The following is a 113,787-nucleotide window of genomic DNA, read 5'->3' on the forward strand; positions in this document are numbered from 1 at the left end:
CTTCCCAATAACGACATATCGGAGGCATATTCATGAGCGGAACCCTCGTCCTCGTTCGCCACGGCCAGAGTGACTGGAACCTGAAGAATCTCTTCACCGGCTGGAAGGATCCCGATCTGACGGCGCTCGGCATCGAGGAAGCCAATGCCGGCGGCGCCGCACTCGCAGAATACGGGATCAAATTCGACGTCGCCTATACCTCGGTGCTGGTGCGTGCGCAGCACACGCTGAAGCTCATCCTCGACAAGGTCGGTCAGCCCGATCTCCCGACGATCCGCGACCAGGCGTTGAACGAGCGCGATTACGGCGACCTCTCCGGCCTCAACAAGGACGATGCCCGCGCCAAATGGGGCGAGGAACAAGTGCACATCTGGCGCCGTTCCTACGACGTTCCGCCGCCCGGCGGCGAAAGCCTGCGCGATACCGGCGCCCGCGTCTGGCCCTATTACCTTACCGAGATCCTGCCGCGCGTGCTTCGGGGCGAGAAAGTGCTGGTCGCCGCACACGGCAATTCGCTGCGCTCGCTGGTCATGGTGCTCGACAAGCTGACCAAGGAAGGCGTGCTGGCCCTCAATCTCGCGACCGGCGTTCCGATGGTCTACACGCTGAAGGCGGATTCGACCGTGGCGTCGAAGGAAGTCCTCGGCGACATGTCCGGCGCGCACTGAATGCAATTTGCCTTCCCTGTTCCGACAGGGAAGGCCGCCCTCAGTTCTCAATCGTGAACTGCACTCGGTCGGCCGCAAAGCGGCTGATCGAATATTGCACCGGCACACCGTCAAGATCGGTGTTCATCGCCTTGGCGATCAGCAGGATCGCGCCGGGCGTCAGCTCCAGATCGGCCAGATCGGCCGTATTCGCATGGGCGGCCGTCACTTCGGTCGTCGCACGGACATAGTCCGGCAGGCCAAGCTCGGCAAAGGCCTTGGTGATCGACTCGTGCTTGCGATAGGCTTCACCAATCCCGGCGAAGCGCTGGGCGGGAAACCAGCTCGTCGCTTTTGACACCGGCCGCTTGTCCGCCTGACGCAATGTTTCCAGCCGGATCACCTGCTCTCCCTGCTTCAGACCCAGCCACCGGGCGACCTCGGCGCTTGCTTCCTCCTGCACCTCATCGAGCAGTAGGCTGCGCATCTCGCGCGCCTGGTCGCCGATGCCTGACGTGAAGCGGGTGCGCCGGGTGATCGGGAAATTCAGCCGCTCCTTGCGCTCGATCAGCGTGCCGCGACCTTGTACCGCGCGGACGATCCCCTCCTGCGCCAAGGCCGCCAGGGCGCTGCGCACCGTGTGCCGGTTGACGCCGAATTGCAGCGCCAGGACCGTTTCCGGCGGCACCATTCCGGTTTCGTCATAGGCTCCATTGCCGATCGCCTCACGAATCCGGTCGGCAATCTGGCGCCAGAGTGCCACGCCGGTCTGCCTTTGCACCTGCTTCAATCCCGCCATTCCGCCCCCATTCCCGTGCCCGATGTCACACGCTTGTCACGACATCGATTTAAGCGTAGGTATAGCTTGTATGGTTGTCTATATCAATAGACATTTAAGAGGAAGTGGCGATGATATCGGCGGACAGGACAGACGCTGCGTCACAGACGGCATCCGGGCGCAAACGCGCCGCCGATCTGCTGGCGCGCGCGGAACGCAGCGAACTCCAGGCAGTCTGGGATGCCTTGCCGGAAAAGCCCGCAACGCATCCGGTGCGCGGGCCGCAGACCGGGCTGGTGATGGTGCGCGGCCGCATCGGCGGTGGCGGCGCCCCCTTCAACCTCGGCGAAGTGACGGTGACCCGGGCCACGGTCCGGCTCGACTCCGGCTCTGTCGGACATGCCCAGGCGCTCGGCACCGACCGTGAGAAGGCCCGGCTTGCGGCGATCTTCGACGCACTCTGGCAGGAGGAGGCGACCAAGGATTTCGTCGAACGGGCGCTGCTTTTACCGATCACTGAGCGGATCGCCGCTGCGGAACGCCGCAAGGCGGAGGAGACGGCGGCGACCCGCGTCGACTTCTTCACCATGGTCAGGGGAGACAACTGATGGGCCTGAAGACAGAAGCTCTCACCGGCGGTTTTGCCGACCCGGTCTTCCACGCCCAGAGCGTTTTCAAGATGCTGATGGACGGCATGGCCCGCCCCGGCACGATCCAGACCGTCCAGCCCGAGGCTGCGCCGCCTCTGCCGCTCGGCGTTGCCGCGGGCGCGATCGCGCTCGCACTTTGCGACCACGACACGCCGGTCTGGCTTTCCCAGGGGTTGGCGAAATCGGCCGTGCCGGAGTGGCTCGGTTTCCACACCGGCGCGCCGCTGACCACGGAGAAGGCCGAGGCGCGCTTCGCCTTCACGGAAGCGGGCACCGCGCTTTGTCCCTTCAGCCTCTTCGCCTCAGGCACGCAGGAATATCCCGACCGTTCGACGACGCTCGTGATCGAACTTTCCGAACTCGAAGGTGGGCGCAGGCTGGCGCTGATGGGTCCCGGTATTCAGAGTGTGACGGAAATTGCGCCTGTCGGCCTGCCGGAGACTTTCCTGCGGCTCTGGATCGAGAACCGCGCGCTCTTCCCGCGCGGCATCGACATCGTGCTGACATCGGGCGGGCGTTTTCTCTGCCTGCCGCGCACCACCAAGATCACAGCAACGGAGATCTGAGCTCATGTATGTTGCCGTCAAAGGTGGCGAGGCCGCCATCGCCAATGCCCACCGCCTGCTGGCCGACCGCCGCCGCGGCGACCGTTCGCTGCCGGCGATCGGCATCGACCAGATCGTGGCGCAGCTGGCCCTCGCCGTCGACCGGGTGATGGCCGAAGCCTCGCTTTTCGACCGCACGCTCGCCGCACTCGCGGTGCGCCAAGCGCGCGGCGACATGATCGAGGCGATCTTCCTTCTGCGCGCCTACCGCACGACGCTGCCGCGTTTCGGCTATTCCAGGCCGCTCGACACGGCTGATATGACGATCGAACGACGCATCTCGGCGACCTACAAGGATCTGCCGGGCGGCCAGCTTCTCGGGCCTACCTTCGACTATACGCACCGTCTGCTCGATCCCTCCCTGCTTTCAGACGAGGCGGTCGAGGCGCCCGCCCAGCGCGCCGCCGAGGCCGGCCGCGTCATGCGCGTCTCCGAGATCCTCGGCGAGGAAGGCCTGATCGAGGCTGACGGCGACATGCCCGAAGATCACCAGATCGGCGACCTGACCCGCGAGCCGATGGAATTCCCGATGACCCGCGATCTGCGCCTGCAGGCGCTCGCTCGCGGCGACGAAGGCTTCCTGCTGGCGCTCGGTTATTCCACCCAGCGCGGCTACGGCCGCAACCATCCCTTCACCGGTGAAATCCGCATCGGCGAGGTCGAGGTGGAATTCGACGTGCCCGAACTCGGTTTCGCCGTCTCGCTCGGCACGATCCAGGTCACCGAATGCCAGATGGTCAACCAGTTCAAGGGGTCCGCCAAGGCGCCGCCCCAATTCACCCGCGGCTACGGCCTGGTTTTCGGCCAGAGCGAGCGCAAGGCGATGGCGATGTCGCTGGTCGATCGCGCATTGCGGGCTGAAGAGCTCGGCGAGGACATCACCGCGCCGGCCCAGGACGAGGAATTCGTTATCTCCCATTCCGACAATGTCCAGGCGACCGGCTTCGTCGAGCACCTGAAGCTTCCGCATTATGTGGACTTCCAGGCCGAACTCGATCTCGTTCGCCGCATGCGCCGCGAATTCGAAGCCGCCCGCAACGCCGGCGAAGACATGAAGGAAGCCGCCGAATGAGCGATCTGGCCAGCTACAACTTCGCCTATCTCGACGAACAGACCAAGCGGATGATCCGCCGCGCCATCCTGAAGGCGATCGCCATTCCCGGCTATCAGGTGCCCTTCGCCTCGCGCGAAATGCCGATGCCCTACGGCTGGGGTACCGGCGGCGTGCAGGTGACGGCCTCGATCATCGGGCCCGACGACGTGCTGAAGGTCATCGACCAGGGCGCCGACGACACGACCAATGCCGTTTCCATCCGCGCTTTCTTCCAGAAGGTCGCCAATGTCGCGGTGACGACGCATACCGGCGAGGCGACGATCATCCAGACGCGCCACCGCATCCCCGAGGAAAAACTCAAGGCCGGTCAGGTACTCGTCTACCAGGTGCCGATCCCCGAGCCGCTGCGCTTCCTCGAGCCGCGCGAGACCGAGACGCGCAAGATGCATGCGCTCGAGGAATACGGCCTCATGCATGTGAAGCTCTACGAGGATATCACCCATAACGGCCGGATCTCCAGGACCTACGCCTATCCGGTGAAGGTCCACGGCCGCTACGTGATGGACCCGTCGCCGACGCCGAAATTCGACAATCCGAAGATGCACATGTCGGAGGCGCTGCAGCTCTTCGGCGCCGGCCGCGAGAAGCGCATCTATGCGGTTCCGCCCTATACCGACGTCGTCAGCCTGGATTTTGAGGATTATCCCTTCGACATCCAGCGCTTCGACAAGCCCTGCGCCCTTTGCGGCGCTGAAGATGTCTATCTCGACGAAGTGGTTCTCGACGACAAGGGCAGGCGCATGTTCGTCTGCTCCGACACCGATCATTGCGAAGACCGCCGCGCGCAGGGGCATGCCGGCGAAATGCTCGCCCGGGAGGCTGCAGAATGAGCGATATCCCGCTTCTCAAAGTCCACGACGTTTCGAAATTCTACGGCAACCGCATCGGCTGCCGCGACGTTTCCTTCGATCTCTGGCCGGGCGAAGTGCTGGCCATCGTCGGTGAGTCCGGTTCCGGCAAGACGACGCTGATGAACTGCCTCTCCACCCGGCTGCTGCCAAGCACCGGCAGCGTCGAATACCGCATGCGCGACGGCAGCTACCGCGATCTCTACCGGATGAACGAGGCCGAGCGGCGCTTCCTGATGCGCACCGATTGGGGCTTCGTGCACCAGAACCCGGCCGACGGCCTGCGCATGGCGGTGTCGGCCGGCGCCAATGTCGGCGAAAGGCTGATGGCAATCGGCGACCGGCACTACGGCAAGATCCGCGCCTCGGCGATCGACTGGCTGGAACGGGTCGAGATCGACGCCGACCGCATCGACGACCAGCCGCGCGCCTTTTCCGGCGGCATGCGCCAGCGCCTGCAGATCGCCCGCAACCTCGTCACCGGCCCGCGCCTGGTCTTCATGGACGAACCCACAGGCGGCCTCGACGTCTCGGTGCAGGCGCGCCTGCTCGATCTGGTGCGCGGCCTCGTCAACGACCTCGGCCTCTCGGCGATCGTCGTCACCCACGATCTCGCCGTCGCCCGCCTGCTCTCGCACCGGATGATGGTGATGAAGGACGGCTACGTCATCGAACACGGGCTTACCGACCGGGTGCTCGACGATCCGCGCGAACCCTACACGCAGCTGCTCGTCTCCTCGATCCTGCAGGTCTGAGCAATCGGTGCAAACCAGGAAAGAAGACATCATGCCAACGCCCCTCGTCGTTTCCGAAGTCTCGAAAAGCTTCACCATGCATCTGCGTGACGGCATCCGGCTGCCCGTCGTTTCCAATGTCGCCTTCTCGGTCGCATCAGGCGAATGCGTCGTGCTCGGCGGCCCATCGGGCGTCGGCAAGAGTTCGCTGCTGAAGATGATCTACGGCAATTACGCCGTTGATACCGGCCAGATCCTCATCCGCCACGACGGGCGCATCGTCGATCTCGCCGCCGCCGACCCGCGCACCGTGCTCCACGTCCGGCGCCATACGCTCGGTTACGTCAGCCAGTTCCTGCGCACCGTGCCGCGCGTGGCGGCAATCGACGTGGTCGCCGAACCGCTGGTGGCGCGCGGCGAAGACGCCGTCGCGGCACGGGAGAAGGCCGGCGCCCTGCTTGCCCGGCTCAACCTGCCGGAAGCGCTCTGGCAGCTTCCGCCCGCCACCTTCTCCGGCGGCGAACAGCAACGCGTCAACATCGCCCGTGGCTTCATCACCGAGCACAGAATCCTGCTCCTCGACGAACCCACCGCCTCGCTCGACGCCAGGAACCGTGCCGTCGTCGTCGGCATGATCGAGGAGAAGAAGAAGGCGGGCGTCGCCCTTCTCGGCATCTTCCACGACGAAGAAGTACGCGAGGCGGTCGCCGACCGCATTCTCGACGTCCAGCTCTTCTCTCCCGGAAAGATCGCCGCATGAGCCGCAAGCTGGGTATCGAGCCCTATATCCACGAGACAGCCTCCGTCAGCGAGTCCAGCTTCGGGCGCTATACGGAGGTTTCCGAACGCTGCCGCATCAGCGAAGCCACCTTCGGCGACTATTCCTACATCATGCAGGACGGCTCCATCTGGTGCGCGACGATCGGCAAGTTCGTCAATATTGCCGCCGCCGTGCGCATCAACGCCACCAACCATCCGACCTGGCGGGCGACACTGCATCATTTCACCTATCGCGCCGCCGACTACTGGCCGGACGGCGACATGGAGGAAGACTTCTTCGCCTGGCGGCGCGCAAACCGGGTTACGATCGGCCACGACGTCTGGATCGGCCATGGGGCGACGATCCTGCCGGGCATCAGCGTCGGCAACGGCGCGGTGATCGGCGCCGGCGCTGTCGTCTCGAAGAATGTCGCGGCCTACTCGATCGTCGGCGGGGTGCCGGCTAAATTGATCCGCGAGCGCTTTTCGAAAGCGGTCGGCGAGCGCATGGACAGGCTTGCCTGGTGGGACTGGGACCATGACCTTTTGCGCCAGGCGTTGCAGGATTTTCGCAACCTGAGCGCGGAAGATTTTCTAGCGAGATATGGTGGCTAAACCTCCGATATAGGCGCGGAGAATTGTGACACGAACTACACAAATATGACACGCGAGGTTCATCAAGCGGGACTAATGCGATCCTGACCAAAGGCCTGGATCGCAAGGGAAGAGCATGATGTTCGAGCTCAAGAATGTCACACGCCGTTTCGGAAAAAAGCTCGCCGTCGATTCCGTCACGCTCGCCATCCCGCAGGGCCAGATGGTCGGCATCATCGGCCGTTCCGGCGCCGGCAAGTCGACGCTGTTGCGGATGATCAACCGGCTGCAGGAGCCGAGCTCCGGCACCATTCATTTCGCCGGCGTCGAGGTTTCCGGGCTTCGCGGCGGGGCGCTGCGCAACTGGCAACGCGACTGCGCAATGATCTTCCAGCAGTTCAACCTGGTGCCGCGCCTCGATGTTCTCACCAATGTCATGCTCGGCCGCCTCAACCACCGCTCGACGCTTCTCAGCCTGCTCAACATCTTCACCCGCGAAGAACGTGTATACGCCATCGCAGCCCTCGAACGCCTCGGCATCGAACAGACGGCGCTGCAGCCGGCCGGCACGCTTTCCGGCGGCCAGCAGCAGCGCGTGGCGATCGCCCGCGCACTAATGCAGAACCCGAAAATGGTGCTCGCCGACGAGCCGATCGCCTCGCTCGATCCGCTGAACGCCAAGATCGTCATGGATGCGCTGCGCGACATCAACGAGCGCGAAGGCATCACCGTCATCACCAACCTCCACACGCTCGATACCGCCCGCAACTATTGTGAGCGCATCGTCGGCATGGCCGGCGGCCGCGTCGTCTTCGACGGCAAGCCCTCGGAGCTGACCGCCGAGGCAGTGAAAGCAATCTACGGGACGGACAAGGACGGCGCCGGCATCGACGAAACGATGACCTCGACATCGATCAACATCGCTCCCGAGCGGGCAGACAATCAATCCGCCGGCGTCCAACCGCTGGCGCTGGCCGGCCTCTGAGCGAGGCGGCCGCGATCGAGCGCCCGCGTCAAGGGCACACTTCTTCGTAACGGGAGACCGGGGAATACCGGTCAATAGGAGAGACACATGTTGAAGAAAGCACTCTTTGCAGCAACGGCGCTCTTCGCGCTCGCCGGCGCCGCCAATGCTGCAGACCTCAAGGAATTCCGCATCGGCATCCTCGGCGGCGAAAACGAAACCGACCGCCTGCGCAACTATGCCTGCCTCGCCGACCACCTGAAGCAGGAATTCGGCTTCGAGAAGGTCTCGCTGTTCCCGGCCGCCGATTATGACGGCGTCATCCAGGGCCTGCTCGGCGGCACGCTGGACTTCGCCGAACTCGGCGCTTCGGGCTACGCAGCCGTCTACATCAAGGATCCGAAGGCTGTCACGCCGATCCTCACGACGCAGCAGAAGGACGGTTCGACCGGCTACCACTCGATCGGCCTCGCCCTGAAATCATCCGGTATCAAGACCATCCAGGACGCCAAGGGCAAGAAGCTCGGCTACGCCGATCCGGACTCAACCTCGGGTTATCTCGTTCCGCTGACGCAGATCCCGAAGGACACGGGCATGCCGAACGACAAGTTCTTCGCTTCCACGCAGTTCAATGGCGGCCACGAGAACAACCTTCTCGCCGCTTATGACGGCAAGGTCGACGTCGCCGTCGACGACTCGTCGGGCATCGGCGATTTCAAGGACGGCTACACCTCGGGCACCTTCCGCAAGGAAGTCGATAAGGGCGCCGTCGATCCGAACAAGCTGGTTGAAGTCTGGCGTTCGCCGCTGATCCCGAACGGCCCGCTCGTCGTTCGCAACGCTCTCGGTGAGGATTGGCAGACGAAGCTTGCAGCCTTCTTCACGGCGCTGCCGGAAAAGGATCACAAGTGCTTCGCCGCTATCGAAGGCGGCGACTACAAGGGCTATGCCCCCGTCAAGCACGAGTTCTACAACACCGTCGTCGAAGTCCGCAAAGCTGCCATCGGCGGCTGATCGGCCTCTTGAATGCGGGGCGGCCGGAAACGGCCGCCCTTCTTTGTAACCGGGCGAGGCGTCCATGACTGTTGCCGATACACAGCCGCAGATGCAGAGCACCAGGGAGATCCGCACCGCTTGGGAGCGGATGGTCGCCAGGCGTCGCTTCTACACCATCCTCGGCCTGGTTATTCTGATTGCGGCTTTCGCAAGCTCCGTCCGCTTCGCCGACGAGAGCAATGCCGGCCATTTCTTCGACCGCCTGCCGCATCTTTTCGATTTCCTGAGCTGGCTCATTCCTAAGGAGTGGAACGACGTCTGGCGCGCGCTGTTCGACATAGCGAGCGTGAACGACAAGGGCGGGGAGGAATTCAATTTCGACAAGGGCCGCGTCTATATCTCAGGCGCCTTCTACATTCCCGAATATTTCGAGCTGATGATCGTGACGATCAACGTGGCGCTGATCTCGACGATCGTCGCCTTCGTCTTTGCCGTTCCCTTGAGCTTCTTTGCCGCGCGCAACCTGACGCGTTCATGGCCGCTGCGCAACTTCACCAAACGCCTGATGGAATTTTTGCGCGCCTTCCCCGAAATCGTCATTGCCGGCCTGTTTTCGGCGATCCTGTCGATCGGGCCGGTCGCCGCCATCATCGCCATCACCCTGCACACGATCGGCGCGCTCGGCAAACTTTTCTACGAGGTGGCCGAAAATATCGACATGAAGCCGCATGAGGGCATGAAAGCGGTCGGCGCCAACTGGTGCGAGCGCGTGCGCTTCGCCGCCCTGCCGCAAGTGCTGCCGAACTTCACCTCCTATGCGCTGCTGCGTCTCGAGATCAACGTGCGCGCCTCGACCATCATCGGCGCCGTCGGCGGCGGCGGCATCGGCGAGGAACTGAAGCTTTCGATCTCGCGCGGCTTCGGCGCCAAGACGATGGCGCTCATTCTGCTGCTGTTCGTGACGATCGTCGCCGTCGACCAGTTCTCAGCATGGCTGCGTCGCCGCCTCGTCGGCGAGCACGCCTTCCTCCTGCAACATTGAGGCCGCCATGACGGTGATCGACGCCAACCGGATGCACGAGATCGAAGCGCGCTATCCGGAATATTTCCACCGGTCGTTCCGCCAGCGTTTCGGCGGGCTGATGATCCTGATCGCGACGCTGCTCTACAGCCTCTATGCCGTCTGGTTCTTCGACCTGCCCAAGCTGTTCGCCGAAGCCCATTGGGAGCGCGTCGGCATCTATCTCAGCCAATGGATAAGCTACGACGTTCAGCCGGAATTCCGCATTCAGGACGACGGCTCGATCGAAGTGCGTTACCCGCGCTTCTCGCCGCTCGGCGACAATCCCCATCCCGACTGGCTGGTCAACAATCCCGATGGCAGCATCACCGTTTCGATCAGCGGTACCAGCCGCAGCGTCACAGTCTCGAAGAACAAGACAATCGTCACCGCCCATGGCGTCAGCGTGCCGGTCGAGGTTTCGAGCGGTGCGCCGAAGGTGATCGGGCCGGTGCCCGGCTGGATGACCGTCTATGACGACAATGTGCTTGCCGATCTCGGCTTTGCCGGCAATGTCAGCATCTCAGTCGACCGGGTGAAAATCCGCAAGCGTTTCATCGGCTGGGCGAATTTCGTCTTCGACACACAATCGTCCTTCTTCGACAAGCCGATCGGCGAGGTCGTCAGCCTCATTATCTCCGAGCCGCGCATCAAGCCCGACCAGTCCAACCTGTCGCTCGCCTTCGACGACATCTGGAACAACAGCGAATGGCAGCATGGCGACGTCTGGACCAAACTTTTCCAGACGATCGTCATGGCATTCCTCGGAACGCTGCTGGGGTCGCTCGCCGCTTTCCCGCTCGCCTTCCTGGCGGCACGCAACATCACGCCGAACCGGCTGCTCAATCAGATGCTCAAGCGTTTCTTCGATTTCCTGCGGTCGGTCGACATGCTGATCTGGGCGCTGTTCCTGACACGCGCCTTCGGGCCCGGCCCGCTTGCCGGCAGCGGCGCGATCTTCCTCACCGAGACCGGTACGCTCGGCAAGCTCTATTCCGAAGGGCTGGAGAATATCGACAACAAGCCGCGGGAAGGCATCAAATCGACCGGCGCTCAAGCCGTGCTGGTCCATCGTTACGGCATTATGCCGCAGATCGTTCCCGTCATCGTCAGCCAGACGCTCTACCAATGGGAATCGAACGTGCGTGGCGCGACGATTATCGGCGCCGTCGGCGCCGGCGGCATCGGTCTCAAACTCTGGGAGGCGATGCGCACCAACGCCAACTGGGAAAACGTCGCCTACATGGTCATCCTGATCCTGATCGTCGTCTTCCTTTTCGACGCCGCCTCGAACGCGCTGCGCCACCGGCTGATGGGCACGAAAACCCACTGAGCCATCGGCCGGAAAGGCTGTGGCGGCGCTGCCGCCATCATCATTCTGTCACGGAAATCTTTTAGCCGGGAACCTGCTTGCGGTTCGCCGCCAAATCACTGCACATTGCGCTCCCCGTTTCGACGATCCCCAGGATAAAAGCCTTGCGCTACGCTCTCTATTTCTCGCCGCCGAAGGATGATCCCCTGACCGGCGCGGCCTCGCGCTGGCTCGGCCGCGATGCTTTCAGTGACGAGACCTATCCTGCACCGGAGCATGAGCAACTCGGTGCGGCAGAGCAGTTCGACCTGACCGCCGATCCGCGCCGCTACGGCTTTCACGCGACGATCAAGGCGCCGTTTTCGCTCGCCGCTTCGGTCACCGAGAGGGATCTGATGGCCGTCGTCGAGGAGTTTGCCGCGCGCACTGAAGCCTTCGAGGTTCCCGAACTGGTGCTCGGCCAGCTCGGCCGTTTTTTTGCCCTTGTTCCCGGTTCTGTTCATCAACCGCTTCAGGATTTCGCCGCGAAGGTGGTAAGGTCCTTCGAACCGTTTCGCGCAGCGTTGTCCGAAGCCGATATGGCGCGGCGCAACCCGGAGAAGCTCAGCGACAGCCAGCGCGCCAATCTGCAGCGCTGGGGTTATCCCTATGTGATGGAGGATTTCGGCTTCCACATGACGCTCACCGGCCAGGTGCCCGAGCCACGCGCCGCGGTGATGAAAACCATTCTGACCGAACGTTTTGCCGATTTCACCGGCCGGCCGCTTACGATTTCCGGCCTCGCCGTCTTCACCGAGGAAACGCGCGGCGCACCGTTCAAAGTTCATTCCTGGCTGCCGCTTTCCGGCGCCAAAAGCTGAAAGACCCGACGAGATGAGCAAAGAGACCGTGTTTTCCAACGCCCGCATCGTTCTTGAGGATGACATCCTCGCGGGGTCGATTGTCATTCGCGACGGCAAGATCGCCGATATTTCCGAAGGCAACTCGGTAGCCGGCGAAGATTTCGAAGGCGATTACATCATTCCCGGCCTCGTCGAGTTGCATACCGACCATCTCGAAGGCCATTATCAGCCGCGTCCCGGCATCCGCTGGAACAAGACGGCCGCGGTGCAGGCGCATGACGCCCAGATCGTCACCTCGGGCATCACCACGGTGTTCGACTGCCTGCGCATGGGGGCTGATGAGGACGGCGGCTTCGAACATGGCGAGATGCGCGAGATGGCCGATGCCATCCAGTCGGCGGAGAAGGAAGGCCGGCTGCGCGCCGAGCATCTCCTCCACCTGCGCTGCGAGGTCTCGGCCGACAATGTGCTCGAACATTTCGCCGATTTCGAAAACGACCGGCATGTGCGCCTGGTCTCGCTGATGGATCATGCCCCCGGCCAGCGGCAGTTCCAGACGATGGATCAATATATCTTCTATTATCAGAAGAAGCGGGGCTTAAGCGACGAGGTCTTCGCGCGCTTCGTCGCCAAGCGCCAGGCGGAATCGGCGCGCAATTCGACACCGCATCGCAATGCCATCGCCAAGGTCTGCGCCGAGCGCGGCATCACCGTCGCAAGCCATGACGACGCGACGCTCTCCCATGTCGACGAGGCGATCGACAACGGCGTGCGGCTTGCCGAATTCCCGACCAGCTTCGATGCCGCCCGCGCCTCGCACGAACATGGCATGAGCGTGCTGATGGGCGCGCCGAACATCGTGCGCGGCAAATCCCACTCCGGCAATATCGCCGCCCGCGACCTCGCCGAGATGGGCGTGCTCGACGTGCTGTCTTCCGATTACGTGCCGCTCAGCCTGCTGCATGCGCCCTTCATCCTCGCCGATGAAGTCGAGAGCATCACCCTGCCGAAGGCGATCGCCATGGTGACGTCGACGCCGGCGCGCACCGTCAGTCTCAACGACCGCGGCCGGATCGCCACCGGGCTGCGCGCCGATCTCGTCCGCGTCCACCGTTCGCATGGCGTGCCGGTGACACGCTCCGTCTGGCGCCAAGGACGCCGTGTCGCATGAGCCCGTACGAACCCCATCCAGGAGCCGGAGCCGAGCGCGGCATCATGGTCGTCGTCGTCGGGCCGAGCGGCGCCGGCAAGGACACGCTGATGAACCTTGCCGCCCGGCATTTCGCCGGCCGTGCCGAGGTTCATTTCACCCGCCGCGTCATCACCCGCCACCGCGACGCCGGCGGCGAAGACCATCTTTCCGTCTCCCTCCAAGGATTTGCCGCCATGGAGCAGTCGGGCTCCTTCGCCGTCTGGTGGGAGGCGCACGGCTTGAAATACGGTATTCCGGCCGAGGTCTCGGTGGCATTGTCGCGCGGCCATGTCGTCGTCGCCAATGGCTCGCGCTCGGCGCTTCACCGTTTCCAGGCGGCTTTCCCGCGGCTCAAGGTGATCAACGTCACCGCTCGCCCGGAAGTGCTTGCCAGCCGGCTGGAGGCGCGCGGGCGCGAGACGCATGAGGATATCATGGCCAGACTTGCCCGCGGGCCGCTGACGGTGCGCGGCGACTACGACGTGGCGGAACTCGACAATAGCGGCTCGCTCGAAGAGGCCAAGCAGAAGATGGTCACGATCCTCGACGGGCTGCTCGCCGAGGTGCATTGACCGCAATTGAGAGGAAGGGCATGGGCGCCATCCAAGTGGTCGACTACGATCCTTCCTGGCCGCGGCTCTTTGCTGACATCAGCGCCGGGATCTCCATCCTGCCTGGCAATCTCGTGCTGTCCATCGACCATATCGGCAGCACGTCGGTGCCCGGCCTGGCGGCCAAGCCGAAGATCGATCTCGATGTCGTCACGATCTCCGACGACGTTCTGCCAATGGCGATCGAAATGGTGCGCGCTGCCGATTTTGTCTTCCACGGCGATAGGGGAGACAAACGCTGGGCGTTCACCCGAGATCACGAAGCCTATGGGTTCAAGCTCTATCTCTGCGGCCCCGGCAATCGCGCCCATCGGGAGCGCATCCTGTTTCGAGACTACCTTCGGGATCACCCCGAAAGGGCCACGGCCTATGCCGATCTGAAACGCCGCCTGGCTGTAGAGGCAGGCGGCGATTGGGACGTCTACACCGGTGGAAAGACCGCATTCGTCAGCGAGACAGTGCAATTGGCAGAGTGCGTAACGCACTCCGCGCCTGATTAATCGCCGTCACCCCGACCGGAAACGATCTCGCGCTTGCCGACATGGTTGGCCGGCCCGACCAGGCCTTCCTTTTCCATGCGCTCGACCAACGAGGCGGCTCTGTTGTAGCCGATGCCGAGGCGGCGCTGGATGTAGGAGGTGGAGCACTTCTTGTCGCGCATGACGACCTTGACCGCCTGCTCGTAGAGCTCGTTGCCATCCTCGGAGGCCATGGCGCTCTTGTCGAAGACGGCGCCGGCTTCCTCCTCTTCGGGCTCTTCCTCCTCGTCGGCGGTAACGGTGTCGAGATATTCGGGGCGGCCCTGGGTCTTCAGATGGGCAACGACCTTCTCGACCTCGGCATCCGAGACGAAGGGACCGTGGACGCGGGAAATCCGCCCGCCGCCCTGCATATGCAGCATATCGCCCTGGCCGAGCAGCTGTTCTGCGCCCTGTTCGCCGAGGATGGTGCGGCTGTCGATCTTCGAGGTGACCTGGAAGGAAATGCGGGTCGGGAAGTTCGCCTTGATCGTGCCGGTGATGACGTCGACCGACGGGCGCTGCGTCGCCATGATCAGATGGATGCCGGCCGCGCGCGCCATCTGCGCCAGACGCTGGATCGCGCCTTCGATTTCCTTGCCGGCGACCATCATCAGGTCGGCCATTTCGTCGACAATGACGACGATATAAGGCATCGGCGTCAGGTCCAGCGCCTGGCTTTCCTCGATCGGGGCGCCGGTGCCCTTATCGAAGCCGACCTGGACCATGACATGGATGGTCTCGCCCTTGTCGCGGGCCTGCGCCACGCGGTCGTTGTAACCGTCGATATTGCGCACGCCGAGGCGCGACATCTTGCGGTAACGCTCTTCCATTTCGCGCACGGCCCATTTCAGCGCCATCACCGCCTTCTTCGGATCGGTAACGACGGGCGTCAGGAGATGGGGAATGCCGTCATAGACGGAGAGTTCGAGCATCTTCGGGTCGACCATGATCAGCCGGCACTGTTCCGGCGTCATACGGTAGAGCAGCGACAGAATCATCGTGTTGATGGCGACCGACTTACCCGAGCCGGTGGTGCCGGCGACGAGCAGATGCGGCATCTTGGCAAGCTCGGCAATGACAGGCTCGCCGCCGATCGTCTTGCCGAGGCCGAGCGCCAGCTTATAGCCGCTCTTCTCGAAATCCTGGCTCTCGATCATTTCGCGGAAATAGACCGTTTCGCGGGTGACGTTCGGCAATTCGATGCCGATGACGTTGCGGCCGGGCACGACGGCGACACGGGCCGACAGCGCCGACATCGAGCGGGCGATATCGTCGGCCAGGCCGATGACGCGCGACGACTTCACGCCCGGCGCCGGCTCGAATTCATAAAGGGTGACGACGGGACCGGGGCGGACATGGATGATCTCGCCCTTGATGCCGAAATCTTCAAGCACACTTTCCAGAAGCCCGGCATTCTGCTCCAGCGTCTCCTGCGACATGATCTCGCCGAGCCGCTCCGGCGGCTCCTGCAACAGGGCACGCGGCGGGAATTCATAGCCGGAGGCGTCGATCCTTTCCGGCCTTGCCGCCAGGCGCGGCGACGGCAGAACCGCGGCGACGGGCGGCGTGCGCTGGGGCACTGGCGCGACCTGAGGGGCTGGAGCGACGTGAAGAGAAGGCGCCGCCTGAGGCGCGGGCGCAATCGGCGAGTTCGGTGCAGGCGCGGGAGCCGGCACAACAGGGATCTCGACAGGAATGCGCCGCGGCCGTTCTAGGGATATGGCGGCCGGAGGGCGCGGGGCAGGCTTTGCGGAGGGCGCAGGCGCCGGCGGAACCGGGCGGGAGGCGACGGGAGCAGCGGCCGGCCGGCCCGGGCGCCATTCCATGATGCGGAACAGCGACGTGATCGATTCTGGCGCCGTCTCGGCCTTCGGGAACGAGATCACGGCAGGGGCGCGAACCGGCTCGGCCTCTTCGAAGGCCATGACCTCCCAGAAGGCGAAATCCGAAATGGAAGAAAGCTCGGCGGTGGCCCGGAAGGCCGGCGCGGCCGGCTCGTCGGGAACGAAAGATGGCTGCAGTTCGATCATCTGCGGTGCTGCGGGAAGTTCGTCCGCCTCCGGCAGATAGATATCGAAGGGCACATCTACGGCGACCGGCTCGATCCGTATCGCCTGCTGTTCAATCTGCGAATCATCGCGGACGGGTTCATCCGGCGCCCGCCGCTTGCTGATCAGCGTTTCCGGCGTGCGGGTAAAACGGACGTTCGGCGCGAGGGAAAAATTGCTCTGCCAGATCGGCGCCGCCGGCTTTTCTCCCGGCTCTACCGCCGGAAGGTCCGTTTCAATCCCGCTGGAAAAGTCCCCGGCATCCGTCAAATTGGTTCTGGGAAAACGCATGCGTCCGCTACTCACTCATGCCTAACAAATTACGACCCTACCGGGATAGAAAAGGAAGGTTAATAAGTTCCTTCCCGCCGTATCGTTCCGATACGGCTCCCGTCGCTAATTCGCTGCGATTTCAGTGAGTTGAATCAAACGGAAAAATCTTTGCCTATTTTGTGGAGACGAGGCTAATGCGCCTCGTCCCAATTGCTGGCGGCGCGCGCGTCGACCCTCAGCGGCACGCGCATTTCGAGCGCCGGCATGGTGGCGTTTTCCATGACCGAGACGATAACCGGCATCGCCTTTTCGACATCCTCATCCTCGACTTCGAAAATAAGTTCGTCATGCACCTGCAGCAGCATGCGGACACGCTCGCCAAGACCGACCTCGGCGAGCGCCGGCTCCATCCTGATCATCGCCCGGCGGATGACGTCGGCAGCCGAGCCCTGGATCGGCGCGTTGATCGCGGCGCGCTCGTTGAAGGCGCGCACCGACGGATTGGAAGAGCGGATTTCGGGGTAGTTGATTCGCCGCCCGAAGATGGTTTCGACATAGCCCTTGTCGCGCGCCATGGCCTTGCGGCTTTCCATATAGTCGCGGATTCCGGGGAAACGCTCGAAATACTTCTTGATGTAGTCGCCGGCTTCCGACCGCTCGATCGACAGCTGGTTGGCAAGGCCGAAGGCCGAGATGCCGTAGATGATGCCGAAATTGATCGCCTTGGCGCGACGTCGCACCTCGCCTGGCATGCCCTCGACCGGCACGCCGAACATTTCCGACGCCGTCATCGCGTGAATGTCGACGCCATCCTCGAAGGCCTTGGTCAGCTGCGGGATCTCGGCCACATGGGCAAGCACGCGCAATTCGATCTGGCTGTAGTCGGCGGAAATCAGCTTGTGGCCCGGCGTCGAGATGAAGGCGGTGCGGATCTTGCGGCCTTCCGCGGTGCGCACCGGAATGTTCTGCAGGTTCGGCTCGGAGGAGGACAGGCGCCCCGTCGTCGTCGAGGCCAGCGAATAGGAGGTGTGGACCCGCTTGGTCTCCGCGTGCACATAACCGGGCAGCGCGTCGGTATAGGTGGATTTCAGCTTGGTGAGCTGGCGCCAGTCGACGATCTTACGCGGCAGCTCGAAACCGGCGGCGGCCAGATCCTCGAGCACCGAGGCAGAGGTCGACCATTGCCCGGTCTTCGTCTTGCTGCCGCCGGCAAGACCCATCTTGCCGAACAGGATATCGCCGAGCTGCTTCGGCGAGCCGATATTGAACCGCTCGCCGGCGAGCGTATAGATCTCGTCTTCCAGGCGCGCAGCACCCTGGGCCAGTTCGCCGGACAGGCGCGACAGGATCTGCCGGTCGACGGTGATGCCGCGGGCTTCCATGCGCGCCAGCACCGGCAGCAGCGGCCGCTCAAGCCGTTCATAGACGCTGGTCAATCCGGCGGCCGCCAGCCGCGGCTTCAGCACCAGCCACAGCCGCAGCGTCACGTCGGCATCTTCGGCGGCATAATGGGTGGCGCGGTCGATATCGACGAGATCGAAGGTGACGTTCGCCTTGCCGCTGCCGGCCACATCCTTGTAGGGGATGGGCGTATGACCGAGGAATTTTTCCGAGAGCGGATCCATGCCATGGGCGCCGGTGCCGGCGTCGAGCACGTAGGAGATCAGCATCGTGTCATCGAAGCTCTTGGTCTCGATGCCGTAACGCTTCAACAGCAGATAATCGTATTTCAGGTTCTGCGCGACCTTGAGGACCGCACCGTCCTCCAGCAGGGCCTTCAGCCGCGGCAAGGCATCGCGCATGGGGATCTGGTTGTCGGCAAGGCCGCCGCCGAGCAGATCGCCGACGCCGTTCTTATGGGTGAGCGGCACATAGGCGGCGCGGATCTTCGTGCCGGTGGGATCGGCCGTATTGTCGGCGATCGCCAGCGAGAAGCCGACAAGCTCGGCCTGCATCGCATCCAGCGAGGTCGTCTCGGTATCGAAAGCAACGAGGCCGGTATCGCGCGCATCGGCGATCCACCGGTCGAGCGTGGCGAGATCGCGGATCGTCACATAGGTCGAATGATCGAAGGGCAGTGTGGCAAAAGCTTCGGCCCGCGCCTTGGCGAGATCGGCAGGCGAAAAGGCGCCTTCGACCGAAGCTTTGGCCTTCGCACGCGGCGGCACCGGCACCGATTCGCCCGAGATCTCGGGGATGCCGCCGGCAACCGGGGCCGGCTCGGCCGCGTCGAGATCGGGGCCGTGGGCAGCCTTGCCCCATTCGATGTGGACGATCGCCGGTTCGATGGCGCTGGCATCGCAATCGCAGACTTCGGCGACGCGGCGCGTCAGCGTCGTGAATTCCATCGTCTTGAGGAAGCCGATCAGCTTCGGGCCGTTCTGCGGCTCCAGCACCAGCGCGTCGAGATCGAGGTCGAGCGGCACATCGGTGCGCAGCCGCACGAGGTCGCGAGAGAGCCTGGCCATATCGATATTGGCAAGGATCGTCTCGCGGCGCTTGACCTGCTTGATCTCGGTGGCGCGGTCGAGCAGCGTGTCGAGATCGCCGTATTCCTCCAGCAGCTGGGCGGCGGTTTTCGGGCCGATGCCAGGGATGCCGGGCACATTGTCGACGGAATCACCGGTCATCGCCTGCAGGTCGATCATCTTTTCCGGCGGCACGCCCCATTTCTCGATCACATCGGGAATGCCGATCTGCTTGTCCTTCATGCTGTCATACATATGGACATTCGGGCTGACGAGCTGCATCAGGTCCTTGTCGGAAGAGACGATGGTGACATCAGCCCCTGTTGCCTCGGCCTGGCGGGCATAGGTGGCGATGATATCATCGGCCTCGAAGCCTTCGGTCTCGATGCAGGGCAGGTTGAAGGCGCGGGTCGCCTCGCGGATCAGGCCGAACTGGGGAACGAGCTCTTCCGGCGGGGCGGAGCGGTTCGCCTTGTAGGCGTCGTAGAGATCCTTGCGGAACGTCTTGGCGGAATAGTCGAAGATGACGGCAAGATGGGTCGGCGTGACGCCGACATCGGTATTGCGCGCATCCCTCAACAGCTTCCACAGCATGTTGCAGAAACCGGAAACGGCGCCGATCGGCAGGCCGTCGGTCTTGCGGGTCAGCGGTGGCAGTGCATGAAACGCCCGGAAGATGAATCCGGAACCATCGACTAGGAAGAGGTGATCGCCTTTTTTCATGGCTGCATGGATAGCGCGGGCACGGGACGAGGTCCATCTAAAGTTCGGCGGGTGGCGCGGAAGATTCCGCTCACCAAACTGTTACCGATTTGTAACGATCGCCCTCCCTTGAAAAACCACATTCTCAGGCACAAATCCATGTCACCGGCGCTTGATCGCGCCGCGGGTCTGATTACCGGCTTGTCCCCCGCCGCGTCAGGCTTGGACAAAGGCCTTATCCCCCTCTCCGGGCCTTTGTCCCCACTTTAAGGTCGCCATGGCCAACCTCCAGGCCATGGCGACTTTTGTTTTTTCCAGGCCCTCGAAATTATCATCGCCCCTCGCATATTTTGAAGTATCGCATGCGATTTGCTGCATTGTCTCCGGGATGGTTTTGAGCCTAACTTGCAATCATGGGATTTAACCGCATGGATTCGGGAGCTTACCTTGCCAGCCAACTGGCGAAGGGTTTTGCTCGCTCGCTGCATCAGCGCGCGGTCGGCCTCGGTTTTTCTCCGGGCCAGTTTCCCATTCTGCTGGAGCTCTGGGCCGAGGACGGGCTGACCCAGAAACAGCTTCTCGAGCGGGTCGATATCGAGCAGGCGACCATGGCCAATACGCTGTCGCGCATGGTCCGCGACGGGCTGATCGAGCGCCGGCCGCATCCATCCGACAAGCGGGCGCAACTGCTCTTCCTAACGCCGAAGGCCCGCGCCATGGAGGCCGAGGCGATCGAAACCGCGCGCGAGGCCGACCTTGCGCTGTTTAAGGGCTTTCGGGGTTTCGAGCGCGAGCTGACGCTCGAATATATCCGCCGGCTTCTGGAAAACGCCAAGGCGCTCTGAGGGCGATCATTCGCTGCGATTATTCGCTGACAAGACGTGTGCGCCGTCGCGGCGGCATGCCGGTTCCGGCCTGCTCCGACAGGATGCTTTTGCGAACGACTGGCTTCATGCTCGGCTCGATATCCGGCTTGCCGAGCAACAGGCCCTGCACCTGCGCGCAGCCTTCCTCGACGACGATCCGGCGCTGCATTTCCGTTTCCACACCCTCGGTGACGACGGGCATGCCGAGACTGTGGCCGAGGCCGATGATCGCGCGCACGATCGATCGCGCCGCCGCATCATGCTCCAGCACGCCGGTGAAGCTGCGGTCGACCTTGATTTTGTCGAAGGGAAACGAGCGCAGGTTCGACAGTGACGAGTAGCCGGTGCCGAAATCGTCCATGACGATGTGCACCCCCAACCGACGCAGGCGCTGGAGCGTTGCCATCACCCGGTCGCGATCGCGGATCAGGGCTGTCTCGGTGATCTCAAGCTCCAGCCGATCGGCTGCGAGCCCCGTCTCGGCGAGGACCGCCTCGACCCGCTCGCACAGGTTGGGCAGCATGAACTGCACCGGCGAAACATTGACCGCAATCCTCAGCGGCTGCGGCCAGCGCGCGGCCTCCATGCAGGCCTGCTGCAATATCCATTCGCCGAGCTGAACGATCGATCCGCTTTCCTCGGCGATCGGGATGAAAATGTCGGGCTCGGTCAGGCCGTGGCCCGGCCGGTGCCAGCGCATCAAGGCCTCGTAGCCGCTGATCTCGCCGTTCTGCGCGTTGAGGATCGGCTGATAGCTGACATGGAGTTGGTTGCGGATGATCGCGTGGCGCAGGTCGCTTTCGATCTGGCGGCGGTTGCGCGCCGCTTCGTCCATTTCCGCGTCGAAGAAACAGGCCCTGCCGCGGCCATCATGCTTGACCCGGTAGAGCGCGGTATCGGCATTGTTGCAGAGTTCTTCGGCCGTGCGCCCGTCCCTCGGATAGAACGCGATGCCGAGGCTGACGCCGACGGCTGTGGGGTCACGGGCCGTGTCCATCTCGGCGGCGAATTCGTCGATGATATCAGCCGCAAGCTTTTGCGCCGACGCCGGCTGCTGCCCGGCGGACTGGATGATGGCGAATTCGTCGCCGCCGAGCCGGGCGATCGTATCGTTCTCGCCGGCCACCCGGCGCAGGATGGAGGCGACCTTGCGGAGAATGCGGTCGCCTTCCGCGTGGCCGAAAATGTCATTGACGGCCTTGAACCGATCGAGGTCGAGACAGAACAGCGCGACCTCGGTGTTCTTGCGTTCCGCCACCTGCAGCGCCTGCCGGATACGGGTGTCGAACAGCGACCTGTTGGGCAGATCGGTGAGCACGTCGTGGTGGGCGAGATGCTCGATCATCTCCTCGGCCTGCTTGCGCTCGGTGAGGTCACGCACCGCCAGCACCTCGCAATTGCGGCCGCGATAAACGATCCTGCTGGCGTTTGCTTCCACGGCAATCTCTCTGCCGGTGCGGGTGTTCAGCAGCGTCTCGCCGGACCTGTTCTCCCGAGGTCCCTGAACGACCGTCAGCACATCCGAGGGAGCCTTGCCCGAGAGATCGGCAAGCTTCCAGCCCGACAAGGCCTGGAACCGTTCGTTGACATCGATGATCCGGCCGTCGCGCAGGATCAGCAGCCCCTCCTGCGAGGCATTGGCAAGTCCGCGCAGATCCGTCAGATGGCTCTGGACGAAGACCACGGCAAGCGCGACCAGGATAAGAGCCGTTGCCGCCACCACGACAATGGCGGCGAGCACCCGGGTGTCGAGCACCAATGTGGGAACCTGCATGCCGGGGTCCGGCACAAGCGTAATGCTGCCCATCGAGATGAAGTGAAGGGTGCAGATGGCGAGGACGAAGACCAGCGACGAGGTCAGGAGACGCCTTATGCCCTTCAGATTGAAGAAGATATGGAAGGCGGCGCTCGACAGTAGCATTCCGGCGACGACCGCCGTCAGCGTCATCACCGGATCGTAGAGGATGACCGCCTGTGTCTCGATCGCCTGCATGCCGGTCAGGTGCATGGAGGCGATGCCAAACGCCATCAGAATTCCGCCGCGGACACGGGAAAACCGTCCCTCACGTTGCGAGCCGGCGAGGATCGCCACCCATGAGCCTGCGACCGACAGCAAAAAGGAAAGCAGCGTCAGGTCGAGCGCGTAACTGATCGGCGTGCCGCCGTCATAAGCGAGCATCGCGATGAAATGCGTTGCCCATACGCCGGTGCCGAAGGCAAAGCCCGACGCACCGATCCAGAGCTTGCGCTGCCCGGCGTCGCACTCCTGGGCACGGGAAAGCAGCAGCATCGCCGCCATGGCGCCAACCAGACAGACCGCGGCCGCCACGATGACCAGGCGCCAATCGTGATTGTCGCGAATACAGGCAATGACCGAAAACATCTGCGCCCCCCCGAACAGCTGGTTTTCGGTCGATGCTATTTAGGTTGTGCTAATTAACTGTAAATTGAATTAGATCTTTCTTTATTATCGTGAGCCGCCCCCTCCACGAGGTTGGATCCACGTCGTTTCGGCACGCTTGCGCGCCCCTGATTTTTTCCTTTTCCGCCTCGCCTGCTTTCCTGCTTTGGTCTATCGTCCCGCCAAATTTCGAAAAGGAGTCGAAAATGGCCGACATACAACCGGTTCTTTCGCGTGTGGACCAGAATCTTTCTTCGAGCCTCGAAAAGCTGTTCGAGCTGCTGCGCATCCAGTCGATTTCCACCGATCCCGCCTACAAACCCGAATGCCGCAAGGCCGCCGAATGGCTCGTCCGCTATCTCGAAACGCTCGGCTTCGAAGCCTCCGTTCGCGACACGCCAGGCCATCCGATGGTCGTCGCCCACCATGCCGGCGCGTCCACCGACGCGCCGCACGTTCTGTTCTACGGCCATTACGACGTTCAGCCGGTCGACCCGATCGAGCTTTGGGAAAACGACCCCTTCGAGCCGTCGATCAAGGATGTCGGCGACGGCCGCAAGATCCTGACAGGCCGCGGCACCTCCGACGACAAGGGCCAGTTGATGACCTTCGTCGAGGCCTGCCGCGCCTATAAGGAAATCAACGGCGCGCTTCCCTGCCGCATCACCATTCTCTTCGAAGGCGAAGAAGAATCCGGCTCGCCGTCGCTGAAGCCCTTCCTCGAAGCCAATGCCACCGAACTCAAGGCCGATTATGCGCTGGTCTGCGATACCGGCATGTGGGACCGCGACACGCCGGCGATCGCCGCCGCACTGCGCGGCCTTGTCGGCGAGGAAGTCACCGTCACGGCCGCCGACCGCGACCTGCATTCCGGTCTCTTCGGGGGCGCTGCGGCCAATCCGATCCACATTCTCGTCGAGGCTCTCGCCGGCCTGCATGACAAGACGGGCCGCATCACGCTTGACGGTTTCTACGACGGCGTCGAGGAAACTCCCGACAACATCAAGGCGTCATGGGAGACGCTCGGCAAGACCGCCGAGAGCTTCCTCGGCGAAGTCGGCCTTTCCATTCCCTCCGGCGAAAAGGGCCGTTCAGTGCTGGAGCTCACCTGGGCGCGGCCGACCGCCGAAATCAACGGCATCTGGGGCGGATATACCGGCGAAGGCTTCAAGACGGTGATCGCCGCCAAGGCTTCGGCGAAGGTTTCGTTCCGCCTCGTCGGCACGCAGGATCCGGCCGCCGTCCGCGAGGCTTTCCGCGCCTATATGCGTTCAAAGATTCCGGCCGACTGCTCGGTCGAGTTCCATCCGCATGGCGGCTCGCCGGCGATCCACCTCTCCTATGATTCGCCGGTTCTGACCAAGGCGAAGACGGCGCTGTCCGACGAGTGGCCGAAACCCGCCATCGTCATCGGCATGGGCGGGTCGATCCCGATCGTCGGCGACTTCCAGAAAATGCTTGGCATGGAATCGCTGCTCGTCGGCTTCGGCCTCAGCGACGACCGCATCCATTCGCCAAACGAGAAATACGAGCTTGTCTCCTACCACAAGGGTATCCGCTCCTGGGTGCGGATTCTTCAGGCGCTCGCCGCCTGAACGAAACGGACTGCCAGATCGCGACAACAAAAAGGCCGGTGAAAACCGGCCTTTCGTCATCCGCCCGCTCGGTGCCAGTACATCCGTGGTCAACGAGAAGCGGGTATTGCAGCCAGACTGCCTCGGAAAGGTTAACAGATCGTTAACGGCGCGCGGGATCGCCGCGTCATTGGAAGCACTCGACGGCCTCAAGGCATTGGCAGCAGTTTCGCGTTCAAGCTACGTTCATCGCGGGCCGCATATAAGTCATTGAAAGACAAGGTGAATGATAACGCTTTCGCAAATGCGGGCGGTCGCTCGACCTTTCGTTTCAGACGGCGGACGCCAGGCATGTGCAGCCAGGCGATGGCCAAATGCGCCTACGAGGAGTGAGAAAGCGTGAAAAATCTGTTTGCTAAAATTGCCGCGGCCGGCCTGTTCATGCTGGCGCCCGTGATCGCGCAGGCTGCCGAAGGCTATGCGACGGCGAACGTCAACATGCGCGCGGGTCCGAGCACCCGATATCCCGCCGTCGCGGTCATACCCGCCGGCTCCTCCGTTGAGATCCGCGGCTGCCTTTCCGATCTCAACTGGTGCGACGTGGAGTTCTACGGTGGCCGCGGCTGGGTCTCCGGCCAATATGTGCAAGCCCTCTATCAGCAGCGCCGCATCTATGTCGGTCCGCAATATTACCGTCCGCTCGGCATTCCGGTCATCCGCTTCAGCGTCGACAATTACTGGGATCGTTACTACCGCAACCGCGATTTCTATCGTGAGCGCGACCGCTGGAGCCGCGGCCCGGACTACTATTATCGCGACCGCGATAATCGGGATCGTGACAGAGATCGCGATAATCGGGATCGGGATTGGCGGGATCGCGATCGGAACTGGCGCGACGGCGATCGCAACCGGGACGGCGACAGAGATCGGCGAGATCGAGATCGCAACAGAGACTGGCGCGACCGAAATGGCGACCGGGACGGCCGCGACGACAATCGACGGGACGACCGGAGAGACGGGGATCGCAGACCCGATCGCAGGGATTTGGATTGCCGGCCCGGCGATCCTTCCTGCGACCAATAAGATAGGAAGGGGCGGTGGCAGCGCCGTCCCTTTCGCCTGCCCGGCCACCGGCGGGCAGGCAAGAAAAAGCCCGGCGCTCCCATGAGGGGATGCACCGGGCCTGATGTCGATCGGCGCGTGTTGAGGGGAGACGGCCGATCCGGGCGCGGGACGTGAGGGGCTGTCCCGCTTCCTCCTAAACCATCGCGGAGCCCATTGGTTCCACCAACCAGTCAAAAGATGTGCGCAGAGTGCCGAAAGCAGCGCGCGCATTTCGGCCCGCAACGCATCTTCAGCTGCTTCTTCGCTCCTCCTGGAAGATCACCGACAATTTGATGTGAGGGCACCGTGATGCCCTTGTGCTGCGGGATTCTTTATTGCACTTTCATGATGCTGCGGATCGATTATCCGTTCGAGGCTGGACCCTGATGGTGCAAGACTACCTGGCTTTCTTCGGGCTTTTCGGCGCCCGGGCAACCGCGACAGACATTACCGTTTGGCATAAACACAATCCTATCCTTCCCGTCCGCCTTACCGACGGCGCGCCTCTCAACCCTTCCGGCCAGATATGGCGCCGATTTCATCTCGGCGTGTGGGAATATAAGCAGGACCCGGAGACCCTCGAGGACTACGAAGCCCGTCAGTTCTGAGCGCCCCCGGCGGGTTCTGCTTTCCATTATTAACACCCCGTTAAATCGCCGCATTTACAGTTCAATCGGGTGACGGCGCCTGCCGCATGATTTCATCCTTCAATCGGAATCGGTTTAAGGGGAAAATTATGCAGCAGTTCAAAGTGCTACCGCGTCCTTTGCGCGTCTTTTGATGCGTGGCGCAGTAGAAGAGTGCCGTTGTGCGAAGTCACGCTTCGCGATCGAACATGGGGTGTGACCGGTCGGCGATGGCGGGCAGAGGTAGATCAGGCGACAGAATCGAACCGTCCTTCAGCGGCCGCCCGGCACGCGACGATGACCAGTTTTCCCTCGATGCCGATGACCGCATTGCCGGGAGCCGATCCACACGGCGTGGCAGCTCCAAGCCGCCGCCGGAACGCCCTGCCCCGCGGCGGCGGCGCGAGCTGCGAGAGCGCGAAGGCGGCAGTTTTTTCGGCTTCCTGCGCCGGGTGGTCTACTGGTGCGTCGTGCTGTTCATCTGGGTCGGCATCGGCGTTGCCGGGCTTGTCGTCTATTATGGCTCGCGCATGCCGAGCGCCAGCACTTGGGCGATCCCGGAACGACCACCGAACGTCAAGATCACCGCCGTCGACGGCAGCGTCATCGCCAATCGCGGCGCCACCGGCGGCGAGGCGTTGTCGCTCGAAAACATGTCGCCCTATATTCCGGAAGCCGTCATCGCCATCGAGGACCGGCGTTTCTATTCGCATTTCGGCGTCGACCCGCTCGGCCTCGGCCGGGCGATCGTCACCAACTTCACCGCCGGCCACATGGTGCAGGGTGGCTCGACGCTGACGCAGCAGCTTGCCAAGAACCTCTTCCTCTCTCCTGAAAGGACGCTGGAACGCAAGGTGCAGGAGGTGCTGCTTTCGCTCTGGCTGGAACAGAAATACACCAAGGACCAGATCCTTGCCATGTATCTCAACCGGGTGTTCTTCGGATCGAACGCCTATGGCGTCGAGGCGGCGTCGCGCCGTTATTTCAACAAGTCGGCGCGTGACGTGAACCTCGGCGAGGCCGCGGTGCTGGCCGGCCTGCTCAAGGCGCCGTCGCGACTTTCGCCGGCCCGCGACCCGGACGCCGCCAATGCGCGCGCGCAGCTCGTGCTTGCGGCAATGCGCGAACAGGGCTTCATCACCGATTCCGAGGTCAAGACCGCAATGTCGCAAACCCCGGCTTCCGCCAAGAGCTATTGGTCTGGCGCCGGACACTATGTCGCCGACATGGTGATGGACGAGCTGCCGGGCCTGATCGGCGACGTCAAGGAGGACGTCATCGTCGATACGACCATCGACAAGTCGCTGGAGAAGAAGGCCGAGCAATCGCTGGTCGACGTGCTCGACAAGGAGGGCGGAAAGCTCGACGCCTCGCAGGCGGCGCTGGTGTCGATCGACGGCACCGGCGCAATCCGGGCGCTCGTCGGCGGCAGGGACTATGCGACGAGCCAGTTCAACCGCGCCGTTAAGGCCAAACGCCAGCCAGGCTCCTCGTTCAAGCCCTTCGTTTATGCCGCCGCACTCGAAAAAGGACTGACGCCCTTTTCGGTGTTCAACGACGCGCCGATCCGTATCGGTGACTGGACGCCCGAAAATTACGAGAAGAAATACAATGGCGAGGTAACGCTGGCGACCGCACTCGCCAAGTCGCTGAACACGGTGGCCGCTCAGCTGGTGATGTATGACGGGCCGGATCAGGTGATCAAGCTCGCCCACCGGCTCGGCATCGAAAGCGAGCTGCAGCCGAACGCCTCGATCGCGCTCGGCACGTCCGAGGTGTCGCTGATGGAGCTCACCGCCTCCTATGCGGCCTTCATGAACGGCGGCTACAAGGCGACGCCGCACGTCATCCGCCGGGTGACGACCGCCGAGGGCAAGGTTCTCTACGAAAACACCTATGACAGCCCGCCGCGCGTGCTGTCCGAGCAGATCGCCGCCGAGATGGATGCGATGATGATGGGCGTCATCGACAGCGGCACCGGCAAGAGCGCCAAGATCCCCGGCTGGCAGGCAGCGGGAAAGACCGGCACGACGCAGAATTCGCGCGACGCGCTTTTCGTCGGCTTCACCAGCAACCTCACCACCGGCGTCTGGTTCGGCAATGACGACGGTAAACCGATGAAGAAGGTGACGGGCGGCGGTCTTCCTGCCAAAGCCTGGAAGGAATTCATGATCGCCGCCCATAAGGGTCTTTCGCCGGCGCCGCTCTTCGGCAACGGCCAGTTGATCGACGATCCCAATGGCCAGCCGATGGCGCAGGCAGCACCAGGCGATGGACAGTTGGCCAACGGGCAGCCGATGACGGCAGAGGCGCCGCCCTCGACGATCGGCGGCATTATTTCCGGTGTCTTCGGCGGCGACGGCAATTCAAACCGCTATCCGCAGGCGCCTGTCCGGCAACCGAGCGCGACCTCCGGCAACGGGCCGGTTCCTCCAGGCGACATTGCCGAAGGCGGCGGTTCCGGCTACGACGGCATAGTGCCGCCCGGCGACGTCGGGGGGCCGCAGTCGACCTCTTCCGTCCAGCCGCGGCGCACGACGCTGCTCGATCTGATCATGGGCCAGTGAGATGTTTTGCTGCATGGCCTGGACAAACCGGATGGTCTATAAATCGGCCGCTTTCCGGACGGCGGGCGGGCTCGTTCCCGGCGACTGTCAAAATTGACTGCAACACATTCGTTTTGCTGGATTCCGAGCCATTTCCCGCCTTGCAGTCCAGAAAACCGCTCCTTATATACGCCGCATCACCGCAATCACGATTGCGTAATCTTAAGTAGACCCATCCCGTAAGGGGCTGTCAGGGAATGCCTTCTCGGGGTTCAGACAGCTTGCTTCAAGGAGAGAATGACATGGCAAAAGTAATTGGTATCGACCTTGGAACGACGAATTCCTGCGTCGCAGTCATGGACGGCAAGGACGCGAAGGTTATCGAGAATGCGGAAGGTGCGCGCACGACCCCTTCCATGGTGGCCTTTTCCGAGGATAGCGAACGCCTCGTCGGCCAGCCGGCCAAGCGCCAGGCGGTCACCAACCCGACAAACACGCTCTTTGCAGTCAAGCGCCTGATCGGCCGCCGCTATGAAGATCCGACCGTCGAGAAGGACAAGCACCTCGTTCCCTTCACCATCGTCAAGGGCGACAATGGCGACGCCTGGGTCGAAGCCAATGGCAAGGGCTACTCGCCCGCACAGATTTCCGCGATGATCCTTCAGAAGATGAAGGAAACCGCCGAGTCCTACCTCGGCGAAAAGGTCGAAAAGGCCGTCATCACCGTTCCCGCCTATTTCAACGACGCACAGCGCCAGGCAACCAAGGATGCCGGCCGCATCGCCGGTCTTGAAGTTCTGCGCATCATCAACGAGCCGACCGCTGCCGCGCTCGCCTACGGCCTCGACAAAAAAGAAGGCAAGACGATTGCCGTCTACGACCTTGGCGGCGGCACCTTCGATATCTCGATCCTCGAGATCGGCGACGGCGTCTTCGAAGTGAAGTCCACCAACGGCGATACGTTCCTCGGCGGTGAAGACTTCGACATGCGTCTCGTCGAATATCTCGTCGGCGAATTCAAGCGCGACAACGGCATCGACCTTAAGAACGACAAGCTTGCCCTGCAGCGCCTCAAAGAAGCTGCCGAAAAGGCCAAGATCGAGCTTTCGTCCTCGCAGCAGACCGAAATCAACCTGCCGTTCATCACCGCCGATGCCTCCGGCCCGAAGCACCTGACGCTGAAGCTGACCCGCGCCAAGCTCGAGAGCCTGGTCGACGATCTGGTCCAGCGCACGATCGCGCCGTGCAAGGCAGCCCTCAAGGATGCCGGCGTCACCGCGGCCGAAATCGACGAAGTGGTTCTCGTCGGCGGCATGAGCCGCATGCCGAAGGTCCAGGAAGTCGTCAAGCAGTTGTTCGGCAAGGAGCCGCACAAGGGCGTCAACCCGGATGAAGTGGTCGCACTCGGCGCCGCCATCCAGGCCGGCGTTCTGCAGGGCGACGTCAAGGACGTGCTGCTGCTCGACGTCACGCCGCTGTCGCTCGGCATCGAAACGCTCGGTGGCGTCTTCACCCGCCTGATCGAACGCAACACGACGATCCCGACGAAGAAGAGCCAGACCTTCTCGACCGCCGAAGACAACCAGCAGGCCGTGACCATCCGCGTTTCGCAGGGCGAGCGTGAAATGGCTGCCGACAACAAACTGCTCGGCCAGTTCGACCTCGTCGGCCTGCCGCCGTCGCCGCGCGGCATGCCGCAGATCGAAGTCACCTTCGACATCGACGCCAACGGCATCGTGCAGGTTTCGGCCAAGGACAAGGGCACCGGCAAGGAACAGCAGATCCGCATCCAGGCTTCCGGCGGTCTTTCGGACGCCGACATCGAGAAGATGGTGAAGGATGCCGAAGCCCATGCCACCGAGGACAAGAAGCGCCGCGAGGCCGTCGAAGCCCGGAACCAGGCCGAAAGCCTGATCCACTCGACCGAAAAGTCGCTGAAGGATTACGGCGACAAGGTTTCCGAGGCCGACCGCACCGCGATCTCCGATGCGATCGCCGCGCTGAAGACCGCTTCGGAAGCAACCGAGCCGGATGCCGACGACATCAAGGCCAAGACCCAGACGCTGATGGAAGTGTCGATGAAACTCGGCCAGGCGATCTATGAAGCGCAGCAGGCCGAAGGCGGCGCTGCCGGCGATGCCTCTGCGGAAGGCGGCGACAATGTCGTCGATGCCGACTACGAGGAAATCAAGGACGACGACCGCAAAAAGTCCGCGTAATCCGCGACGGCGTGGTTATGCTTCAACACCTGATCCGGCTGCTCACCATGGCAGCCGGAAATCCATTTCCGGGGTTTAATCCTTAATGGCAAAAGCGGACTTTTACGAAACTCTGGGTGTAGCCAAGACGGCGGATGAGAAAGAGCTGAAGAGCGCCTTCCGCAAGCTGGCGATGAAATTCCATCCGGACAAGAACCCGGATGACAAGGACGCCGAACGCAAGTTCAAGGAAATCAACGAAGCCTACGAGATGCTCAAGGACCCGCAGAAGCGGGCGGCCTATGATCGCTACGGCCATGCGGCTTTCGAGCATGGCGGCATGGGCGGCGGTGGCGGCGGCGGATTTGCCGGCGGCGGCTTCTCCGACATCTTCGAGGACATCTTCGGCGAGATGATGGGCGGCGGACGGGCGCGCCAACGCTCGTCGGGCGGCCGCGAACGCGGCGCCGACCTTCGTTACAATATGGAAATCACGCTGGAAGAGGCTTTCTCCGGCAAGACGGCGCAAATCCGCGTTCCCACCTCGATCACTTGCGACGTCTGTTCGGGATCGGGCGCCAAGCCCGGCACGCAGCCGAAGAATTGCGGCACCTGCCAGGGAAGCGGGCGCGTGCGCGCCGCACAGGGCTTCTTCTCGATCGAGCGGACCTGCCCGACCTGCCACGGCCGCGGCCAGATCATTCCCGATCCCTGCCCGAAATGCCACGGCCAGGGCCGGGTGACGGAAGAGCGTTCGCTTTCGGTCAATATTCCCGCCGGCATTGAGGATGGCACACGCATCCGCCTGCAGGGCGAAGGCGAAGCCGGCGCCCGCGGCGGACCGGCAGGCGACCTCTATATCTTCCTGTCGGTGAAGCCGCATGAATTCTACCAGCGCGACGGCGCCGATCTCTATTGCGCCGTTCCGATCTCCATGACGACGGCCGCTCTCGGCGGCACCTTCGACGTGGCGACGCTCGACGGCACCAAGTCGCGCGTCAGCGTGCCCGAGGGCACGCAGGCCGGCAAACAGTTCCGCCTGAAGAGCAAGGGCATGCCGGTGCTGCGTTCGGCGCAGACAGGCGATCTCTACATCCAGATCCAGATCGAGACACCGCAAAAACTCACCAAACGCCAGCGCGAACTGCTGCAGGAATTCGAGCAGCTTTCCTCCAAGGAGAACAATCCCGAATCGACGGGCTTCTTCGCCCGGATGAAGGAATTCTTCGAAGGCTGAGCTGCGATCGACAATCCATCTCGAAAGCCGGGGACGGAAACGTCTCCGGCTTTTTGGATTCCATGGGTCCCGATTTGGCACATCCACCGTTCGCATCGAGGAATTTGTCCCGGATCGGCACGGCGGCGGAGCGGAACATGGCTTACATTAACGCAGCCGAATGATGCCGCTTGCAAGTTTTCCAAATGAATTCAGTCTCTGCCTTCAGCGCATAACCTTGAAAATCGGAATCGATATCAGGAAAGGATTTTGCGCGGACTCACAATGAGACAGCGTCCTTCAGACGCGCGGGAACAACCAAATCAAGGGTATCTGCCATGGCGCCAGCCTTTACCTCCCAGTCCGAAGACGTCGACGTTCTCGCCGGCGCCATCTACACATGGTGCGCCGAGCGCAACATCAAGCTTCGCAGCCAGCAGGGGCTTTCCATCGCCAGTATCGCCATCGACCTTTATCATGCCGGCCACCAGACCCAGGACGACCTGCTGATGGCGCTGCATGAATGCGAGATCCACTAAACACTGGCGCTGACCGTGACATGCTGCAGAGCTTGAACGGGCGCCTGATCGGGCTCCGGCGAGATCAGGCCGCGCTTTCGACCGTTTCCCCACTCATGATCGTCAGGATGGTCTTGACCGCTTCCTTGCCGGCCGACGAGTTCAGCCTGTCATAGGTCAGTGCAAGCGCATAGGCGTCGGGGCTGAGTTCGATACGGCCGCCGAATTGCGACATGCCGGCTCCCTCGAACAGAGCGGAGATCTCGACATCGAGAAACATCGCGATCTGATGCAGCTTGCTGGCGGAAACGCGGTTCGTCCCTTTTTCGTATTTCTGGATCTGCTGGAAAGTCAGTCCGAGTGCTTCGCCAAGCTCGAGCTGCGACACACGGCGAAGGGCGCGAAACTGTCTTACGTTGCGACCAACGATAATATCAACCGGATCTGGCACTTCTTCACTCTCTGATACATAAACACTTCGTTTACCATATCGTTTTCACAGGATAACTCAACCCTACAGTTGCAAAATTCAACCAGCTTTTTTTGGGCCTTACGTTACGTCAGCCGCGGGAGCAATTGTGGCAAAACCTCGCATATCCGGGGCTAGCGGGCATTGAAAAAGACGGGCGGCCACCGCGCCCCGGCGACGTCGGAGCATCCGTCTTCAGGTTGTATTTTTAACGAGAATTCGGTCCCACGCGCCATCGCATCCGAAGCAGGTCCCGGCCGGCCAGTGGCGCCGGCGATCACCGAGCAGAGCCGCGAGCCTTGCCATCAACGCCGCTTAGGCTTAGCTGTCACGCTTCACGATTCCGGACATTCGATGCCGCACAAGGTTGCTCTTTCCCGTCTGAAGCTGACAGACTTCCGCAATTATGCGGCGGCGGCCTTTGCCCTTGACGGTCGGCACGCCGTGCTGACGGGAGACAACGGCGCCGGCAAGACCAATCTAATGGAAGCGGTTTCGCTGCTGTCGCCGGGCCGCGGCCTGCGCCGGGCCGCCTATGGCGACATTACCCGTGTCGGCGCGGCCGGCGGTTTCTCGATCTTCGCCGCGCTCGACGGCATGGAAGGCGAAGTCGAAATCGGCACCGGCGTCGAAACCGGCGAAGAAACCACCATCCGCAGGCTGCGGATCAACGGTACTGCGGCCAAGACCGCCGACGAACTGACCGACCATCTGCGGCTTCTCTGGCTCACACCGGCGATGGACGGCCTGTTTACCGGCGCCTCCTCCGACCGGCGCCGCTTTCTCGACCGGCTGGTGCTGTCGCTTGATCCCGCCCATGGCCGCCGCGCCAGCGATTTCGAGCGCGCCATGCGCAGCCGCAACAAATTGCTGGATGAAGGCCGCTTCGACCCCTCCTGGCTTGCCGGCATCGAGGAACAGATGGCGAGCCTCGGCATCGCCATGGCGCTCGCCCGCCAGGAGATGCTCGGCCTGCTGACCCGGCTGATCGAGGAGACGCGCGATACGTCGCCCTTCCCTTCGGCATCGCTGCAGCTTTCGGGCTTTATGGATGGCCAGTTTTCGCGCCCCTCGGTCGACCTCGAGGACGACTATGCGGCCATGCTTTCAGAGAGCCGTTACCGCGACGCCGGCGCCGGGCGGACGCTGGAGGGGCCGCACCGGGCCGATCTCATCGTGCATCACCGGGAAAAGGCGATGGAGGCGGAACGCTGTTCCACCGGCGAGCAGAAAGCACTGCTTGTCGGCATGGTGCTCGCGCATGCGCGACTCGTCGGCAATCTCACCGGCCATGCGCCGATCCTGCTGCTTGACGAGATCGCCGCCCATCTCGACGAGGGCCGCCGCGCCGCGCTGTTCGACCTCATCGACGGGCTCGGCGGCCAGGCCTTCATGACCGGCACCGATCGCGCAATGTTTTCGGCGCTCGGCGACAGGGCGCAGTTCTTCACGGTTGCCGAAGGAAGGGTGTTCGAATGAGCGAGGCGACTTTTCCCGGCGGCGGGCGCCATGATAATATCGGCGCCATGGAACCGCTCAGTCCTGATGAAATCGCCCGCTATCACCGCCACATCCTGCTTCCCGAGATCGGCGGCGCCGGCCAGCAGAGGCTGAAAGCCGCCCGTGTGCTGGTGATCGGCGCAGGCGGCCTCGGTGCGCCGGTGCTGCAATATCTGGCCGCAGCCGGGATCGGCACGCTCGGTATCGTCGACGACGACCGGGTGTCGCTGTCGAACCTGCAGCGCCAGGTGATCCATGATTCCGGTACGATCGGCGAATTGAAGACGGAAAGTGCTGCCGTCGCCATCGCCAGGCTCAATCCGCATGTCCGGCTGATCCGCTTCGAGGAGCGCTTTTCTCCGGAGACCGCCTCCCGGCAACTGTCCGGCTTCGATCTGCTGATCGACGGCTCCGACAATTTCGACACACGTTACGCCGCCGCCGATGCGGCCGAGGAAGCACGCATTCCGCTCGTCAGCGGCGCGGTCGGGCGTTTCGACGGCTCGGTAACGGTTCTCAAGCCCTATGAGAGCGCCGAGGACGGGACGCCCAACCCTTGTTATCGCGATCTGTTTCCGGAAGCGCCGCCGGCGGGGCTGATTCCATCTTGCGCCGAGGCCGGCATCATCGGCGCGTTGACCGGCGTCATCGGTACGATGATGGCGATGGAGGCGATCAAGCTCGTCACCGGCAGCGGCGAACCGCTGATCGGACGGCTGCTGCTCTATGACGCGCTCAAGGCCCGGTTCGACACTGTCCGCTACAAAAGACGCCACACCACACAAAGACAGGCCGGATGACGATTATTCCTCTTGATCATAATTTCACGCGCTGGGATGAACTGCTCGCGCTCATCCTCGCCTCCTTCGCCTCGATGAACGGCAGGATCGATCCGCCGTCCTCGGCGCTCGCGCTGACGGCGGAGTCGCTGGCCGAAAAGGCCAGGGCCGAGATCGGCCATGTCGCCATCGACGGCGAAAAGCTGATCGGCTGCCTATTCCTGCGGCCGGAGGCCGACTGTCTCTATGTCGGCAAGCTCGCCGTTCTGCCCGGGCTGCAGGGCAAGGGCCTCGGCAGGCGGCTGTTGACGATTGCCGAACAGACGGCCGCAAAGCTCGGTCTTCCCGCTTTGCGGCTGGAAACGCGCATCGAACTCACCGACAATCACGCCGTCTTTACCGCCTGGGGATTTTTGAGAACCGCCGAAAAGGCGCATCCCGGCTTTGCCAGAACGACATTCGTCGAGATGCGCAAGAGCCTTGCGCCTCCGATCCGCCTCACCTGAATCCAGCTTAGCCTGCTTCAACGGCCGGGCAGCACCCGGTTCGGCGGCCTGTGGCCGTCGATGAAGGTGCGGATATTGATGATGACCTTGTCGCCCATATCGATGCGGCCTTCGATCGTCGCCGAACTCATATGCGGCAGCAGCACGACCTTGCCCTCATTGGCGAGCTTGACGAGCTTCGGATTGACGGCAGGCTCGTTTTCGAAGACGTCGAGGCCGGCGCCGGCGATCCGGCCCTCCCTGAGAGATTTGATCAGCGCCGCTTCATCGACCACATCGCCTCGCGCGGTGTTGACGAGATAGGCGGTCGGCTGCAGCAGCGCCAGCCGGCGCGCCGAGATCAGGTGGAAGGTCGCCGGCGTCGACGGACAATTGACCGAGACGATGTCGACGCGGGCGAGCATCTGGTCGAGGCTTTCCCAATAGGTCGCCTCCAGTTCATCCTCGACGGCCGGATTGACGCGCTTGCGGTTGTGGTAGTGGATCGACAGGCCGAAAGCCTTGGCGCGGCGGGCGACCGCCGTGCCGATGCGGCCCATGCCGACGATGCCGATGCGCTTGCCGTGAATGCGCCGGCCGAGCATCCAGGTGGGAGACCAGCCCGCCCATTCGCCCGGCTTGTCGGTCAGCACGCGCGCGCCTTCGCCGAGCCTTCTCGGAACCGCGAGGATAAGCGCCATGGTCATATCGGCGGTATCCTCGGTCAGGACGTTCGGCGTGTTGGTGACGGTAATGCCCTTGCGCGCCGCCGCCTCGACGTCGATATGGTCGGTGCCGTTGGAAAAGCTCGCAATCAACTTCATCTGCGGCCCGGCTTGATCGATCAGCGCCGCGTCGATGCGATCGGTGACGGTCGGCACCAGCACGTCGGCGGTCTTGACGGCGGCGACGAGCTCGGGAACCGAACGCGGCGCGTCGTCGATGTTCAGCTCGGCGTCGAAGAGCTCGCGCATGCGGGTTTCGACGGCATCAGGCAGCTTGCGGGTGATGTAGACCTTCGGTTTTTTCTTCGCTGTCATGGCTGGCTGTGGTGCCTTGTTCAGAGGTCTTTAACCAAGAGGGGTGATAATTTTCCCATCCGGGCATTTTCTACCAGACCCGCACGCGAAGACAAACAAAACTCGCGGTGCAGCCGTGGGAATGTCAGAGCCCGGACCGCGAGCAGGCCGGGCCTGCCCGCGAATTCGAGCAAACGGAAACTTCCATGCGCAGCAAAGTCCTGAAGTCCTGCCTTGCCCTTGCCATCGCTCTGGCCACATCCATGGGAACTGTCGAATTCGCCCATGCGCAGGCCGCCAAGGGGCCAAGCGGGCTGCCATTGCCGCGTTTCGTCACGCTGAAATCCAAGCGCGTCAACCTGCGCATCGGCCCGGGAACGGATTATGCCGTTTCGTGGATGTACTTGAAATCCGGCCTGCCGGTGGAGATCATCCAGGAATACGACAACTGGCGCCGCATCCGCGATGCCGACGGCACCGAAGGCTGGGTCAACCAATCGCTGCTGTCAGGCCAGCGCGCGGCGATCGCCGCCCCGTGGATGAAGACGAAGGCCAAGGGCGTGTTCGTCAATCTGCGCCGCGAGGCGCAGCCTTCCGCATCGGTCGTTGCCAAGCTGGAACCCGGCGTGATGCTGACGATCGGCGAGTGCAACGGCGACTGGTGCCGCGCCGAAACCGACGGCGCCTCCGGTTGGGTAGCGCAGTCGGAAATCTGGGGCGCCTATCCCGGCGAAGCCTTTAAATAAGCCCTGCCTGCCTGGCAGCCTCGGACAGCGAGGTCATCGGGCGCGGGCCGATCTGCTGGATGACGATGCCGGCGGCGAGGCAGCCGAGCTTGCCGCAATCCTCCAGCGAGCGCCCCTGGGTATAGCCGTAAAGGAAGCCGGAGGCGAAGAGATCGCCGGCACCCGTCGTATCGACGACTTCCCTGATCCTGATCGCATCGACGTAATAACGCTCGCGGCCCTTCAGGATGACGGCGCCATCCTCGCTCATCGTCACCGCGGCGATCTTGCAATCGGCGGCGATCCTGTTCAGCGCCTCTTCGAAATCATCGGTTTCGTAGAGCGACAGCGCTTCCTGGCGATTGGCGAAGACGATATCGATCTTGCCGGAGCGCATCAGATCGAGGAATTCGCCGCGATAACGGCCGACGCAGAAACTGTCGGACAGCGTCATCGACACTTCCCGGCCGTTTTCATGGGCGATGCGGGCACAATCGAGGATCGCTTCCTTGGCGCGCGGCGGATCCCAGAGATAACCTTCGAAATAGGTGACCTTGGCGTCGGCCACGACGTCGGCCTCGACGTCCTCAGGCCCGAGTTCGACACAGGCGCCGAGATAGGTGTTCATCGAGCGCTCGCCGTCCTCGGTGACGAAGATCATCGAACGCGCGGTCGGCGGAAAGGTGCCTTTGGGCTTCGTCTGGTAATGGACGCCCTGGGCGCGGATGTCGTGGGTGAAGATATCGCCGAGCTGATCGGCAGCGACATTGCCGAAATAGGCAGCCTTGCCGCCGAGGTTCGCAACGCCGGCCGCCGTATTGCCGGCGCTGCCGCCGGAGGCTTCGAGCGCTGGCCCCATGCGCGAATACAAGAGTTCGGCCCGTTCGGCATCGATGAGGTTCATCGCCGCCTTGGTGATCTGGTTGTCAATGAGGAACTGGTCGTTGCAACGGGCAATAATATCCACGATTGCGTTGCCGACTGTCAGAACATCGAATCTTGTCATGAAATGGGGAGTCCCGGATTTGTGATAGCCGGGGTTTGGTCTTAGCGAAATTTCCGCGCTTTGGAAGAATAAATGGTGGATGGCGCGGCTATTTCTTCGCAAACTGCCGCCTATTCGTCATGCCCCTGTCATTTTCCGAATCTAGAAATAGTCGCAAGAAGACCGGCATGAGCAGCTTTCGGTTGCAGCCGGGCGCACGAGGGATGATGCCCTCGATCTTACCGGCGCGATGCTGACCACGGATGAACTGGCAGCTTTGCGATCGGATATCCGGCAAGGCCGGAGCGGAAAAGCGGGCTGTGCCTGCTTTTTTTGTTTTCCGAATGCCGCCGGAGCGGCGGCGATTGCCTTTTCAATCCAAGCCGTTTGCTGCTACTGCATAAGGAATTCAAAGTGCTGCTGCGTCCTTACGCGTCTCACGAGAGGCGCGGCGCTGTAGTCGTCTATCCCCCGCGCAAAGCAGCCTCCCCCATGTCAGCTATCATTCTCGACGTTCTTCCCATTTTCATCCTGATCCTCATCGGCTGGGTGATCGTCCGCAGCGGCTTGATGGCATCGAATGTCGGCGAAGCGCTCAGCGAATTCGTTTTCAAGATCGCCGTGCCGCTCTTACTCTTCCGCACCATCGCCGAGGCGGATTTTCACGGCGCCTCGCCTTTCCGGCTGTGGATCGTCTATTTCTCAGGCGTTGCGATCACCTGGGCGACCGGCCATATCGCCGCCACACGCCTCTTCGGCCGCGACGAGCGGATCGGCGTGCTGGCCGGCGTTTCCTCGGCTTTCGCCAATAATATCTTCATCGGCCTGCCGCTCGTTGAGCGCACGGTCGGCGACGAAGGACTGGTGGCGCTGTCGATCCTGCTTGCCGTGCATCTGCCGGTGATGATGGTCGCCGGCACGGTGCTGATGGAGCATGCCGAGCGCAAGATCGCCGGCAAGAGCGACCGCAGCATGGTGCTGGTGCTGCGCCAGATCGCCGTCAATCTGGTGCGCAATCCGCTGGTGATCGGGCTTGCGGCCGGCATGGCCATGCATCTTTCCGGGCTCACCATGCCGGTCACCCTGGCAACCGTCGTCAAGCAGATCGCCGGTATTGCCGGCCCGGCGGCGCTGATCTCGCTCGGCATGGCGCTGGAGAAATACGGCATCTCCGGCAATCTCGGTATCGCCAGCGTCACATCGAGCTTGAAGCTGCTGCTGCTGCCCGGCTGCGTCTGGGCGGCGAGCCATCTGCTCGGCCTCAGCCCGGCATGGACGGCGGCGATCGTGCTGACATCCTCGGTGCCCACAGGCGTCAATGCCTGGCTGATCGCCAACCGATTCGGCGTCGGCCATAGCATTGCTGCCTCGACGATCACCGTGACGACGGCGCTCGGCGCCATCACCGTCTCGCTCTGGGCCTATTTCCTGGGGGCCTGAACACGCTCCGCACAACAAAAAGCCCGGCTTCGCGGGCCGGGCTCTTCACGAGGTGCGATTGTTGCGTCCGCGTTACTGCGTCGCGGTGTTCGGGTCCGGCAGCGGTACCGGCGAATCGGCCAGCGTGTGCAAGTAAAGAATGACGTTGGCGCGGTCCTGATCCTTCGCCAGACCGGCAAAGCCCATCGCGGTGCCCGGAACGTCCTTCTTCGGCGCCAGCAGGAACTTGTTGAGGAATTCGAAGGTCCACTTTTCGCTGCTGCCCTTGGAGAAATCCTTCATGGCAGCGGAATAGGCAAAGCCCTCATGCGAGGCGATCGGGCGATCTACGACACCAAAGAGGTTGGGACCGACCTTGTTCGGTCCCCCTTTGGTGCCGTCATGACAGGCCTGACACTTCTTGAAGACCGTTTCACCGGCCTTGGCATCGGCAGAAGCGAGCAATTGCGCGATCGGAACGGCAGCAGCGGCAGGCGCAGCTTCGCCACCAGCGGCGGGCGCCTCTTCGGCAACGATCGCGAAACCTTCCTTTTCCGGTGCTTCGGAATGGAAGATCCCTTCGGACGCGATAGAGACCGACATCAGAACGAAAATCGTTCCGAGCAGCGCCCCCACGGCCGTATTGACGTATGAATTCATCTGCAATGCTCCCCTTGCAGCCGGCAGACCATAACCGGACCATCTTGAAATCGCGCGGAACCTATGTCTTTTGGCTGATCGTTGCAACTGTCTAAATGGTCTTGTGCGTGAGACTTTTTGACACTTTTCAGCCCGGAATAGAAGGCCCGACCCATGAGTGATTCAAATTTAGACGGTGTGCTCGTATTGATCCCGGCGCGGATGGCCTCCACCCGGCTTCCGGGCAAGCCGCTCGCCGATATTTGCGGGCTGCCGATGATCGTTCAGGTGGCGCTGCGCGCCAAGGAGGCGGCGATCGGCCGCGTCGTCGTCGCCGTCGACGACGCCAGGGTGTTCGATGCGGTTTCTGCCGCCGGCTTCGAAGTCGTCATGACCAGCTCGGATCACCAATCGGGTTCCGATCGGATCTTCGAGGCGCTGCAGAAAGTCGATCCTGCCGGCAAGGCGAAATTCATCGTCAACGTCCAGGGCGATCTGCCGACGATCGATCCGGCAACCGTGCGCGCGGCTTTGCGCCCTCTCGAGAACGAGGCGGTCGATATCGGCACGCTGACGACCGAAATCGACAATGAAGCGGATAAAACCGCGCCGCACATCGTCAAGGTCGTCGGTTCGCCGGTTTCCGACACCCGGCTGCGCGGGCTCTATTTCACGCGGGCGACCGCACCTTACGGCAAGGGTCCGCTCTACCACCATATCGGCCTTTACGCCTATCGGCGCGCGGCGCTGGAACGCTTTGTCTCGCTCGGACCTTCGACGCTCGAAAGGCGCGAATCACTGGAGCAACTGCGGGCGCTGGAGGCCGGCATGCGCATCGACGCCGAGATCGTTGACACGGTTCCGCTCGGTGTCGATACTCCCGCCGACCTCGAAATAGCGCGGCGCATCCTCTCCGCCAGAACAGGATGATTTTAGGCTCGGTTGGCCTAAAATCTGAATCCTGTTCTCAATTAAAGAGTTAGAGCATGATGTCGTCCGAAAACCGCTCACACTTTTCGGCATCATGCTCTAAGTCGAACTGACGGAACTATCATGAACATCAAGACCAACAGGATCGCCTTCCAGGGCGAATTCGGCGCCAATTCCGACATGGCCAGCCGGGACATGTTTCCGACCATGGAGCCGCTGCCCTGCCAGACTTTCGAGGATGCGTTCACGGCGGTCGACAATGGCGACGCCGATATCGGGATGATCCCGATCGAGAACACGATCGCCGGGCGTGTCGCCGATATCCACCATCTGCTGCCCGAATCGCGGCTCCACATCATCGGCGAATATTTCATGCCGATCCGCTTCCAGCTGATGGTGCTGCCTGGCGTGACCAAGGACGAGATCCGCACGGTGCACAGCCATATCCACGCGCTCGGCCAGTGCCGCAAGATCGTCCGCGCCCATGGCTGGAAGCCTGTCATCGCCGGCGATACGGCGGGGGCGGCGAAGCTCGTCAAAGAAACCGGCGACCGGACGATGGCTGCGCTCGCGCCGCGCCTTGCCGCCGATCTCTACGGGCTCGAGATCGTCGCCGAAAACGTCGAGGATACGGAAAACAACGTCACCCGCTTCGTCGTGCTGTCGCGCGACGAAGAATGGGCGCAACGGAATTCGGCTGAGGAAAAGGTCGTCACCACCTTCGTCTTCAACGTCCGCAACATTCCGGCAGCGCTCTACAAGGCGCTCGGCGGCTTTGCCACCAACAACATCAACATGACGAAGCTCGAAAGCTATCAGCTCGGCGGACGATTCGTGGCGACACAGTTCTACGCCGATATCGAAGGCCATCCGAACGATCCGAACGTGCGCCGGGCCTTGGAGGAGCTGCGGTTCTTCTCCGAGAAGGTGCGCATCCTCGGCGTCTACAAGGGGCATGCGATGCGAGGCCTGCTTTAGGTCTTTGTTCTATGCAGGTGCCCGGAAGCGCTGCACATTCCGGGCACACGCATGAGAGACTTCAACATCAGTATTATTTATCCGGCTCACAGACGCGCAGTCGATGACCGTCCGGGTCGAGCACGACGAAGGTCGGGCCGAAATCCAGTTCGGTCAGTTCCTGGGCGATCGGCAGACCGCGGCCGCGCCAATCCTCATACTGCCGGGCGACGGCATTTTCCCCCGCAACCATGAACGCCACTTCGCCGCGGTTGCCGATGGCGGAGGGCTGCGGCTCGACCTTGCTGCGCCGCCAGAGGCCGAGGGTGAAGCCGCCCTCGAGTGGAAAGGCAACGAAATTCGGCGCTTCCACGGCCGGTTCTCGGTTCAGGAGGTTGCGGTAGAAGCTGGCGCTTTCGCCGGGGTCCTTGACGTAAAGGATTATCAGGTTGGGGCTGGTCATTTTCGGCTCTCCCGTTGATGTGAATGGTAGGGACGACGGACCCGGCTGCTGCCAATGGATGGCAGCAGGATGTGGAGGCGCAGCAACTGCGGCACCCCGTTTTCGTCGGGTGGAATGTCAATGGTGATGAATTTAGACTGGAAAACGATTCTCGCGGCGCGGGCCGCGCCCATCCATGAAGCCGAGGTCGCGCTTCAAGGAATCCGGTGTCGATTCCAGATCGAGTTTCGGGCGGCTTCCCCTGGGATTCCGGAGAAAGCCGATGACCAGTCGCAGCAAGCCGGAGCGCGCCGATTGGTGGGCGTCGGCAAAAGTTTCGGCCGAAATCACATCGGCAAAGGTCTCAGCGGTAAAACGCTCGTTGGCGAAATGGATGGCGGGAGGCATTGCCATGATCAGTACTCCTTCCCTAGCGCATCGGCACGATGCGCGGAACCTTGGATGCTACAGCGTCCTTTGCGCGTCCAAAGACGCGCGGCGCTGTAGTGGACTGGTACTGATGATAACGCCGACTGCTGACAGTTTATGGCAGCAGCGTTTCAATTCTCGAGCGGCACGTCCTGCTCGCGCCATTCCTTGAGGAGAACCGTTCGGCGGCGCGGATAACGCACCTCGTGCAGCGTCATGTCGATAATGCGGTCGGTGCGGAAATGGCGGAAGTCCTGGCGCAACTCGCACCAGGCCATGAGGACCCGCACATGCTCGAAATAGCCGAGTGCGAAAGGCCAGACGCGGCGGCGCGAAATTCGACCCTGCTCGTCGCCATAGTGCAGTTCGAGAATACGCTCCAGACGGATCGCCCGGCGGATCGCCGAAACGTCAGCCTTGTCCTCGTCCCGGCGCTTGGGGCCGACGAAAAGGGCCGCCGAATCGATCATCTCCCGCATATCGGCCGGCAGCACCGCGGCTATCTTGGCCAGCGCATCGGCGCCGGCGCCGGCCAGGCGCGGTTCGGCGGCGCGCGCGACCCAGCGCGAGCCGAGGACCAGCGCTTCCAGTTCCTCCTCGGAGAACATCATCGGTGGCAGCATGAAGCCCGGCTTCAGCACGTAGCCGATCCCGGCTTCGCCTTCGATCATCGCCCCTTGGGCCTGCAGGCTGGCAATGTCGCGATAGAGCGTACGCAGGCTGACGCCGGTCTCCTCGGCAAGCACGGTGCCGGTCACCGGGCGCCGGTAACGCCGAAGCGTCTGGAGCAGCGTCAGCAGCCGTTCCGAGCGGGCGACCGGCATGGTGTTAGCGCTTCCACTCCACCCAGTCGCGCATCAGGCGGTGGGCGATCGCGCCTTTCGGCGGCGAGGCCTTGCCAGTCGCGCTCGGGCGTTCCAGCATCTCGATCGTTTCCTCGCGGGTGAACCAGCGGCAATCCTCGAGTTCGGTCTCGTCGCGGCTGATGTCGGTGGATTTCGCCTCGGCGTAACAGCCGATCATCAGCGAATGCGGCATCGGCCAGGGCTGCGAGGCGTGGTAGCGGATGCGGCCGGTGCGGATGCCCGATTCCTCCAGCGTTTCGCGGCGCACGGCGTTCTCGATGGTCTCGCCGGGTTCGACGAAGCCGGCGAGGCAGGAATACATGCCAGGTGCAAAATGCGGGCTGCGGCCGAGCAGGCAGAGGTCGCGGCTCTCGTCGATCGTCAGCATGATGACGACGGGGTCGGTGCGCGGAAAGATCATGTGTTCGCAGGCGGCGCAGACCCGCTTGTAGCCGCCGATGTGGATCTCCATCGCCGAGCCGCAGCGGCCGCAGAAGCGGTTGTCGCCATTCCAGCGGATGAGGCTCGCGGCCTGGGCGAATTCGCCGAGCAGCACCTCGTCGATCAGCATTTCGCGAAACAAAGTACGGCCGTCGGCAGGCTTGTAATGGCTGGCAAGATCGTCGACGTCGATGCCGACGGGGACGGCAAGCCGCGGCTCGCCCGATTTGCGGTAGCCGAGAAGCACGGTCTCGTCCCAATCCGGCTGCAATTCCTGCAGCTCGTAGCGGGCAAAGAGCGGATCGAGCACCTGGCCGTCATGCTTCAGCACCAGCCTGTCTCTGGCGAAGGCGAAGATATGCGTGCCGTCCCTTGCCAGCGCCTTTTCGACGGAGTGTTCGTCGCGATGCTCGGAATCGCGATTGAGGTCATTGGCGGCAAAAGCCGTGAGATTGCTGGGTTCGGGATGCGGCACGTCCGAATCGAAAAGCGAATGACTCATGATGAAAGGGCTTCCCGCAGCTTCGCTATGAATTCGTCTCTCTTTCCGTCCTCGTAGGGCTCCGCGCGCCCGAACCCCCAGACGGGACCCGGCCAATTGGCGTCGCCTTCGAAGCGGGCAATGACATGAACATGAAGCTGGCGGACGATATTGCCAAGAGCCCCGACATTGATTTTTGCAGCACCGGTGATCTCTTTGAGCGCTTTGGCGACGAGGTCCGTCTCGAAGGCGAGCAGCACCTGGTCGAGCGGCGTCAGCTCGAAGATTTCGGTGATATCGGCCCGGCGCGGCACGAGAATGAGCCAGGGCCAGCGGGCATCCCTCGACAATCTGACATCACAGAGGCCGGTGACCATGACGCTGGTGCTGTCGTTTTCCAGCCGGGGGTCGAGCATAAAGCCGTTCAAGGGCATTCCTCCTGTCTTTTCCAACGACTAGCAGTTTTTTATCATGTTGGCTTGCTTTTGATGACGATATTGCCGATATGTGCATCCGGGAGGTTGGTGGTGGACGAGCCACTCGCCAACCGGGTCAGGTCCGGAAGGAAGCAGCCCTAACGAGCCCGGCACGGGTCATCGTGCCAGCCTCCCACCTTCTCTCCACGAAGTGCCCGACGATCCGGGCGACAAGCAGGGCGATGAGCGACACCGAGCGACAATCAAAAGATGCCGCCTCGACGGGCACCGGATACCGGGTGCTGGCTCGCAAATACCGCCCCAAGGATTTCACGGACCTGATGGTCGGCCAGGAGCCGATGGTCCGCACCCTGACCAATGCCTTCGAAACCGGCCGCATCGCCCAGGCCTATATGCTGACCGGCGTGCGCGGCGTCGGCAAGACGACGACGGCACGCATCCTGGCGCGGGCGCTGAACTACAAGACGTCGGAGATCGACAAACCGACGATCGACCTTCGCACCCCCGGCGAGCATTGCCAGGCGATCATGGAAGGCCGGCATGTCGACGTGATCGAGATGGACGCGGCTTCTCATACCGGTATCGACGATATAAGAGAGATCATCGAGCAGGTGCGCTACCGCCCGGTTTCGGCGCGCTACAAGGTCTATATCATCGACGAAGTGCACATGCTCTCGACGCAGGCCTTCAACGGTCTGTTGAAGACGCTCGAAGAGCCGCCGGAGCATGTGAAATTCATCTTCGCCACCACCGAAATCCGCAAGGTGCCGATCACGGTGCTGTCGCGCTGCCAGCGCTTCGACCTGCGCCGCATCAGCGCGTCGGATCTCGTCGGGCTGTTTTCGACGATCGCCGCCAAGGAAGGCATCGAGGCCGAACCGGATGCGCTGGCAATGATCGCACGCGCGGCCGAAGGCTCGGCGCGCGACGGCCTGTCGCTGCTCGACCAGGCGATCGCCCATGGCGCCGGCGCCGTGCAGGCGGAAGCCGTGCGCGGGATGCTCGGCCTTGCCGACCGCGCCCGGATCGTCGATCTGTTCCAGCATGTCATCAAGGGTGATGTGGCCGCAGCCCTCGGCGAATTTCAGAGCCAGTACGAGGCCGGCGCCAATCCGGTGGTGGTGCTGACCGATCTTGCCGATTTCACCCATCTGGTGACGCGGCTGAAATATGTGCCGGATGCGGCAAACGACCCTTCGCTCAGCGAAGTCGAGCGCACCAAGGCGGCGGAATTCGCCAAGGGCGTCGCGGTGACGACGCTGTCGCGCATCTGGCAGATGCTGCTGAAGGGCATTCCGGAAACGGAAGGCTCGTCGCGGACGGCGGGTGCGGCCGAAATGGTGCTGATCCGGCTCACGCATGCGGCGCATCTGCCGGCGCCCGAGGATGCAGCGCGGCGGCTCGCCGAATTTTCCGGCGACAATGCCGGCCCGCGGCCCTCCTCCCCGCCTTCGGGCAACGGCGGCGGCAGCGGCACGCGCGTTCCCTATCAAAGCAGTGTCGCGGCACGCGCGCCGGACATCGCACCCGGCAAGCCGCAGGCGTCCGCGCCGGTGGCGATGCTGCGCGCCGTGCCGAGCAGCCAGCCGGAGACCATGCCAGTCGGCCGGATCGAGACGAAACCGGCGGAGACACCGAAGCCGCTCGTCCCGGTCAATTCGATCAGTGATATCGTCGATCTCGCCGCCGAAAAACGGGACGTCAAGCTGAAGGCACTGGTGCGCAACTTCGTGCGGCCCGTTCGCATCGAATCCGGGCGGCTGGATGTGAACCTCACCGAGGGCGCACCGGGCACGCTGCTGAACGAGCTTGCCGTCAAACTGAAGGAATGGACGGGCATCCACTGGATCGTCAGTACGAGCCGCGAAGAAGGCGGACCGACGATGGTGGAGGCGGAAGCCAAGGCACAGCAACAGCGCGTCAGCGATGCCCGCCAGGACCCGGATGTCGCGGCGATCCTGGCGCAGTTTCCGGGCGCCAAGATCATCGACGTGCGCGTCAGGGCGCCGACGCCCGAGGAAGAAGCGGAAGAGGCGACGCCGCCTGCCGCCGCCGAATCGGAAGACGGTGATATCCTGCCCGGCGACGACATAGAATTCTGATTTCAAGAAGGAGCGAGACGATGCGCGACATCATGGGCATGATGGGCAAAGTCAAGGAAATGCAGGCCAAGATGGAGCAGATGCAGGCGGAGATCGCCGAGCTCACGGCCGAAGGCAAGGCGGGCGGCGGCCTCGTCACCGCCGTCATCTCGGGCAAGGGCGAGCTGAAGAGCCTGAAGATCGACCCGTCGCTGTTCAAGGAAGACGATGTCGAGATCCTCGAGGACCTGATCGTCGCCGCCCACAAGGACGCCAAGGACAAGGCCGAGGCGCTCGCCGCCGAAAAGACCAAGGCACTGACCGCCGGCCTGCCGATTCCGCCCGGCTTCAAGCTGCCGTTCTGATAGCAGGCGATTCAATCTTTACTTTCACCACTGTTGCGATGGACGATGTAACAATCGCGTTCGCGACGCACCGGCAAGCCGGCCTAACGTTGCGCGTGAAGCATCGCGCGTAGCTTGTAGTGAATAGGAGCGGCGAGATATCGCGCCCGGTCCGCCTCCGAAGGCCGTCGGCCAAAAGTTTCCATCAGTTCCGCCATTGTGACTTTTTCGCCAGGAAAGGACTGATGCTCCAACGGCATTCCGGCTTCGGCGATGCCGCCGCGGATGACGCGACAATAGATGCCGGGACGAGCGGCCACGGTATAGCGTTTGACGAATTTCGGATCGGCCATCCTGGCGGCGAAGGTAGCGCAGGGAATGCGGCAGGCGCTGACCTCGAGGACGAGATCGCCAGAGATGAACCGGTCGCCGACGGAAACGTCGCGATTGTCGAGGTCTGAGATCACCATGTTTTCGCCGAAGGTGCCTGACTCGTACGGACGGCCGAGTTGCTGCGCCCACCAGTCGAGCGTCAGCGATCCCTCGATATAGACGGCCTGGTCGACGCCGCCATGGTGTTTGCGGTTGCAGATGGCATCGCCGACCAGCCCTTCGGCATCGATCATCACCGCGCCATTGACGGCATGTTTGAAGATGCCGGTCTTGTAGCTCTTGCCCGGCAGCCGTTCCGGATTGCCGATGCACAGCGCCTGGATTTTCATGGGACGGCCGATCCTTCCGCGATTCCGTTTTCACTGCATATCAGTTAAGAACGGCGCATGGCAAAACGAGTCACCGGCCCCGAAATCGAAAAACTCATCCAGCTTCTGGCAAAGGTGCCGGGCCTCGGGCCGCGCTCGGCGCGCCGGGCTGCACTGCACCTGATCAAGAAGAAGGACCAGTTGCTGGGGCCACTGTCGAATGCGATGGGCGAGGCTTACGACAAGGTGAAGATCTGCTCGCGCTGCGGCAATGTCGATACCGTCGATCCCTGCACCGTCTGCACCGACACGCAGCGCGATCAATCCATCATCATCGTCGTCGAAGACGTCTCCGACCTCTGGGCGCTGGAACGGGCCGGCGCGATGAACGCCGCCTATCATGTGCTCGGCGGCACGCTGTCGCCGCTCGACGGGATCGGGCCCGACGATCTGAATATTCGCGGCCTGATCGACCGGATCGGCGAAGGCGGCATCCGGGAGCTGATCATTGCGGTCAACGCAACCGTCGAGGGACAGACGACGGCGCATTACATCACCGACCAATTGCAGGGGCTTGAGGTGAAGATCACCCGGCTGGCGCATGGCGTGCCGGTCGGCGGCGAACTCGATTATCTCGACGAGGGCACGCTGGCGGCGGCCCTTCGGGCGCGGACGGTGATATGAGGGATTTGTATATGTCGAAAGATACCCCCCTCTGCCCTGCCGGGCCCGGGGTCGAGCCGCGGGTCTCGACCCGTCCTTCGGACCCCCACAGGGGGGGAGATCGGCAAGTTTCACCGGCGTCGCGAAATCTTGACCGCGTGCCAGGCGGCGGCGATCTGCAGCGTTTGGTTCGGACGAGAGGGTGCCCCCAGCCGATCTCCCCCCTTGTGGGGGAGATGTCCGGCAGGACAGAGGGGGGTGTTCCACGACGGCTGCGGATACTCGCATTGGCGATAATGACCGCCGTCCTCCCTCTCCCCTCATATGCAGCCCCTTCGAAAGCCGACGTCGAGGCGCAGTTCGAGACCTGGGTGCAGAAGGATCTCTGGCCCGAGGCGAAAGCGAACGGTATTTCCGAGAAGACCTTCAAGGCGGCCTTCTCCGGCATTGAGCTGAACTGGAACCTGCCCGATCTCGCCCCGCCTGGTTTCCCGCCACCGAAGGAGCAGAAGCAGACGCAGGCGGAGTTTTCCTCGCCCGGTCCCTATTTCAACGAGGACCATCTGAAGAGGCTTGCCGCAACCGGGCGCGGCTTTGCCGCGCAATATGGCTCGACGCTGAAGCGGATCGAGAAGACTTATGGCGTGCCGGGCTCGATCGTGCTGGCCATCTGGGGCCGGGAGACCGGCTTCGGCGCGGCGAAGATCCCGAATCCGGCGGTCGAGGTGCTGGCGACCAAGGCCTTCATGTCGACGCGCAAGGAAATGTTCCGCACCGAGCTGATGGCGGCGCTGCATATTCTCGACGGCGGCGACGTGACGCCCGCCGAGTTCAAGGGTTCGTGGGCCGGCGCGCTCGGCCAGCCGCAATTCATGCCGACGAGCTATCTGAAATATGCGGTCGATTTCGACGGCGACGGCCACCGCAATATCTGGACTTCGGTGCCGGATACGCTTGCCTCGATCGCCAACTACCTGGTCAAGAAGGGCTGGCAGCGCGACCGCGACTGGGGCTTCGAGGTGTCGATACCAGCGGCGGTCTCCTGCGCCCAGGAGGGGCCGGATCTGGCAAAGCCGCTGTCGCACTGGGCCTCGCTCGGCATCGACCGCATCTCCGGCAAGGGCTTTCCCGCCGGCGAGCTGAAAGCGCAAAGCATGATGCTGGTGCCGGCCGGCCGTGACGGGCCCGAATTCATCGTCACGCCGAATTTCTATATCATCAAGGAATATAATAATTCCGATCTCTACGCGCTCTATATCGGCAATCTCGCCGATCGGATCGCCTATAATGGCGGCGCCTTTCAAGGCCGATGGGGCGATGTCGGCAAGATGCTGCGCTCCGATGTCGCCGCCATGCAGAAGGCGCTGGAGCGGCAGGGCTACGATGTCGGCGGCTCCGACGGCCTGCCGGGTTACAAGACCCGGCGTTCGATCGGTGAATGGCAGGCGAAGAACGGCATGACGCCGACCTGCTTTCCCGAGGCGACGATGAAGGGCAAGCTAAAGTAGTTGTTCAGAGCGTGCGCTTCAGCCCTTCGTGGCTCGCCACGAAACCGAGCCTCTCGTAGAAGCGGATCGCATCCGCCCGCGTCTTGTCCGACGTCAGCTGAACCAAGCCGCAGCCGCGCGCGGCGCATTGGCCGATCGCCCATTCGATGAAGGCGGAGCCGAGGCCCGAGCCGCGAACATCTATCGCAACACGCACGCTTTCGATCTGGCCGCGCCACATGCCCGTCCTCGACAGGCCGAGGATGAAGCTCAGTTGCAGGCAGCCGACGACTCGATCGGAAGCGTCGATGGCGACGGCCAAGAGCTGGTTGGGATCCGCCTCGATCGCCGCGAAGGCCGAGAGATAACGCGCATCGACGGGATCAGAGACGATCTCCCTGGCGTTGCCGAGATCGTCGTCGGCCAGAAGCCGGACGATCGTGACGAGATCCGACTGGCGGGCGAGCCTGAATTGATACATGGCCGTCCTCAATGGTGCAGGTCGATCGGCGCCTGGTGGAAGACGTCGTTGTCAGGCGGAATGGCCTGACGCTCGATCATCCGGTGGACATGCGGCAGGCCTTCGCCGCGGTGAAGCGCACGCAGTCTGTCGATGTTTTCGGCATCGGCATGCGTGCGCCGCTGGTTGTGTCTGATGTATTCGACCCAGGTCGGCGTATGATAGGTTTCGGTCCACAGCCCGGGATTTTCGAGATCGCGCATCAGCGCCCAGTTGCGGGCGCCGTCGCGGATGCGGATACGGCGGCGCTCGCCCATCAGCTGCATGAATTCGGCAAGGTCGTCATCTGCGATCTCGTAATCGACCTGGATGACGATCGGGCCGCTGCGCGGGGTGATGTCGAGGCTGAGCGCCGGCTCGGTAAAGCGGTTCAGCGGATCGAGATTGAGCGAGGCGAAGGCCGGCATCGAAAAACGCAGGCCGATCGCGATGCCGAGCAACGTGACGACCGACGACATCAGCAGCGCCTCGGCGACGCTGTAGCGATCGGCGGCCACGCCCCAGAGCCAGCTGCCGCCGGCGATGCCGCCGAAGGTGACGGTCTGGTAGAGCGACAGCGCGCGACCCACCACCCAGCGCGGCGTCGACAGCTGGACGATGGTGTTGAAGAGCGAGAGCGCGGAGACCCAGCAGGCGCCGGAGACGAGCAGCCCGGCCGAGGTGAGCACCGCGCTCGGGCTGAAGGCGGCGATGACGGCGCTGAGCGCAAAGCCTGCAAAGGCCAGGCGGATGATCACCTCGCTCGACAGCATCTGACGCAGCCGCGCATTCAGCACAGCGCCGCCGATCGCACCGATGCCGAAGGCGCCGAGCATGAAACCATAGGTCAGCGGGCCGCCGCCGACGAGATCGAGGGCGACGACCGGCAGCAGCGCCAGGATCGAGCTGGCGCCGATGCCGAAGAGCAGCCCCCTGACCAGGACCTTTTCGAGATTGGGGGACATCGAGACATACCGCAGCCCGGCGAAGATGGCGCTGCCGAGCGCCTCGCGTGGCAGGGTCGAGACCGGTGCGCCCGGGCGCCAGCGCAGCAGGGCATAGATCAGCGCGAGGTAGCTGACGGTGTTCACCGCGAAGGCCGCGGCCGCGCCGGCTGCCGCGACGATGACGCCGCCGATCGCTGGGCCGACGCTTCGGGTGATGTTGAAACCCATGCTGTTCAGCGTGACGGCGCCCGGCAGATCGGCGCGCGGCACCATGTCGCCGACCGAAGCCTGCCAGGAAGGGTTGTTGAGTGCGGTGCCGCAGCCGATCAGGAAAGTGAAGAACAGCAGCAGCCAGGGCGTGATCCAGCCGAGAAGGGCCGTGACCGTCAGCAGCGCCGAGACCGCCAGCATCAGACACTGCGCCGTCAGCATGACCCGGCGGCGATCATAATTGTCGGCGAGCGCACCGGAGATCAGCGAAAACAGCATGATCGGCAGCGCCGTCGAGGTCTGCACCAGCGCGACCATGTCTTCGGAGGCGGTGATCGTCGTCATCATCCAAGCAGCACCCACCGCCTGGATCAGGCCGCCGAAATTCGAGGACAGGCTGGCAAACCAGATGGCACGGTAGGTATCGTGCCGCAAAGGCGCCAATGTCGACGACGTATAGGCCACGATTTCTCCGCTCTTGTTGTTGCGCCCCACGGCAATATATGCGCAAGATCAGCGCTGGCCATAGGTCTCGTCGCCTCGCCGGAAGCGAATTGGCCGAATCGGTCGCAGACCTTGCAATTTCGGAAAAACCCGACTATATGCCTCTCAAATTCTTGATCGCTTGATGAAGAGTGGGCCGCAAGGACCCGCTCTTTTTTATTAGCGCGATCCCTAAACAGCATGAAATTGCGAGGAGCGCACCGCTTGTCGGACATGACAAACGCAGACAACGAACTTGAGCCGCGGCTGATTACCGAAACCGGGCTTGACCAGCGTCTTGCCGATATCATCGAGCCCGTTCTCGTCGGCCTGGGCTTTCGGCTGATCCGCGTCCGTATGCTGAACCAGAACGGCGCGACAATGCAGGTCATGGCCGAGCGCAACGACGGGACGATGACGGTTCAGGACTGCGAAGAAATCTCGATGGCGATTTCTCCCGTCCTCGATGTGGAAGATCCGATCGATAAAGAGTATCATCTCGAGGTGTCTTCGCCTGGCATCGACCGTCCGATGGTTCGGAAATCCGATTTCGTCCGCTGGCAGGGCCACCTTGTGAAATGCGAGACGTCGATCCTGATCGACAATCGCAAGCGCTTCCGCGGCAAGATCGTCGAAGCAGGCGTAGATGGTTTCACGCTCGAGCGTGACCAGGTCGCTTACGGGGAAGAGCAAAAGGTCACCATTCCCTTCACGGCGCTTAGCGATGCGAAGCTCATTCTGACCGACGACCTGATCCGCGAGGCGTTGCGCGCCGACAAGCTGGCGAAAGCTGAGGCCGCCAACCAGAACGACGCGGACGACCAGGAATAACCGATCAACAGACCGCTCCAGGGACGGGAACCCGGGGTTAAGACGGAGAAACAAGACAATGGCAGTCAGTGCGAACCGGCTCGAACTTCTGCAGATCGCAGATGCAGTGGCGCGCGAAAAGGTCATCGACCGCGAGATCGTGCTGGCCGCAATGGCCGATGCCATCCAGAAGGCGGCACGCTCCCGTTACGGCACCGAGTCCAACATCCGGGCCGATATCAATCCGAAGACCGGCGAAATCCGTCTGCAGCGCCTGCTCGAAGTCGTCGACAAGGCCGAGGATTATTCGACGCAGATCCCGCTGGAGCTTGCCCGCGACCGCAACCCGGACGCCGCACTCGGCGATTTCATCGCCGACCCGCTGCCGCCGATGGATTTCGGCCGCATCGCCGCACAGTCCGCCAAGCAGGTGATCGTGCAGAAGGTGCGTGAAGCCGAGCGCGACCGCCAGTTCGACGAATTCAAGGATCGCGTCGGCGAAATCGTCAACGGCACGGTCAAGCGCGTCGAATACGGCAATGTCATCGTCGATCTCGGCCGTGGCGAAGGCATCATCCGCCGCGACGAAATGATCCCGCGCGAGAACGTGCGCTATGGCGATCGCGTCCGCGCCTATGTCTACGACGTCCGTCGCGAACAGCGCGGCCCGCAGATCTTCCTGTCGCGCACGCATCCGCAGTTCATGGTGAAGCTGTTCACCATGGAAGTGCCTGAAATCTACGACGGCATCATCCAGGTGAAGTCGGTCGCCCGCGATCCGGGCTCGCGCGCCAAGATCGCCGTGATCTCGAACGATAGTTCGATCGATCCGGTTGGCGCCTGCGTCGGTATGCGCGGTTCGCGCGTTCAGGCCGTCGTCGGCGAGCTTCAGGGCGAGAAGATCGACATCATTCCCTGGAGCCAGGACCCGGCGACCTTCGTCGTCAACGCCCTGCAGCCGGCCGAAGTCGCCAAGGTCGTTCTCGACGAGGATGCCGAGCGCATCGAAGTCGTCGTTCCCGACGAGCAGCTGTCGCTTGCGATCGGCCGCCGCGGCCAGAACGTCCGCCTGGCGTCGCAGCTGACCGGCTGGGATATCGACATCATGACGGAGGCCGAGGAATCGGAACGCCGCCAGAAGGAATTCAACGAACGCACCAACCTGTTCATGGATTCGCTCGACGTCGACGAAATGGTCGGCCAGGTTCTGGCCTCCGAAGGCTTTGCCGCCGTCGAGGAACTGGCCTATGTCGATCTCGACGAAATCTCCTCGATCGACGGTTTCGACGAAGAGACGGCGCAGGAAATCCAGCAGCGCGCCCGCGAATTCCTCGAGCGTCTCGAAGCCGAGATGGACGAGAAGCGCAAGGCGCTCGGCGTTCAGGACGAGCTGCGCGAAATCGACGGCATGACCGCCCAGATGATGGTGGCGCTCGGCGAAGACGGCATCAAGACGATCGAGGATTTTGCCGGTTGCGCCGCTGACGATCTCGTCGGCTGGACGGAACGCAAGAACGGCGAAACGAAGAAGTTCGAAGGCCTGTTCTCGAAGTTCGACGTCTCGCGCGTCGAGGCCGAGCAGATGATCGTCCAGGCCCGCCTGTCGGCCGGCTGGATCACCGAAGAGGACCTGGCGAAGGGGACCGAAGAAGAGGTCGCCGAAGCCGAAGCCGAACAAGAAGCATGATGACCGCGCATGAGCCGGACGCTCTCCCTGACGAGGACGACGATCTTGCAGGTTATGACGTGAACGGACGCATGTGCATCGTGACGCGCGAAAGCGGATCGCCAGAAGAGCTGATCCGCTTCGTTGCCGCTCCCGATGGAACTGTTGTCGCCGACCTGAAGCGCGAGCTGCCGGGACGCGGATGCTGGGTGAAGATCGACCGCTCGCTGGTCGACAGGGCCGTGGCGAGGAAACTCTTCGCCCGCGCGCTGAAAATGGATGTGAAGGCGGCAGACGATCTCGGCGCAAGCGTCGACCGGCTGCTGGCGGCGCAATTGATGCAGATGATGAACATGGCGCGGAAAGCCGGCCAGTTCGTCAGCGGCTCCTCGAAAGTGGATGCCGCGGTCAGAAGCGGGGCAGCCCTTGCGGTGTTCCACGCGACCGATGCAGCCGATGACGGCGTCCGGAAAATCGACCAGGCCCGCAAGGCCTGGCACCTCGGAATGGAGACCGAGGAGGAGATACCTTCCTTCCGTCTCTTCTCGGAGAGCGAAATGGAAGGCCTGATGGGCCAGAATGCTTTTATCCATGCCGCAGTGCTTGCAGGGCAGGCGGGTGAGGGTGTAGTGAAGCGCGCAAAGATGCTCGAACAGTACCGTATTGGCGGTCAGTCCCGGGCAGCGGGCGGCGCTGGCCGGCAAAAACAATGAGGCGGTCACCGGCATTGGCCGGTCGCATTCTCATTGATCGACAAGTATTGAACGACAGGGTCTGATCTAGTCATCGCTCCCTGTCCGAAGGAACGGGAACGAATGACCGATAGTAACGACGACAAGACAATCAGCGTGACGGGCAAAAAGACGCTTACCCTGAAACCATCGGGGATGAGCCAGGGCACCGTTCGCCAGGATATGGGTCGGGGCCGCACCAAGGCGGTCGTCGTCGAGACCCGTAAGCGGCGCCCGATGCGCCCGGAAGACGAAAAGCCGATCACACCTGTGGCTCCGGTGGCTCCCGTGCGTGCCGCCGAACCGGCGCCCGCACCCGTGCAGGCGCGTCCGCAGCAGGCCGCACCGGCACCGCGGATCCAGCAGGGCAACAACAACAGCCAGGCGAACCAGCGGCCGCAGCAGTCCCACCAGGCGCCGCGCCAGAACGATCGTCCGCGCCCGGTGGTGCTGAACCATCTGTCGCCTGAGGAAATGGACGCGCGCCGGCGTGCGCTTGCCGACGCCCAAGCGCGTGACGCCCAGGATGCGATCCGCCGCGCCGAGGACGAAAAGCGCCGTGCCGCCGAAGAGGTTATCCGCAAGGCAGCCGAAGCCGAAGAAGCTGCCCGCAGGGCCGCCGAAGAGGCCATCCGCCAGGCTGAGGCGCCGGCCGCCGTTGCTGAACCGGCAGTCGCAGCACCGGCTCCGGCCGAAGCACGCGCCGACGCTCCGCGGCCGCAGCCAGCATCGTCGGCGCCTGCCGCGCGCCGGCCCGATGCGGCTGGAGCGCCTGGCGCTGCCCGTCCGGCAGCAGGCGCAGCTGCTCCCGGCGCCGTTCGCGGCCGCCGCGACGAAAAGGAAGACGACGATCGTGGCGGTGCCGCGCGCGGCGGCCCGGTCCGTGGCCGCGTCGTTCGCCCGGAACCGGCAAAGCCGGTCACCACACGCCCGAAGACGGATGAAGAGCGCCGTCGCGGCAAGCTGACGATCTCCACCGCCAATGTCGACGGCGAGGACAATGCCCGCGGCCGTTCGCTCTCGGCGATGCGCCGCCGGCAGGAGAAATTCCGCCGCGGTCAGATGCAGGAAACCCGCGAGAAGATCTCCCGCGAGGTGGTTCTGCCGGAGACCATCACCATTCAGGAACTGTCGCAGCGCATGTCCGAACGCGCCGTCGACGTCATCAAGTACCTGATGAAGGAAGGCCAGATGATGAAGCCGGGCGACGTCATCGACGCCGATCTCGCCGAACTCATCGCCGGCGAATTCGGCCATACGGTCCGGCGCGTGTCGGAATCCGACGTCGAACTCGGCATCTTCAACGTGTCGGACGAGGATGTCGAACTGGTTTCGCGCCCGCCTGTCGTCACCATCATGGGCCATGTCGACCACGGCAAGACCTCGCTGCTCGACGCCATCCGCCATGCCAACGTCGTCTCCGGCGAAGCCGGCGGCATCACCCAGCATATCGGCGCCTATCAGGTGGAGCAGAGCGGCCAGAAGATCACCTTCATCGACACCCCCGGCCACGCCGCCTTCACGGCCATGCGTGCCCGCGGTGCGCAGGCGACCGACATCGCGATCCTGGTCGTCGCGGCCGACGATAGCGTGATGCCGCAGACGATCGAATCGATCAACCATGCCAAGGCGGCCGGTGTTCCGATCATCGTGGCGATCAACAAGGTCGACAAGCACGAGGCCGATCCGCAGAAGGTCCGCAACCAGCTGCTGCAGCACGAAGTTTTCGTGGAATCCATGGGCGGTGAAGTGCTCGACGTCGAAGTTTCGGCCAAAACCGGCAAGAACCTCGACAAGCTGCTCGAGGCGATCCTGCTGCAGGCGGAAATTCTCGATCTCAAGGCCAACCCGAACCGGACTGCCGAAGGTACCGTCATCGAAGCCCAGCTCGATCGTGGCCGTGGTTCGGTCGCGACCGTGCTCGTTCAGAAGGGTACGCTGCGTCCGGGCCAGATCATCGTCGCCGGCGACGTCTGGGGTCGCGTGCGCGCGCTGGTCACCGACAAGGGCGACCATGTGAAGGAAGCCGGTCCCGCGACCCCGGTCGAGGTTCTCGGTCTTTCCGGAACGCCGCAGGCGGGCGACAAGTTCGCCGTTGTCGAAAGCGAAAGCCGCGCCCGCGAAATCTCGGAATACCGTCAGCGTCTGGCCCGCGACAAGGCGGCTGCCCGCCAGTCGGGACAGCGCGGCTCGCTGGAACAGATGATGATGCAGCGCCAGAGCGCCGGCATCAAGGAGTTCCCGCTTGTTATCAAGGGCGACGTGCAGGGCTCGATCGAAGCCATTGCCGGCGCACTGGAGAAGCTCGGTACCGACGAGGTCCGCGCCCGTATCGTCCATTCGGGCGCCGGCGGCATCACCGAGTCGGATATCTCGCTCGCCGAAGCGTCGAACGCGGCCATCATCGGTTTCAACGTTCGTGCCAATACGCAGGCACGCCAGTTCGCCGAGCGCGAAGGCCTCGAAATCCGCTACTACAACATCATCTACGACCTGGTGGATGACGTGAAGGCAGCGATGTCGGGCCTCTTGTCTCCGGAACGGCGCGAAACCTTCATCGGCAATGCCGAAATCCTCGAGGTGTTCAACATCACCAAGGTCGGCAAGGTCGCGGGCTGCCGTGTCGTCGAAGGCAAGGTCGAACGCGGTGCGGGCGTCCGCCTCATCCGCAACGACGTGGTCGTTCACGAAGGCAAGCTCAAGACCCTCAAGCGCTTCAAGGACGAAGTCTCCGAAGTGCCGATGGGCCAGGAATGCGGCATGGCCTTCGAAAATTACGAGGATATGCGCGCCGGCGACGTCATCGAGTGCTTCCGCGTCGAGCATATCACGCGCACGCTCTAAACCGCGGCGCGCTTTAAGCGCAGCATCGGCTTTCCGAAAGCCATTCGCCAGCCCGGCGGATGGCTTTCGGGTATCCGCCGACTTGACCTTTTCTGCCAAAAGAGTCATGGACGCTCTCCTTTGACGGGTTCGATTCCCAGCCGCATCGGCAAATAGAGATAACAATGACCAGAGCAACTTCTTCCGCGCCTTCGCAGCGCATGCTGCGCGTTGGCGAACAGGTTCGCGCCGCGATCACCCAGGTATTGCAGCGGGGCGAAGTGCGCGACGACGTCATCGAAGCGACCGTGATCTCGATCTCGGAAGTGCGCATGTCGCCGGATCTCAAGATCGCCACGGCTTACGTGACACCGCTCGGCGTTTCCGACCACAGCGTCGTCATCGAGGCGTTGAACCGTCATGCGAAATATATCCGCGGCCGGCTCGGGCAGCAGCTTCGGCAGATGAAATACATGCCGGAGGTGCGCTTCCGCGACGATACCAGCTTCGACAATTACAAGAAAATCGACGAGCTGCTGCGCTCGCCCGAGGTGAGCCGCGATCTCGACGGCGATAAAGACGAACAATAAACAGAAGAGACGCATGTCCAAACCACGCAAACCCAAAGGCCGGCCGATTTCCGGCTGGCTGATCCTCGACAAGCCGGTGGATTTCGGCTCGACCGAAGCCGTTTCCAAGATCAAGTGGCTCTACAAGGCGCAGAAGGCCGGTCATGCCGGCACGCTGGATCCGCTCGCCTCCGGTATGCTGCCGATCGCGCTCGGCGATGCGACGAAGACCGTTCCCTATGTGATGGACGGCCGCAAGATCTATGAATTCACGGTCAGCTGGGGCGAAGAGCGGGCGACGGACGATCTCGAGGGCGAAGTGACCGCAAGCTCGGACAAACGCCCCAGCGAACAGCAGATCCGCGATATTCTGCCCGGCTATATCGGCACCATCAGCCAGGTGCCGCCGCAGTTTTCGGCGATCAAGATATCGGGCGAACGCGCCTATGATCTGGCGCGCGAAGGCGAAACCGTCGAAATCCCCTCGCGCGAAGTCGATATCTTCCGGCTGACCTTGCTCGCCTGCCCGGATGCCAACAGCGCGCATTTCGAAGTCGAATGCGGCAAGGGCACCTATGTCAGGGCGCTCGCCCGCGATTTCGGCCGGGAGCTCGGCTGCTACGGCCATGTGTCGGGGCTGCGCCGCACCTTTGTCGCGCCCTTTTCGGAAGAGGCGATGGTGCCGCTCGCCGACCTCGTGGCGCTTGAGGCGATCGAAGATATGGACGAGCGGCTTGCAGCCCTCGATGCGCTGCTGATCGACACCTGCGAGGCGCTATCGGCCCTGCCCCATCTCGTCATCAACGACGACCAGGCGCACCGGCTGAAGATGGGCAATCCGATCCTCGTGCGCGGCCGCGATGCGCCGATTGCCGAAAGCGAAGCCTATGCGACGGCCCGCGGCAGACTGATCGCGATCGGTGAGATCGGCCAGGGCGAGTTTCGCCCGAAGCGGGTTTTTGCCTGAACCTGTCCGGTCGTGACGGCGATGACGATTGTCAGCCGGTAAGGATGCGATATCTTCTCGTCGGGCCATGGCGGCCCGGGGGGAAAACCATGCGCAGAATTGCGGGAATGCTGACGTTCTTTTCGCTGTTCCTGATCGTTGCCGGCGCGCAAGCCGCCGAACGCTGGGCCGAGCTTCCGCCCTTTCCCTCGATGCCGGCGTCGAAGACCAGCGGCATGGCCGATGTGAATGACATCAAGATGTATTACGCCGAATTTGGCGAAGGCGATCCGATCCTCTTCATCCATGGCGGTCTTGGAAATGCCGGCGTCTGGGGCCATCAGGTGGCGGACTTCGCGAGGGATCATCGGGTCATCGTCGCCGACAGCCGCGGTCACGGCCGTTCGACACACAGCGCGCAGCCTTTCGGCTACGATCTGATGACTTCGGATTACGTCGCCCTACTCGACTATCTGAAAATCGACAAGGTGACGCTTGTGGGCTGGTCGGACGGTGGCATTATCGGCATCGACATGGCGATGAAACATCCGGAGAAACTGACCCGCGTCATCGCCCAGGCGGCCAACGTCACGACGGGCGGCGTGAAGGACGACGTCTTGGAGAACAAGACCTTCAGCCACTACATCGAAGTTGCCGGCGATCAATACAGGAAGCTTTCGCCGACGCCGACCGAATACCAAGCCTTCTTCACGCAGATGCGCGAGATGTGGGCCGCTCAGCCGGCCTGGACAGCCGCCGAGCTTGCGAAGATATCGGTTCCATTCACGCTTGCGATCGGCGATCACGATGAAGCCGTCAAGCTGGACCATACGGAAATGATGGCACGTGAGATTCCCGGCGCCAAACTCGTGATCCTGCAGAATGCGAGTCATTTCGCCATGCTGCAGGATCCCGAGGGTTACAATGCGATGATCCGGGCGGCGATGGCGGGCCGCTGAAACCGCTGCGGGCGCTCCCCTCTTTCCATCGCTGCTTATTTGGTTTATAGGCAGCGCCAGCGTCAGGTTCGCCTGCTCGCATTCACGGCCAAAGCTGGACGGCATCCCGGCTTTTGGCGACCTTTATCTCCTCTCTTAGAAAGGATCACCCGATGTCGATCACTGCTGAGCGCAAGTCTGCGCTGATCAAGGAATACGCAACCGTTGAAGGCGATACCGGTTCTCCGGAAGTCCAGGTCGCGATCCTGACCGAACGCATCAACAACCTGACCGAACACTTCAAGGACCACAAGAAGGATAACCATTCCCGCCGTGGCCTGTTGACGATGGTTTCGAGCCGCCGCTCGCTTCTTGATTATCTCAAGAAGAAGGATGAAGGCCGTTATTCCAAGCTGATTTCCAGCCTGGGTATCCGCCGCTAAGTTTGTCCGGCGGGCGCTTTCCGAGCGCCCGCCGGATCCTGTTTCGGGACATGTTTCCCGATGAAATGTTCCAGCCGCGCCCTATCTCCAAGCGGTGGAACGACCGGCGGACCCGGATGGGCCGGTTCTGCCAAACCAACCGTTGACCTGTCATGGGGCAGGATTGCCGGATGCTTTCGGCCAAGGCTTCTCGAGGCTTTGGCCTGGTTTTCCCAGGGACCCTCGGATTATCGAGGAAACCAAGGATGAAAAGCCTCCCGTTGTCTTGCCCGTGATACGTCACATTGTTTGCGGTCGACTGTGCGTTGCGCCTGATATCGGCGATGGCGCGTGCTCCCGCATTGAAGGACAAGTCATGTTTGATACACACACAGTCGAAATCGAGTGGGCCGGCCGCCCGCTGAAGCTCGAAACCGGCAAGATCGCCCGTCAGGCCGACGGCGCCGTTCTCGCCACCTATGGTGAAACCGTCGTTCTCGCCACCGTCGTTTCGGCCAAGGCGCCGAAGCCCGGCCAGGACTTCTTTCCGCTCACCGTCAACTACCAGGAAAAGACCTATGCAGCCGGCAAGATCCCCGGCGGCTACTTCAAGCGCGAAGGTCGTCCGTCTGAAAAGGAAACGCTGGTTTCCCGCCTGATCGACCGCCCGATCCGCCCACTGTTCCCGGAGGGCTACAAGAACGACACGCAGGTCGTCGTCACCGTCGTCCAGCACGATCTTGAAAACGATCCCGACGTCTTGTCGATGGTTGCTGCATCTGCAGCGCTGACGCTCTCCGGCGTTCCGTTCATGGGCCCGGTCGGCGGTGCGCGCGTCGGCTACATCAACGGCGAATATGTTCTCAACCCGCATCTCGACGAGATGGACGAATCGAGCCTCGATCTCGTCGTCGCCGGCACCTACGACGCCGTGCTGATGGTTGAATCCGAAGCCAAGGAACTCAACGAAGAAGTCATGCTCGGCGCCGTCATGTTCGGCCACAAGGGCTTCCAGCCGGTTCTCGACGCGATCATCAAGCTCGCCGAAGTGGCCGCCAAGGAGCCGCGCGACTTCCAGCCGGAAGACTATTCCGCTCTCGAAACCGAGATGCTCGGCCTTGCCGAAGCTGAACTTCGCCAAGCCTACAAGATCACTCAGAAGGCTGACCGCTACGCCGCCGTCGACGCCGTCAAGGCGAAGGTGAAGGCACACTTCCTCCCCGAGGAAGGCGAAGCCCGCTACACCGCCGAGGAAGTCGGCGCGATCTTCAAGCACCTGCAGGCGAAAATCGTCCGCTGGAATATCCTCGACACCAAGAGCCGCATCGACGGCCGCGACCTCGAAACCGTCCGTCCGATCGTTTCGGAAGTCGGCCTTCTGCCGCGCACCCATGGTTCGGCGCTGTTCACCCGCGGTGAAACGCAGGCGATCGTCGTTGCCACGCTCGGCACCGGCGAAGACGAACAGTATGTCGACAGCCTGACGGGCATGTACAAGGAGCGCTTCCTGCTCCACTACAACTTCCCTCCCTACTCGGTTGGCGAAACCGGCCGTATGGGCTCCCCGGGCCGCCGCGAAATCGGCCACGGCAAGCTCGCATGGCGCGCCATCCGCCCGATGCTGCCGACGCCGGAGCAGTTCCCCTACACGCTGCGCGTCGTCTCCGAGATCACCGAGTCGAACGGCTCGTCCTCGATGGCGACCGTCTGCGGCACTTCGCTGGCTCTGATGGATGCCGGCGTTCCGCTGGCCAAGCCCGTTGCCGGTATCGCCATGGGTCTGATCCTGGAAGGCGATCGCTTCGCCGTCCTCTCCGACATTCTCGGTGACGAAGACCACCTCGGCGACATGGACTTCAAGGTTGCAGGCACCGCCGACGGCATCACCTCGCTGCAGATGGACATCAAGATCGCCGGGATCACCGAAGAGATCATGAAGGTCGCCCTTGGCCAGGCTCAGGGCGGTCGCGCCCACATTCTCGGCGAAATGGCCAAGGCCATCACCGAAAGCCGCGGCCAGCTCGGCGAATTCGCTCCGCGCATCGAAGTTATGAACATCCCGGTCGACAAGATCCGCGAAGTGATCGGCTCCGGCGGCAAGGTCATCCGCGAAATCGTCGAAAAGACCGGCGCGAAGATCAACATCGAAGACGACGGCACCGTCAAGATCGCCTCCTCCTCAGGCAAGGAAATCGAAGCGGCCCGCAAGTGGATCCACTCGATCGTCGCCGAGCCTGAGATCGGCCAGATCTACGAAGGTACGGTCGTCAAGACCGCCGACTTCGGCGCCTTCGTCAACTTCTTCGGCGCCCGCGACGGCCTCGTCCACATCTCGCAGCTGGCTTCCGAGCGTGTTGCCAAGACGCAGGACGTCGTCAAGGAAGGCGACAAGGTCTGGGTCAAGCTGCTCGGCTTCGACGAACGCGGCAAGGTTCGCCTGTCGATGAAGGTCGTCGACCAGGCCACCGGCCAGGAGATCCCGAACGAGAAGAAGAAGGAAGAAGCGGCCGAATAAGCCGCGTCTCCCAGATTTCATTCCGGGCGCGGGAATCTTCCGCGCCCTTTTTGTATCCCGGTTTTGCGCATGTCGTGGCCGCAAAACCGCTCACACATTTTTGCGCGACCTGCTTTTAACGAGACGAGACCCATGAGCCGCGAGACGCTGAAGACCCTGTTCCATCCCTTTGCCAGCGGCACAGTCCAGGCGCCCGGCGAGGGCGAGCGTGTGCTCTTCCTCGGCGCCGAGGCGGGCTTTGCGCTGCCCGACGATTTCGCCGCCTCGCTCAGCGCCGTCCAGGGCTTCCGGCCGCTCTACCGGCAGCTGCTGGCCCAGCGGATCGACGCCAAACCCGAGATCGACGGCGAAGACTACGATGCCGCCCTGGTGCTTTGCACGAAGCACAAGGGCGAGAACGAGGCCAATCTCGCCGCGGCCATCGCCCGCACGCGGATGGGCGGCCTGATCGTCGTTGCCGGCGCCAAGGAAGACGGCATTCAGCCGCTGCGCAAGCGCCTCGAAGGCTTCGGCCTCGCTATCGACCATATGCCGAAATATCACGGCGTCGCCTTCTGGTTCGGCCGTCCTGCCGATGCCGACGAGATCGTCTCCAGGCTGGCAAAGACGCCGGTGCGCGTCGACGGCCGTTTCAATGCCACCGCCGGCATGTTCTCGCATGACCGGATCGATGCCGGATCGGAACTGCTCGCCTCGCGCCTGCCGCAGGATTTTACCGGTGACGTCGCCGATTTCGGCGCCGGCTGGGGTTATCTCTCCGTCGAGCTGGCACAGAGGTCGCGCGGGCTGACGCGTCTCGACCTCTACGAGGCCGATCACGCGGCTCTCGAGGCCGCGCGGGATAATCTGGCGGAGAACTGCCCGAACGCGCCTGCGCGCTTCTTCTGGCACGATCTGGCGGGCGAGCCGGTCAAGGACAAATACGATCTCGTCATCATGAACCCGCCCTTCCACGAAGGGCACGCAGCCGATCCGGCGCTCGGCCAGGCAATGATCAAGACCGCCGCATCCGCGCTTCGCGGCGGCGGCCGCCTGATGCTGGTCGCCAATCGCGGCCTGCCCTACGAGGCGGTCCTGGCGGCGAATTTCAGGGAAAGCGGCGAAACCTGCCGCAACGCCCGCTTCAAGGTGCTTTGGGCGAAGAAATAAGGCTCAACGGGCTTCGAAGCGATTTCCCCATCGTGAAAACAAAAAGGCCGCGCGCAGGCTCTGCGCACGGCCTTTGAATTTCAATGAGCGGCGTCTACTCCACGTCTGCCCGGCGCAGCGTGTCCAGCGTCGGCATGGAAGTGACGTTGAAGCCGGCGTCGACGAAGTGGATTTCGCCGGTGACGCCGGCGGAAAGATCCGAAAGCAGATAGAGAGCCGAGTTGCCGACCTGATCGATGGTCACGGTCTTGCGCAGCGGCGCATTGCGCTGGTTCCAGGAGAGGATGGCGCGCGCATCCGAGATGCCGGCGCCGGCAAGCGTGCGGATCGGGCCGGCCGATATGGCGTTGACACGGATGCCGCGCGGGCCGTAATCGGCGGCGAGATAACGCACCGAAGCCTCGAGCGCTGCCTTGGCGACGCCCATGACGTTGTAGTTCGGGATGACGCGCGTCGAACCGTTATAGGTCAAGGTCAGCATCGCACCGCCGTCTTCCATCAACGGCGCGCAGCGCTTGGCGATCTCGGTGAAGGAGAAACAGGAAATGACCATGGTGCGGCTGAAATTCTCGCGCGTCGTATCGGCGTAGAGACCCTTCAGCTCGTTCTTGTCGGAAAAACCGATGGCATGGACGATGAAATCCAGCTTGCCCCAGCGCTGTTCGATCGCGTCGATCAAGGCATCGACCGAGGCGATGTCCTCGACGTCGCAGGGCAGCACGAAATCCGAGCCGACTTCGGCGGCAAGCGGCTTGACGCGCTTGCCGAGCGCATCGCCCTGATAGGTGAAGGCGAGTTCCGCACCCTGTGCGGCAAGAGCTTTTGAAATTCCCCAGGCGATCGAGTGGTTGTTTGCGACGCCCATAATGAGGCCGCGCTTACCCTGCATGATTCCAGTCATATTATTATCCGTTATAGCGCTGGAAGACGAGCGTGGCGTTCGTCCCGCCGAAGCCGAAGGAGTTGGAGAGGGCGATATCGATCTTCGCATTGTCGATACGCTTGCGCACGATCGGCACGCCTTCGAATTCGGGGTCGAGTTCGGTGATATGGGCGCTTTCGCCGATGAAGCCTTGCTGCATCATCAGCAGCGAATAGATCGATTCCTGCACGCCGGCCGCACCGAGCGAATGGCCGGTCAGCGACTTGGTCGACTGGATATGCGGGATCTTGGCGCCGAATACCTCGCGGATAGCGCCGATTTCCTTGCTGTCGCCGACCGGCGTCGAGGTGCCGTGGGTGTTGACGTAATCGACGTCGCCTTTGACTGATGCAAGCGCCTGGCGCATGCAGCGGATGGCGCCCTCGCCCGAGGGGGCAACCATGTCGTAACCATCCGAGGTTGCGCCGTAGCCGACGATTTCGGCGTAGATCTTGGCGCCGCGGGCCTTGGCGCGCTCCAGCTCCTCGAGCACCAGCACGCCGGCGCCGCCGGCGATGACGAAGCCGTCGCGGTTGACGTCATAGGCGCGCGAGGCGCTGTCGGGCGTATCGTTGTACTTGGAGGACATGGCACCCATAGCGTCGAAGAGATTGGACATCGTCCAGTCGAGATCTTCGTGGCCGCCGGCAAACATCACGTCCTGCTTGCCCCACTGGATCATCTCGGCGGCGTTGCCGATGCAATGCGCCGATGTCGAGCAGGCAGACGAGATCGAATAATTTACGCCGTGGATCTTGAACCAGGTTGCGAGTGTGGCCGATGCTGTCGATGACATTGCCTTCGGCACGGCAAAGGGGCCAATGCGCTTCGGGCTGTTGTTCTTGACGGTGATGTCGGCCGCCTCGATCAGGGTGCGGGTGGACGGGCCGCCGGAGCCCATGATGATACCGGCGCGCTCGTTCTGAGCGTAGTCCTTCTCGTCCAGGCCGGAATCGGCAAGTGCCTGCTTCATGGCGACATGGTTCCAGGCGCCGCCCTGCGACAGGAAGCGCATGGCGCGGCGATCCACCAGTTCGGCCAGCTCCGCGGCGCCGAGCTTGGGGCTGCCCCAAACCTGGCATTTGAAGCCGTGTTCTGCGAAATCGCTGGAGAAGGAGATACCCGACTTTGCCTGCCGCAAGGATTCGGTGACTTCGGCGGCGTCGTTTCCGATCGAGGACACGATACCCAGACCCGTGACAACTACCCGTCTCATCTGATCAAACCTTTTTTGTTTCGTGAGCCGCTTCAGATGCGGTTCAGGCCGTCTTGTCTTTCGAGAGACCGACACGAAGGTCGGCCGCCTGGTATATGGTCTCGCCGTCCGCCTTCAGCCAGCCGTCGGCCGTGCCGAGGACCAGACGGCCGCGCATGACACGCTTGAAGTCGATGCCATATTCGATCAGCTTCGTATGCGGGCGGACCATGCCCTTGAATTTCACTTCGCCTGTCGACAGCGCCATGCCGCGGCCTTCCTCGCCGAGCCAGCCCAGGAAGAAGCCGGTCAGCTGCCACATGCCGTCAAGGCCGAGGCAGCCCGGCATGATCGGGTTGCCTTCGAAATGGCAGGGAAAATACCAATCGTCGGGGCGCACGTCGTATTCGGCCCTGAGGTAACCCTTGTCGAAGGTCCCGCCCGTTTCTGAAATATCGGTGATGCGGTGAACCATCAGCATGGGCGGCAGGGGAAGCTGCGCATTGCCGGGGCCGAACAGCTCGCCATGTGCGCAGGCGATGAGTTCGTCGTACGAGTAGCTGGACTGTCTGGTCGTCATAAAGTTTCTTTTTCCCCCCGCGTGAGCCCGTGGATGTGAACGTGTAGTCCAAGTTCTGCAGAAAATGAAGCATGAGCAAGGCAGCTTCATTCACGGTCCCGGACCAAGCTTGCGCTATTATTTGGTGGTCGCATACAGGAAGGCCAGGGCTGCGACCAGACCTATTTGCGTTAAAAGCCGGTTTTCGCCGCGTTTATCAGGCTCTTGTCCCCATTGAACTATTGAAAGGCTCCTGTGCAAAAGTTATACCGCTTGAAGAAACATGATTGCTTTATGCAGGAATAACCGGAGTTGGTTTTGATGACGGGTGCACTCCCGATCGCCATAGAGGTCAGGCTGCGCGGTGCGGGCCTGCGTCCCACCCGCCAGCGTGTCGCGCTCGGCGACCTCCTGTTTGCCAAGGGCGACCGGCATTTGACCGTCGAGGAACTGCATGAGGAGGCGGTTGCCGCCGGTGTGCCGGTGTCGCTGGCAACCGTGTACAACACGCTGCACCAGTTCACCGAAGCCGGTCTTATCCGCGTACTCGCCGTCGAGAGCGCCAAGACCTATTTCGACACCAATGTTTCCGACCACCATCACTTCTTCGTCGAAGGCGACAACGAGGTGCTCGACATTCCGGTCAGCAACCTGACGATCGCCAATCTGCCGGAGCCGCCCGAGGGCATGGAGATCGCCCATGTCGACGTGGTGATCCGGCTGCGGGCGAAGCAGGGCTGACGACACGCTGTTTCACATGACATCGTCGGGGTGCCGGCCGGGCTTGTGCCTGTAGGTCGGAAAGGTCCAGCCGAACCACAGGGCGCCGCCGCGCACCGCAAAGGCCGCCACGACGCCGCAGGCAGACGCCAGATAAAGCGGCATTCCGAGCGCATTGGCGAGCGTGAACACGCCGGCGCCGATAAGGGCGGCGGTCACATAGATTTCCGGCCTGAGCAGCACCGAAGGCTCGTTTGCCATCAAATCGCGCAGAATGCCGCCGAAGGTCGCCGTCAGCGTGCCGGTGACGATCGCGATGGTCGGCGAGCCGGTGGCCGCAAGCCCCTTGGCGGCGCCGAGCACGCAATAGGCGGCAAGGCCGATCGCATCCAGCCAGATCAGCAGGCGATAGCGCGATTCCAGGAGATGGGCGGTGAAGAAGACGATGACGCCCATGATGCAGCAGACGAGGATATAGGCGGGGTTCAGCACCCAGAACACCGGCACCCGGCCAAGGACGATATCGCGCACGGTGCCGCCGCCCGTTCCCGTCACCATGGCGAAGAACAGAAAGCCGATCAGATCCAGCTGCTTGCGCGAGGCGGCGAGCGCGCCTGTGGCGGCAAACAGCGCGATGCCGGCATAATCGAGATAGACGAGCAAGGACATGCAGACCCCGGAACCGGCAAACAGTTTCCGGAAAGAACCACGGCGGCAAGGGCGGCGCAAGGCGGCGCGGCCATAAAGCCAGCCGATAGCGCTTTATCCAAAAGAGGAAAGCCGTGAAAACGCTGGTGCTCGCCGTTCTGAACATTCTCCTGCTAGTCATCATGCCGGCTGCGGCCTTCGGCCAGCAATCGCTGATCTCCGATCCGGAGATCTACGAGAAGAAACATTTCCAGGAGCAGTGCAAGGCGGCCGAATTCGCCGACGGCTTCGTCATCCGGCAGGACATCAACAATGACGGGCTGATCGACGCCGTGGTCAATGAAGGCGAGCTCACCTGCGACGGGCAGAAGGGGCCGCAATGCAATGACGACGGCTGCACCTATAATTTCTACCTGCAGGTCGCCGAAGGCGGCTATTTCATGATCGCGACGGCGCAGATCTACGGCTACGACTTCGTCCAGCGCTTCGGCAACATGGTGCTGGCGATGAAGATGCATCCGCGTTTCTGCGATCGCACCGAGGGTGACCCCTGCATCGTGACCGCGCGTGTGCGCGGCACGAAATTCGTTACCATTTCAAAAAAGTAACTCAGCCCGGATAGAGCTCCGACGTCCGGCCGGCGAGATAATAGCCGACCAGCCCGTACCATTCGCGGATCGCCGTCGCCATGTTCTGGGCATTGAGGTTCGGCTGGGTGAAATCCAGGCCCGGCCTGACCTGACCGTCGGTGCGATAATCGGTCGGCCATGGCACGATCCCGATGCCGAGCTTGCGGAAGATGCCGACGGAGCGCGGCATATGGAACCCCGAGGTGATCAGCAGGCAATTGGAGAGCCCCTGGCTCGCCAGGAATTCCTTGGTATTGACGGCGTTTTCGAAGGTGGTGCGCGACTGCGTCTCCTCGATCAGCCGATCCCTGGCGACGCCGAAGAGCGGGAAGAAGCGCTCGGATGCCGCCGCATCGCCTTCATAGACACCGGAGATGGAGCCGTCGCCGCCCGACACCAGGATGCGCGAGTCGGGAAATTTCTGCGCAAGCCGCAGGCCCTCGACGAAGCGGTCGGCGCCGCCGTTGAATTCGATGCCGTGGCGCGCCGTGTTGACCTCGTTTTCGAAGGCGCCGCCGAGCACGATCATGCATTGCAGGTTCTCCGGATCGGCGGTTGGCTTGGCGAAGCGCTGCTCAAGCCCCTGCATCATCAGGTTGCCGGCCGTGGTGTAGAGCGTGACGAAGAGGATGAGGGCTGAAGCCGCGGCGCCGAGGATACTCAAGATACGCCAACGCAGAAGACCGGCAATGAGGGCCAGAAAGACGAGGAAGAATGCCAGCGACAGCGGCTGCGCGAAAATCCAGACAAGCTTCGAAATCAGGAACAAGACCTACTCCTTGAGACGGACGACGATGCTTCCTATCCGATTCGAGGGTAACAGGAATGCGACGCTTCTAAAGCGCGTCGCGATCTTTCAGATTCGCTCCCAGCGCTTTAGCCCTTTGTTTTTGCGCATGCCGTTGCGGCAAAAGCGCGTCGCGCTTTGCCTGGGAAAACCGCGCACACTTTTGCGCGACATGCTCTATTTGCCGCGTGCAACGGCCGAGTGGTGCGGCGCGGGCTTCTGGTTGAAGCGCCGCTGAAGCGGCCGGGGAATGAACATGGCGGCAAGCGCAAGCGCCATGGCGAAAAGGGAGACCATCCACAGCGCATGCGCGCCGGTCTGGTGCGTCAGCACGGCGCCGGCGATCGCGCCGAGCACCATGCCGCCCCAGGGCACGATTTGGATCGTCCATTCGATATGGCGGTCGCCGATGATCCAGCGGCCGATGCCGCGGCCGAGGCGCGACAGCGCGCCTGTGACATAAGTCAGCCCGATCGGCAGGCCTTCGATGTGTTCGACGGCGGCATTCACCATGCCCATGGCAAAAACGATCATGTAGAAGCGGGCGAGCAGCAGGCCCTGCACCGTCGTCACCGAGGCGAGCGCCAGGACGAGACCGACGCAGCCGAGCACCACGAAAATGCGACGCTCGGAGACATGGGCAATGACGATACCCGCCGCATTGCCGAGCACGAAAACGCCGATGGCGGAGATCAACACCGCCGCGTGATAAAGATTGCCTTGGCTCACGGCGAGTGCTGCCCGCGTCGTATTTCCGGTCATGAAGGAGACGAAATCGCCGGTCAGCAGCAGACCGGTCGCGTCGGTCATGCCGGCCAGAAATGAGATGGCGCCGACGAGGGCAAGCCCGGTTGCGGTGCGTCGGGTGCGGATGAGACGGCGGCGTCTTGCTCTGGACATGGGTTGCGAATCCTGAAGCCGAATCGCTGCGATTCCAGCAGCAAAGATACATCCTCTTCGTTGAGGAATTGGCAAAGGGGATCGGAACGGCTGGGAACGTGCTGGCCGACGATCCCGATCGCCTTGAAAGCCACAGATATTACGTGATGCTACAGGCGCCGCCATACCCCGCCTGCTAGTATCCAGGGCTCGGAAAGCCTCCTTGAGCGACTGCTGGATGTGTGAATGGCAAGACGTGGCGTGGCTCTTTTTCTTCTGCTGGCAAGTTGCGGGCATCCGGGCGGCGTGATGACGCCGGTTTCCAGTTCGTCGGCAACGCCGCCGACATCAAGGGTCGACATGCTGGTTGCGACCACACGCGAGCCTTCCGGCAACCCGGCGACACTCTTCAACGGCGAGCGCAGTTCCAAGCCGCATCTGACGCAGATCTCGATTTCGATCCCGGCAAAGCGCGAAGCCGGCACCGTGCAGTGGCCGAAGCGGCTTCCGCCCGATCCGGCCACCGACTTTGCCGTGACCAATGTTCAGCAGATCGACACGGTGGCGCAGGGCCGCGTCTGGTTCCGGCAGCATGTGAACGGCGGGCATGCGCTCGTCTTCATTCACGGCTTCAACAACACCTATGAGGATTCGGTCTTCCGGCTGGCGCAGATCGTGCACGACAGCAGGATGCAGGCAACGCCTGTCCTGTTCACCTGGCCGTCGCGAGCGGAGATCACCGCCTACCAATATGACAAGGAAAGTACCAACTATTCGCGCACCGCGCTGGAGCAGGCGCTGCGCACGCTGGCGGCCGACCCCAATGTCAAGGACATCACCATCATGGCGCACTCTATGGGGACGTGGCTTGCCATGGAATCGTTGCGGCAGATGGGAATACGCGACGGCCACGTCAATTCGAAGATCCACAATGTCATCCTGGCCTCGCCCGACATCGACATCCAGGTCTTCGCCAAGCAATTTGTAGAGATGGGCGAGCCGCGTCCGAAATTCACGATCTTCGTCTCCCAGGACGACAAGGCTCTTGCCGTCTCCAGCTTCATCACCGGGCGCGTCTCGCGTCTCGGCGCGATCAATCCGACGGAAGAGCCCTATCGCTCGAAGCTGGAAAGAGCCGGCATCACCGCCATCGACCTGACGAAGGTGAAGACCAACGACAGGCTCAATCACGGCAAATTCGCCGAAAGTCCCGAGATCGTCCAGCTCATCGGCCAGCGCCTGATGACCGGCCAGACGCTGACCGATTCCAGGGTTACGCTGGGCCAGGGCATTACGGCGGTCGTCGGCGGAACGGTGACGAATATCGGCACTGTTGCCGCTACCGCGGTGGCGGTGCCGGTTGCGATCATCGAGCAGCCGGTTACGCGCCAGAGACCGCCACGCCCCGCCGAAGAGACGCTCGACGGCGATTTGAAGAAACAGACGCTGACGCAGTGAGGAGTTCCCGTTTGAAATGGCTTCTTTCCTTCACCGCCGCTTTTTTCTTCGCGCTGAGCGCCTTGGCGCAGGTACCGCCGGCGGTCCCGCAGCAGAAGATCGACGAACTCGTGCGCCTGCTGCAGGATCCCGAGGTCAAAGCCTGGCTCGATAGCCGCAAGCAGGAGAGCGGGGCCGCGACACCCGCATCACCAGCGGGCAATTCGACCTTGGCCAACTGGGAGGCGGGCGCGCGGGCGCGTGTGCATGCGATTTTGTCGGCAATCCCGGCAATCCCGGCTGAGGTGACGGCAGCGGCGACGAGAGCCCGGCGCGAAGCCGCCAGCAGAGGCTATGCGCCTGTTTTCGTGATATTCGGCGGCCTGGTCGCCTTCGGTCTCGCCGCCGAGGCGGTCTATCGCAGATTTGCCGCGCGCCGCGAGGCATTGCTCGGCCAACTGATCCCGATCGGCATTTTCGCGGGCGCGATGGGCATCATCTTCTTCGCGGTGGAATGGCCGCCGCTCGCGCGCGTGATGCTGCTTGCCTATCTCTCGGCCTTCATCCTGTTTCGATTGGCGGCAGCACTCCTGTCTGTGGCGGCGATGGGTTCATCCCTGCGGCGGAGGCTGTTGATCCTGTTGGGCGTCATTTGTTTTGCGGTGGCCACGGCGGCTCTCAGCAAGCCGCTTGGCGTTTCCCCTGACGTCAGCAAGGCCATCAGCTACTGCTTTTCGGTGCTCGGGCTGCTGCTTGCGATCGAGGCGGTGTGGTCGGTCTGGGAGGGAAGCCGCGCCAGGAAAGCGGCGATAGCGGCCTTCCTGGTCGTGCTGTGGCTCGTCTGGTGCCTCAATATGAGGGGCCTTTTCTGGATCGGCATCTACGCGCTGGTACTGCCCGGGATCCTGAACGCCGTCGGCCGGGTGGCGCTATCCTTCACCAGCGATCCCGGCAGCCTGCGCGGGATCCTCATCGCCCGCGGCGCACGCGCCGCGGTTATCGCGCTTGCGGTGGGATGGCTGGCGCTCGTCTGGCATCTCAATCCCGATACTTTGGGTCAGCGCGACCCGATGATCGCCGCCTTGTTCTACGGCGGCCTGAAGAGCGTGCTGATCCTCGTGGTTGCCGACCTTCTCTGGCAGGTGGCGCGCGGCTGGATCGATCGAACCTTGCGTATATCCACCAGCACGACATCGCTGGCGCCGGCCGACGCTGCCCGTCGCGCACGGTTTCGCACACTTCTGCCGATCTTTCGCAATGCGCTCGCCGTCACTGTTGCGGTCATGGCGGGGTTGATCGTGCTGGCGCAGCTGGGCGTGCAGATCGGCCCGCTGATCGCGGGAGCGGGTATCTTCGGCGTGGCGATCGGTTTCGGCTCGCAGACCCTGGTCAAGGACGTCATCAACGGGGTGTTCTACATGCTCGACGATGCCTTCCGGGTGGGCGAATACATCCAGGCCAAGGATTACAAGGGAACGGTGGAGAGTTTCAGCCTGCGCTCGGTGCGTCTGCGCCATCATCGCGGCCCAGTGTTCACGGTGCCGTTCAGCGAATTGGGCGCTGTCGAGAATATGAGCCGGGACTGGGTGATCGACAAGTTCAGGATCACCGTCGGCTTCGACACCGACATCGACAAGGCGCGCAAGCTAACCAAGAAAATCGGGGCTGAGCTGATCGAAGACCCGGAACTCGGCCAGCACTTCATCGAACCGTTGAAAATGAAGGGTGTCGAGCAGTTCGGCGACTACGGCATCGTCCTGAGCTTCGCCATGACCACGGTTCCCGGCATGCAGACCTATATCCGCCGCAAGGCCTATGCCAAGATTCGCGAGGTCTTCCTGGCCAACGGCATCGCATTCGCGCAGCCGACGGTGCAGGTCGGAGGAGACGACAAGGGCGGCGGCGCGGCGGCGGCCGCGCAGGCGATCCGCACGCAGCAGGTCAACGCAGCGACACCGGCAAAGTGAACTTGCCGGCAGAGGCAGATCAAAGGCGCTACGGTTTCAGATCATAAGCCTGGTGCGACGCACGAAGCTCTACCAGCGTTTTGCCGACACAGCTGCCGCCGCCTGCGCCGCCGATCGCCTTTGCCTGGCCATCGAGCGTGATCGTGCCGGCGATCCGATCGGATGCCACATAGGTCGCCACACCGTCTAGCGAGACGCGCGATATGTAAAAGGCGTGGTAGGTTTCGTTGTATTTGCAATGGATCACCAGCGGAAACTGAGAAAATGGATCGTCCTCGGCGATGGCGTCAAGCGGTTGAAGAACCGCCGCCAAAGCCCCGGCGCCGACCAGGCCGGCAAAAACTCGCTTGATCAATCCGATCAAATTTCGGCGGGACGCATATGTCATGTTTCAATCCCTCTGATGGCCCTCTGCTGGTATGTGTTAAATCGTCAAGGCGATGAGCGCATCGCGGTCGAGAAGCCGGACAATCCGCTGCGATTTGCCGGCAAGACGAATGACGCGTTTTTCCCGGAGCTTCGTGAAAGAGCGAGCGACGGTTTCGACCGTCAGTCCAAGATAATCGGCGATATCGCTGCGCGACATCATCATATCGAATTCCGCATCCTCGGGGTGGCGGTCGGCCATCTCCTGAACGAAGGCCGCAAGCCGCTTCAAGGCGCTTTGTTCGCTGATGATGAGCTGTTTGCATTGCGCCTTTGCGAGGTTCGTCAGGGCAATGTGCAACAGATCGATCGGAACGCCCGCGTCCTGGCTGGTGCGAAACGATCTGACGCGCGTTTCGCAGATGGCCTCTGCAAAATCGGTTCGCACCTTGCCGTTTTCGAGCCCGAACCATTCGCCCTTGCCGCAGAAGGATAGGATGTGCCGCTGGCCGTTCGACGTCAGGCGGTAAATCCGGACGGCGCCGGCCTCGACCTGGTAGATCGCAAGGGCGTATTCGCCTTCGCTGTAGATCGCTTCATCGGCGCGGAGTTTGATCGACTGGTCCTTGGCCGCAGCGGGAGCCGTTCCGTGGTGGTGGCCTGGAACCCTTGTGTATTTTCCGATCGCCTGATCCTGAAACATGTGCGTCGTCCCCCATCCGCACTCAGCATAAGCAATCGTTGTGTGCCCCGATATTCGAGATACCCCTTACGTATTGCTACGGAAGCCGGCGACCACCGACAGGTGTATAAAGCTGTCATCCCCTGAGGGCGATACGGCGGTATCGCGGGAGGTCTAGATGGTACCGGAAGAGGGAGGGGCCAGCCAGGCACGTCAAGAACCCGAAACCGTTCGCGCGCAGCTTGATCGTATTCTCGCAAGCCCGGAATTTCTTGCACCTGAACGCGGACGTCGGTTCCTGCAATATATTGTCGAAGAGACGCTTGACGGGAACGGCGAACAACTCAAGGCCTCTACGATTGCGCAGGCGGTCTTCGGACGCGATGCCTCCTTCGATGCGCAGAACGATCCGGTCGTGCGTATCGAAGCGGGACGTATCCGTCGCGCCCTCGAGCGATATTATCTCGTATGCGGAAACAGCGATCCGGTCGAAATCACCATTCCCAAAGGGGGCTATGCTCCGCATTTTTCAAGTATTGAAGACAGTTCGACCGTCGAGGCCGCTGCTTCGTCGAATCGCGAGAACAACCAGCGTCAGCCCGGGCATGAGCAGCGCCAGCCCGGACATGACCGTGGTCAGCCTGGGCATGAGCGACCGCTGCGCTATCGTGATCTTCTCCTGCCGATCGGCATTCCGGCCCTTTTCGGCGCAGTGGCGGTGCTCGCCCTCATCCGTCCGCTCGAATCCTACCTCTCACCGCCGGAAATGCCGCCGGCGCCCGCCGTCTCGACATCGACAAGCAAGACCAGAATCGTCGTCGAACCCTTCGTGGCCCTCGGCGGCACGGCCCAAGGAGCGGATTTGGCCAAAGGGCTGGCCGATCAGCTGATCGCCAAACTCATGAAGGTGGACAGACTTGTCGTGCTTGCTCCCGGCCGATTCGGCGTGGAGACGATCGGCTCGTTGTTCAATCTTCAGGGAAGCACCATTGTCGAGGGCACGATCCTGCATCTGCATGTCCGCCTGATCAACGGTGCCGACGGCACCGTCGTCTGGGCAAACCAATATGATCGCGATCTGCGGGATCAGACCACCCTCGATGTCGAGGACGACATTGCCGCCCAAATCGTCACGGAAATTTCAACCAGCCGCAAACTAGACGGCGCCGGCCCTCTTCCATAATCCTTGCAAGCGATCACAGGCCATCGCCGGCGGACCGTCCCAACCGGGATCGTGCGTGCCACTATCCTCCCGATGGCAGGTCGACGGCCACGCCCGCAGCGCGCAGGCCGTCGAAGAACCTTTCCTGATCTTCCGGGCGTTGCAGGCGCAGGGAAATCTCCTGGCGGATATTCGTCATCAATTCAGGCGCGTGAGTCTGGAGCCAATCCCGCTCCAGCTTCGCCTCGTCCATCTTGCCTGCGGCTCCGAGAATGGACAGCAGCGCGAGATGACGCATCGGATTGCCGTCGAGACCGGATATTCGCGACCATTCTTCCGCCGCTTCGATATTGCCCCTCATCAAGGCACACATTGCCATACCGGCTTCGTAATAGCCTCTGGGACCGACATTTTTGTCAAGCGCGATCGATATCAGCTCGCACCCCGATTGCCATTTTCCGGACATCGCCAATCGCAGGCCATATTCGCCGGCGACTTCCACATCGTTTGGATTTGCGGCATAGGCTGCGGTCCCGGCCGCAATGGCCTTGTCGATATCGCCCTGGAAAAAGTTCACCAGCATGACGGCGCGGAGCACGCGGGGATTGTCCGGCGCCAGCGATGCCGCCCGCTGGGCGGCAGCGGCTGCCAATGAAAGCGCCTCGGCTGAAGAGGGGGTGCCGAGCGTGTAGCGAAATCTCACCTCATCAAGATAGACCAAGGACAAGAGCGCCCAGGATGTCGCGTTATCCGGACGCTGGCGGATTGCCTGTTGCAGGCACTCGCGCACGGCGCCGTGGTTTTTCGCGGTCATCGTCTCGATATAGCTGCTATAGACCGGAGCGCAGGCATAGCCATCCTGGTCTGCCTTCCGCGCTGACTGCGCGATCATGGCCGTTTCCGCTTGAAAGATGGCGCCATGCGGGCGCGCTATCGCGCCGGCAATTTGCCGGGCGACATTTGTTTGAATCTCGAGCTTGTTCTGAGCGCGAAGATCGGCGTCGAAATTATTGGCCCAGATGACGGCCCCGTCCGTCTGGCGCACCAACCTGACAACGGAGCGCAACCTGCTTCCGTCCGCCTGAATATTGCCCTGAAGCGCGTAACCGGCAGCCGCGGCATGATCACCTGCCGACGGATCGGCGACCACGACCAGGTCATTGATCTGGGCAAGCTGGCCGATAATATCGTCCCTCAGGCCGCGGGCGATATCCGAACTGGAATCGGGAAAGCCGCTCTCGGCAAAAACCTCGACGGTGACCGTCGGCGGCAGGGCCTCTGACGGCGGCGGCTTGATCGGGGTGCCGCGTGCAACAAAAAGTGCCGAAGCGAGGGCGAGGAGAGGAAGAACAAGCACGGCCAGCAGGCCGGTCCGGCGGCCACGACCGTTCGCCAGCGCCACGCCGTGCGTCTCGCGCGGCGAATGTGTTTGATCCGGGGGAGCTGCGATCTGCGCATTTTCCCGGTCCTTCTCAGGCAGTGGCGGCGCCGACGCGTCCCTGAGATATTCGAAATGCGGGACGTAGCCGCCTTTCGGCACCGTGATAATCACCTCGTCCGCCTGACCCGCGACGAGATAATAACGCTCCAGCGCCTTCCGGATCCGGCCGGCCTCGATCCGGACGACCGGATCATTCTGCGGGTCGAACGATGCTTCCCGACCGAAAACCACATTTGCAATGGTAAACGCCTTCAGGAATCCCGATCGACCGGCAAGCGTCTCGTTGACGACAAATTGCAAAAAATTTCGCCCGCGCTGCGGCGCGTGAAATTCCTCACTTGCAAGAATTCGCTCGACTTGCCAGCAGATTTCCTCAGCGGTCGGTCCAAGACTGCTGACTATATTGATCTGTGTTGCGTTTCTCACGATCGCCCCTACGACAAGATCACGCAATTATGTAAGCATCTTCTAAAGCATCATATCTCACGAGCTTGAAGTTGCAAGCATGGCCTCTTCGAATTATCGGGCGCAGGCTGGCCAGGGGTCGACGGATGAGATCCGTCCGGCTTCGCTCGATTGCACAACTGCATCGATAGTGACGGCCATACGCATGAGTTCGGCAAGGTTGCGAGCCCCCATCTTGGCCATCACGTTGGCGCGATGGACCTCCACCGTGCGCGAGCTGATTCCCAGATAATAGGCGATCATCTTGTTCTGCAGACCATCGAGTACTCCGGTCAGAACCTGATGTTCGCGATCGGTGAGCTGGCGAAGCCGTGCCGCGACGCTTTCGGAATCGGCAATCGAGCGGCCGGGGCGCCGGTGCCCGATAGCCAGATTGATCGCTGCGATCAGGGTCTCTTCCCTGAGCGGTTTTTCCAGGAAATCCGATGCCCCCGCCTTCATCGCCTGAACGGCTGCAGCGACGTCGCCCTGGCCGGTAATGACGATCGCCGGAACGTCCACGCTGGACCGTCGCACGCGGTGAAGCAATTCGATGCCGTCGACATCAGGCATGCGCAGATCCGTCAAAAGGCAGCTTCTGCCCGAAAGAGGCAGCAGATCCAGAAATGCTTTTGCGCAGCTATGAGCCCGCACAGCAAAGCCTGCCGACACCAGCAGGAACGTCAATGATCGTCTCAAGGCCTCCTCGTCATCGACGAGATGAATCGTCAGGTCGTTCGCCATTGGCTTCAATCTCCACCAGCGGAAGCGAGAACGAAAAGACTGAACCGCCCTCGGCTTTCCTACGCGCGCCTATGCGGCCTCCATGCGCCTCGACAATGCGCTTGGACAAGGCCAAGCCGATGCCGAGGCCATGAGGCTTGCCGGTCACGAAGGGGCGAAACAACGAATCCTCGATCTCGGCGGCAATCCCGCAGCCATTGTCGGACACGTCGACAACGAGTTGCGAAGAATTGTTGACTATTGTCCGGATCGCAATCGAGGGCTGCTCGACACACTCGGTCGCCTCCAGGGCGTTGCGAACGAGGTTGGTCAGTACCTGCACGATCTGAACGCGGTTTGCGAGAACGATGTCCTGCGCTGCTTCGAGCTGAAAGTCCGTGTGCAGGTCCTTTCGCCGCGCCCCGATGAGGGCGAGCATTGCCGCCCTGTGGATCAGCTCGTGCATCGCCTCCGGTTTCTTCTCGGGAGCACCGCGCTCTGCGAATTCTCTGACGTTCTGGACGATGCTTCCCGCCCAGAGCGCGTGCTGGGTAATTTCCAGCAGCGCTTCGCGAAGCTCTTCGCCGCGCCGGAGGCGGTTGCCCGTGACAAGACGCCCGCACCCTTCGGAATAGGCTGCGATCGACGACAGCGGCTGGGAAAGTTCGTGAGCAAGGGTAGATGCCATTTCGCCCAGTTCCGCCACTCTTGCAAGGCGGGCCATCTCCTGCTGAAGTTCCTGAACTTGCCGCAAAGTCTCGCGCTCGGTTCGAAAGTCCTCGAAAACCGCCGCGGTGAAGACACCGTTTTCGTCATGCTTCCTGATAATGGTCAGGGCGGTCGGAAATTGCGCCTCGCTCTTGGTCACCGCCAGGCCGGCCCGCACCGCCCCCTGGCTCGCCCAGCGTCCGTTCAATCGGATATCCGGTGTCGGGCGCCAGACGAAATCGATCTTTCGGCCAATCAATTCGCGCTCCTCATAGCCGAACAAGGCGACCGCGGCCTTGTTGCAGGCTGAAATTCTATGGCGGTCGCTGATAAAAAACACCGCGTCCGGCATGTGTTCGTGGAGTTGCCGAATCCAGTCCATCCGTGGTCCGCCGTTTCCTTCGCGAAAGGCGCGCGCAGGCTCGCGATGCGGCATCTGCGACGTCACCGGGGAGACGTGTCCTGCCACCGCTGCCACGCTCGGACCGGCTTCGGCGACGGCATGCAGCGCCTCCATCTTGATAGTCATGATGGTCTCCTCCGCCCCTTGAGACGTATCGGCCCCATGGACCGTCATTTTCCTCCGGCAATGGCCTGAAGATACCATCCCCGGACGGCTAATCCGTGTAGTATCGCGTAGCCTCTATTGTTGTTTCGTGGCACGCTTCGGCGCCTCTTCCCCCCGGCGTCGGGCACATCGCCATTGATCCGGCTCAATGCCCCCGACTCGTTGTTCCACTATTGTGAGAAGCAAGACGAGGGGCTCCTCTCGAGAACGTTGAAAGATCAAGAATTTGTCCTCGCCATCGCAATCGCGACACCTGCGGCCATGGTGACGCTCGTGAGACGTCCGGGAGGGTCGCCAGAATACCAGTGCGCATGAAATCGGTTCAATGCGCGATCACCAAACATGCCGGCGAGTTGCCGGAAGCTCGTGTCCGGCTGACGCTGGTGAATCCTCCGGGAGGGTTCGGAAATGTGGCGGTTGCCCGTCGAAGCTCCGTTCGAACAGGATATAGAACTCGCCGTCATCGACGATGAAGGCGTCCATGCCCTGGTTTTCCCCTGCCGGCGGCTCTCCAACGGCTGGGTCAATGCCAAGAGCGGCGAAACGCTCGACATTCACCCTACTCATTGGCGCCCATGGCAAATCCGTCGCCGCAACGTTTCCGGTCTTCAATGAATGCGACGGCAGCACCGCTGAGGACCGGCGCCGATGGAAAGATCGCAATATACCGCAGCGAGGATTGTCTGCGATCAATGACACGACCGAACGGGCCGAAATAATCTGGTCTTCGAAGAATGGGCGGTGCGGCCGTCATCCGAAAGGCTGGAAGGAGGACCACATGCGTGGTTTCGGGGTTCACTCGGAGATCGGGAAATTAAGAACCGTCATGGTCTGCAAGCCGTCTCTGGCGCATCAGCGCCTGACGCCCGCGAATTGCCATGATCTGCTTTTTGACGATGTCCTATGGGTCCACGAGGCCCAGAAGGACCATTTCGATTTTGTGCTGAAGATGCAGGAACGGGGTGTCGAAGTTCTCGAACTCCACGATCTGCTCGGTCAGACGCTTGCCAACAAGCAGGCGCGTGATTTCCTGTTGGACCGGCGCATTACCCCGAATGTGCTCGGCTCGCAGATCGCCGAGGCGATGCGGCCATGGCTTGATGAAATGCCGCCTGCGCAGCTCGCCGCCTTCATGATCGGCGGCATCGCAATCTCCGACCTGCCTGAGGTCAAGGCGAAGTCGCTGATGCTCAGCGCCCTGCCCGAGACGGATTTCGTCATCCCGCCTATCCCGAACACCTTGTTTCAGCGCGATCCCTCCTGCTGGATCTACGGCGGCGTGACCTGCAACCCGATGTTCTGGCCGGCAAGGCGCGCCGAGACGCTGATCCAGCGCGTCATCTACAAGTTTCATCCGATCTTCCTCGACGGCGATTTCCAGATCTGGTGGGGCGATTCGGACCAACCGTTCGCCAATGCCTCGATGGAGGGCGGCGACGTCATGCCGATCGGCAACGGCAACGTGCTGATTGGCATGGGCGAGCGCACGACCTACCAGGCCGTCGGCCAGGTGGCGCAGGCCCTGTTCAGGAGCAAGGCGGCAAAGAGGGTGATCGGCTGCCTGATGCCGAAGAGCCGGGCGGCCATGCACCTCGACACCGTTTTCAGCTTTTGCGATCGCGATGTCGTCACCCTGTTTGCCGAGGTCGTCGACCAGGTCCGCTGCTACAGCATGCACCCCAGAGATGACGACGGTACGTTCGAGATCCAGCCTGAAAATCGGCCGATGCTCGATGTCGTTGCCGAGGCGCTCGACCTGCCGCGATTGCGCACTGTCGAGACCGGCGGCAATTCCTACCAGGCCGAGCGCGAACAATGGGACGACGGCAACAATGTCGTTGCGCTCGAGCCCGGCGTCGTCGTCGCCTACGACCGCAACACCTACACGAATACGCTTCTGCGCAAGGCGGGGATCGAGGTCGTCACCATTCGCGGCTCGGAACTCGGCCGCGGCCGTGGCGGCGGGCATTGCATGACATGCCCCATCTGGCGCGACCCGGCTTACTGACGTTTCACACCCACGAACCAGACCGACGGAGCAAGACCATGAGCTTCAATCTGCGCAATCGCTCGTTACTGACCGTGCAGGATTATACCCCGCGGGAATTCCGCTACCTCCTCGATCTCGCCCGCGACCTGAAGCGGGCCAAATATGCCCGTACCGAACAGGAGCACCTGAAAGGCAAGGAGATCTGCCTGATCTTCGAGAAGACCTCGACGCGGACGCGATGCGCCTTCGAAGTCGCCTGCTCGGACCAGGGCGCCAACGTGACCTATCTCGATCCCTCCGGCTCGCAGATCGGCCACAAGGAATCCTTCAAGGACACGGCGCGGGTGCTGGGGCGCATGTATGATGCGATCGAATATCGCGGCTCTGCGCAGAAAGGCGTGGAGACACTGGCAAAATACGCCGGCGTTCCCGTCTATAACGGACTGACGGACGAATATCATCCGACGCAGATGATCGCCGACGTCATGACGATGCGCGAACATAGCGACAAGCCGATCGCTCAGATCAAATATGCTTATGTCGGCGACACCCGCTCGAATATGGGACATTCGCTGCTGATCGTCGGCTGCCTGCTCGGCATGGATGTGCGCATCTGCGGCCCGAGATCGCTGTGGCCTTCGGAAGACTATATGAAGATCGCCAAGGATTTGCAGCAGGCCTCGGGCGCGCGCCTGCTGGTCACCGAAGATCCGAGGGAGGCGGTCAAGGACGTTGATTTCATTCACACCGACGTCTGGGTCTCGATGGGCGAGCCGAAGGAGGTCTGGCGCGAGCGCATCAAGCTGCTCACGCCCTATCAGGTCAACCAGGAGCTGATGAAGGCGACCGCCAACCCGCAGGCCAAATTCATGCATTGCCTGCCGGCTTTTCACGACACCGAAACAACGCTGGGCAAGCAGATCGCCGAAGATTACGGCATGGACAACGGCCTTGAAGTGACCAACGAGGTCTTCGAGTCCGAGGCCAATGTCGCCTTCGAACAGGCGGAAAACCGCCTGCATACGATCAAGGCCCTGCTCGTCGCGACCCTGGGAGATTGACATGCGTGTGGTCATTGCGCTTGGCGGCAATGCGCTTCTCCGGCGCGGGGAAGCGATGACGGCCGATACCCAGAGACGGAATGCGCGCGTCGCAGCTCAGGCGATCGCGCCCTTGGCAGCCGAACATGAGATCGTCGTCACGCACGGAAACGGGCCGCAAGTCGGCCTGCTTGCGCTGCAAGGGGCGGCCTACAAGCCCGAGGAAGCCTATCCGCTCGACGTTCTCGGCGCCGAGACCGAGGGCATGATCGGTTACATGCTGGAACAGGAGCTCGGCAATCTCCTGCCGTTCGAGCAGCCTTTGGCCACGCTGCTGACCATGGTCGAAGTCGATGCCGCCGATCCGGGCTTCCAGAACCCCACAAAATTCGTCGGCCCCGTCTATGAGCAGGCCGAGGCGGAGCGGATCCGCACGGAAAAAGGCTGGGTCTTCAAGCAGGACGGCGAAAAATGGCGGCGCGTCGTCGCCTCGCCGGCGCCCAAACGCATCTTCGAGATCCGTCCGGTCCGCTGGCTCCTGGAACAGCGCACCATCGTCATTTGCGCCGGCGGCGGCGGCATTCCGACGATGTATGAAAAGGGCAGCGACCGGAAGCTGATCGGTGTCGAAGCCGTGATCGACAAGGACCTCTGCTCGGAGCTTCTGGCGCGCGAGCTTTACGCCGATCTGCTGATCATGGCGACGGACGCCGAGGCCGTCTGCACCGACTGGGGTAAGCCGTCCCAGAAGGCAATCCATCAGGCCCGTCCCGACGATTTCAAGCAGTTTTCCTTTCCGGCCGGGTCGATGGGCCCCAAGGTCGACGCCGCCTGCCATTTTGCGCGCGCCGGCGGCAAGACCGCGGCCATCGGTTCGCTTGCCGACATCGCCGGAATGGTGCGCGGCGAATGCGGAACAATCATCAGTGAGACTTTTTCCGGTCTGCGCTGGCACGCCTGAGCGCCTGACCTTTCAAGCAAACTTATCCTGAGAGGGCAGCGGGCGCGCTACGGCGGCCGCTGCTGCCGTCTCCTTGTCCGTCGCGCCGGCCGCATTTCGTCTTTGCCAGACATAGACGGGAATGCCGAGCATCAATAGCACGAGGCCATAGAGCACCGGTTCGGCGCCGGAGCCGTAAAGGGTGAAGATGGCAAAGACGAAGGCGATGAGCTCGATTGCGCTCACCCGTGGCATTCGCCCATGGGTGACACCCGCAACGAGGCTTCCGGCGAGCGAGCAGAAGGCATAGGGAATGACGGCGGCCATGGTGCTCAGCCCAACCATCAGCCGATAGACGGCCGCGAAACCTTCGGCGCCGATCGCCTGGACAAGCACCAAAAGCGTTGCGAAGGAGGCCGAGATGATCATGCCCCATGCCGGCACGCCGCGCGGGGAAAGCCGCGCAAAAAGCGGCGGAAACAGCCCGTCCCGGGCCGCCGCCATCGGAACCTGCCCCATCAGCAGGGTCCAGCCGTTGAGAGCGCCGATCGAGGAGAGCAGCACGGCAAGCGAGATCGCCAGCTCGCCGGGCCGTCCCCACATGATCCCCGCAGCCTGAGAGAATGGCGCAACCGAGTGAACGAGCTGGTCGCGCGGCAGGAGGCCCATCACGACGATGGTGCCGAGGACGTAAAGGGCGGCGGCGATCGAGATCCCCAGCACGGTCGAGCGGGGGATGGTCCGCTCGGCGTTTTCGACATCGCCTGCGGGCACGGTCGCCGATTCCAGCCCCAGATAGGCGAACATTGTCAACGGCGCCAGCGTTGCCACCGACTGCAGCAGCGATTGTCCGCTCGGATTGAGTTCGGAGAAATGCGAGGTATCGATGAAGAGAAGACCGATAATGGCGACGGCGCCGAAGGGAAGCAGCTTGGCATAGGTGGTGACCTGAGCGAAGACACCCGCCGCATGCACGCCGCGCAGATTGACGAGCACGATCGCCCAGATCACGCCGAGCGTCAGCACGGTCGCGGCGAAGCGGTTGCCGAGGGCGGGGAAGAGATCGACCATCACCCCGGCAAAGGCAATGGCGATGACCGGCAGCGATGTCCAGATGGAAATCCAGTAACCCCAGGCGATCAGAAAGCCGGCAAAATCACCGTAAGCGAGCCGCGTATAGGCATAGGGGCCGCCGACGGCGGGAACGAGGCTCGCCAGGCGCGCGAAGGTGAGGCCAAGGCAGATCGCACCGGCGCCCATGACGATCCAGATGATGATCGCCAGATTGCCATAGGGCGCGACCGCGGCCGGTGAAAGATAAAAGCCCGAGCCCACCATGTTTCCGACCACGATGGCGGTGCAGGCGGCAAGTCCCAGACTCTTGCCATTTGGCGACGTTGTCATGGTGCCCTCCCCACAGACGGCCTTTCCGATGCCGATATCGCCTCGGACATCTGCTGCCGGGCGCAATCTTCCTCCCAAAGAATAGACGCTGCAATCCGGTTCAATGCGTAGTCGGTGCCCGTCTCCAGCATCAAGCATTGTCGTATTCGGCTCTCTGCTTGTTTGAACGCCATTGATCCTACGCAATGCCTGGCTCCGGTGCATGAGCTATCCTCAGCAACCGAACATCATTTGGTTCTCGGGAGTTAAAGCGATGAAGATGGCCGTGATCCTTGGGCTTGCCGTATTGACCGCCGCCGCCGGAATTGCGCCGGTCGAGGCCCAGCAAAGCAGACGCGAATATCGCAGGATGAACTGGAGCGAGAATCTGCCCGAGGCGGTGCGAACCTATCACGACAGACGGTTCACGATCGTCAGTTACAGGATGGCCGATTTTTCCGAGACCGGCTCACACCCGGCACAGGGAAGCGAAGAGCACGTCAAAGCCATCCGGGATGCAATTCGCGCCAACAAATGGCTGACGACTCAACTCAAGACCAAGAAGCTCACCGCGAACGACATCGAATGGGTGTCGCGGGCACGCAACGGCAATATGACCTTCTATACAAAATGACCGCTATCCGCACCGGGAGATTTCAGGCTGAGGCAGGCCGCGGGGCCTCCTAGCCTGGTAGGACCGCCGCCCGGCTGCCGTAGGCGACTACGGCTGGCAAGAGATAAAAATCGGACCACCCGTTCCCACCTCGTCTCACCTTCACAATCAGCATAAAACGATTGGAGTGACGGTACCGGAGGTGGGCGATGATGATTGGCGAGCAGGGATTTCTCAGGATCTCGATCGCGGCGACGGTGGTGGTCGCTACGCTCGGCGTCGTTTTCGGCATTCTTTCCGGATCGTTCTCCATCGCTTTCGACGGCGTTTATTCGCTGGCGGATGCAGCGATGACGGGGTTGGCGCTCTGGGTTTCCGGCCTGATCATAAAATCGACGCAGAACGACGCCCGGTCGGGCAGGATCCGAAACCGTTTTACCATGGGTTTCTGGCATCTGGAGCCCATCGTGCTGATGCTCAATGGCTGCCTGCTGATGACGGTCGCCTTCTATGCGCTGATCAGCGCGATCATCAGCATCCTCAGCGGCGGCCATGAATTGCAGTTCGGCATGGCGGTGGCTTATTCCGCCGCGACCCTGCTTGTCTGTGCCGCCATGGCTTTCCTCGGCATCAGGCTGAATGCCCGCATCAAATCCGATTTCATCTCGCTCGACGTCAAGGCCTGGATCATGTCCGGCGGCATCGCGCTTGCCTTGCTCATCGCCTTCCTCATCGGCATGGCCGTAGAGGCGACGCCGGTCGCCTGGATTGCCGGCTATATGGACCCGGCCGTCCTGGCGTTGGTCTGCCTGGTCATGATCCCGCTTCCGATCGGCACCGTCTGGAAGGCGCTGAGCGAAATCCTGCTGATCGCTCCCGTCGATCTTCAGGAGCATGTCGACCGCGTTGCTTCCGAAACGGTTCGCCGTCTCGGCTTTCTCTCGCACCGCGCCTATGTTGCCCGGGTCGGCCGCGCCATGCAGATCGAGCTCTATTTCATCGTCCCCGAAGGGCTTCCTCCGAAGACCGTCGAGGCATGGGACGCGCTCAGAGACGAGATAGGCGAGGCGATCGGAGATGAGAGCGCGAATCGCTGGCTGACGATTGCCTTCACCGCCGATGCGGAATGGGCGGAATAAGCCGGCGTCGGCATTCCCGCCGACACCGAAATGCTTGGCCTCACGTTGATTGCAATCAACGACGGTGCGCCACCCGTCCTGTACCATCCCTCCAGCTGAGACGCGCGTCGCTGCAAAGCGGCCACGGCCTTCGACCCTCGGTTTCTGGAGGAACGCATGGAATTCCAGATGGCATTTCCGATAGCCGTTATCGACGAGGATTTTGACGGCAGGAGTGCTGCCGGACGCGGCATGCGCGATCTGGCGGCTGCAATCGAGAAGGAAGGCTTCCGGATCGTCTCCGGCGTTTCCTACGAGGATGCGCGGCGCCTCGTGCATATCTTCAACACCGAATCCTGCTGGCTGGTCTCCGTCGACGGAAGCGAGGACAGAACAACGCGCTGGCAGGTCCTGGGAGAGGTCCTGGCTGCAAAGCGGCAGAGGAACGACCGCCTGCCGATTTTCCTCTTCGGCGACGATACGACCGCCGAAGACGTTCCCGCCACGGTGCTGCGCCACGCCAATGCCTTCTTCCGGCTGTTCGAGGATACGGCGGAATTCATGGCCCGCGCCATTGCGCAGGCCGCTCGCAACTATCTCGACCGGCTGCCGCCGCCGATGTTCAAGGCGCTGATGGACTACACGCTTGAGGGCGCCTATTCCTGGCACACGCCCGGCCACGGCGGCGGTACCGCCTTTCGCAAGAGCCCGGTCGGCCAGCTCTTCTATACGTTCTTCGGCGAAAACACGCTGCGGTCCGACATCTCCGTATCGGTCGGCAGCGTCGGCTCGCTGCTCGATCATGTCGGGCCGATCGCCGAGAGCGAACGCAACGCGGCCCGCATCTTCGGCACCGACGAGACGCTGTTCGTCGTCGGCGGCACGTCGACGGCCAACAAGATCGTCTGGCACGGCATGGTCGGACGCGGCGATCTCGTGCTCTGCGACCGCAACTGCCACAAGTCCATCCTGCACTCGCTGATCATGACGGGCGCCACCCCGATCTATCTCATCCCTTCGCGCAACGGGCTCGGCATTATCGGTCCGATCTCGAAGGATCAGTTCACGCCCGAATCGATCGCCCGCAAGATTGCCGCCAGCCCCTTTGCCGGACAGACGAGCGGCAAGGTCCGGCTGATGGTCATCACCAATTCGACCTATGACGGGCTTTGCTACAATGTCGATGCGATCAAGGCGTCGCTCGGCGACGCCGTCGAGGTGCTGCATTTCGACGAAGCCTGGTATGCCTACGCCAACTTCCACGAATTTTATGATGGTTTCCACGGCATCTCGTCGAACCAGCCCGCACGATCGCAAAACGCCATTACCTTTGCCACGCACTCGACGCACAAGCTGCTTGCCGCCCTTTCGCAGGCGTCGATGATCCACATCCAGCATGCCGAGACCAAGCGGCTCGACATCACACGCTTCAACGAAGCCTTCATGATGCACACCTCGACCTCGCCGCAATACGGCATCATCGCCTCCTGCGATGTCGCGGCTGCCATGATGGAGCAGCCGGCCGGGCGGGCGCTGGTGCAGGAGACGATCGACGAGGCGATCAGCTTCCGCCGGGCGATGAACAACGTGAGAAAACAGACCGAGGGCAGTTGGTGGTTCGACGTCTGGGAGCCGACGGTTGCCGAGCAGACGCCGAGCGACACCCATGCCGACTGGGTGCTGAAGCCTGGCGATGCCTGGCATGGTTTTGCCGGGCTTGCCGAAAATCATGTCATGGTCGACCCGATCAAGGTCACCATCCTTTCGCCCGGCCTTTCGGCCAGCGGAGCGATGGACGAGCACGGGATACCGGCGGCGGTCATCACCAAATTCCTCTCCTCCCGGCGCATCGAGATCGAAAAGACCGGGCTCTATTCCTTCCTTGTTCTCTTCTCGATGGGCATTACCCGCGGCAAGTGGAGCACGCTCGTCACCGAGCTCATCAATTTCAAGGATCTTTACGACGCCAATGCACCATTGACACGGGCGCTGCCGGCGCTCGCCGCAGCCCATCCGGAAGCTTATGCGGGCGTGGGATTGAGAGATCTCTGCGAAAAGATCCATGCGATCTACCGCAAGGACGACGTGCCGAAGGCGCAGCGCGAGATGTACACGGTGCTGCCCGAAATGGCGCTGCGTCCCGCCGATGCCTATGACCGGCTGGTCAAGGGCAAGATCGAGAGCGTCGAGATCGACGATCTGATGAGCCGCATCCTCGCCGTGATGATCGTTCCCTATCCGCCGGGCATTCCGCTGATCATGCCGGGCGAACGGATCACGCAATCGACGAAGTCCATCCAGGACTACCTGCTTTACTCCAGGGACTTCGACAGCAAATTCCCCGGTTTCGAAACGGATATTCACGGCCTTCGCTTCGCGCCCGGTAACGGCGGACGCCGCTACCTCGTCGATTGCATTGCAGGGGAGGAGCAGGAATGATCCCGCGTGATGTGAAGTCTCCGACGGTCGCCATACCCTTCCACAAGATGCTGAAGATCGTGGCGATCATCGACCGCGACAATTCGCAGGCTCAGGAACTGGTGTCACAGATCGTCGACCAGGGCTTCGAGGTGGAACTGCGGGGCGACTATTCCGCCGATGTCTCAGAGGATGCCGATGTCGGCGCCTATATCGGCTCGGTCGAAGGCGGCCAGTTGTCGGCGGCTCGCAGCTTCCTTCGCTCGGTCAGGGATATCGGCTTGCGTACACCGATCTGGGCAATGGCCGATACGCTGACCATCAAGGATATGGACGTCGTCGAAATGGCCGGCGAGGTCGACGGCTTCGTTTATCTCGGCCAGCAGACGCCGACTTTCTATGCCAAGCAGATCATCTCCAGCGCGGTCAATTACGGCAAGTCACTGCTGCCGCCGTTCTTCGGCGGCATGATGGCCTATGACGGCGAGGCGAATACCGCCTTCGATTGCCCCGGCCATCAGGGCGGCCAGTTCTACCGGAAATCGCCGGCCGGCCAGCTGTTCTTCAAATATTTCGGCGAGAGCATTTTCCGCAACGACCTCTGCAACGCGGATGTCGATCTCGGCGACCTCCTGATCCACGAAGGTCCAGCCGTCGAAGCCCAGAAACAGGCGGCGCGCATCTTCGGCGCGGACCGCACCTATTTCATTCTCAACGGAACAAGCACCTCCAACAAGGTGGTTGCCAATGCGGTGCTGCACAGCGGCGATCTCGTGCTCTTCGACCGCAACAATCATAAATCCCTGCATCAGGGCGCTCTTGTTCAGGCAGGCGCCATCCCGATCTATCTGCCGACGGCCCGCAATTCTTTCGGCATGATCGGCGCGGTGGACTGGGCGGCGTGGGATGAAAGCTGGCTGCGGCGAAGGATCGAGGAACATCCGCTCGTCGCCGACAAGAGCCGTGCGAAGGCAGACCGGCCCTTCCGTCTCGCCTGCATCCAGCTCGCGACCTATGACGGCACGATCTATAATGTCAGCCAGGTTATGGAGAAGATCGGCCATCTCTGCGACTACGTCCTCTGGGACGAGGCCTGGATCGGCTACAATGCCTTCCACCCGCTCTTCGAGGGCCGCAGCCCGATGCGTCTCAAGGACCTGCGGGCCGACATGCCTGGCCTGTTTTCAACCCAGTCGGTGCACAAGCAGGGCGCCGGCTTTTCCCAGGCGTCGCAGATCCACAAACGAGACGACCATATCAGCGGCCAGCGCCGGTTCGTCGAACACAAGCGCTTCAATGAATCGCTGCTGATGCATGTTTCGACCTCTCCGTTCTATCCGCTGTTCGCCTCGCTGGATGTCAATGCCAAGGTGCATGAGGGCAAGGCTGGCGAGATGCTCTGGGACCGCTGCATCGAGCTCGGGATCGAGGTGCGCAAAAAGTTGCGCGGTTTCGTGGATCATTACGAGACCAAAGCCGCAAGCCCGGAAGAACAATGGTTTTTCGATCCCTTCGTGCCGGACAAGGTCACCGTTTCGGGCTCCAAACATACCGACGACCTCGAAGGCATGCGGTGGGAGGATATCCCGACGGATGTGCTCAAACGCGAGCAGCAATGCTGGCAGTTCGATCCGCAGGCAAAGTGGCACGGCTATGCCGGGTATGCACCGGGTTACACCATGGTCGACCCCAACAAACTGGCCATACTGACACCCGGCATCGACCGCAAGACCGGCGGCTATCGCGAATTCGGCATCCCGGCGACTGTCGTCGCCAACTATCTGCGCGAGCAGCGGGTGGTGGCGGAAAAATGCGACTTGAACAGTCTCCTGTTCCTGCTGACCCCGGCCGAGGACGAGAGCAAGCTGAATACGCTCGTCGCCAAGCTGGTCAAATTCAAAAATCTCTGGGACCGGGACGCGCCGCTGCAGGAAGTGCTGCCGACCGTCTATGCGGCCAATCGCGAGCGCTATGCCGGTTATACGGTCCGTCAGGTCTGCCATGAGATGCACGCCTTCTATCGCGATGCCGGCGTGAAGGAACTGCAGCGCCTCTGCTTCCGCTCCGAGAGCTTTCCGGAACCGGCCATTGCTCCCAAGCAGGCCTATGAAGCGCTGGTCGCCAACCATGTCGACTATGTGCCTCTGACGCAGGCTGCCGGCCGCATTTCGGCAACGCTGGCGCTGATCTATCCGCCGGGCATCGGCGTGATCGTTCCCGGCGAGCGCTGGGACGAGAGAGCACGCCCGATGCGGGATTATTTCCTGGCCTTCGAAGAGTCGTTCAACCGGTTTCCGGGCTTCAACTACGAGGTCCAGGGCGTGTTCCAGGAAAGGGTCGAGGGGCGGATCCGATTCCACACATATGTCGTGCGCGAGTAGACGCAGGGAGGGTTTCGTCATGACCGACAACACGATGCATCTCGCGGCCGAGGCCACGACCAAGAAAAAGATGAACCTGGTGCAGCTCACCTTCATCGTCGCCGTCAACATGATGGGGTCTGGTATCATCATGCTGCCCGCCAACATGGCCCAGGTCGGTGCGATCTCGCTGCTTTCCTGGCTCGTGACCGCCATCGGTTCGATGGCGATCGCCTATGGCTTCGCCCAGGCCGGACTGTTCAACCAGCGTCCCGGCGGCATGTCCGCCTATGCGGAGGATGCTTACGGCAAAGACGGCTACTTCATGGTGTTCTTCCTGTATTTCCTTTCGCTTGCCGTCGGCAATGTCGCCATCGGCATCTCCGCCGTCGGCTATCTTGCCGGATTTTTTCCGGTGCTGACATCAACCCCGATCATGACCTGCGTGGCGCTGATCATCCTGCTGTGGCTGACCACGGCCGCCAATTTCGGCGGCCCGCGCATTACCGGGCGCATCGGTTCGATTACCGTGTGGGGCGTCATCCTTCCGGTCGGGCTGCTGTCGCTCATCGGCTGGCTCTGGTTCAGCTCAAGCACCTTCGGCGCCGCCTGGAATCCGACAGGGCTGACGCTGGCCCAGGGCATGGGGTCGAGCATTTCGCTGACGCTCTGGGCCTTCCTCGGCATGGAGTCGGCCGCACAGAATTCGGATGCCGTCGAAAATCCGAAACGTGACGTGCCGCTCGCCTGCATGTTCGGCACGCTCGGCGCCGCCGTCATCTACATCCTGTCGACCACGGTCATTCAGGGCATCGTACCGAATGCCGATCTCGCCACCTCCACGGGGCCGTTCGCCTTGGCCTATGCGACGATGTTCAATCCGACCATCGGTTCGATCGTCATGGCGCTGGCGGTGCTTGCCTGCCTCGGCTCGCTGCTGGGCTGGCAGTTCACTATCGCCCAGACAGCGAAGACTGCAGCCGAGGAGAAGATGTTTCCGTCGATATTTTCCCGGGTCAACGAGATGGGAGCACCGGTCAGCGGCATGATCATCCTCGGCATCGTGCAGACCGGGCTTGCACTGATGACCATTTCGCCGACCTTGAGCGAGCAGTTTTCTGCTCTCGTCAATCTCGCCGTGGTGACGAATGTGCTGCCCTATATCATCGCGCTGTCTTCGCTGTTCGTGATGATGAAGGGTGCCCGCGTGCCGCAGGCGAAATACCGGCTGAACGCCATCATCGCCATGGTCGGCATGGCCTACAGCGTTTTCGCCATCTACGCCTCCGGCAAGGATGCGGTGCTCGGCGGCATGATCGTCACAGGGATCGGTTTCATCATTTACGGGCTCATCGCCCCGCGTTTCGCCAACAGCGTGAACCGGGCGCCGGGCGAGTAACACAGGGAGGACCAGATATGTCAGAGAGAAATGGTCGCCGGGCGGCAATCGCCGCCTCTGTCCTCGCCGCAGCGGCCGTCTGCGCCGCCGCGCTGCCCGCGCAGGCACAGACGCTCGACCGCGTCCGGACGAGCAGCGCGCTGAAATTCGGCTACGATCCGGAAGCAAGGCCGTTTTCGTTCGATGCCCAAGGCAAGCCCGACGGCTATGCGGTGGCGCTCTGCAACAGGATCGCCGATAGCCTGAGAGCGCAGTTGAACCTGTCGAAGCTCGATGTGGAATGGGTTCCCCTTTCGGGTGACGCCAAGCTGCGCGCCATACAGGACGGCACGGCGGACCTTGTCTGCGCCGCGGAGCCGGTCACGCTCGGCCGCCGGCAGCAGGTCTCGTTCTCGCTGCCGATCTTCCCGAGCGGCACCGGGGCGCTGCTCAGTGCGAGCGCCCCCTTGGCATTGCGCGAGGTTCTGCAATATGGCGAACCATCGAGCCGGCCCGTCTGGCGCGGCGCACCGGCCCGCACGATCCTCGAACACAAGACGTTCTCGTCGATCGCGGGCTCGACAAGCGAGGGCTGGCTATCCGACAAGATCAAGACCTTCCAGCTCGCGGCGACGGCGACGCCGGTGACCAATTATCAACAGGGGATCGAGCGTGTTCTGGACGGCAGCTCGGCGGTGCTCTTCGGCGACATGCCGATCCTGATGGATGCTGCCGCCCGCAGCGACAGCTCCGGCAATCTCATCGTCCTCGAGCGTCATTTCACCTACGAACCGCTTGGCCTCGAACTGGTGCGCGGGGACGAGGATTTTCGCCTGGCCGTCGATCGCGCCTTGAGCCAAACCTATGCGGCACCGGATTTCCGGGCGTTCTTCACAACTTGGTTTGGCCCGCCTGACGAGGCGGTCGTCACCTTCTTCCAGCAGACGGCGCTTCCGGAGTGAGGCGGCGCACAGAATAAGGAATGCGAGGATCTCACCGCCGAGTTTAGTCCATCCAGGTGATCACAGGGAGTGAAGGTTGAGCCTGCTTTTCAAACAGATTCGCGATAGCCCGATACTCTGGCTGCTGGCCGCCGTGCCGGTGGTATTCTTGGCTGCGGCGCTCTTGCCCGAAGCCCACACGGCGCTTTTCGTCCTGTCGGTGCTGGCGATCGTGCCGTTGGCCGCTTTGCTTAGTCATGCGACGGAATCCGTTGCCGCCAAGACGGGTGACGCCGCGGGCGGGCTGCTGAATGCGACCCTCGGCAATCTGACCGAACTGGTCATCGCGCTGGCCGCCCTGCAGGCCGGCCAATATACGCTGGTCAAGGCATCCATCGCCGGAGCGATCGTCACCAACACGCTGTTCATGCTGGGCGCCTCGTTTCTGCTTGGCGGGTTGAAATACCACATTCAGGAATTCAACCGGGCGAGCGCCCGTCTTCAAGCCGGCCTGCTTTTCCTGGCCACGATCGCCCTGCTGATGCCGTCGGCGCTTGGCGAATTGGACGCGGCATCCGTCGCACCAGTCACCCAAACACTCAGCCTCAGCCTGGCTGCCCTGCTGATCATCGGATATGGGCTGGGGCTGTTTTTCACGCTTCGGACTCATCGGGAGTTTTTCTCTTCGGCGGAACATGCCGAGACCGGCGAAGAGCCGTGGCCGATCGGCCTTGCTCTCAGCACGCTTGCGGGCGTCACCGTCCTGGTGGCGCTGGTGAGCGAGATTTTCGTCGAATCCGTGCAGGAAGCGGCCGAAGCCTTCGGAATGACGCCGGCCTTTGTCGGTTTCATCGTCGTCGCACTGGTCGGCGGCGCGGCCGAAATGGCCTCGGCGTTTTCCGGGGCGCGCAAGAACCGGCTCGATCTGAGCGTCGGCATCGCGCTTGGGAGCGCGTCCCAGATCGCCTTGTTCGTCGCTCCGGTTCTGGTCCTGATGAGTTACGTGATCGGCCCGTCACCGATGGATCTGCAATTCTGGCCGGGCGCCGTGACGATGATGTTCCTTGCGACGGTGACTGCGATGTTTGTCACCAACAGCGGACGATCGGCATGGTTTGTCGGCGTCCTGGTGCTGATGGTCTATATGATTTTTGCGATAACGCTGTACGTCCTGCCTCCGGCAGTGCGATGACATCCGGCGTTCCGAAACCGGAGCCCTCAGGCGGCGAACCGCAAACGCAAAAAATGAGGCGGCTGTTCTTCATCGCCCTCGCAAGGCAGCTTGGCGTCATCTGGCCGATCCTTTCCGGCATCGTGTCGATCATGGTGGCATCCGGCCTTGCAATTTGGCGCATCGAGGACTGGCGGATCGACGAAGCGCTTTATTTTACCTTCGTGACGGGCCTGACCATCGGTTACGGCGACTTCACGCCCAAACATGTTTCGGCACGAATACTGGCCTTGCTCATCGGTTTTGCAGGGATCGTGCTGACCGGCGTCATTGCAGCCATCACTGTAAAGGCCCTGAACGCAACGGACCGAGACGGCAGCAGCTAGCTGTTTAGGCCCGTCGGATGCGGGTTTCGGGCGGCCGGTTTCCAAATCCGCACATTTATTCGTGATTCACGGGAACGATCCGATGGCTTGGTGACTTCGTATCCATTGCAGGGGCGCCTTGAATGCGGAGCTGATCCATGAGCCAAGAACGCGGCCGCAGAAAACTCATGTTGCGACTTCCCGATATCCGGCATCTGCTGGCGAGCATCACCAGCGAGGCGCTCGCGGAAATGTTCGAATCCTATGATCTTGCCGTCGATGCGCTGGAGCGGTTCCGAAATAGGAGCCCGAGGGAAGAGGGGCTGATCAGCGAGTATGAACAGCTCTGCCGCGAAATCGAGCAGGAGGTTGTCGTCTACTGTAAGGACCGGTGAGCCCCGCCGCGCTGGGCTGACCATGTCATTGCGTATGTTCCATCCGTTCCGGCAGGGCATCGAGCATGGCGGGGCTATTGTCCGAGCCGGTCGGGACCGAAGGCCAGGCCCAGGCTCTCAGCAGCTCGTAGAAGACGCTGAGCACGACCGGCCCCAGAAATAAGCCCAGCAGCCCATGGGAAAGTGTGCCGCCGATGACGCCGATCAGGATGACCGGCATCGGGGTCGAGAGGCCCCGCGCCATCAGCACGGGCTTCAATATGTTGTCGATGAGCGTGATGGGCACGGCAATGGCGGTAAAGGCAAAGGCAGCGGCGGGCGACCACGAGAACCACGACCAGATGACGACGGGAAGGAGCACGAGGCCGGGCCCCAGCTGCATCAGGCAAAACATGAATATCACGAAGGTCAGCGCCCCGCGCGCCGGGACGCCAAAGAAAGCAAAGCATAGTCCGCAGAGCAGTGTCTGGAGGAAGGCAACGCCGATAACCCCCCGCGATACGTTTCGCACCGTGGCTCCCGCCAGCCTGGCAAAGCCGACACCCTTTTCGCCAGCGACCCGGTTTGCCAGCACCTGCACGGCCGCGGCCAGGCGTGCCGAACGCGTAAGAAATACACCCGACAGCATGATCGAAACGACAAAGCTCAACACACCGCCGCCGATCGAGGCAAGCTTTGCAACGATAACGGCGGTGACTTCACGAATGGGCGCCTGAAACTTGAGGATGGTGGCGGCCAGATCGCTTGCGATCTGATTCCAGGCGTCGTGGATCCGCTCGCCGACGACAGGCCACTCCCGAATGGCGGCCGGCGCCGAGGGAAGCGTGAAATTCCCCGCCCGCAACGTGCCGATCAACGCCTGCGCCGTGTCGGCAAAATTGACCGCAACGAGGGCCAGCGGCGCAATGATCAGGACGAGGCAAAAGACGACGACGACAATGGCCGCGAAGACGGGTCTGTTTCCGAGCAGCCTGCAGAGCGCCTGGAATATCGGGTAAAGCGCGACCGCCAGGATGGCCGACCAGATGACGATCAGCGCAAAGGGAGCGATGAGAACGATCGTCCAATAGGCAAAAACCCCGATGATGCCCAACCGGACGAGGTCGCTTATTCTCGCCTCTACCGAAATCTGCCCTGACCCGGCTCCCTGTGCCGCCGTCTCGCCTGTGTTCTCCATCGCTGCATCCCGTCCGCCATGCTCCGGCTAAGGCCGTCTTACGACCTCGCATCCGGCACGACGTGGCGGACGCTGCGGTCCTCCAGGAAATCCGCCGGCCGCTTCTGACGTTTGCCGAGATCGGGCGCGTCGAACTTCACCCGTTCATAGGGAATGGATTGCAGAATGTGCGAGATGCAGTTGACCCGGCCGCGCTTCTTGTCATCCGAGGGCACCACCCACCACGGAGCATGGTTGCTGTCGGTCATCCGCAGCATTTCGTCATAGGCGCGTGTGTAGTCCCACCAGCGTTGATAGGATTCGACGTCCATGGGGCTGAGCTTCCACTGTCGCCGCGGATCGTCGATCCGGCGCCTGAAGCGACGTTCCTGCTCTTCCTCGCTGACCGTCAGGAAGTATTTGAGCAGAATGACGCCGCTTTCGACGATTGCAGCCTCGAAGCGGGGCGCCAGTTCAAGAAAGCGCTGCGCTTTCTTTTCACTGCAGAATCCCATGACGCGATCGACGCCGGCGCGGTTGTACCAGCTGCGGTCGAATATGACGATCTCTCCGGCCGCCGGCAGATGGGCGATATAGCGCTGCATGTAGATCTGAGATTTTTCGCGGTCGGTCGGTGCCGGCAGCGCCACAACGCGAAAGACCCGTGGACTGACCCTTTCCGTTATGCGCTTGATCATGCCGCCTTTGCCGGCGGCATCCCGTCCCTCGAAGATGATGACCACCCTCGAGCCGGCTTTCTTGATCCAGGCTTGCAAATGCGCCAACTCCACCTGCAGCCGTTCGATTTCCTTGTCGTAATCCCATGATTTCTTTTTCTTCTTATTGTCCTTTACGACGTGGCCAGCCCCTCCATCCGTCTGCGCGGGCTCGTAATTCTCGTCCATTTTTCTCCCTCCCTTGCGGCTATGATAGTTTGCCTGCCGATGCAGCAGCGCCGGTCTCGCCGACACTGCCGATCAGCGCTCTCAGCGCTTCGTCTCGACCGTTGAAAAGATTGTGGGCGCCGATCGTCTTGATGACGCCTGCGCGGTCGAGGATGCCGCGGCTTTCTTCACTGAGGTCCGTTATTGCAAAGACGATATTGCGCCTTGCGAGGATCTCCGCCACGGCGTCGAGCGCCGTTGCGCCGGTGCTGTCGACATGGGTGACGGCGCTGGCATCGAGCACGAGGCATCTGGTTTCGGCAGGAAGTGCCTTTGCCACCGAGGTCAGCCGCATGCGGACATAATCGGCATTGTAAAACAGAATGCTGCCCTGGATGGCGAAGACGGCCGCGCCCTCGACGGGGCGAGCTTCGGGAAAGCGCGCAAGATCGAAAAAGCCGTGCCGTCCCTCGATACGGCCAAGCAGGCCGTCGCGGGGAAACATCGTCTGACGCAGGAGGTAGACGAGCGTCGCCGCCACCGCGACGATAACGCCGTTGAGAACACCGAAGCTGATGGCGCCCCACATGGCGATCAGCGCAAAGATGAATTCCATGCGGCTGATGCGCCAGATCTTTTTCAGTTCGTGAATGTCGATGAGGCTGATCGCCGCCGTGGCGAGAATTGCGGCGAGGGCGGGAATGGGAAGGATCCGCAGGGCGCTGTGAAGGAAGACGAGCGCGGCAATCAGGGTCGCGGCCGAGACCAGTCCCGCGAGCTGAGAGACCCCGCCGGTCGACAGGTTTATCGCAGTTCGCGAATCCGAGACGCTGACAGGAAACGAGCCGAACAGGCCGGGCGCCAGATTGGCGGCGCCCAGTCCGATCAATTCCTGATTGGCGTCGACCTCCTCGCCGGTTCGCGACCCGAAGCTCCTTGCCGCGACGATGCCGGCGCCGAAGCTGACCAGAAAGATCGCGGCCGAACCGAGCACGATCTTGTCGATAGGCATCTGGTACAATGCAGGCAGGGACAGGCTCGGCAGTCCGCTCGGGATATCGCCGACAACTGCGATGCCGCGGCCTTGGAAATCGAAGATCGCCGAAAGGACGACCGAGAGAACGACCACCAGAACGGGGCCCGGCACCTTGAACCGGAAGGCCCGGACGACCCACAACAAGGCGAACATGGCGAGGCCGAGGAGGAGCGACGGCCAGTGGATCAGGCTGCTCTTGGCGAGCATTTCGACGAGCGGCGGGATCAATCCATCGGATTCGATCTTCACCCCTGTGAAGCGGCCGATCTGCCCGACAAGGATGGAGAGCGAGACGCCGGCGAAGAATCCCACCAGAATGGGACGGGAGAGAAAGCTTGCGAGAACGCCGAGCCGCAGCAATTTCGCCGCGATGCAGAAGACGCCGACGCCAAGCGCAAGAGCCGAGGCGATGGCGATCCTGTCGACACCTGCGGTGCCGGGTTCGGCGGCGATGATGGCGCCCATGGCGGCGGCCAGCACGGTCATGGTCGCCGCATCGGGCCCGACGACCAAAATCCGGGAAGGGCCAAAGATCGCATAGGCGATGGGCGCCACGATGCTGGCATAGATTCCTGTCTCCGGCGGCAGGCCGGCGATGGCGGGATAGGCGATGGCGCTCGGCAAGCCGACCGCGGCGATCGACAGCCCGGCCGGAATGTCACTGCGAAGCCAGTCTCTGTTGAAGCCGGCCAAGCCCCGCAACATCGGAAGACTTCCTATCACCGCTGGCTCCTTATCCTTTGCCGCTGACATGCATCAGTGTTCGAGGAACACGTAATTCATCCAGCTGCTCATGCGCAGCAGCACCTTGCGCAGAACGGCGACGTGGTGCCAATGATGGGTATAGACCGCGACGTCCGCGACCACGCCGCCCGGCAGTTGATAGTCCTTGGTGCTTTCGAGCAGCTCGATCCGCGCCAGCGTCTGTCCGGGCGAGACGCGTTCGGGCGATTGCGGGTCGATCAGCGCGCCGCTCGGCTGCAGTTGGCCCTGGGCCATGACATCTATCACCTCTCCCACCCGTGCCTTGAATATCTTGCCGGGCACGGCTTTGAAGGAGACCTCCGCCTCGTCGCCGACGCGAACACGTTGCAGCGAATTCTGGATGAAGGCTGCCGCCAGCATGCGGTCCTGGCTGTCGATGAAGACCATGACCGGCCGCAGCGGCAGAGGATTGGCCATCATTCCGGGACGGAGGAAGACCTGGGTGACATAGCCGTCGGTCGGAGCCCGCACGACCGTCTGGTCCAGCTCGTACTGGGCATTGTTCAACTCGGCCTGCAGCCTTGCAACCGTCGGGTTCGTTCCGTTGATCTCGGACTCGTAGGCGAGCTTTGCCTGCGTCGCTTGCGCGCGGGCCGTATCGACCGTGGCCTCCGACGTCAGGTAGATGCCGCGTCGGTTTTCGACCTCGAGTTCGGAAAAGACCGCACCCCTGCCGCTCGACTTTGCATTCTCATTCGACTGCTGGAATTTTTCGAAAGCCTGCAAGGACCTGTCCCTGGAGGCTTCGGCGCCGACGACAGCCGCATCGGCAGCGTCCATGGCCGCCTTCAACTGCAGGACGGACTGCTCGGCTTCGGCGAGCGCGGCTTTCTTCTGATCGACCGAAAACTGGTACGGCCGAGGATCGATGCGAAACAGGATGTCGCCCTTCTTCAGGGGCACATTCGGCGTCACCGGCACCTCGACGACCTGGCCTCCGACGACGGGAATGACCGGGGCGGAAGTGAAATAGATGCGCCCGTCGCTCGAATAGGGATGATTGTAGCTCATCAGCAGCAGGAGTGCGGAGATCAGGAATATCCCTCCGAGAACGGCCGTCGCGAGCGTCCATTGGTTCACCGGGATCCTGAATATCTTGAAGATCGTCCAGCAGATCGCGGCATAGGTCAATATCAGGAGCAGATCCATCAGGCGGTCTCCTTCTCCGGCTGCGGCGTTTGTGCCTCGAGCTCGGCGATCCGGGCGTGCAGACGCGCAATTTCCGCATTCGCTTCCACTTCCGCCGACAGCTTTCCGTCCTGCCGGATGCCCCAGCCGCGGTCTTCGCGGTAAAGCGTCGCCCAGATGAACAGGAACGGCCAGATGGCATGAAGCGTGAAGAGGCTGACCCATCCCGCAACATGGATGGCATCCTGATGGGGATGGTTCCGCGCCTTGGCCATCAGATGCGGAATGTCGTGAATGGCAATCACGGCATAGAAAAGCGTGACCACCACGAAGACCAGTACGCCCAAGGCAAAATAGTCGAGAAACACGATCCCTCCCTTCCGGCGTGGTCTACACGAGCCGTTCATCGCCAGCGAAAGGGAAATAGTAGGCCCGTTTCGGCCCAAAGGCCCGTAGCATCGCGTAATCTCTATCGAGACCTTCGCAGGCGGTCCGCCTGACGAGATCGCCTGCGGCACAGGGAAAGATGCGGGAAGCGCCGTTCAGAAACCGGACAACGTAGGATCGCGTATTTTACGTCTGCAGACAGCGCGGCTGATATATAGTTTTCACATCTGCTGAGCGCAGTTCTGCGGCGGGGGCGGGAGATGGCGTCGGGAGAAAGTGGTTCGACATATTCGTCCGCCCTTGAAACGGCAGAGGCTTATTTCCCCGACCAGGCGAGGCTGGTGCAGCGACTATTCTACGTCAACCAGGCCTTTCACAGCATGTGCGAGGATCTCGCTGCCGCGGCGCAGGCTTTGAAGCATGTCGAACAGCTGCCCGACACGTTGAGAGAGGCGCGGCGGCTGGAATATGCAAGCCTGGTCGATGCCCTGTTGAATGAGATGAGGGAGGCGATTTCACAATCGAAAATTGTGATGCTCAGGCGGTCCCCGGTCACCGGCCCTAAATCTCCGTGAACGCATCCGTCATTCGACTGTTTCAAGGGAGGTCCATGTGCGATGAACGCAATTTCCCGCAAACTGCTTGGTGGATTGTCGGCTCTGGCGATCATTGCGCTACTGCCGGCCTTCCCCGTGCGAGCACAGGCTCCCGCGCCGGCCGTCACGCCAGCCCCGGCAGCCGCCGAGCAGGCCGCGCCTGCCCTTCTCTCCGAAGACGAGCTTGAAGTGCTCGTCGCGAGGATCGCGCTCTATCCCGACGAACTGGTCGCGGCGATTTCGGCGGCCTCTCTCTTTCCTCTTGAAATCATCGAGGCGCAGCGCTTTCTGGACGCGAAAAAGAAAAGTGCCGACCTCAAGCCCAAAAGCGATTGGGACGGCAGCATCGTCTCGCTGCTCAACTACCCCGACATCGTCAAGATGATGAGCGAGGATCTCGATTGGACGCAATCGCTTGCCGACGCGCTCGCCAATCAGCAGAAGGACGTGCTGATCGCCATCCAGCAGCTTCGCGACGAGGCGGTGGCAAAGAACATCATCAAGACGGATGACAAAGTGACGGTTGTCACCGAAAACGACAATATCATTATCCGGCCGACCGATCCCGAGAAGATCTATATCCCGCAATATCCGCCGGAAATGCTCTATGAGCCGGACTATGCCGCGGCACCGATCTCCTATTATCCGGATTATTACGACAGTTATTACTATCCGGGCGCCGCATTCTTTGCCGGCGCGGTCACCGGGCTTGCCTGGGCGGCCGTCGTCAATTGGGACGACTGGGGCGTCTGGGGCGGCCGCTGGGACGGCGATATCGACATCGATTGCAACAATTGCCTGAACAATCGCAACTTCAACGGCAAAATGAAGTTGAATGACGTCGACTGGGCGAATGTCGACCGCAGCAAGCTGAGCATAGGCAAGGATCAGCTTGGCAAACTGGACCGGTCGGCGATCCAGTCGGGGCTGCAGGGCGACAATCGCAATCAATTGCGCAACAAGGCCGCGGACAGGCAGGCAAGCCAAAGGCCAGGCAATCGCGCGACGGCGGCGCGCGCGGACGATATCCGGAAAAGCACGGCGCAAGGGCTGAAGGCCAAACCGCAGGCCGACAGGCCGACGGCGGCCAATCGCCAGAACGCGTCGCGGCCGGAAAACCGTCCTAAACAATCGGCCAATCGCCCTTCGGCGAAACCCGCGCAGAAATCCGTCAAGAAACCCAGCAAGCCGCAGATGGCTGCGAGACCCGACAATCGCGGACGCCAGTCGAGCGCACTCGGCAATGTCCAGTCCGGCCGACAGCAGGCCGTCGCCTCGAAACGGGGCTCACAAAGCATGGGCGCTCACCGCCCCGCAGCCCGTCCCGCTCAGCATTCGCGCCCGATGCCGTCTCGCGGCGGCGGCGGCCGCGGTGGCGGTGGTGGCGGCAGAGGACGGCGATGACACCCCTTACGAGCCCATGGAGTTCCATCATGAGACGTCAACCGATCGTAATCCCGCTCATGCTTGCGACAGCGCTTGCAACGATGCCGACGACGCCGGCGTTTTCGCAAGGGCAGACGGATCTCGCCGAATACAAGGCGGCAGCACCCTCGCCGAAATTCGACAGTCCGGCGCTTGCCCTCGATCGGCTGAAAGCGGTGCTTGCTGCCAACAATATCGGCGATCTTGCGAATCTTCTCGGTCTGAACGCAGACAGGCTGCGCGCGAGCAATGAGGCGATGATCGCTTATGGATTGATCCGGGAAGGCGCCGAACGGCAGATGATCCTGAAAGACGCCGACGCTGCGAAAATCGTTGCGATCGGCGATCGGCTCTGGCCTCTGCCGTTCCCGTTGACGCAGGACAAGGATGGGAAATGGTCCTTCGACACGCAACGCGGCTTCGAGGAGATCGTCAACCGGCGGATCGGCGAGAACGAACTGGCGACGATCGACACGATGCATGAATATGTGGCGGCGCAGTATCAATATGCATCCGACGACCGCGACGGCGACGGCATTTACGAGTTTGCCAAAAAACTGATCAGCACTCCGGGCAAGCTGGACGGTCTCTACTGGGATCCAAACGTCTACCCGGAAGAAAGCCCGGCCAGCGCGCTTGTGGAGACGGCTGCCTTCGGCGCCGCCAAACGCGGCGAGGGTTATTTCGGATACCGCTATCGCATCCTGACCGCTCAGGGCGACAACGTGCTGGGCGGCAAACAAAGCTACGTCATCAATGGATATATGACCGGCGGCTTCGCACTCATCGCCTGGCCGGTCAAATATCGGGTGACCGGCGTGCAGACATTTATTGTCAACGGGAGGAGCGCCATCTATCAGCGCGATCTCGGGCCGGAGACGGAACAGCGCGCCGCCGCGATCAAGGAATTCAATCCGGATGCCAACTGGACCGTTGTCAGCGAATAGGTTCCGGCAGCGCCCTGCACCCCTTTTTCAGAGGTGCGACGCCGCTGCCCCCATCCGTCCCAGTGCATTCAGGGGCGGCTTGTAGGAGGCAGCGGCCATGGCGCGATTGGAATAGCGCTTGTTGCCCGTGACTTCCCGCCCGAGCCATTGCGGCAGCGCCGGCAGATCATCTTCGCTCGCCATTTCGATCTCGGCGAGCGTCAATCCCTCATAGGCTCCGGCAAAGACGTCCACCTCCCAGTGTCTGCCCTCGTGAAGCACCCGGTAGCGGGTCTTTTCAATGACGTGGCCAGTCGCATGAAGAAGCAGGTCTCGCGCCTCTTCGACGGGAATCTCATACTCATATTCGTCTTTCGCAAGCCCCATCGTGTGGAATTTGATCGTCAGGCAGGCGGAACGACCGTCAATCAATCGGACACGCACCGGGTTGTCGCCGCGGGACAGATAACCCTGCTGCAGGACATGTGAAACGCCGGCGCGCGCGCGCCAGCTATCGTTACGCACGAGAAATTTGCGCTCGATCTCGGTCGCTTTCACGTTGATTTCTCCCGGAGGATTTCCGTCTTTCTCCGAAGCTCGGAAATGCCCGCCTCTTTGTTCTCACGTAATTCCCGACGCAAAAGGTTAGAGCATGATGCCGAAAAGTGTGAAGGCGCTTTGCTGGAACTGCTCTCGCTTTTCCCGCCGGTCAGTCTACAGGCGGCTCCCAGGTGAGAAAGAAGCCGACATCGCCGGGCATGCCGTCCGGGAAATTGATGATCATGGCCTTCAGCCCATACCCCTGCGGCTTGGCGACCTGTTCGAAAAGCTCGAGAAGTTCCTTCGCCTTTCCCTGCAGCGTCTTCTGCCATCCGGACAGGTTGTTGTTGATGGCCCGGCCGCTGTCCGTGCAGAACGTCGATGGAAAGCTGTAGATCAGCGCCTCGTATTTGCCGTCTGCGGCCGCTTTCATGACCAGCCGCTTGATGACGGCGCGTTCCGCTTCACCAATCTGCTTGCGGAAAAAATCCTCGACGAATTCCGCATGTTTCTTTGCTTCCCGCGCCTTGATCTTTTCGCTGCGCTCCATCTCGACAAGCTGAAGCTCCAGAGCACGTTTGCGCAGGTCCTCTGCGCTTGTCATGGGGTGGGGTGTAGCGGTCTCAGGTGATGTCATCGCAGCCTCCTCCAGAATACGCGGCGATGATAGGGCGTGCTTGGAGACTAAGGCAGTAAGATACATGTCGAGGCCGGTAGAATACGGTATCCTACGCTGGCATTTCGTAAACGTGACTTACGCCCATCATGTGGCTATTCATGGGATTCGTATAGAGTTGGTTAGGTTATTCAGCCGGGCGGCATTGCCGATACGCCGGGCGGGGACTATTGTTTAAGACAGCGTGCTGCAAGTTGTTCGCAATCGGAGTCTGGGGGAACCGATGACGAGTGCAGGCATAAACAGGGTCGCCGCCTCGCAGGAGGAGGTGCAGCAGCAACTCGAACGTATTCTGTCCAGCCGCGAGTTCCGCCTTCCCGAACGGGCGAGACGGTTTCTTGAGTTCGTGGTCACGGAAACGCTCGCAGGCCGTCGCGACTATCTGAAAGCCTTTACCATTGCGCAGGCAGTATTTGGCAGAGACGCGAATTTCGATGCACAACAGGATCCATGCGTTCGTATCGAAGCCGGCCGGCTGCGACGGGAACTGGAACATTACTATCTGACCGATGGCGGCACCGACCGGATCATCATCACGATCCCCAAGGGCGGCTACATACCCGTCTTCGACGTCATCGGGAGCGCTGATCCCGATGACAGGGTGCCGTCCGAACAGCCCGATCGGCCTGGCTTGCCCGGCGATGATAATGAGAAGATCACTACGGCTGCAGATACGGACGGCCTGGAGCAACCAGACCGGCGTCGGCGGTCCCTGTATTGGCTCCTGGCAGCCGGTGTCCTCCTCATGCTCGCCTCGGCAGCAGCGCTCCTTCAACAGTTGGCATCGCCGAATACGGCGCCCGAAACGGCAACGAGAACCGACAAACGCCCCACCATTATCGTCGAGCGTTTTGAAAGCGGCTCCGACGATCGCCCTGCCGCCGATGTTTCTCGGGGCATGACCGACGAGATCATCGAGAAGCTGGTCCGCTTCAACGACATCGTCGTCGTCACCGCCATACCGCGGAATAATAATATCGGCAAAGCTTCGTCCGAGCCGCTCTACGCCCTGCAGGGAAGCGTGAGGCTCGAAGGCAACAGGCTGCGTTCGACAGCGAGGCTGGTGCGGCGGGCGGATGCAGCGGTCATCTGGGCAAACAATTACGATGCCGATATGAAGGTGCAGGGCATCCCGAAAACGCAGGCGAGCCTTGCCGGAGATATCGCTGCGGCGGTCGCGCGTCCGTTCGGCGTCATATTCCAGACCGACACCGCCGCCATCGCCGGCAATGCCGACGCTTTTTCCTGCGTTCTGTCCTACTACAGCTACCGCAGCGAAATGACCGTGCAGGCGCATAAGGCGGCGAAATCCTGCCTGCAACAGGCCGTGAAGGAAACGCCGGCCGATTCCAACATCGTCGCCCTTCTTTCGTTGATGCATCTCGACGAGTTCCGCTTTTCATACCAGCTTCACAGGCAATCGACGGCCGCAACGCTCGGCATCGCCAAGGAACTTGCCGAGCATGCAGTGCGGCTCGACCCGAAGAATGCGCGCGCCCTTCAGGCGCTGATGCTTGCCAGCTTTTTCGGCAATGATGCGGCTGCAGCTCTCAGCGCCGGCGCCGCCGCCTATGCCAGCAATCCGAACGATACAGAGGTTGCCGGCGAATACGGCCTGCGCCTGTCGATGTCGGGAGAATGGGACAAGGGCTGCATGCTGATTTCGGAGGCCGTCGGCAAGAATGCCGGCCCACGTGGATATTACGAAGTCGGGATGGCGCTCTGCGCCTTCATGCGCGGCGACACGCAGGCTGCGGAGCTCTGGTCGCGCATGTCGGACCTCAATTACAATCCGATGCACCGCCTCGTCTTGCTCTCCATTCTCGGCGCGCTTGGAAAACAGCAGGAGGCGCAGGAACAGGTCGAATGGATCCGGCGCGAATCGCCTGCACTGATCCCGAACATAAGACGCGAGGTCGTCAGCCGGCTGGCGCGAACCGAGGATCAGAAGCGGTTCCTTGCGGGAATTGAGGCTGCCGGTTTGCCGGTGCAGGATGGCGAAGCAGCGCAGAATTGAGGTCATGTGCCAGCGCCGGCTTCGCATGCCGCGCGCTTATTCGGGATCGCCCTGGTTGGCGAGGCGATCTGAAGCCAGATTCGGCTGGACCAGTCTCTTGCCGGCAAAAGCCCTGCCGGAATGCGATTTCAGATATGTTTCGAATTCAAGCGCCTTGTGCTTGTCAGGAAAGGCGCAATACCAGAGTAAATGCCATGGTGCAAATTTGGCAGTGTGAGTGGATTTTCCGCCATTGTGCGCCGAAAGCCGTTGCTTCAGGTCTGCGGTAGACCCGGTATATTCCTGATCGGGAAAATCGACGCTGCGAAGAATATACACGTACCACATCAGCGTTTCAGCCCGTCGTCGCCCTTCGGGCTATGCCGGGCACTGCTTCGGCCTAACGGTTTCCCGCGGCTGCGCCACGCGAAGCCCGTAAGGGCGAAGCGTGGTGGAGCTAAGCGGGATCGAACCGCTGACCTCTTGCATGCCATGCAAGCGCTCTCCCAGCTGAGCTATAGCCCCATCAAGGTGGCCCGGCTGAGGGCCGGTCCTGGGATGCTTCGCAGGGCGTGCCCTGCGGAGTGGCGGCTTATTACTTCCGGTTTTCGGAGATAGCAAGCCTAAAAAATCCGGCCCGGAGAATTTTTTCCTCGCCGGGCCGAAATGCAGCCGTCAGACTTCGTCTTCGTCGCCGGTCACGCCGATGATGTCGCTCATGTCGTCGTCGTCATCGTCTTCGTCGGGTGTGAGGAAGGTGTCGTCGTCGTCATCGCCTTCGATTTCGACATCGTCGTCGCCCATATCCGGGATGTCGTCGCCGGAGGCAGCGTCATCGGCATCCTCGAGCGAAACCAGTTCGACTTCGGTGTTTTCGGTATCGACTTCCGCAACCTCGTCTTCTTCGGCAACATCTGATATCGCCGAGGTTTCCTCGAAGAAGGACAGGGGGTAGGACTTGCCGGTATAAGGAGAAACGATCGGATCCCGGTTCAGATCATAAAACTTCTTGCCGGTTTCCGGATCGGTACGCTTGGTTCCAAGTTCCGCTTTCGCCACTATAAGCCTCGTGAGAATGGCCGAATCCGAGATTCGGCAAATGCCGTTCAAGCCGGCGTTCCATCGGAATTTATAAGCCGGTCCCCTTAATCGCTGTGGCTTCCCATGTCAAAGCCAAACTTTATGATCGGAGCGCAAGGTATTTCCGGCGTCGACGGATGACCGGCCGGCGGGTTTATGGTAACGAGCCGCGGCAGCCGCAGAGCTGAGCGAAGATCGTCGCCGGAAGGGGCGGCCTTGCGAAGAAAATGCTGCACCTTTACAAAGGATTACGCCGTGCATGGCGCCGCGCCGCGGCCTTCGAGCCGATTGCCCCAGGATTGACAAGATGAGCACCAAGACTTTCACCATCGCCATCGATGGCCCGGCGGCGGCCGGCAAGGGCACTCTCTCGCGCCGCATCGCCGAGCAATACGGCTTCCATCATCTCGATACCGGCCTGACCTATCGCGCCACGGCCAAGGCGCTGCTCGACGCCGGCCTGCCGCTCGATGACGAGGCGGTGGCCGAAAAGATCGCGCGGGAGGTTGAACTTGCTGGATTGGATCGCGATATACTTTCCAAACATGAGATCGGCGAAGCCGCCTCGACAATAGCCGTCATGCCGGCGGTGCGACGGGCGCTGGTCGAGACGCAGCGGCGGTTTGCGACGAAAGCACCGGGAACGGTGCTCGACGGGCGCGATATCGGCACGGTCGTCTGCCCGGATGCACCGGTCAAGCTCTACGTGACCGCTACGGCGGAGGTGCGGGCAAGACGCCGTTACGACGAGATCCTCGGCCGAGGTGCGACGGCGGATTTCGATGCGATTTTCGAAGACGTCAAGCGGCGCGACGAACGCGACATGGGACGGGCCGACAGCCCTTTGAAACCAGCTGATGATGCGCACTTGCTTGATACGTCGGAAATGAGTATAGAGGCCGCGTTTCAAGCTGCACAATCGATCATCGATGTGGTCTTGAGCCGAAATGCCTAAATTCAAGCGATTTTGCATGCTCAGACGCATGGATCGCTTTTCATACAGCAGCCTGAAATTCCGTCCAAGCGCCGGATTGCCTTCGTGAAAGAGGGCGGACTGGGTTCAGGCCCGTTCAACGCAAACCAACCGGCGCATACGTGTCCGCTTCCTATCCAGGACACGCAGGAGATTTTATGTCAGTAGCAACTCCCTCTCGCGAGGATTTCGCGGCCCTTCTGGAAGAGTCCTTTGCCAAGAACGATCTGGCCGAAGGCTATGTTACCAAGGGTATCGTCACGGGCATCGAAAAGGATGTCGCCGTTGTCGACGTCGGCCTGAAGGTCGAAGGCCGCATCGCGCTCAAGGAATTCGGCGCCCGCGCCAAGGATGGCCAGCTCAAGGTTGGCGATGAAGTCGAAGTTTACGTCGAGCGTATCGAAAACGCGCTCGGCGAAGCCGTTCTGTCGCGCGAAAAGGCTCGCCGCGAAGAGAGCTGGGTCAAGCTCGAAGCCAAGTTCGAAGCCGGCGAGCGCGTCGAAGGCGTGATCTTCAACCAGGTCAAGGGCGGCTTCACGGTCGACCTCGACGGCGCGATCGCCTTCCTGCCGCGTTCTCAGGTCGATATCCGCCCGATCCGCGACGTTACTCCGCTGATGCACAACCCGCAGCCCTTCGAAATCCTCAAGATGGACAAGCGCCGCGGCAACATCGTGGTTTCGCGCCGTACGGTTCTGGAAGAATCCCGTGCCGAGCAGCGTTCTGAAATCGTTCAGAACCTCGAAGAAGGCCAGGTTGTCGACGGTGTCGTCAAGAACATCACCGATTACGGTGCGTTCGTTGACCTCGGCGGCATCGACGGCCTGCTGCACGTCACCGACATGGCATGGCGCCGTGTGAACCATCCGTCGGAAATCCTGAACATCGGCCAGCAGGTCAAGGTTCAGATCATCCGCATCAACCAGGAAACCCACCGCATCTCGCTCGGCATGAAGCAGCTCGAGAGCGATCCGTGGGATGGCATCCAGGCCAAGTATCCGGAAGGCAAGAAGATTTCCGGTACCGTCACGAATATCACCGACTACGGTGCATTCGTCGAGCTGGAGCCGGGCATCGAAGGCCTGATCCATATCTCGGAAATGTCCTGGACCAAGAAGAACGTTCACCCCGGCAAGATCCTGTCCACGAGCCAGGAAGTCGAAGTCGTCGTTCTCGAAGTCGACCCGTCCAAGCGCCGTATTTCGCTCGGCCTCAAGCAGACGCTGGAAAATCCGTGGGCAGCATTCGCCCGCAGCCATCCGGCCGGCACTGAAGTCGAAGGCGAAGTCAAGAACAAGACCGAATTCGGCCTGTTCATCGGTCTCGACGGCGACGTCGACGGCATGGTGCACCTCTCCGACCTCGACTGGAACCGTCCGGGCGAACAGGTCATCGAGGAGTTCAACAAGGGTGACGTCGTCAAGGCCGTCGTTCTCGACGTCGATGTCGAGAAGGAACGCATCTCGCTCGGCATCAAGCAGCTTGGCAAGGATGCGGTCGGCGACGCCGCTGCTTCGGGCGACCTGCGCAAGAATGCAGTCGTTTCCTGCGAAGTCATCGCGGTCAACGACGGCGGCGTCGAAGTGAAGCTCGTCAACCACGAGGACATCACTTCCTTCATCCGTCGCGCCGACCTCGCCCGCGACCGCGACGAACAGCGCCCCGAGCGCTTCTCGGTCGGCCAGGTCTTCGATGCCCGCGTCACCAACTTCTCCAAGAAGGACCGCAAGATCATGCTGTCCATCAAGGCTCTGGAGATTGCGGAAGAGAAGGAAGCCGTTGCTCAGTTCGGTTCGTCCGACAGCGGCGCTTCACTCGGCGACATCCTGGGCGCAGCGCTCAAGAACCGCGGCGGCGAATAAGCTCGCATCCGCCTTTGAATTGAAGAACCCGCCGGAGCGATCCGGCGGGTTCTTCATTTTCAGGCGGTAAAGATGTTACTCCCAGCCGACCATGCGCTGATAGAGCGCGTAAACAGGGTCGGCGGCCGCGCCGGACTGATAAGGCGTCGGCTCGGCATCGATCATCCTCGGCGTCCTGCGCTGAGGCCCCGCACTGGCTGCTTCGGCATCGGCCGCCGCATCTCCGGCGCCGGACTGCGCCTGCTGCTGATCTTCCTGCTGCTGGTCTGGCGGCGCCTCATCGTGATGATGCGGATTTTGGTGGCTGGTTTCACCGGCCTTCTCGTTCGACGGGACATCCTTGGCAAACTGATAGGGCAGCTGCGTATAGGCAAATCCCTCCGGTATCCTTGCCGCGAGCGGTACATAGGCGGCCTCGACCGTCTCGGGAAGCGGCATCATTGGCGGCGGCGCGGCAGTCTCTTTCGGCTGGCGGGCAGCCACGATCTCCGTTTCCACCGGCGAGGCGCGCGGGGCTGCGGCGGCGCGCGCATCGGGCGCTGCGGGTTCCGCCGGCTGCCGGATCAAGGTTTCGGTTGCATCGCTGATGACGGCATCGTCGAGGATCGTATCGATCTCTACGGCCGCTTCGACGGGACCATCCTCCGGCACGGTTTCGGCGTCCTGCTCGCGGAT

The 113,787-nt window shown here is 62.1% G+C and carries 108 protein-coding genes, 1 tRNA gene and 1 other RNA gene (2 of these 110 only partly in view); 71 read left to right on the plus strand and 39 right to left on the minus strand.

Going from position 1 to position 113,787, the window contains the following annotated elements; genetic code table 11:
- Together dapB and ATY75_RS02110 are read left to right on the plus strand one after the other, a co-directional pair.
- Positions 1–11 carry the 3' end of a 4-hydroxy-tetrahydrodipicolinate reductase gene (gene dapB, locus ATY75_RS02105; RefSeq protein ID WP_088936290.1) on the plus strand. It extends 814 nt beyond the left edge of the window, so the window shows 11 of its 825 coding nt (coding positions 815–825); its start codon lies beyond the left edge, outside the window; the stop codon is at positions 9–11.
- 21 nt (positions 12–32) lie between these two features.
- Positions 33–668 (plus strand): 2,3-bisphosphoglycerate-dependent phosphoglycerate mutase, encoded by a 636-nt coding sequence (locus ATY75_RS02110; RefSeq protein ID WP_064835763.1) that lies wholly within the window; start codon positions 33–35, stop codon positions 666–668.
- Between the two features lie 40 nt (positions 669–708).
- Here ATY75_RS02110 and phnF read toward each other — a convergent pair whose 3' ends face one another.
- The gene (gene phnF, locus ATY75_RS02115) at positions 709–1,446 is read right to left on the minus strand and encodes a phosphonate metabolism transcriptional regulator PhnF (RefSeq protein WP_088936291.1); all 738 of its coding nucleotides are present in this window, start codon (positions 1,444–1,446) and stop codon (positions 709–711) included.
- A 110-nt stretch (positions 1,447–1,556) separates the two neighbouring features.
- Between phnF and phnG the strand changes: the two genes are divergently transcribed.
- The 15 genes from phnG (at position 1,557) to ATY75_RS02190 (ending at position 14,206) form a co-directional block, all read left to right on the plus strand.
- On the plus strand, positions 1,557–2,033 hold the full coding sequence (gene phnG, locus ATY75_RS02120; RefSeq protein WP_088936292.1) for a phosphonate C-P lyase system protein PhnG: 477 nt from the start codon (positions 1,557–1,559) through the stop codon (positions 2,031–2,033).
- Entirely contained in the window at positions 2,033–2,641 is a 609-nt protein-coding gene (phnH, locus tag ATY75_RS02125) for a phosphonate C-P lyase system protein PhnH (RefSeq protein ID WP_088936293.1), read from the plus strand. Before phnG ends, phnH begins: the two co-directional genes overlap by 1 nt.
- A 4-nt stretch (positions 2,642–2,645) precedes the next feature.
- Complete coding sequence (locus ATY75_RS02130; protein ID WP_088936294.1) at positions 2,646–3,752, plus strand: carbon-phosphorus lyase complex subunit PhnI; 1,107 nt, start codon at positions 2,646–2,648, stop codon at positions 3,750–3,752.
- Positions 3,749–4,624: an alpha-D-ribose 1-methylphosphonate 5-phosphate C-P-lyase PhnJ gene (locus ATY75_RS02135; protein WP_088936295.1), complete on the plus strand. Its 876-nt coding sequence runs from the start codon at positions 3,749–3,751 to the stop codon at positions 4,622–4,624. The genes ATY75_RS02130 and ATY75_RS02135 overlap by 4 nt, the downstream gene beginning before the upstream one ends.
- Positions 4,621–5,397 (plus strand): phosphonate C-P lyase system protein PhnK, encoded by a 777-nt coding sequence (phnK, locus tag ATY75_RS02140; protein WP_088936296.1) that lies wholly within the window; start codon positions 4,621–4,623, stop codon positions 5,395–5,397. Before ATY75_RS02135 ends, phnK begins: the two co-directional genes overlap by 4 nt.
- Positions 5,398–5,428: 31 nt before the next feature.
- Positions 5,429–6,136, plus strand: a complete 708-nt coding sequence (phnL, locus tag ATY75_RS02145; RefSeq protein ID WP_088936297.1) for a phosphonate C-P lyase system protein PhnL — start codon at positions 5,429–5,431, stop codon at positions 6,134–6,136.
- Positions 6,133–6,750, plus strand: a complete 618-nt coding sequence (locus tag ATY75_RS02150; protein WP_088936298.1) for a DapH/DapD/GlmU-related protein — start codon at positions 6,133–6,135, stop codon at positions 6,748–6,750. The genes phnL and ATY75_RS02150 overlap by 4 nt, the downstream gene beginning before the upstream one ends.
- Before the next feature lie 118 nt (positions 6,751–6,868).
- Positions 6,869–7,714 carry a phosphonate ABC transporter ATP-binding protein gene (gene phnC / locus ATY75_RS02155; protein ID WP_088936299.1) on the plus strand — a complete coding sequence of 282 codons (846 nt, stop codon included), beginning with the start codon at positions 6,869–6,871 and terminating at the stop codon, positions 7,712–7,714.
- A gap of 87 nt (positions 7,715–7,801) precedes the next feature.
- A complete protein-coding gene (gene phnD, locus ATY75_RS02160) occupies positions 7,802–8,707 on the plus strand; it encodes a phosphonate ABC transporter substrate-binding protein (RefSeq protein WP_054182174.1) in 906 nt (301 codons plus the stop codon).
- A gap of 64 nt (positions 8,708–8,771) precedes the next feature.
- On the plus strand, positions 8,772–9,731 hold the full coding sequence (gene phnE, locus ATY75_RS02165; RefSeq protein WP_088936300.1) for a phosphonate ABC transporter, permease protein PhnE: 960 nt from the start codon (positions 8,772–8,774) through the stop codon (positions 9,729–9,731).
- A 7-nt stretch (positions 9,732–9,738) separates the two neighbouring features.
- Positions 9,739–11,082 (plus strand): phosphonate ABC transporter, permease protein PhnE, encoded by a 1,344-nt coding sequence (gene phnE / locus ATY75_RS02170; protein ID WP_088936301.1) that lies wholly within the window; start codon positions 9,739–9,741, stop codon positions 11,080–11,082.
- Positions 11,083–11,225: 143 nt separating this feature from the next.
- The gene (locus ATY75_RS02175) at positions 11,226–11,921 is read left to right on the plus strand and encodes a DUF1045 domain-containing protein (protein ID WP_088936394.1); all 696 of its coding nucleotides are present in this window, start codon (positions 11,226–11,228) and stop codon (positions 11,919–11,921) included.
- A 13-nt stretch (positions 11,922–11,934) separates the two neighbouring features.
- A complete protein-coding gene (locus tag ATY75_RS02180; RefSeq protein WP_064835738.1) occupies positions 11,935–13,074 on the plus strand; it encodes an alpha-D-ribose 1-methylphosphonate 5-triphosphate diphosphatase in 1,140 nt (379 codons plus the stop codon).
- Complete coding sequence (gene phnN, locus ATY75_RS02185) at positions 13,071–13,667, plus strand: phosphonate metabolism protein/1,5-bisphosphokinase (PRPP-forming) PhnN (protein ID WP_088936302.1); 597 nt, start codon at positions 13,071–13,073, stop codon at positions 13,665–13,667. The genes ATY75_RS02180 and phnN overlap by 4 nt, the downstream gene beginning before the upstream one ends.
- Positions 13,668–13,687: 20 nt before the next feature.
- Positions 13,688–14,206: a GrpB family protein gene (locus ATY75_RS02190; protein ID WP_088936303.1), complete on the plus strand. Its 519-nt coding sequence runs from the start codon at positions 13,688–13,690 to the stop codon at positions 14,204–14,206.
- Here the strand turns inward: ATY75_RS02190 and ATY75_RS02195 are convergent.
- Complete coding sequence (locus tag ATY75_RS02195) at positions 14,203–16,566, minus strand: DNA translocase FtsK (RefSeq protein WP_088936304.1); 2,364 nt, start codon at positions 16,564–16,566, stop codon at positions 14,203–14,205. The two genes, ATY75_RS02190 and ATY75_RS02195, sit on opposite strands and share 4 nt — an antisense overlap.
- Before the next feature lie 173 nt (positions 16,567–16,739).
- Positions 16,740–19,739, minus strand: coding sequence for a DNA polymerase I (gene polA, locus ATY75_RS02200; RefSeq protein WP_088936305.1), 3,000 nt, complete (start codon positions 19,737–19,739; stop codon positions 16,740–16,742).
- Between the two features lie 407 nt (positions 19,740–20,146).
- Between polA and ATY75_RS02210 the strand changes: the two genes are divergently transcribed.
- Positions 20,147–20,563, plus strand: a complete 417-nt coding sequence (locus ATY75_RS02210) for a MarR family transcriptional regulator (protein WP_088936306.1) — start codon at positions 20,147–20,149, stop codon at positions 20,561–20,563.
- A gap of 19 nt (positions 20,564–20,582) precedes the next feature.
- On the opposite strand, the gene ATY75_RS02215 is transcribed toward ATY75_RS02210, so the two are convergent.
- A complete protein-coding gene (locus tag ATY75_RS02215) occupies positions 20,583–22,967 on the minus strand; it encodes an EAL domain-containing protein (RefSeq protein WP_088936307.1) in 2,385 nt (794 codons plus the stop codon).
- Positions 22,968–23,191: 224 nt separating this feature from the next.
- Here ATY75_RS02215 and ATY75_RS02225 point away from each other — a divergent pair, with 224 nt between their 5' ends.
- From ATY75_RS02225 to ATY75_RS02255, 7 genes are all read left to right on the plus strand, one after another.
- A complete protein-coding gene (locus tag ATY75_RS02225; RefSeq protein WP_088936309.1) occupies positions 23,192–24,580 on the plus strand; it encodes a dipeptidase in 1,389 nt (462 codons plus the stop codon).
- 378 nt (positions 24,581–24,958) lie between these two features.
- The gene (locus ATY75_RS02230; RefSeq protein ID WP_088936310.1) at positions 24,959–25,642 is read left to right on the plus strand and encodes an SH3 domain-containing protein; all 684 of its coding nucleotides are present in this window, start codon (positions 24,959–24,961) and stop codon (positions 25,640–25,642) included.
- Between the two features lie 407 nt (positions 25,643–26,049).
- Complete coding sequence (locus tag ATY75_RS02235) at positions 26,050–26,271, plus strand: hypothetical protein (RefSeq protein ID WP_088936311.1); 222 nt, start codon at positions 26,050–26,052, stop codon at positions 26,269–26,271.
- 248 nt (positions 26,272–26,519) lie between these two features.
- A complete protein-coding gene (locus ATY75_RS02240; protein ID WP_088936312.1) occupies positions 26,520–28,856 on the plus strand; it encodes a transglycosylase domain-containing protein in 2,337 nt (778 codons plus the stop codon).
- Positions 28,857–29,137: 281 nt separating this feature from the next.
- Positions 29,138–31,054, plus strand: coding sequence for a molecular chaperone DnaK (dnaK, locus tag ATY75_RS02245; RefSeq protein WP_064835718.1), 1,917 nt, complete (start codon positions 29,138–29,140; stop codon positions 31,052–31,054).
- Positions 31,055–31,139: 85 nt separating this feature from the next.
- The gene (gene dnaJ / locus ATY75_RS02250) at positions 31,140–32,270 is read left to right on the plus strand and encodes a molecular chaperone DnaJ (RefSeq protein ID WP_012559503.1); all 1,131 of its coding nucleotides are present in this window, start codon (positions 31,140–31,142) and stop codon (positions 32,268–32,270) included.
- 317 nt (positions 32,271–32,587) lie between these two features.
- Positions 32,588–32,788, plus strand: a complete 201-nt coding sequence (locus ATY75_RS02255) for a hypothetical protein (protein ID WP_049731246.1) — start codon at positions 32,588–32,590, stop codon at positions 32,786–32,788.
- Between the two features lie 64 nt (positions 32,789–32,852).
- Here ATY75_RS02255 and ATY75_RS02260 read toward each other — a convergent pair whose 3' ends face one another.
- Positions 32,853–33,218 carry a helix-turn-helix transcriptional regulator gene (locus ATY75_RS02260; protein WP_064835716.1) on the minus strand — a complete coding sequence of 122 codons (366 nt, stop codon included), beginning with the start codon at positions 33,216–33,218 and terminating at the stop codon, positions 32,853–32,855.
- A 372-nt stretch (positions 33,219–33,590) separates the two neighbouring features.
- On the opposite strand from ATY75_RS02260, the gene recF reads away from it, so the two are divergent.
- From recF to ATY75_RS02275, 3 genes are read left to right on the plus strand one after another with little or no spacing between them, the layout of a single operon-like run.
- Positions 33,591–34,715, plus strand: coding sequence for a DNA replication/repair protein RecF (gene recF / locus ATY75_RS02265; protein WP_088936313.1), 1,125 nt, complete (start codon positions 33,591–33,593; stop codon positions 34,713–34,715).
- Positions 34,712–35,536 (plus strand): molybdopterin-synthase adenylyltransferase MoeB, encoded by an 825-nt coding sequence (locus ATY75_RS02270; protein ID WP_088936314.1) that lies wholly within the window; start codon positions 34,712–34,714, stop codon positions 35,534–35,536. The genes recF and ATY75_RS02270 overlap by 4 nt, the downstream gene beginning before the upstream one ends.
- A complete protein-coding gene (locus tag ATY75_RS02275; RefSeq protein WP_088936315.1) occupies positions 35,533–36,021 on the plus strand; it encodes a GNAT family N-acetyltransferase in 489 nt (162 codons plus the stop codon). Before ATY75_RS02270 ends, ATY75_RS02275 begins: the two co-directional genes overlap by 4 nt.
- A gap of 17 nt (positions 36,022–36,038) precedes the next feature.
- Here ATY75_RS02275 and ATY75_RS02280 read toward each other — a convergent pair whose 3' ends face one another.
- Positions 36,039–37,040: a D-glycerate dehydrogenase gene (locus tag ATY75_RS02280; protein ID WP_064835708.1), complete on the minus strand. Its 1,002-nt coding sequence runs from the start codon at positions 37,038–37,040 to the stop codon at positions 36,039–36,041.
- Positions 37,041–37,225: 185 nt separating this feature from the next.
- Between ATY75_RS02280 and ATY75_RS02285 the strand changes: the two genes are divergently transcribed.
- Positions 37,226–37,765, plus strand: a complete 540-nt coding sequence (locus tag ATY75_RS02285; RefSeq protein WP_088936316.1) for an SH3 domain-containing protein — start codon at positions 37,226–37,228, stop codon at positions 37,763–37,765.
- On the opposite strand, the gene ATY75_RS02290 is transcribed toward ATY75_RS02285, so the two are convergent.
- Positions 37,758–38,750, minus strand: coding sequence for an adenosine kinase (locus ATY75_RS02290; protein WP_088936317.1), 993 nt, complete (start codon positions 38,748–38,750; stop codon positions 37,758–37,760). The two genes, ATY75_RS02285 and ATY75_RS02290, sit on opposite strands and share 8 nt — an antisense overlap.
- Positions 38,751–39,221: 471 nt before the next feature.
- Between ATY75_RS02290 and ATY75_RS02295 the strand changes: the two genes are divergently transcribed.
- A complete protein-coding gene (locus tag ATY75_RS02295) occupies positions 39,222–40,169 on the plus strand; it encodes an AEC family transporter (RefSeq protein ID WP_088936395.1) in 948 nt (315 codons plus the stop codon).
- A 72-nt stretch (positions 40,170–40,241) separates the two neighbouring features.
- Here ATY75_RS02295 and ATY75_RS02300 read toward each other — a convergent pair whose 3' ends face one another.
- The gene (locus tag ATY75_RS02300) at positions 40,242–40,808 is read right to left on the minus strand and encodes a cytochrome c family protein (protein ID WP_064835704.1); all 567 of its coding nucleotides are present in this window, start codon (positions 40,806–40,808) and stop codon (positions 40,242–40,244) included.
- 153 nt (positions 40,809–40,961) lie between these two features.
- On the opposite strand from ATY75_RS02300, the gene ATY75_RS02305 reads away from it, so the two are divergent.
- Both ATY75_RS02305 and ATY75_RS02310 read left to right on the plus strand, forming a co-directional pair.
- Positions 40,962–41,717, plus strand: coding sequence for a 3-deoxy-manno-octulosonate cytidylyltransferase (locus ATY75_RS02305; RefSeq protein ID WP_064835702.1), 756 nt, complete (start codon positions 40,962–40,964; stop codon positions 41,715–41,717).
- Positions 41,718–41,840: 123 nt separating this feature from the next.
- Positions 41,841–42,695 carry a prephenate dehydratase gene (locus tag ATY75_RS02310; protein ID WP_088936318.1) on the plus strand — a complete coding sequence of 285 codons (855 nt, stop codon included), beginning with the start codon at positions 41,841–41,843 and terminating at the stop codon, positions 42,693–42,695.
- A 73-nt stretch (positions 42,696–42,768) separates the two neighbouring features.
- Here ATY75_RS02310 and ATY75_RS02315 read toward each other — a convergent pair whose 3' ends face one another.
- The 5 genes from ATY75_RS02315 to ATY75_RS02335 form a co-directional block, all read right to left on the minus strand.
- Entirely contained in the window at positions 42,769–43,137 is a 369-nt protein-coding gene (locus ATY75_RS02315; protein ID WP_088936319.1) for a VOC family protein, read from the minus strand.
- Positions 43,138–43,269: 132 nt separating this feature from the next.
- Entirely contained in the window at positions 43,270–43,530 is a 261-nt protein-coding gene (locus ATY75_RS02320) for a hypothetical protein (protein ID WP_064835696.1), read from the minus strand.
- Positions 43,531–43,676: 146 nt separating this feature from the next.
- Positions 43,677–44,369: a YafY family protein gene (locus ATY75_RS02325; protein WP_088936320.1), complete on the minus strand. Its 693-nt coding sequence runs from the start codon at positions 44,367–44,369 to the stop codon at positions 43,677–43,679.
- Between the two features lie 4 nt (positions 44,370–44,373).
- On the minus strand, positions 44,374–45,333 hold the full coding sequence (gene nudC / locus ATY75_RS02330) for an NAD(+) diphosphatase (RefSeq protein ID WP_064826674.1): 960 nt from the start codon (positions 45,331–45,333) through the stop codon (positions 44,374–44,376).
- On the minus strand, positions 45,330–45,740 hold the full coding sequence (locus ATY75_RS02335; RefSeq protein ID WP_088936396.1) for an HIT family protein: 411 nt from the start codon (positions 45,738–45,740) through the stop codon (positions 45,330–45,332). Before ATY75_RS02335 ends, nudC begins: the two co-directional genes overlap by 4 nt.
- 88 nt (positions 45,741–45,828) lie before the next feature.
- On the opposite strand from ATY75_RS02335, the gene ffs reads away from it, so the two are divergent.
- The 3 genes from ffs to ATY75_RS02350 all read left to right on the plus strand — a co-directional run bounded on the left by ffs (position 45,829) and on the right by ATY75_RS02350 (position 48,195).
- An RNA gene (gene ffs / locus ATY75_RS02340) (signal recognition particle sRNA small type) lies at positions 45,829–45,925 on the plus strand.
- A 45-nt stretch (positions 45,926–45,970) separates the two neighbouring features.
- The gene (locus tag ATY75_RS02345) at positions 45,971–47,851 is read left to right on the plus strand and encodes a DNA polymerase III subunit gamma/tau (protein WP_088936321.1); all 1,881 of its coding nucleotides are present in this window, start codon (positions 45,971–45,973) and stop codon (positions 47,849–47,851) included.
- Between the two features lie 20 nt (positions 47,852–47,871).
- A complete protein-coding gene (locus tag ATY75_RS02350; protein WP_064693315.1) occupies positions 47,872–48,195 on the plus strand; it encodes a YbaB/EbfC family nucleoid-associated protein in 324 nt (107 codons plus the stop codon).
- A gap of 83 nt (positions 48,196–48,278) precedes the next feature.
- On the opposite strand, the gene ATY75_RS02355 is transcribed toward ATY75_RS02350, so the two are convergent.
- A complete protein-coding gene (locus ATY75_RS02355; RefSeq protein ID WP_088936322.1) occupies positions 48,279–48,896 on the minus strand; it encodes an MOSC domain-containing protein in 618 nt (205 codons plus the stop codon).
- Between the two features lie 57 nt (positions 48,897–48,953).
- Between ATY75_RS02355 and recR the strand changes: the two genes are divergently transcribed.
- The gene (gene recR / locus ATY75_RS02360; RefSeq protein ID WP_003589338.1) at positions 48,954–49,559 is read left to right on the plus strand and encodes a recombination mediator RecR; all 606 of its coding nucleotides are present in this window, start codon (positions 48,954–48,956) and stop codon (positions 49,557–49,559) included.
- Positions 49,560–49,774: 215 nt separating this feature from the next.
- Positions 49,775–51,046, plus strand: coding sequence for a lytic murein transglycosylase (locus ATY75_RS02370; protein WP_088936323.1), 1,272 nt, complete (start codon positions 49,775–49,777; stop codon positions 51,044–51,046).
- A 4-nt stretch (positions 51,047–51,050) separates the two neighbouring features.
- Here ATY75_RS02370 and ATY75_RS02375 read toward each other — a convergent pair whose 3' ends face one another.
- Both ATY75_RS02375 and ATY75_RS02380 read right to left on the minus strand, forming a co-directional pair.
- Positions 51,051–51,506: a GNAT family N-acetyltransferase gene (locus tag ATY75_RS02375; RefSeq protein ID WP_088936324.1), complete on the minus strand. Its 456-nt coding sequence runs from the start codon at positions 51,504–51,506 to the stop codon at positions 51,051–51,053.
- 8 nt (positions 51,507–51,514) lie between these two features.
- Positions 51,515–53,146: an MFS transporter gene (locus ATY75_RS02380; protein WP_088936325.1), complete on the minus strand. Its 1,632-nt coding sequence runs from the start codon at positions 53,144–53,146 to the stop codon at positions 51,515–51,517.
- Positions 53,147–53,389: 243 nt separating this feature from the next.
- On the opposite strand from ATY75_RS02380, the gene rimP reads away from it, so the two are divergent.
- The 10 genes from rimP (at position 53,390) to ATY75_RS02430 (ending at position 65,733) form a co-directional block, all read left to right on the plus strand.
- Positions 53,390–53,995 (plus strand): ribosome maturation factor RimP, encoded by a 606-nt coding sequence (gene rimP, locus ATY75_RS02385; protein ID WP_064835680.1) that lies wholly within the window; start codon positions 53,390–53,392, stop codon positions 53,993–53,995.
- 58 nt (positions 53,996–54,053) lie between these two features.
- Entirely contained in the window at positions 54,054–55,661 is a 1,608-nt protein-coding gene (gene nusA / locus ATY75_RS02390) for a transcription termination factor NusA (RefSeq protein ID WP_088936326.1), read from the plus strand.
- Entirely contained in the window at positions 55,658–56,353 is a 696-nt protein-coding gene (locus ATY75_RS02395) for an RNA-binding protein (RefSeq protein WP_190241302.1), read from the plus strand. The genes nusA and ATY75_RS02395 overlap by 4 nt, the downstream gene beginning before the upstream one ends.
- Positions 56,354–56,455: 102 nt before the next feature.
- Complete coding sequence (gene infB / locus ATY75_RS02400; RefSeq protein ID WP_088936327.1) at positions 56,456–59,215, plus strand: translation initiation factor IF-2; 2,760 nt, start codon at positions 56,456–56,458, stop codon at positions 59,213–59,215.
- Between the two features lie 164 nt (positions 59,216–59,379).
- A complete protein-coding gene (gene rbfA / locus ATY75_RS02405; protein WP_064835674.1) occupies positions 59,380–59,784 on the plus strand; it encodes a 30S ribosome-binding factor RbfA in 405 nt (134 codons plus the stop codon).
- Between the two features lie 13 nt (positions 59,785–59,797).
- Positions 59,798–60,730, plus strand: coding sequence for a tRNA pseudouridine(55) synthase TruB (truB, locus tag ATY75_RS02410; protein ID WP_088936328.1), 933 nt, complete (start codon positions 59,798–59,800; stop codon positions 60,728–60,730).
- Between the two features lie 89 nt (positions 60,731–60,819).
- Positions 60,820–61,668, plus strand: coding sequence for an alpha/beta hydrolase (locus ATY75_RS02415; RefSeq protein WP_088936329.1), 849 nt, complete (start codon positions 60,820–60,822; stop codon positions 61,666–61,668).
- Between the two features lie 152 nt (positions 61,669–61,820).
- Complete coding sequence (rpsO, locus tag ATY75_RS02420; protein WP_003571238.1) at positions 61,821–62,090, plus strand: 30S ribosomal protein S15; 270 nt, start codon at positions 61,821–61,823, stop codon at positions 62,088–62,090.
- A gap of 355 nt (positions 62,091–62,445) precedes the next feature.
- Positions 62,446–64,584 (plus strand): polyribonucleotide nucleotidyltransferase, encoded by a 2,139-nt coding sequence (pnp, locus tag ATY75_RS02425; protein WP_064835668.1) that lies wholly within the window; start codon positions 62,446–62,448, stop codon positions 64,582–64,584.
- 132 nt (positions 64,585–64,716) lie between these two features.
- On the plus strand, positions 64,717–65,733 hold the full coding sequence (locus ATY75_RS02430; RefSeq protein WP_088936330.1) for a class I SAM-dependent methyltransferase: 1,017 nt from the start codon (positions 64,717–64,719) through the stop codon (positions 65,731–65,733).
- A 94-nt stretch (positions 65,734–65,827) separates the two neighbouring features.
- Here the strand turns inward: ATY75_RS02430 and fabI are convergent, their stop codons facing one another.
- The 3 genes from fabI to fabA are packed head-to-tail and all read right to left on the minus strand — an operon-like array spanning position 65,828 to position 68,430.
- Positions 65,828–66,634 carry an enoyl-ACP reductase FabI gene (gene fabI, locus ATY75_RS02435; protein ID WP_088936331.1) on the minus strand — a complete coding sequence of 269 codons (807 nt, stop codon included), beginning with the start codon at positions 66,632–66,634 and terminating at the stop codon, positions 65,828–65,830.
- A 4-nt stretch (positions 66,635–66,638) separates the two neighbouring features.
- A complete protein-coding gene (gene fabB / locus ATY75_RS02440) occupies positions 66,639–67,871 on the minus strand; it encodes a beta-ketoacyl-ACP synthase I (RefSeq protein WP_088936332.1) in 1,233 nt (410 codons plus the stop codon).
- Between the two features lie 43 nt (positions 67,872–67,914).
- Positions 67,915–68,430, minus strand: a complete 516-nt coding sequence (gene fabA, locus ATY75_RS02445; protein ID WP_064835656.1) for a 3-hydroxyacyl-[acyl-carrier-protein] dehydratase FabA — start codon at positions 68,428–68,430, stop codon at positions 67,915–67,917.
- Positions 68,431–68,730: 300 nt separating this feature from the next.
- On the opposite strand from fabA, the gene irrA reads away from it, so the two are divergent.
- Positions 68,731–69,150 (plus strand): iron response transcriptional regulator IrrA, encoded by a 420-nt coding sequence (irrA, locus tag ATY75_RS02450; RefSeq protein WP_088936333.1) that lies wholly within the window; start codon positions 68,731–68,733, stop codon positions 69,148–69,150.
- A 12-nt stretch (positions 69,151–69,162) separates the two neighbouring features.
- Here irrA and ATY75_RS02455 read toward each other — a convergent pair whose 3' ends face one another.
- Entirely contained in the window at positions 69,163–69,798 is a 636-nt protein-coding gene (locus ATY75_RS02455) for a trimeric intracellular cation channel family protein (RefSeq protein WP_088936334.1), read from the minus strand.
- 113 nt (positions 69,799–69,911) lie between these two features.
- On the opposite strand from ATY75_RS02455, the gene ATY75_RS02460 reads away from it, so the two are divergent.
- A complete protein-coding gene (locus ATY75_RS02460; protein WP_064835650.1) occupies positions 69,912–70,385 on the plus strand; it encodes a hypothetical protein in 474 nt (157 codons plus the stop codon).
- Position 70,386: 1 nt separating this feature from the next.
- Here the strand turns inward: ATY75_RS02460 and ATY75_RS02465 are convergent, their stop codons facing one another.
- Together ATY75_RS02465 and ATY75_RS02470 are read right to left on the minus strand one after the other, a co-directional pair.
- Complete coding sequence (locus ATY75_RS02465) at positions 70,387–71,175, minus strand: YdcF family protein (protein WP_088936335.1); 789 nt, start codon at positions 71,173–71,175, stop codon at positions 70,387–70,389.
- 195 nt (positions 71,176–71,370) lie between these two features.
- Positions 71,371–72,093, minus strand: a complete 723-nt coding sequence (locus ATY75_RS02470; RefSeq protein WP_088936336.1) for a YoaK family protein — start codon at positions 72,091–72,093, stop codon at positions 71,371–71,373.
- 225 nt (positions 72,094–72,318) lie between these two features.
- Between ATY75_RS02470 and ATY75_RS02475 the strand changes: the two genes are divergently transcribed.
- Positions 72,319–73,530: an alpha/beta hydrolase gene (locus ATY75_RS02475; protein ID WP_088936337.1), complete on the plus strand. Its 1,212-nt coding sequence runs from the start codon at positions 72,319–72,321 to the stop codon at positions 73,528–73,530.
- Positions 73,531–73,541: 11 nt separating this feature from the next.
- Positions 73,542–75,476: a mechanosensitive ion channel family protein gene (locus ATY75_RS02480; RefSeq protein WP_088936338.1), complete on the plus strand. Its 1,935-nt coding sequence runs from the start codon at positions 73,542–73,544 to the stop codon at positions 75,474–75,476.
- Between the two features lie 28 nt (positions 75,477–75,504).
- Here ATY75_RS02480 and ATY75_RS02485 read toward each other — a convergent pair whose 3' ends face one another.
- Both ATY75_RS02485 and ATY75_RS02490 read right to left on the minus strand, forming a co-directional pair.
- Positions 75,505–75,864, minus strand: a complete 360-nt coding sequence (locus ATY75_RS02485) for a hypothetical protein (protein WP_088936339.1) — start codon at positions 75,862–75,864, stop codon at positions 75,505–75,507.
- A 36-nt stretch (positions 75,865–75,900) separates the two neighbouring features.
- Positions 75,901–76,545, minus strand: a complete 645-nt coding sequence (locus ATY75_RS02490; protein WP_088936340.1) for a helix-turn-helix domain-containing protein — start codon at positions 76,543–76,545, stop codon at positions 75,901–75,903.
- Between the two features lie 157 nt (positions 76,546–76,702).
- On the opposite strand from ATY75_RS02490, the gene ATY75_RS02495 reads away from it, so the two are divergent.
- On the plus strand, positions 76,703–77,707 hold the full coding sequence (locus ATY75_RS02495) for a hypothetical protein (RefSeq protein ID WP_088936341.1): 1,005 nt from the start codon (positions 76,703–76,705) through the stop codon (positions 77,705–77,707).
- 61 nt (positions 77,708–77,768) lie between these two features.
- On the opposite strand, the gene ATY75_RS02500 is transcribed toward ATY75_RS02495, so the two are convergent.
- The 3 genes from ATY75_RS02500 to ATY75_RS02510 all read right to left on the minus strand — a co-directional run bounded on the left by ATY75_RS02500 (position 77,769) and on the right by ATY75_RS02510 (position 81,531).
- Positions 77,769–79,553 carry a hypothetical protein gene (locus ATY75_RS02500; protein ID WP_190241303.1) on the minus strand — a complete coding sequence of 595 codons (1,785 nt, stop codon included), beginning with the start codon at positions 79,551–79,553 and terminating at the stop codon, positions 77,769–77,771.
- Between the two features lie 93 nt (positions 79,554–79,646).
- Positions 79,647–80,315 (minus strand): response regulator, encoded by a 669-nt coding sequence (locus ATY75_RS02505; protein ID WP_088936343.1) that lies wholly within the window; start codon positions 80,313–80,315, stop codon positions 79,647–79,649.
- Positions 80,281–81,531, minus strand: coding sequence for an ATP-binding protein (locus ATY75_RS02510; RefSeq protein ID WP_088936344.1), 1,251 nt, complete (start codon positions 81,529–81,531; stop codon positions 80,281–80,283). The genes ATY75_RS02505 and ATY75_RS02510 overlap by 35 nt, the downstream gene beginning before the upstream one ends.
- A gap of 447 nt (positions 81,532–81,978) precedes the next feature.
- Here ATY75_RS02510 and ATY75_RS02515 point away from each other — a divergent pair, with 447 nt between their 5' ends.
- The 4 genes from ATY75_RS02515 to arcC all read left to right on the plus strand — a co-directional run bounded on the left by ATY75_RS02515 (position 81,979) and on the right by arcC (position 85,561).
- Positions 81,979–82,185 (plus strand): hypothetical protein, encoded by a 207-nt coding sequence (locus ATY75_RS02515; protein ID WP_064835628.1) that lies wholly within the window; start codon positions 81,979–81,981, stop codon positions 82,183–82,185.
- A gap of 163 nt (positions 82,186–82,348) precedes the next feature.
- Positions 82,349–83,578 carry an arginine deiminase gene (gene arcA / locus ATY75_RS02520; protein WP_088936398.1) on the plus strand — a complete coding sequence of 410 codons (1,230 nt, stop codon included), beginning with the start codon at positions 82,349–82,351 and terminating at the stop codon, positions 83,576–83,578.
- 38 nt (positions 83,579–83,616) lie between these two features.
- A complete protein-coding gene (locus tag ATY75_RS02525) occupies positions 83,617–84,621 on the plus strand; it encodes an ornithine carbamoyltransferase (protein ID WP_088936345.1) in 1,005 nt (334 codons plus the stop codon).
- 1 nt (position 84,622) lies between these two features.
- Positions 84,623–85,561, plus strand: a complete 939-nt coding sequence (gene arcC / locus ATY75_RS02530) for a carbamate kinase (RefSeq protein ID WP_088936346.1) — start codon at positions 84,623–84,625, stop codon at positions 85,559–85,561.
- Between the two features lie 12 nt (positions 85,562–85,573).
- Here arcC and ATY75_RS02535 read toward each other — a convergent pair whose 3' ends face one another.
- The gene (locus ATY75_RS02535) at positions 85,574–86,944 is read right to left on the minus strand and encodes an amino acid permease (RefSeq protein ID WP_088936399.1); all 1,371 of its coding nucleotides are present in this window, start codon (positions 86,942–86,944) and stop codon (positions 85,574–85,576) included.
- A gap of 253 nt (positions 86,945–87,197) precedes the next feature.
- On the opposite strand from ATY75_RS02535, the gene ATY75_RS02540 reads away from it, so the two are divergent.
- From ATY75_RS02540 to ATY75_RS02580, 9 genes are all read left to right on the plus strand, one after another.
- A complete protein-coding gene (locus ATY75_RS02540) occupies positions 87,198–87,557 on the plus strand; it encodes a hypothetical protein (RefSeq protein WP_190241304.1) in 360 nt (119 codons plus the stop codon).
- Positions 87,558–87,748: 191 nt separating this feature from the next.
- The gene (locus ATY75_RS02545; RefSeq protein ID WP_088936401.1) at positions 87,749–88,675 is read left to right on the plus strand and encodes a cation transporter; all 927 of its coding nucleotides are present in this window, start codon (positions 87,749–87,751) and stop codon (positions 88,673–88,675) included.
- Positions 88,676–88,831: 156 nt separating this feature from the next.
- Positions 88,832–91,093 (plus strand): arginine/lysine/ornithine decarboxylase, encoded by a 2,262-nt coding sequence (locus tag ATY75_RS02550; protein WP_088936347.1) that lies wholly within the window; start codon positions 88,832–88,834, stop codon positions 91,091–91,093.
- The gene (gene speC / locus ATY75_RS02555) at positions 91,090–93,453 is read left to right on the plus strand and encodes an ornithine decarboxylase (protein ID WP_088936348.1); all 2,364 of its coding nucleotides are present in this window, start codon (positions 91,090–91,092) and stop codon (positions 93,451–93,453) included. The genes ATY75_RS02550 and speC overlap by 4 nt, the downstream gene beginning before the upstream one ends.
- Before the next feature lie 19 nt (positions 93,454–93,472).
- The gene (potE, locus tag ATY75_RS02560; protein ID WP_088936349.1) at positions 93,473–94,831 is read left to right on the plus strand and encodes a putrescine-ornithine antiporter; all 1,359 of its coding nucleotides are present in this window, start codon (positions 93,473–93,475) and stop codon (positions 94,829–94,831) included.
- 17 nt (positions 94,832–94,848) lie between these two features.
- Positions 94,849–95,772 (plus strand): amino acid ABC transporter substrate-binding protein, encoded by a 924-nt coding sequence (locus tag ATY75_RS02565; RefSeq protein WP_088936350.1) that lies wholly within the window; start codon positions 94,849–94,851, stop codon positions 95,770–95,772.
- 76 nt (positions 95,773–95,848) lie between these two features.
- The gene (cax, locus tag ATY75_RS02570) at positions 95,849–96,943 is read left to right on the plus strand and encodes a calcium/proton exchanger (protein WP_088936351.1); all 1,095 of its coding nucleotides are present in this window, start codon (positions 95,849–95,851) and stop codon (positions 96,941–96,943) included.
- Between the two features lie 53 nt (positions 96,944–96,996).
- The gene (locus ATY75_RS02575) at positions 96,997–97,308 is read left to right on the plus strand and encodes a potassium channel family protein (RefSeq protein ID WP_190241305.1); all 312 of its coding nucleotides are present in this window, start codon (positions 96,997–96,999) and stop codon (positions 97,306–97,308) included.
- Between the two features lie 137 nt (positions 97,309–97,445).
- Positions 97,446–97,682 (plus strand): hypothetical protein, encoded by a 237-nt coding sequence (locus ATY75_RS02580; protein WP_088936353.1) that lies wholly within the window; start codon positions 97,446–97,448, stop codon positions 97,680–97,682.
- A gap of 25 nt (positions 97,683–97,707) precedes the next feature.
- Here the strand turns inward: ATY75_RS02580 and ATY75_RS02585 are convergent, their stop codons facing one another.
- From ATY75_RS02585 to ATY75_RS02605, 5 genes are read right to left on the minus strand one after another with little or no spacing between them, the layout of a single operon-like run.
- Entirely contained in the window at positions 97,708–98,859 is a 1,152-nt protein-coding gene (locus ATY75_RS02585) for an AI-2E family transporter (protein ID WP_088936354.1), read from the minus strand.
- Between the two features lie 38 nt (positions 98,860–98,897).
- On the minus strand, positions 98,898–99,743 hold the full coding sequence (gene ppk2, locus ATY75_RS02590; protein WP_088936355.1) for a polyphosphate kinase 2: 846 nt from the start codon (positions 99,741–99,743) through the stop codon (positions 98,898–98,900).
- A 19-nt stretch (positions 99,744–99,762) separates the two neighbouring features.
- Complete coding sequence (locus ATY75_RS02595; RefSeq protein WP_245317530.1) at positions 99,763–101,463, minus strand: SulP family inorganic anion transporter; 1,701 nt, start codon at positions 101,461–101,463, stop codon at positions 99,763–99,765.
- A 51-nt stretch (positions 101,464–101,514) separates the two neighbouring features.
- Entirely contained in the window at positions 101,515–102,672 is a 1,158-nt protein-coding gene (locus tag ATY75_RS02600) for an HlyD family secretion protein (protein ID WP_088936356.1), read from the minus strand.
- A complete protein-coding gene (locus ATY75_RS02605; RefSeq protein WP_064835600.1) occupies positions 102,672–103,019 on the minus strand; it encodes a DUF3302 domain-containing protein in 348 nt (115 codons plus the stop codon). The genes ATY75_RS02600 and ATY75_RS02605 overlap by 1 nt, the downstream gene beginning before the upstream one ends.
- A 279-nt stretch (positions 103,020–103,298) precedes the next feature.
- Here ATY75_RS02605 and ATY75_RS02610 point away from each other — a divergent pair, with 279 nt between their 5' ends.
- From ATY75_RS02610 to ATY75_RS02620, 3 genes are read left to right on the plus strand one after another with little or no spacing between them, the layout of a single operon-like run.
- Positions 103,299–103,613, plus strand: a complete 315-nt coding sequence (locus tag ATY75_RS02610; protein ID WP_088936357.1) for a hypothetical protein — start codon at positions 103,299–103,301, stop codon at positions 103,611–103,613.
- Between the two features lie 42 nt (positions 103,614–103,655).
- A complete protein-coding gene (locus tag ATY75_RS02615) occupies positions 103,656–105,038 on the plus strand; it encodes a DUF3300 domain-containing protein (protein ID WP_088936358.1) in 1,383 nt (460 codons plus the stop codon).
- 29 nt (positions 105,039–105,067) lie between these two features.
- Positions 105,068–106,006, plus strand: a complete 939-nt coding sequence (locus ATY75_RS02620) for a DUF2950 family protein (RefSeq protein ID WP_088936359.1) — start codon at positions 105,068–105,070, stop codon at positions 106,004–106,006.
- Between the two features lie 27 nt (positions 106,007–106,033).
- Here the strand turns inward: ATY75_RS02620 and ATY75_RS02625 are convergent, their stop codons facing one another.
- Complete coding sequence (locus tag ATY75_RS02625; RefSeq protein WP_088936360.1) at positions 106,034–106,543, minus strand: CYTH domain-containing protein; 510 nt, start codon at positions 106,541–106,543, stop codon at positions 106,034–106,036.
- 151 nt (positions 106,544–106,694) lie between these two features.
- Positions 106,695–107,162: a hypothetical protein gene (locus ATY75_RS02630; protein WP_088936361.1), complete on the minus strand. Its 468-nt coding sequence runs from the start codon at positions 107,160–107,162 to the stop codon at positions 106,695–106,697.
- Positions 107,163–107,424: 262 nt separating this feature from the next.
- On the opposite strand from ATY75_RS02630, the gene ATY75_RS02635 reads away from it, so the two are divergent.
- Positions 107,425–109,218, plus strand: coding sequence for a hypothetical protein (locus ATY75_RS02635; protein ID WP_088936362.1), 1,794 nt, complete (start codon positions 107,425–107,427; stop codon positions 109,216–109,218).
- A 36-nt stretch (positions 109,219–109,254) separates the two neighbouring features.
- Here ATY75_RS02635 and ATY75_RS02640 read toward each other — a convergent pair whose 3' ends face one another.
- From ATY75_RS02640 to ATY75_RS02650, 3 genes are all read right to left on the minus strand, one after another.
- The gene (locus ATY75_RS02640; protein ID WP_088936363.1) at positions 109,255–109,545 is read right to left on the minus strand and encodes a GIY-YIG nuclease family protein; all 291 of its coding nucleotides are present in this window, start codon (positions 109,543–109,545) and stop codon (positions 109,255–109,257) included.
- Positions 109,546–109,646: 101 nt separating this feature from the next.
- Positions 109,647–109,722: transfer RNA gene (locus ATY75_RS02645), tRNA-Ala, on the minus strand.
- A gap of 150 nt (positions 109,723–109,872) precedes the next feature.
- Positions 109,873–110,256: a TIGR02300 family protein gene (locus ATY75_RS02650; RefSeq protein WP_064841223.1), complete on the minus strand. Its 384-nt coding sequence runs from the start codon at positions 110,254–110,256 to the stop codon at positions 109,873–109,875.
- A gap of 328 nt (positions 110,257–110,584) precedes the next feature.
- Between ATY75_RS02650 and cmk the strand changes: the two genes are divergently transcribed.
- Both cmk and rpsA read left to right on the plus strand, forming a co-directional pair.
- Entirely contained in the window at positions 110,585–111,232 is a 648-nt protein-coding gene (cmk, locus tag ATY75_RS02655; protein ID WP_088936403.1) for a (d)CMP kinase, read from the plus strand.
- A 176-nt stretch (positions 111,233–111,408) separates the two neighbouring features.
- A complete protein-coding gene (rpsA, locus tag ATY75_RS02660; RefSeq protein ID WP_003571265.1) occupies positions 111,409–113,112 on the plus strand; it encodes a 30S ribosomal protein S1 in 1,704 nt (567 codons plus the stop codon).
- Positions 113,113–113,187: 75 nt separating this feature from the next.
- Here the strand turns inward: rpsA and ATY75_RS02665 are convergent, their stop codons facing one another.
- A protein-coding gene (locus tag ATY75_RS02665; RefSeq protein WP_088936364.1) for a hypothetical protein crosses the window boundary here: on the minus strand, positions 113,188–113,787 show its 3' portion. Its footprint extends 954 nt past the window's final position; the window shows 600 of its 1,554 coding nt (coding positions 955–1,554); the start codon falls outside the window, past its right edge; it ends in the stop codon at positions 113,188–113,190.

This window comes from Rhizobium sp. N122, from assembly GCF_002211295.1.
Lineage (GTDB): Bacteria > Pseudomonadota > Alphaproteobacteria > Rhizobiales > Rhizobiaceae > Rhizobium.

Coding starts and splice junctions, on each gene's coding strand:
- polA (WP_088936305.1), bottom strand. CDS start 19,739: ATGAAAAAAGGCGATCACCTCTTCCTAGTCGATGGTTCCGGATTCATC.
- ATY75_RS02275 (WP_088936315.1), top strand. CDS start 35,533: ATGACGATTATTCCTCTTGATCATAATTTCACGCGCTGGGATGAACTG.
- phnN (WP_088936302.1), top strand. CDS start 13,071: ATGAGCCCGTACGAACCCCATCCAGGAGCCGGAGCCGAGCGCGGCATC.
- ATY75_RS02615 (WP_088936358.1), top strand. CDS start 103,656: ATGAACGCAATTTCCCGCAAACTGCTTGGTGGATTGTCGGCTCTGGCG.
- cmk (WP_088936403.1), top strand. CDS start 110,585: ATGAGCACCAAGACTTTCACCATCGCCATCGATGGCCCGGCGGCGGCC.
- ATY75_RS02635 (WP_088936362.1), top strand. CDS start 107,425: ATGACGAGTGCAGGCATAAACAGGGTCGCCGCCTCGCAGGAGGAGGTG.
- ATY75_RS02210 (WP_088936306.1), top strand. CDS start 20,147: ATGGATTCGGGAGCTTACCTTGCCAGCCAACTGGCGAAGGGTTTTGCT.
- ATY75_RS02375 (WP_088936324.1), bottom strand. CDS start 51,506: ATGTATCAATTCAGGCTCGCCCGCCAGTCGGATCTCGTCACGATCGTC.
- arcA (WP_088936398.1), top strand. CDS start 82,349: ATGCGTGGTTTCGGGGTTCACTCGGAGATCGGGAAATTAAGAACCGTC.
- ATY75_RS02490 (WP_088936340.1), bottom strand. CDS start 76,545: ATGTTTCAGGATCAGGCGATCGGAAAATACACAAGGGTTCCAGGCCAC.
- ATY75_RS02255 (WP_049731246.1), top strand. CDS start 32,588: ATGGCGCCAGCCTTTACCTCCCAGTCCGAAGACGTCGACGTTCTCGCC.
- rpsO (WP_003571238.1), top strand. CDS start 61,821: ATGTCGATCACTGCTGAGCGCAAGTCTGCGCTGATCAAGGAATACGCA.
- ATY75_RS02270 (WP_088936314.1), top strand. CDS start 34,712: ATGAGCGAGGCGACTTTTCCCGGCGGCGGGCGCCATGATAATATCGGC.
- phnC (WP_088936299.1), top strand. CDS start 6,869: ATGTTCGAGCTCAAGAATGTCACACGCCGTTTCGGAAAAAAGCTCGCC.
- ATY75_RS02395 (WP_190241302.1), top strand. CDS start 55,658: ATGATGACCGCGCATGAGCCGGACGCTCTCCCTGACGAGGACGACGAT.
- phnG (WP_088936292.1), top strand. CDS start 1,557: ATGATATCGGCGGACAGGACAGACGCTGCGTCACAGACGGCATCCGGG.
- recR (WP_003589338.1), top strand. CDS start 48,954: ATGGCAAAACGAGTCACCGGCCCCGAAATCGAAAAACTCATCCAGCTT.
- ATY75_RS02430 (WP_088936330.1), top strand. CDS start 64,717: ATGAGCCGCGAGACGCTGAAGACCCTGTTCCATCCCTTTGCCAGCGGC.
- ATY75_RS02150 (WP_088936298.1), top strand. CDS start 6,133: ATGAGCCGCAAGCTGGGTATCGAGCCCTATATCCACGAGACAGCCTCC.
- ATY75_RS02215 (WP_088936307.1), bottom strand. CDS start 22,967: ATGTTTTCGGTCATTGCCTGTATTCGCGACAATCACGATTGGCGCCTG.
- phnD (WP_054182174.1), top strand. CDS start 7,802: ATGTTGAAGAAAGCACTCTTTGCAGCAACGGCGCTCTTCGCGCTCGCC.
- ATY75_RS02130 (WP_088936294.1), top strand. CDS start 2,646: ATGTATGTTGCCGTCAAAGGTGGCGAGGCCGCCATCGCCAATGCCCAC.
- ATY75_RS02545 (WP_088936401.1), top strand. CDS start 87,749: ATGATTGGCGAGCAGGGATTTCTCAGGATCTCGATCGCGGCGACGGTG.
- ATY75_RS02505 (WP_088936343.1), bottom strand. CDS start 80,315: ATGGCGAACGACCTGACGATTCATCTCGTCGATGACGAGGAGGCCTTG.
- phnL (WP_088936297.1), top strand. CDS start 5,429: ATGCCAACGCCCCTCGTCGTTTCCGAAGTCTCGAAAAGCTTCACCATG.
- ATY75_RS02455 (WP_088936334.1), bottom strand. CDS start 69,798: ATGTCCTTGCTCGTCTATCTCGATTATGCCGGCATCGCGCTGTTTGCC.
- ATY75_RS02135 (WP_088936295.1), top strand. CDS start 3,749: ATGAGCGATCTGGCCAGCTACAACTTCGCCTATCTCGACGAACAGACC.
- phnK (WP_088936296.1), top strand. CDS start 4,621: ATGAGCGATATCCCGCTTCTCAAAGTCCACGACGTTTCGAAATTCTAC.
- arcC (WP_088936346.1), top strand. CDS start 84,623: ATGCGTGTGGTCATTGCGCTTGGCGGCAATGCGCTTCTCCGGCGCGGG.
- dnaJ (WP_012559503.1), top strand. CDS start 31,140: ATGGCAAAAGCGGACTTTTACGAAACTCTGGGTGTAGCCAAGACGGCG.
- ATY75_RS02485 (WP_088936339.1), bottom strand. CDS start 75,864: ATGACATATGCGTCCCGCCGAAATTTGATCGGATTGATCAAGCGAGTT.
- ATY75_RS02325 (WP_088936320.1), bottom strand. CDS start 44,369: ATGCCGGTCGCCCGCTCGGAACGGCTGCTGACGCTGCTCCAGACGCTT.
- ATY75_RS02580 (WP_088936353.1), top strand. CDS start 97,446: ATGAGCCAAGAACGCGGCCGCAGAAAACTCATGTTGCGACTTCCCGAT.
- ATY75_RS02110 (WP_064835763.1), top strand. CDS start 33: ATGAGCGGAACCCTCGTCCTCGTTCGCCACGGCCAGAGTGACTGGAAC.
- fabB (WP_088936332.1), bottom strand. CDS start 67,871: ATGAGACGGGTAGTTGTCACGGGTCTGGGTATCGTGTCCTCGATCGGA.
- truB (WP_088936328.1), top strand. CDS start 59,798: ATGTCCAAACCACGCAAACCCAAAGGCCGGCCGATTTCCGGCTGGCTG.
- ATY75_RS02180 (WP_064835738.1), top strand. CDS start 11,935: ATGAGCAAAGAGACCGTGTTTTCCAACGCCCGCATCGTTCTTGAGGAT.
- phnF (WP_088936291.1), bottom strand. CDS start 1,446: ATGGCGGGATTGAAGCAGGTGCAAAGGCAGACCGGCGTGGCACTCTGG.
- recF (WP_088936313.1), top strand. CDS start 33,591: ATGCCGCACAAGGTTGCTCTTTCCCGTCTGAAGCTGACAGACTTCCGC.
- ATY75_RS02620 (WP_088936359.1), top strand. CDS start 105,068: ATGAGACGTCAACCGATCGTAATCCCGCTCATGCTTGCGACAGCGCTT.
- ATY75_RS02225 (WP_088936309.1), top strand. CDS start 23,192: ATGGCCGACATACAACCGGTTCTTTCGCGTGTGGACCAGAATCTTTCT.
- rpsA (WP_003571265.1), top strand. CDS start 111,409: ATGTCAGTAGCAACTCCCTCTCGCGAGGATTTCGCGGCCCTTCTGGAA.
- ATY75_RS02310 (WP_088936318.1), top strand. CDS start 41,841: ATGAACATCAAGACCAACAGGATCGCCTTCCAGGGCGAATTCGGCGCC.
- ATY75_RS02370 (WP_088936323.1), top strand. CDS start 49,775: ATGTCCGGCAGGACAGAGGGGGGTGTTCCACGACGGCTGCGGATACTC.
- nudC (WP_064826674.1), bottom strand. CDS start 45,333: ATGAGTCATTCGCTTTTCGATTCGGACGTGCCGCATCCCGAACCCAGC.
- ATY75_RS02415 (WP_088936329.1), top strand. CDS start 60,820: ATGCGCAGAATTGCGGGAATGCTGACGTTCTTTTCGCTGTTCCTGATC.
- ATY75_RS02195 (WP_088936304.1), bottom strand. CDS start 16,566: ATGCGTTTTCCCAGAACCAATTTGACGGATGCCGGGGACTTTTCCAGC.
- ATY75_RS02575 (WP_190241305.1), top strand. CDS start 96,997: ATGAGGCGGCTGTTCTTCATCGCCCTCGCAAGGCAGCTTGGCGTCATC.
- phnH (WP_088936293.1), top strand. CDS start 2,033: ATGGGCCTGAAGACAGAAGCTCTCACCGGCGGTTTTGCCGACCCGGTC.
- ATY75_RS02585 (WP_088936354.1), bottom strand. CDS start 98,859: ATGGAGAACACAGGCGAGACGGCGGCACAGGGAGCCGGGTCAGGGCAG.
- ATY75_RS02640 (WP_088936363.1), bottom strand. CDS start 109,545: ATGTGGTACGTGTATATTCTTCGCAGCGTCGATTTTCCCGATCAGGAA.
- ATY75_RS02295 (WP_088936395.1), top strand. CDS start 39,222: ATGTCAGCTATCATTCTCGACGTTCTTCCCATTTTCATCCTGATCCTC.
- ATY75_RS02515 (WP_064835628.1), top strand. CDS start 81,979: ATGTGGCGGTTGCCCGTCGAAGCTCCGTTCGAACAGGATATAGAACTC.
- ATY75_RS02280 (WP_064835708.1), bottom strand. CDS start 37,040: ATGACAGCGAAGAAAAAACCGAAGGTCTACATCACCCGCAAGCTGCCT.
- ATY75_RS02475 (WP_088936337.1), top strand. CDS start 72,319: ATGGCAAGACGTGGCGTGGCTCTTTTTCTTCTGCTGGCAAGTTGCGGG.
- fabA (WP_064835656.1), bottom strand. CDS start 68,430: ATGACGACCAGACAGTCCAGCTACTCGTACGACGAACTCATCGCCTGC.
- dnaK (WP_064835718.1), top strand. CDS start 29,138: ATGGCAAAAGTAATTGGTATCGACCTTGGAACGACGAATTCCTGCGTC.
- ATY75_RS02540 (WP_190241304.1), top strand. CDS start 87,198: ATGAAGATGGCCGTGATCCTTGGGCTTGCCGTATTGACCGCCGCCGCC.
- ATY75_RS02595 (WP_245317530.1), bottom strand. CDS start 101,463: ATGTTGCGGGGCTTGGCCGGCTTCAACAGAGACTGGCTTCGCAGTGAC.
- ATY75_RS02610 (WP_088936357.1), top strand. CDS start 103,299: ATGGCGTCGGGAGAAAGTGGTTCGACATATTCGTCCGCCCTTGAAACG.
- ATY75_RS02600 (WP_088936356.1), bottom strand. CDS start 102,672: ATGGATCTGCTCCTGATATTGACCTATGCCGCGATCTGCTGGACGATC.
- fabI (WP_088936331.1), bottom strand. CDS start 66,634: ATGACTGGAATCATGCAGGGTAAGCGCGGCCTCATTATGGGCGTCGCA.
- pnp (WP_064835668.1), top strand. CDS start 62,446: ATGTTTGATACACACACAGTCGAAATCGAGTGGGCCGGCCGCCCGCTG.
- phnE (WP_088936301.1), top strand. CDS start 9,739: ATGACGGTGATCGACGCCAACCGGATGCACGAGATCGAAGCGCGCTAT.
- ATY75_RS02315 (WP_088936319.1), bottom strand. CDS start 43,137: ATGACCAGCCCCAACCTGATAATCCTTTACGTCAAGGACCCCGGCGAA.
- ATY75_RS02285 (WP_088936316.1), top strand. CDS start 37,226: ATGCGCAGCAAAGTCCTGAAGTCCTGCCTTGCCCTTGCCATCGCTCTG.
- ATY75_RS02355 (WP_088936322.1), bottom strand. CDS start 48,896: ATGAAAATCCAGGCGCTGTGCATCGGCAATCCGGAACGGCTGCCGGGC.
- ATY75_RS02510 (WP_088936344.1), bottom strand. CDS start 81,531: ATGACTATCAAGATGGAGGCGCTGCATGCCGTCGCCGAAGCCGGTCCG.
- ATY75_RS02550 (WP_088936347.1), top strand. CDS start 88,832: ATGGAATTCCAGATGGCATTTCCGATAGCCGTTATCGACGAGGATTTT.
- irrA (WP_088936333.1), top strand. CDS start 68,731: ATGACGGGTGCACTCCCGATCGCCATAGAGGTCAGGCTGCGCGGTGCG.
- ATY75_RS02630 (WP_088936361.1), bottom strand. CDS start 107,162: ATGACATCACCTGAGACCGCTACACCCCACCCCATGACAAGCGCAGAG.
- ATY75_RS02565 (WP_088936350.1), top strand. CDS start 94,849: ATGTCAGAGAGAAATGGTCGCCGGGCGGCAATCGCCGCCTCTGTCCTC.
- ppk2 (WP_088936355.1), bottom strand. CDS start 99,743: ATGGACGAGAATTACGAGCCCGCGCAGACGGATGGAGGGGCTGGCCAC.
- ATY75_RS02350 (WP_064693315.1), top strand. CDS start 47,872: ATGCGCGACATCATGGGCATGATGGGCAAAGTCAAGGAAATGCAGGCC.
- ATY75_RS02525 (WP_088936345.1), top strand. CDS start 83,617: ATGAGCTTCAATCTGCGCAATCGCTCGTTACTGACCGTGCAGGATTAT.
- ATY75_RS02190 (WP_088936303.1), top strand. CDS start 13,688: ATGGGCGCCATCCAAGTGGTCGACTACGATCCTTCCTGGCCGCGGCTC.
- ATY75_RS02240 (WP_088936312.1), top strand. CDS start 26,520: ATGGCGGGCAGAGGTAGATCAGGCGACAGAATCGAACCGTCCTTCAGC.
- rbfA (WP_064835674.1), top strand. CDS start 59,380: ATGACCAGAGCAACTTCTTCCGCGCCTTCGCAGCGCATGCTGCGCGTT.
- ATY75_RS02290 (WP_088936317.1), bottom strand. CDS start 38,750: ATGACAAGATTCGATGTTCTGACAGTCGGCAACGCAATCGTGGATATT.
- ATY75_RS02300 (WP_064835704.1), bottom strand. CDS start 40,808: ATGAATTCATACGTCAATACGGCCGTGGGGGCGCTGCTCGGAACGATT.
- phnE (WP_088936300.1), top strand. CDS start 8,772: ATGACTGTTGCCGATACACAGCCGCAGATGCAGAGCACCAGGGAGATC.
- ATY75_RS02320 (WP_064835696.1), bottom strand. CDS start 43,530: ATGGCAATGCCTCCCGCCATCCATTTCGCCAACGAGCGTTTTACCGCT.
- ATY75_RS02235 (WP_088936311.1), top strand. CDS start 26,050: ATGGTGCAAGACTACCTGGCTTTCTTCGGGCTTTTCGGCGCCCGGGCA.
- nusA (WP_088936326.1), top strand. CDS start 54,054: ATGGCAGTCAGTGCGAACCGGCTCGAACTTCTGCAGATCGCAGATGCA.
- ATY75_RS02305 (WP_064835702.1), top strand. CDS start 40,962: ATGAGTGATTCAAATTTAGACGGTGTGCTCGTATTGATCCCGGCGCGG.
- ATY75_RS02495 (WP_088936341.1), top strand. CDS start 76,703: ATGGTACCGGAAGAGGGAGGGGCCAGCCAGGCACGTCAAGAACCCGAA.
- potE (WP_088936349.1), top strand. CDS start 93,473: ATGACCGACAACACGATGCATCTCGCGGCCGAGGCCACGACCAAGAAA.
- speC (WP_088936348.1), top strand. CDS start 91,090: ATGATCCCGCGTGATGTGAAGTCTCCGACGGTCGCCATACCCTTCCAC.
- ATY75_RS02535 (WP_088936399.1), bottom strand. CDS start 86,944: ATGACAACGTCGCCAAATGGCAAGAGTCTGGGACTTGCCGCCTGCACC.
- infB (WP_088936327.1), top strand. CDS start 56,456: ATGACCGATAGTAACGACGACAAGACAATCAGCGTGACGGGCAAAAAG.
- ATY75_RS02470 (WP_088936336.1), bottom strand. CDS start 72,093: ATGTCCAGAGCAAGACGCCGCCGTCTCATCCGCACCCGACGCACCGCA.
- ATY75_RS02345 (WP_088936321.1), top strand. CDS start 45,971: ATGAGCGACACCGAGCGACAATCAAAAGATGCCGCCTCGACGGGCACC.